The 115,343-nt window shown below is 42.1% G+C and carries 101 protein-coding genes, 1 rRNA gene and 5 pseudogenes (2 of these 107 running past the window's edge); 45 read left to right on the top strand and 62 right to left on the bottom strand.

Translation table 11 applies throughout. The features are described from left to right. Nucleotides 1–543: the 3' portion of a glycoside hydrolase family 10-like protein gene (locus D1367_RS27205; RefSeq protein WP_118169864.1), read on the top strand. Its footprint begins 711 nt before the window's first position; only the last 543 of its 1,254 coding nucleotides appear in the window; its start codon lies beyond the left edge, outside the window; it ends in the stop codon at nucleotides 541–543. 147 nt (nucleotides 544–690) lie between these two features. On the opposite strand, the gene D1367_RS27200 is transcribed toward D1367_RS27205, so the two are convergent. The 7 genes and pseudogenes from D1367_RS27200 to D1367_RS27170 form a co-directional block, all read right to left on the bottom strand. Then, nucleotides 691–945, bottom strand: a complete 255-nt coding sequence (locus D1367_RS27200) for a DUF6887 family protein (RefSeq protein WP_228674727.1) — start codon at nucleotides 943–945, stop codon at nucleotides 691–693. A 5-nt stretch (nucleotides 946–950) separates the two neighbouring features. After that, the gene (locus D1367_RS27195) at nucleotides 951–2,432 is read right to left on the bottom strand and encodes a site-2 protease family protein (RefSeq protein ID WP_118169862.1); all 1,482 of its coding nucleotides are present in this window, start codon (nucleotides 2,430–2,432) and stop codon (nucleotides 951–953) included. Between the two features lie 534 nt (nucleotides 2,433–2,966). Next, nucleotides 2,967–3,323 (bottom strand): hypothetical protein, encoded by a 357-nt coding sequence (locus tag D1367_RS27190; protein WP_094351476.1) that lies wholly within the window; start codon nucleotides 3,321–3,323, stop codon nucleotides 2,967–2,969. A 588-nt stretch (nucleotides 3,324–3,911) separates the two neighbouring features. Then, nucleotides 3,912–5,117: a bifunctional phosphopantothenoylcysteine decarboxylase/phosphopantothenate--cysteine ligase CoaBC gene (gene coaBC, locus D1367_RS27185; protein ID WP_118169860.1), complete on the bottom strand. Its 1,206-nt coding sequence runs from the start codon at nucleotides 5,115–5,117 to the stop codon at nucleotides 3,912–3,914. 109 nt (nucleotides 5,118–5,226) lie between these two features. Then, the gene (gene isiD / locus D1367_RS27180) at nucleotides 5,227–5,439 is read right to left on the bottom strand and encodes a protein IsiD (RefSeq protein WP_118169858.1); all 213 of its coding nucleotides are present in this window, start codon (nucleotides 5,437–5,439) and stop codon (nucleotides 5,227–5,229) included. 155 nt (nucleotides 5,440–5,594) lie between these two features. Continuing rightward, nucleotides 5,595–6,200, bottom strand: a complete 606-nt coding sequence (locus tag D1367_RS27175) for an alpha/beta hydrolase (RefSeq protein WP_225892445.1) — start codon at nucleotides 6,198–6,200, stop codon at nucleotides 5,595–5,597. A 194-nt stretch (nucleotides 6,201–6,394) separates the two neighbouring features. After that, a pseudogene (locus D1367_RS27170) lies at nucleotides 6,395–9,061 on the bottom strand (beta strand repeat-containing protein); the annotation flags it as partial. 877 nt (nucleotides 9,062–9,938) lie between these two features. On the opposite strand from D1367_RS27170, the gene purH reads away from it, so the two are divergent. Then, a complete protein-coding gene (gene purH, locus D1367_RS27165) occupies nucleotides 9,939–11,459 on the top strand; it encodes a bifunctional phosphoribosylaminoimidazolecarboxamide formyltransferase/IMP cyclohydrolase (RefSeq protein WP_118169851.1) in 1,521 nt (506 codons plus the stop codon). A gap of 256 nt (nucleotides 11,460–11,715) precedes the next feature. Here the strand turns inward: purH and tnpA are convergent, their stop codons facing one another. Next, on the bottom strand, nucleotides 11,716–12,117 hold the full coding sequence (tnpA, locus tag D1367_RS27160; protein WP_118166940.1) for an IS200/IS605 family transposase: 402 nt from the start codon (nucleotides 12,115–12,117) through the stop codon (nucleotides 11,716–11,718). Nucleotides 12,118–12,239: 122 nt separating this feature from the next. Here tnpA and D1367_RS27155 point away from each other — a divergent pair, with 122 nt between their 5' ends. Beyond that, nucleotides 12,240–13,493 carry an RNA-guided endonuclease InsQ/TnpB family protein gene (locus tag D1367_RS27155; protein ID WP_228674728.1) on the top strand — a complete coding sequence of 418 codons (1,254 nt, stop codon included), beginning with the start codon at nucleotides 12,240–12,242 and terminating at the stop codon, nucleotides 13,491–13,493. Between the two features lie 381 nt (nucleotides 13,494–13,874). On the opposite strand, the gene arfB is transcribed toward D1367_RS27155, so the two are convergent. Both arfB and D1367_RS27145 read right to left on the bottom strand, forming a co-directional pair. Beyond that, nucleotides 13,875–14,291: an alternative ribosome rescue aminoacyl-tRNA hydrolase ArfB gene (arfB, locus tag D1367_RS27150; RefSeq protein ID WP_118169849.1), complete on the bottom strand. Its 417-nt coding sequence runs from the start codon at nucleotides 14,289–14,291 to the stop codon at nucleotides 13,875–13,877. A 47-nt stretch (nucleotides 14,292–14,338) separates the two neighbouring features. Continuing rightward, complete coding sequence (locus tag D1367_RS27145; RefSeq protein ID WP_118169846.1) at nucleotides 14,339–14,593, bottom strand: RNA-binding S4 domain-containing protein; 255 nt, start codon at nucleotides 14,591–14,593, stop codon at nucleotides 14,339–14,341. Between the two features lie 367 nt (nucleotides 14,594–14,960). Between D1367_RS27145 and dpdE the strand changes: the two genes are divergently transcribed. After that, nucleotides 14,961–18,269 carry a protein DpdE gene (dpdE, locus tag D1367_RS27140; protein ID WP_118169844.1) on the top strand — a complete coding sequence of 1,103 codons (3,309 nt, stop codon included), beginning with the start codon at nucleotides 14,961–14,963 and terminating at the stop codon, nucleotides 18,267–18,269. Between the two features lie 697 nt (nucleotides 18,270–18,966). Here dpdE and prmA read toward each other — a convergent pair. Then, nucleotides 18,967–19,887 carry a 50S ribosomal protein L11 methyltransferase gene (gene prmA / locus D1367_RS27135; protein WP_118169841.1) on the bottom strand — a complete coding sequence of 307 codons (921 nt, stop codon included), beginning with the start codon at nucleotides 19,885–19,887 and terminating at the stop codon, nucleotides 18,967–18,969. Between the two features lie 143 nt (nucleotides 19,888–20,030). Further along, a complete protein-coding gene (serA, locus tag D1367_RS27130) occupies nucleotides 20,031–21,611 on the bottom strand; it encodes a phosphoglycerate dehydrogenase (protein ID WP_118169839.1) in 1,581 nt (526 codons plus the stop codon). 793 nt (nucleotides 21,612–22,404) lie between these two features. Here serA and D1367_RS27125 point away from each other — a divergent pair. The 3 genes and pseudogenes from D1367_RS27125 to D1367_RS27115 form a co-directional block, all read left to right on the top strand. Further along, nucleotides 22,405–22,797 (top strand): annotated as a pseudogene (locus D1367_RS27125) (Uma2 family endonuclease); the annotation flags it as partial. A 167-nt stretch (nucleotides 22,798–22,964) separates the two neighbouring features. Further along, nucleotides 22,965–24,203, top strand: a complete 1,239-nt coding sequence (locus D1367_RS27120) for an RNA-guided endonuclease InsQ/TnpB family protein (protein WP_118164787.1) — start codon at nucleotides 22,965–22,967, stop codon at nucleotides 24,201–24,203. Between the two features lie 17 nt (nucleotides 24,204–24,220). Further along, nucleotides 24,221–24,589 (top strand): annotated as a pseudogene (locus D1367_RS27115) (hypothetical protein); the annotation flags it as partial. Between the two features lie 259 nt (nucleotides 24,590–24,848). Here the strand turns inward: D1367_RS27115 and D1367_RS27110 are convergent. Both D1367_RS27110 and D1367_RS27105 read right to left on the bottom strand, forming a co-directional pair. Continuing rightward, nucleotides 24,849–25,703: an HIT family protein gene (locus D1367_RS27110; RefSeq protein WP_118169836.1), complete on the bottom strand. Its 855-nt coding sequence runs from the start codon at nucleotides 25,701–25,703 to the stop codon at nucleotides 24,849–24,851. 274 nt (nucleotides 25,704–25,977) lie between these two features. Next, nucleotides 25,978–26,760 carry a Uma2 family endonuclease gene (locus tag D1367_RS27105; protein ID WP_118169834.1) on the bottom strand — a complete coding sequence of 261 codons (783 nt, stop codon included), beginning with the start codon at nucleotides 26,758–26,760 and terminating at the stop codon, nucleotides 25,978–25,980. Between the two features lie 245 nt (nucleotides 26,761–27,005). Between D1367_RS27105 and D1367_RS27100 the strand changes: the two genes are divergently transcribed. Then, nucleotides 27,006–31,145 (top strand): HEAT repeat domain-containing protein, encoded by a 4,140-nt coding sequence (locus D1367_RS27100; RefSeq protein ID WP_118169832.1) that lies wholly within the window; start codon nucleotides 27,006–27,008, stop codon nucleotides 31,143–31,145. A 100-nt stretch (nucleotides 31,146–31,245) separates the two neighbouring features. Here D1367_RS27100 and D1367_RS33140 read toward each other — a convergent pair whose 3' ends face one another. Continuing rightward, nucleotides 31,246–31,443, bottom strand: a complete 198-nt coding sequence (locus tag D1367_RS33140; RefSeq protein ID WP_118169829.1) for an element excision factor XisH family protein — start codon at nucleotides 31,441–31,443, stop codon at nucleotides 31,246–31,248. A 125-nt stretch (nucleotides 31,444–31,568) separates the two neighbouring features. Between D1367_RS33140 and D1367_RS27090 the strand changes: the two genes are divergently transcribed. Next, complete coding sequence (locus D1367_RS27090; RefSeq protein WP_118169826.1) at nucleotides 31,569–32,045, top strand: hypothetical protein; 477 nt, start codon at nucleotides 31,569–31,571, stop codon at nucleotides 32,043–32,045. Between the two features lie 13 nt (nucleotides 32,046–32,058). Beyond that, nucleotides 32,059–32,289, top strand: a complete 231-nt coding sequence (locus D1367_RS30215; protein WP_147337399.1) for a hypothetical protein — start codon at nucleotides 32,059–32,061, stop codon at nucleotides 32,287–32,289. Nucleotides 32,290–33,092: 803 nt separating this feature from the next. Here D1367_RS30215 and glgB read toward each other — a convergent pair. The 4 genes from glgB to D1367_RS27065 all read right to left on the bottom strand — a co-directional run bounded on the left by glgB (nucleotide 33,093) and on the right by D1367_RS27065 (nucleotide 37,864). Beyond that, nucleotides 33,093–35,384: a 1,4-alpha-glucan branching enzyme gene (gene glgB / locus D1367_RS27080; RefSeq protein ID WP_118169821.1), complete on the bottom strand. Its 2,292-nt coding sequence runs from the start codon at nucleotides 35,382–35,384 to the stop codon at nucleotides 33,093–33,095. A 178-nt stretch (nucleotides 35,385–35,562) separates the two neighbouring features. After that, nucleotides 35,563–35,895, bottom strand: a complete 333-nt coding sequence (locus tag D1367_RS32465) for a hypothetical protein (protein WP_118171671.1) — start codon at nucleotides 35,893–35,895, stop codon at nucleotides 35,563–35,565. 1,445 nt (nucleotides 35,896–37,340) lie between these two features. Then, on the bottom strand, nucleotides 37,341–37,532 hold the full coding sequence (locus D1367_RS27070) for a hypothetical protein (protein ID WP_118169818.1): 192 nt from the start codon (nucleotides 37,530–37,532) through the stop codon (nucleotides 37,341–37,343). A gap of 140 nt (nucleotides 37,533–37,672) precedes the next feature. Continuing rightward, on the bottom strand, nucleotides 37,673–37,864 hold the full coding sequence (locus D1367_RS27065) for a hypothetical protein (protein ID WP_147337398.1): 192 nt from the start codon (nucleotides 37,862–37,864) through the stop codon (nucleotides 37,673–37,675). Nucleotides 37,865–38,156: 292 nt separating this feature from the next. On the opposite strand from D1367_RS27065, the gene D1367_RS27060 reads away from it, so the two are divergent. The 4 genes from D1367_RS27060 (at nucleotide 38,157) to D1367_RS27045 (ending at nucleotide 43,383) form a co-directional block, all read left to right on the top strand. Then, nucleotides 38,157–38,855 carry a hypothetical protein gene (locus D1367_RS27060; protein WP_118169813.1) on the top strand — a complete coding sequence of 233 codons (699 nt, stop codon included), beginning with the start codon at nucleotides 38,157–38,159 and terminating at the stop codon, nucleotides 38,853–38,855. A 123-nt stretch (nucleotides 38,856–38,978) separates the two neighbouring features. After that, nucleotides 38,979–40,811 (top strand): peptidoglycan D,D-transpeptidase FtsI family protein, encoded by a 1,833-nt coding sequence (locus D1367_RS27055; protein WP_118169811.1) that lies wholly within the window; start codon nucleotides 38,979–38,981, stop codon nucleotides 40,809–40,811. Between the two features lie 556 nt (nucleotides 40,812–41,367). Then, nucleotides 41,368–42,474 (top strand): iron-containing redox enzyme family protein, encoded by a 1,107-nt coding sequence (locus D1367_RS27050; RefSeq protein WP_118171670.1) that lies wholly within the window; start codon nucleotides 41,368–41,370, stop codon nucleotides 42,472–42,474. Nucleotides 42,475–42,687: 213 nt separating this feature from the next. Next, nucleotides 42,688–43,383: a class I SAM-dependent methyltransferase gene (locus D1367_RS27045; RefSeq protein WP_118169809.1), complete on the top strand. Its 696-nt coding sequence runs from the start codon at nucleotides 42,688–42,690 to the stop codon at nucleotides 43,381–43,383. A gap of 691 nt (nucleotides 43,384–44,074) precedes the next feature. On the opposite strand, the gene D1367_RS27040 is transcribed toward D1367_RS27045, so the two are convergent. Next, nucleotides 44,075–45,169, bottom strand: a complete 1,095-nt coding sequence (locus D1367_RS27040; RefSeq protein ID WP_181984977.1) for a DUF3466 family protein — start codon at nucleotides 45,167–45,169, stop codon at nucleotides 44,075–44,077. A 439-nt stretch (nucleotides 45,170–45,608) separates the two neighbouring features. Next, nucleotides 45,609–46,676, bottom strand: a complete 1,068-nt coding sequence (gene hisC / locus D1367_RS27030; protein WP_118169804.1) for a histidinol-phosphate transaminase — start codon at nucleotides 46,674–46,676, stop codon at nucleotides 45,609–45,611. A 124-nt stretch (nucleotides 46,677–46,800) separates the two neighbouring features. Here hisC and D1367_RS31915 point away from each other — a divergent pair, with 124 nt between their 5' ends. Then, nucleotides 46,801–46,974 (top strand): hypothetical protein, encoded by a 174-nt coding sequence (locus D1367_RS31915; protein WP_220450984.1) that lies wholly within the window; start codon nucleotides 46,801–46,803, stop codon nucleotides 46,972–46,974. Between the two features lie 289 nt (nucleotides 46,975–47,263). Here D1367_RS31915 and D1367_RS27020 read toward each other — a convergent pair whose 3' ends face one another. Beyond that, nucleotides 47,264–48,160 carry an alpha/beta fold hydrolase gene (locus D1367_RS27020; RefSeq protein ID WP_118169799.1) on the bottom strand — a complete coding sequence of 299 codons (897 nt, stop codon included), beginning with the start codon at nucleotides 48,158–48,160 and terminating at the stop codon, nucleotides 47,264–47,266. A 499-nt stretch (nucleotides 48,161–48,659) separates the two neighbouring features. Between D1367_RS27020 and D1367_RS27015 the strand changes: the two genes are divergently transcribed. Then, nucleotides 48,660–49,256 (top strand): hypothetical protein, encoded by a 597-nt coding sequence (locus tag D1367_RS27015; RefSeq protein WP_118169797.1) that lies wholly within the window; start codon nucleotides 48,660–48,662, stop codon nucleotides 49,254–49,256. A gap of 141 nt (nucleotides 49,257–49,397) precedes the next feature. Here the strand turns inward: D1367_RS27015 and D1367_RS32970 are convergent, their stop codons facing one another. Next, on the bottom strand, nucleotides 49,398–49,529 hold the full coding sequence (locus D1367_RS32970; protein WP_267255601.1) for a hypothetical protein: 132 nt from the start codon (nucleotides 49,527–49,529) through the stop codon (nucleotides 49,398–49,400). Nucleotides 49,530–49,742: 213 nt separating this feature from the next. Here D1367_RS32970 and D1367_RS27010 point away from each other — a divergent pair, with 213 nt between their 5' ends. Then, nucleotides 49,743–50,540 (top strand): armadillo-type fold-containing protein, encoded by a 798-nt coding sequence (locus D1367_RS27010; protein ID WP_118169795.1) that lies wholly within the window; start codon nucleotides 49,743–49,745, stop codon nucleotides 50,538–50,540. Between the two features lie 56 nt (nucleotides 50,541–50,596). Here D1367_RS27010 and ftsE read toward each other — a convergent pair whose 3' ends face one another. Beyond that, the gene (ftsE, locus tag D1367_RS27005; protein ID WP_118169792.1) at nucleotides 50,597–51,343 is read right to left on the bottom strand and encodes a cell division ATP-binding protein FtsE; all 747 of its coding nucleotides are present in this window, start codon (nucleotides 51,341–51,343) and stop codon (nucleotides 50,597–50,599) included. 220 nt (nucleotides 51,344–51,563) lie between these two features. After that, nucleotides 51,564–52,319, bottom strand: a complete 756-nt coding sequence (locus D1367_RS27000; RefSeq protein ID WP_118169789.1) for a WecB/TagA/CpsF family glycosyltransferase — start codon at nucleotides 52,317–52,319, stop codon at nucleotides 51,564–51,566. A 322-nt stretch (nucleotides 52,320–52,641) separates the two neighbouring features. Between D1367_RS27000 and D1367_RS26995 the strand changes: the two genes are divergently transcribed. From D1367_RS26995 to D1367_RS26985, 3 genes are all read left to right on the top strand, one after another. Beyond that, entirely contained in the window at nucleotides 52,642–53,361 is a 720-nt protein-coding gene (locus tag D1367_RS26995) for a response regulator transcription factor (RefSeq protein ID WP_118169787.1), read from the top strand. Nucleotides 53,362–53,511: 150 nt separating this feature from the next. Then, nucleotides 53,512–55,185, top strand: coding sequence for a SpoIIE family protein phosphatase (locus D1367_RS26990; RefSeq protein WP_118169784.1), 1,674 nt, complete (start codon nucleotides 53,512–53,514; stop codon nucleotides 55,183–55,185). A 3-nt stretch (nucleotides 55,186–55,188) separates the two neighbouring features. Beyond that, entirely contained in the window at nucleotides 55,189–55,614 is a 426-nt protein-coding gene (locus D1367_RS26985) for an ATP-binding protein (RefSeq protein ID WP_118169782.1), read from the top strand. Between the two features lie 83 nt (nucleotides 55,615–55,697). On the opposite strand, the gene D1367_RS26980 is transcribed toward D1367_RS26985, so the two are convergent. Further along, nucleotides 55,698–56,114: a ketosteroid isomerase family protein gene (locus tag D1367_RS26980; protein WP_118169779.1), complete on the bottom strand. Its 417-nt coding sequence runs from the start codon at nucleotides 56,112–56,114 to the stop codon at nucleotides 55,698–55,700. A gap of 836 nt (nucleotides 56,115–56,950) precedes the next feature. Here D1367_RS26980 and queG point away from each other — a divergent pair. Then, entirely contained in the window at nucleotides 56,951–57,925 is a 975-nt protein-coding gene (gene queG, locus D1367_RS26975; RefSeq protein ID WP_118169776.1) for a tRNA epoxyqueuosine(34) reductase QueG, read from the top strand. Beyond that, complete coding sequence (locus tag D1367_RS26970) at nucleotides 57,900–58,538, top strand: HAD-IA family hydrolase (protein WP_118169773.1); 639 nt, start codon at nucleotides 57,900–57,902, stop codon at nucleotides 58,536–58,538. The genes queG and D1367_RS26970 overlap by 26 nt, the downstream gene beginning before the upstream one ends. Before the next feature lie 142 nt (nucleotides 58,539–58,680). Here the strand turns inward: D1367_RS26970 and D1367_RS26965 are convergent, their stop codons facing one another. Beyond that, entirely contained in the window at nucleotides 58,681–59,055 is a 375-nt protein-coding gene (locus tag D1367_RS26965) for a hypothetical protein (protein WP_118171669.1), read from the bottom strand. A gap of 221 nt (nucleotides 59,056–59,276) precedes the next feature. Here D1367_RS26965 and D1367_RS26960 point away from each other — a divergent pair, with 221 nt between their 5' ends. Further along, nucleotides 59,277–59,807 carry an orange carotenoid protein N-terminal domain-containing protein gene (locus D1367_RS26960; RefSeq protein ID WP_118169770.1) on the top strand — a complete coding sequence of 177 codons (531 nt, stop codon included), beginning with the start codon at nucleotides 59,277–59,279 and terminating at the stop codon, nucleotides 59,805–59,807. A 438-nt stretch (nucleotides 59,808–60,245) separates the two neighbouring features. Here D1367_RS26960 and D1367_RS26950 read toward each other — a convergent pair whose 3' ends face one another. Both D1367_RS26950 and D1367_RS32965 read right to left on the bottom strand, forming a co-directional pair. Then, nucleotides 60,246–61,010: an ABC transporter ATP-binding protein gene (locus tag D1367_RS26950; RefSeq protein WP_118169766.1), complete on the bottom strand. Its 765-nt coding sequence runs from the start codon at nucleotides 61,008–61,010 to the stop codon at nucleotides 60,246–60,248. A 183-nt stretch (nucleotides 61,011–61,193) separates the two neighbouring features. Continuing rightward, the gene (locus D1367_RS32965) at nucleotides 61,194–61,322 is read right to left on the bottom strand and encodes a hypothetical protein (protein ID WP_267255602.1); all 129 of its coding nucleotides are present in this window, start codon (nucleotides 61,320–61,322) and stop codon (nucleotides 61,194–61,196) included. Between the two features lie 129 nt (nucleotides 61,323–61,451). On the opposite strand from D1367_RS32965, the pseudogene D1367_RS26945 reads away from it, so the two are divergent. The 4 genes and pseudogenes from D1367_RS26945 to D1367_RS26930 all read left to right on the top strand — a co-directional run bounded on the left by D1367_RS26945 (nucleotide 61,452) and on the right by D1367_RS26930 (nucleotide 66,227). Continuing rightward, a pseudogene (locus tag D1367_RS26945) lies at nucleotides 61,452–62,055 on the top strand (Uma2 family endonuclease). Nucleotides 62,056–63,076: 1,021 nt separating this feature from the next. Then, nucleotides 63,077–63,238, top strand: a complete 162-nt coding sequence (locus tag D1367_RS31345) for a hypothetical protein (RefSeq protein ID WP_181984976.1) — start codon at nucleotides 63,077–63,079, stop codon at nucleotides 63,236–63,238. A 246-nt stretch (nucleotides 63,239–63,484) separates the two neighbouring features. Beyond that, on the top strand, nucleotides 63,485–64,954 hold the full coding sequence (locus D1367_RS26935; protein ID WP_118169761.1) for an efflux RND transporter periplasmic adaptor subunit: 1,470 nt from the start codon (nucleotides 63,485–63,487) through the stop codon (nucleotides 64,952–64,954). A gap of 55 nt (nucleotides 64,955–65,009) precedes the next feature. Next, nucleotides 65,010–66,227, top strand: a complete 1,218-nt coding sequence (locus D1367_RS26930) for an ABC transporter permease (protein ID WP_118169759.1) — start codon at nucleotides 65,010–65,012, stop codon at nucleotides 66,225–66,227. On the opposite strand, the gene D1367_RS26925 is transcribed toward D1367_RS26930, so the two are convergent. Further along, entirely contained in the window at nucleotides 66,213–66,686 is a 474-nt protein-coding gene (locus tag D1367_RS26925) for a response regulator (protein ID WP_228674730.1), read from the bottom strand. The two genes, D1367_RS26930 and D1367_RS26925, sit on opposite strands and share 15 nt — an antisense overlap. 494 nt (nucleotides 66,687–67,180) lie before the next feature. On the opposite strand from D1367_RS26925, the gene D1367_RS32960 reads away from it, so the two are divergent. After that, nucleotides 67,181–67,303, top strand: a complete 123-nt coding sequence (locus tag D1367_RS32960; protein ID WP_267255603.1) for a hypothetical protein — start codon at nucleotides 67,181–67,183, stop codon at nucleotides 67,301–67,303. A 370-nt stretch (nucleotides 67,304–67,673) separates the two neighbouring features. Here D1367_RS32960 and D1367_RS26920 read toward each other — a convergent pair whose 3' ends face one another. The 7 genes from D1367_RS26920 to D1367_RS26890 all read right to left on the bottom strand — a co-directional run bounded on the left by D1367_RS26920 (nucleotide 67,674) and on the right by D1367_RS26890 (nucleotide 72,422). After that, nucleotides 67,674–68,285, bottom strand: a complete 612-nt coding sequence (locus D1367_RS26920; RefSeq protein WP_118169755.1) for a hypothetical protein — start codon at nucleotides 68,283–68,285, stop codon at nucleotides 67,674–67,676. 45 nt (nucleotides 68,286–68,330) lie between these two features. Further along, nucleotides 68,331–69,356, bottom strand: a complete 1,026-nt coding sequence (locus tag D1367_RS26915; RefSeq protein ID WP_118169752.1) for a glucokinase — start codon at nucleotides 69,354–69,356, stop codon at nucleotides 68,331–68,333. 84 nt (nucleotides 69,357–69,440) lie between these two features. Continuing rightward, nucleotides 69,441–70,088 (bottom strand): histidine phosphatase family protein, encoded by a 648-nt coding sequence (locus D1367_RS26910; RefSeq protein WP_118169748.1) that lies wholly within the window; start codon nucleotides 70,086–70,088, stop codon nucleotides 69,441–69,443. Between the two features lie 298 nt (nucleotides 70,089–70,386). Continuing rightward, a complete protein-coding gene (locus D1367_RS26905) occupies nucleotides 70,387–70,950 on the bottom strand; it encodes a Uma2 family endonuclease (protein ID WP_118169741.1) in 564 nt (187 codons plus the stop codon). A gap of 34 nt (nucleotides 70,951–70,984) precedes the next feature. Continuing rightward, nucleotides 70,985–71,419, bottom strand: a complete 435-nt coding sequence (locus D1367_RS26900; RefSeq protein WP_118169739.1) for a type II toxin-antitoxin system VapC family toxin — start codon at nucleotides 71,417–71,419, stop codon at nucleotides 70,985–70,987. Continuing rightward, on the bottom strand, nucleotides 71,416–71,655 hold the full coding sequence (locus D1367_RS26895; RefSeq protein ID WP_118169736.1) for a type II toxin-antitoxin system Phd/YefM family antitoxin: 240 nt from the start codon (nucleotides 71,653–71,655) through the stop codon (nucleotides 71,416–71,418). The genes D1367_RS26900 and D1367_RS26895 overlap by 4 nt, the downstream gene beginning before the upstream one ends. A 35-nt stretch (nucleotides 71,656–71,690) precedes the next feature. Next, nucleotides 71,691–72,422: an ABC transporter ATP-binding protein gene (locus tag D1367_RS26890; protein ID WP_118169733.1), complete on the bottom strand. Its 732-nt coding sequence runs from the start codon at nucleotides 72,420–72,422 to the stop codon at nucleotides 71,691–71,693. Nucleotides 72,423–72,583: 161 nt separating this feature from the next. Between D1367_RS26890 and D1367_RS26885 the strand changes: the two genes are divergently transcribed. From D1367_RS26885 to D1367_RS26875, 3 genes are all read left to right on the top strand, one after another. Next, complete coding sequence (locus tag D1367_RS26885) at nucleotides 72,584–73,435, top strand: DUF4351 domain-containing protein (protein WP_118169731.1); 852 nt, start codon at nucleotides 72,584–72,586, stop codon at nucleotides 73,433–73,435. A 61-nt stretch (nucleotides 73,436–73,496) separates the two neighbouring features. After that, nucleotides 73,497–73,811 (top strand): type II toxin-antitoxin system Phd/YefM family antitoxin, encoded by a 315-nt coding sequence (locus D1367_RS26880; protein ID WP_228674731.1) that lies wholly within the window; start codon nucleotides 73,497–73,499, stop codon nucleotides 73,809–73,811. Further along, the gene (locus D1367_RS26875; RefSeq protein WP_118169726.1) at nucleotides 73,804–74,076 is read left to right on the top strand and encodes a type II toxin-antitoxin system RelE family toxin; all 273 of its coding nucleotides are present in this window, start codon (nucleotides 73,804–73,806) and stop codon (nucleotides 74,074–74,076) included. Before D1367_RS26880 ends, D1367_RS26875 begins: the two co-directional genes overlap by 8 nt. A gap of 49 nt (nucleotides 74,077–74,125) precedes the next feature. Here the strand turns inward: D1367_RS26875 and D1367_RS26870 are convergent. From D1367_RS26870 to D1367_RS26850, 5 genes and pseudogenes are all read right to left on the bottom strand, one after another. Beyond that, nucleotides 74,126–74,918, bottom strand: a pseudogene (locus D1367_RS26870) (ABC transporter ATP-binding protein). A 54-nt stretch (nucleotides 74,919–74,972) separates the two neighbouring features. Then, nucleotides 74,973–75,929 carry a branched-chain amino acid ABC transporter permease gene (locus D1367_RS26865; RefSeq protein WP_118169723.1) on the bottom strand — a complete coding sequence of 319 codons (957 nt, stop codon included), beginning with the start codon at nucleotides 75,927–75,929 and terminating at the stop codon, nucleotides 74,973–74,975. 49 nt (nucleotides 75,930–75,978) lie between these two features. Then, complete coding sequence (locus D1367_RS26860) at nucleotides 75,979–76,581, bottom strand: Uma2 family endonuclease (protein WP_118169721.1); 603 nt, start codon at nucleotides 76,579–76,581, stop codon at nucleotides 75,979–75,981. Nucleotides 76,582–76,724: 143 nt separating this feature from the next. Beyond that, nucleotides 76,725–77,675 (bottom strand): branched-chain amino acid ABC transporter permease, encoded by a 951-nt coding sequence (locus tag D1367_RS26855; RefSeq protein ID WP_118169719.1) that lies wholly within the window; start codon nucleotides 77,673–77,675, stop codon nucleotides 76,725–76,727. An 8-nt stretch (nucleotides 77,676–77,683) separates the two neighbouring features. Continuing rightward, entirely contained in the window at nucleotides 77,684–78,931 is a 1,248-nt protein-coding gene (locus tag D1367_RS26850) for an ABC transporter substrate-binding protein (RefSeq protein ID WP_118169716.1), read from the bottom strand. Nucleotides 78,932–79,999: 1,068 nt separating this feature from the next. Here D1367_RS26850 and D1367_RS26845 point away from each other — a divergent pair. Beyond that, nucleotides 80,000–81,016 carry a DUF8189 domain-containing protein gene (locus D1367_RS26845; RefSeq protein ID WP_118169713.1) on the top strand — a complete coding sequence of 339 codons (1,017 nt, stop codon included), beginning with the start codon at nucleotides 80,000–80,002 and terminating at the stop codon, nucleotides 81,014–81,016. A 253-nt stretch (nucleotides 81,017–81,269) separates the two neighbouring features. On the opposite strand, the gene D1367_RS26840 is transcribed toward D1367_RS26845, so the two are convergent. Together D1367_RS26840 and D1367_RS26835 are read right to left on the bottom strand one after the other, a co-directional pair. Beyond that, complete coding sequence (locus D1367_RS26840) at nucleotides 81,270–81,596, bottom strand: DUF6464 family protein (protein WP_118169711.1); 327 nt, start codon at nucleotides 81,594–81,596, stop codon at nucleotides 81,270–81,272. Nucleotides 81,597–81,821: 225 nt separating this feature from the next. Beyond that, on the bottom strand, nucleotides 81,822–82,316 hold the full coding sequence (locus tag D1367_RS26835) for a hypothetical protein (protein ID WP_118169708.1): 495 nt from the start codon (nucleotides 82,314–82,316) through the stop codon (nucleotides 81,822–81,824). A gap of 745 nt (nucleotides 82,317–83,061) precedes the next feature. Here D1367_RS26835 and D1367_RS26825 point away from each other — a divergent pair. Beyond that, complete coding sequence (locus D1367_RS26825) at nucleotides 83,062–83,523, top strand: GNAT family N-acetyltransferase (RefSeq protein WP_118169703.1); 462 nt, start codon at nucleotides 83,062–83,064, stop codon at nucleotides 83,521–83,523. Between the two features lie 30 nt (nucleotides 83,524–83,553). After that, nucleotides 83,554–84,414: an alpha/beta fold macrolide esterase gene (gene mle, locus D1367_RS26820; RefSeq protein WP_118169700.1), complete on the top strand. Its 861-nt coding sequence runs from the start codon at nucleotides 83,554–83,556 to the stop codon at nucleotides 84,412–84,414. Nucleotides 84,415–84,559: 145 nt separating this feature from the next. Here mle and D1367_RS26815 read toward each other — a convergent pair whose 3' ends face one another. Then, on the bottom strand, nucleotides 84,560–85,609 hold the full coding sequence (locus tag D1367_RS26815; protein WP_181984975.1) for a 1-acyl-sn-glycerol-3-phosphate acyltransferase: 1,050 nt from the start codon (nucleotides 85,607–85,609) through the stop codon (nucleotides 84,560–84,562). A gap of 476 nt (nucleotides 85,610–86,085) precedes the next feature. Here D1367_RS26815 and D1367_RS26810 point away from each other — a divergent pair, with 476 nt between their 5' ends. Together D1367_RS26810 and D1367_RS26805 are read left to right on the top strand one after the other, a co-directional pair. Beyond that, nucleotides 86,086–86,340 carry a helix-turn-helix domain-containing protein gene (locus D1367_RS26810; RefSeq protein WP_118169695.1) on the top strand — a complete coding sequence of 85 codons (255 nt, stop codon included), beginning with the start codon at nucleotides 86,086–86,088 and terminating at the stop codon, nucleotides 86,338–86,340. Between the two features lies 1 nt (nucleotide 86,341). Beyond that, nucleotides 86,342–90,133 (top strand): PAS domain S-box protein, encoded by a 3,792-nt coding sequence (locus tag D1367_RS26805; protein ID WP_118169693.1) that lies wholly within the window; start codon nucleotides 86,342–86,344, stop codon nucleotides 90,131–90,133. A 171-nt stretch (nucleotides 90,134–90,304) separates the two neighbouring features. On the opposite strand, the gene D1367_RS26800 is transcribed toward D1367_RS26805, so the two are convergent. The 6 genes from D1367_RS26800 to D1367_RS26775 form a co-directional block, all read right to left on the bottom strand. Then, nucleotides 90,305–90,856 carry a hypothetical protein gene (locus D1367_RS26800; protein ID WP_118169691.1) on the bottom strand — a complete coding sequence of 184 codons (552 nt, stop codon included), beginning with the start codon at nucleotides 90,854–90,856 and terminating at the stop codon, nucleotides 90,305–90,307. Between the two features lie 451 nt (nucleotides 90,857–91,307). Continuing rightward, entirely contained in the window at nucleotides 91,308–91,703 is a 396-nt protein-coding gene (locus tag D1367_RS26795; protein ID WP_118169690.1) for a type II toxin-antitoxin system VapC family toxin, read from the bottom strand. Then, entirely contained in the window at nucleotides 91,700–91,984 is a 285-nt protein-coding gene (locus D1367_RS26790) for a hypothetical protein (RefSeq protein WP_118169688.1), read from the bottom strand. Before D1367_RS26790 ends, D1367_RS26795 begins: the two co-directional genes overlap by 4 nt. 85 nt (nucleotides 91,985–92,069) lie before the next feature. Then, entirely contained in the window at nucleotides 92,070–93,302 is a 1,233-nt protein-coding gene (locus D1367_RS26785) for an aspartate aminotransferase (protein ID WP_118169685.1), read from the bottom strand. After that, complete coding sequence (locus D1367_RS26780) at nucleotides 93,299–94,492, bottom strand: iron-containing alcohol dehydrogenase family protein (RefSeq protein ID WP_118169682.1); 1,194 nt, start codon at nucleotides 94,490–94,492, stop codon at nucleotides 93,299–93,301. The genes D1367_RS26785 and D1367_RS26780 overlap by 4 nt, the downstream gene beginning before the upstream one ends. Nucleotides 94,493–95,006: 514 nt before the next feature. Continuing rightward, complete coding sequence (locus tag D1367_RS26775) at nucleotides 95,007–95,528, bottom strand: Ycf51 family protein (protein ID WP_118169679.1); 522 nt, start codon at nucleotides 95,526–95,528, stop codon at nucleotides 95,007–95,009. 417 nt (nucleotides 95,529–95,945) lie between these two features. On the opposite strand from D1367_RS26775, the gene D1367_RS31340 reads away from it, so the two are divergent. Then, nucleotides 95,946–96,101 carry a DUF6888 family protein gene (locus D1367_RS31340; RefSeq protein WP_181985227.1) on the top strand — a complete coding sequence of 52 codons (156 nt, stop codon included), beginning with the start codon at nucleotides 95,946–95,948 and terminating at the stop codon, nucleotides 96,099–96,101. Continuing rightward, nucleotides 96,094–96,282, top strand: a complete 189-nt coding sequence (locus tag D1367_RS26770; protein WP_118169676.1) for a DUF6887 family protein — start codon at nucleotides 96,094–96,096, stop codon at nucleotides 96,280–96,282. Before D1367_RS31340 ends, D1367_RS26770 begins: the two co-directional genes overlap by 8 nt. A gap of 109 nt (nucleotides 96,283–96,391) precedes the next feature. Here the strand turns inward: D1367_RS26770 and D1367_RS26765 are convergent, their stop codons facing one another. The 3 genes from D1367_RS26765 to D1367_RS26755 form a co-directional block, all read right to left on the bottom strand. Then, nucleotides 96,392–96,904: a hypothetical protein gene (locus D1367_RS26765; RefSeq protein ID WP_228674733.1), complete on the bottom strand. Its 513-nt coding sequence runs from the start codon at nucleotides 96,902–96,904 to the stop codon at nucleotides 96,392–96,394. Between the two features lie 288 nt (nucleotides 96,905–97,192). Beyond that, nucleotides 97,193–98,563, bottom strand: coding sequence for an O-antigen ligase family protein (locus D1367_RS26760; protein ID WP_118169674.1), 1,371 nt, complete (start codon nucleotides 98,561–98,563; stop codon nucleotides 97,193–97,195). After that, nucleotides 98,545–99,387, bottom strand: coding sequence for a YaaW family protein (locus D1367_RS26755; protein WP_118169672.1), 843 nt, complete (start codon nucleotides 99,385–99,387; stop codon nucleotides 98,545–98,547). Before D1367_RS26755 ends, D1367_RS26760 begins: the two co-directional genes overlap by 19 nt. A gap of 144 nt (nucleotides 99,388–99,531) precedes the next feature. Between D1367_RS26755 and D1367_RS26750 the strand changes: the two genes are divergently transcribed. From D1367_RS26750 to D1367_RS26730, 5 genes are all read left to right on the top strand, one after another. Then, a complete protein-coding gene (locus tag D1367_RS26750) occupies nucleotides 99,532–100,596 on the top strand; it encodes an NAD(P)/FAD-dependent oxidoreductase (protein ID WP_118169669.1) in 1,065 nt (354 codons plus the stop codon). A gap of 644 nt (nucleotides 100,597–101,240) precedes the next feature. Then, a complete protein-coding gene (locus D1367_RS26745) occupies nucleotides 101,241–101,618 on the top strand; it encodes a hypothetical protein (RefSeq protein WP_181984974.1) in 378 nt (125 codons plus the stop codon). A 183-nt stretch (nucleotides 101,619–101,801) separates the two neighbouring features. Then, nucleotides 101,802–102,740, top strand: coding sequence for an SIMPL domain-containing protein (locus D1367_RS26740; protein WP_181984973.1), 939 nt, complete (start codon nucleotides 101,802–101,804; stop codon nucleotides 102,738–102,740). A 140-nt stretch (nucleotides 102,741–102,880) separates the two neighbouring features. Next, entirely contained in the window at nucleotides 102,881–103,282 is a 402-nt protein-coding gene (locus D1367_RS26735; RefSeq protein WP_118169661.1) for an STAS/SEC14 domain-containing protein, read from the top strand. A gap of 24 nt (nucleotides 103,283–103,306) precedes the next feature. Next, a complete protein-coding gene (locus D1367_RS26730; RefSeq protein WP_118169659.1) occupies nucleotides 103,307–103,693 on the top strand; it encodes a hypothetical protein in 387 nt (128 codons plus the stop codon). Nucleotides 103,694–103,776: 83 nt separating this feature from the next. On the opposite strand, the gene D1367_RS26725 is transcribed toward D1367_RS26730, so the two are convergent. The 3 genes from D1367_RS26725 to D1367_RS26715 form a co-directional block, all read right to left on the bottom strand. Next, nucleotides 103,777–104,139 carry a type II toxin-antitoxin system PemK/MazF family toxin gene (locus D1367_RS26725; RefSeq protein WP_118169657.1) on the bottom strand — a complete coding sequence of 121 codons (363 nt, stop codon included), beginning with the start codon at nucleotides 104,137–104,139 and terminating at the stop codon, nucleotides 103,777–103,779. Beyond that, the gene (locus D1367_RS26720; protein ID WP_118169655.1) at nucleotides 104,129–104,347 is read right to left on the bottom strand and encodes a hypothetical protein; all 219 of its coding nucleotides are present in this window, start codon (nucleotides 104,345–104,347) and stop codon (nucleotides 104,129–104,131) included. The genes D1367_RS26725 and D1367_RS26720 overlap by 11 nt, the downstream gene beginning before the upstream one ends. 297 nt (nucleotides 104,348–104,644) lie before the next feature. Beyond that, nucleotides 104,645–105,565, bottom strand: a complete 921-nt coding sequence (locus D1367_RS26715) for an ATP adenylyltransferase family protein (protein ID WP_118169653.1) — start codon at nucleotides 105,563–105,565, stop codon at nucleotides 104,645–104,647. 184 nt (nucleotides 105,566–105,749) lie between these two features. Here D1367_RS26715 and D1367_RS26710 point away from each other — a divergent pair, with 184 nt between their 5' ends. Further along, complete coding sequence (locus tag D1367_RS26710) at nucleotides 105,750–107,012, top strand: HhoA/HhoB/HtrA family serine endopeptidase (protein ID WP_118169651.1); 1,263 nt, start codon at nucleotides 105,750–105,752, stop codon at nucleotides 107,010–107,012. Between the two features lie 369 nt (nucleotides 107,013–107,381). Here the strand turns inward: D1367_RS26710 and aroF are convergent, their stop codons facing one another. The 5 genes from aroF to glyQ form a co-directional block, all read right to left on the bottom strand. Further along, nucleotides 107,382–108,440, bottom strand: coding sequence for a 3-deoxy-7-phosphoheptulonate synthase (gene aroF / locus D1367_RS26705; protein ID WP_118169649.1), 1,059 nt, complete (start codon nucleotides 108,438–108,440; stop codon nucleotides 107,382–107,384). 260 nt (nucleotides 108,441–108,700) lie between these two features. Further along, the gene (locus D1367_RS26700; protein WP_118169647.1) at nucleotides 108,701–109,171 is read right to left on the bottom strand and encodes a PAM68 family protein; all 471 of its coding nucleotides are present in this window, start codon (nucleotides 109,169–109,171) and stop codon (nucleotides 108,701–108,703) included. Nucleotides 109,172–109,183: 12 nt separating this feature from the next. Then, the gene (gene rpsO, locus D1367_RS26695; RefSeq protein WP_041565894.1) at nucleotides 109,184–109,453 is read right to left on the bottom strand and encodes a 30S ribosomal protein S15; all 270 of its coding nucleotides are present in this window, start codon (nucleotides 109,451–109,453) and stop codon (nucleotides 109,184–109,186) included. A 906-nt stretch (nucleotides 109,454–110,359) separates the two neighbouring features. Continuing rightward, nucleotides 110,360–112,714 carry a ComEC/Rec2 family competence protein gene (locus D1367_RS26690; RefSeq protein ID WP_118169645.1) on the bottom strand — a complete coding sequence of 785 codons (2,355 nt, stop codon included), beginning with the start codon at nucleotides 112,712–112,714 and terminating at the stop codon, nucleotides 110,360–110,362. A gap of 503 nt (nucleotides 112,715–113,217) precedes the next feature. Continuing rightward, a complete protein-coding gene (gene glyQ / locus D1367_RS26685; RefSeq protein ID WP_118169643.1) occupies nucleotides 113,218–114,114 on the bottom strand; it encodes a glycine--tRNA ligase subunit alpha in 897 nt (298 codons plus the stop codon). A 310-nt stretch (nucleotides 114,115–114,424) separates the two neighbouring features. On the opposite strand from glyQ, the gene D1367_RS26680 reads away from it, so the two are divergent. Continuing rightward, nucleotides 114,425–115,343, top strand: a 16S ribosomal RNA gene (locus D1367_RS26680) (it continues 572 nt past the right edge of the window).

Here is a 115,343-nt window from a genome sequence, read left to right as displayed (position 1 = left end):
AAAGAACACCGTGGTAAAGCTCCCTCCAAAAACTTTAAAGATCCAGAATGGGTGCGCTGGAGAGCTAATAAAATCACGGAGTTTATGAAACGGGTATTTACAGCCATTAAAGCTACTAAAAAAAATTGCCTGGTTTCTGTTGCTCCTAATCCTCAACGTTTTTCCTACGACTTCTTTTTAGCAGACTGGCAGAAATGGGAACGGCTGGGAATTATTGAAGACTTAGTTTTGCAGATATATCGTGATGACTTGAATATTTTTATCAGCGAATTAGAGTATCCAGAAGTGAAAGCGGCCAAGAGCCATATTCCTGTGAGTGTCGGTATTCTGGCTGGGTTAAAAAACCGATCTGTGCCGATGCAACAAATTCAGACACAAGTGCAAAAAGTACGCGATCGCAATTTCGCTGGAGTCTCTTTCTTTTTCTATGAAACCCTCTGGAATATGAGCAAAGAAAAGCCACAAGAGCGTCAAACTGGTTTCCAGAAAATTTTCCCCACACCAACGGCTTACCCGAATTTGTTAGCAGGTTGGAAACCATAAAAAAGGATGAAGGATGAAAGTTAATACTTTATCCTTCACACTTCTATTCGTCAGTCAAACTGCTCCGGTTTTGCGCTCAATCCCCGTTACAAAACTGAATTACGTTAGCGCAGCGTTAGCGACGCAGGAGCGTCATTACGAATTATTTTAACTAGCTTGCTGTCCAAACCGTCTCTGTAAATCAGCTTCCGCTTCCTCAATTGTCATCGGCATCTGTTTTGGAGATTGGGCACGTCTCCTGTCGATGTAGATATGGAATGCTTCATCGTCGTTGCGATGCTCCAAAATATAAACATTTCTGGTGCGCTCGTCTAATCTTACAAGGTCTATTCGTTTATAACTCTGGTAAGTTGATAGCACACCCGAATTTGTGGATATTGCTTGTTTGGGTGTAGGCTCCATAAACACTATCCTATTCCCAAACGCCCAGCCAAACCGGGAGTTAAGGGTAGAAGCGTGGTAATCATCAAGAATAGAGCCAAAAGCCCCAAAGCGGCTCTAGCATCATCGGGTTCAGTGACTTCATTCAAGCTGGGGCGTTCTTGATCTCGTTGCAAAAAGAAAATTACGATCGCCCAGTACATGGCAAGAGTATTACCGAGAGACACTAGTGCTAGTAAAATTAAAGTTGCTACTGTTGCTCGTCCTGCGGTTTTGCGTCCATAAATCGCCTGAACAATGCGCCCACCATCGAGTTGTCCGGCTGGCATTAAGTTCAAAGCGTTAATTACTAACCCCAGCCAACCAATTATCACTAAGGGATGAACACTTACCAGGGGTGACTGCAACGCCGAACCAAGGACAACTCGCGCCAAACTTCCCACCAAAATCGACCCTTGGAAAAACTGATTTGGTAATTGAAATAAACTACCTGGGTGAGAAAGCACCAAGCCCGTCACCAGCATTAACAAAGAGACAATACCACCTGCGGCTGGCCCTGCCAAGGCAATATCAAATAATACCTTGCGGTTGGGTAATAGAGATTCAAAGCGGGTAATTGCACCAAAGGAACCAATTTGGACAGCCGGCAGAAAGAAAGGCCAGCTAAGGCGGATTTGGTGACGCTGTGCAAGTAACCAATGACCGATTTCGTGAGCTATTAAAATCGCAAATATCCCAGCGCCTATGGGCAAAGCTTCTTGAAACCGCCCTGGATTGCCAAAGAAATCAAAATTCAGCAGTAATCCCGCAGCTTCTAAACTTGTGGCAATGGTCGCTATCAACAGAATACCTGCAAAAGCTTTTTGCGATCGCAACATCGGCTTGGGATCATTGCGACTGGGTAGGACAATCACCACAGGTCTACCATCTGTATTTTCCACTAAAAATAGGCGATATTGATCGCCAAGGCGTTGCCGTAAACTTGCAGTTAGACGGTTGTGAGTCTCTTCTGGTTCTCCCCGCAAATTGCCTTTGAAAATGGCTCCATCTTGGTAAGCGATCGTTTCTGTAGCAAAAAACGTATCGATACCGAAAATACCTTTAACTGCATTCAAGTCTTCTTCTGGTATCGGTGGGATCTCCGGTTTCAGTTCTGCTACTTTTGGTTGTGGGGAATTTGCTTTAAGTGAGGAAGCAGCAGCGAGTCTTTCGGTGGCGCGTTGCTTGAGGATGGCATCTTGCCCAGCTGCGCGTAACTGTCTGCCCAAGTAGACGTACAATCCGGCGGATGTCACCACTAAGAACAATATACCCGCTATATTGATGTAAATCCCTGCGGCAAACAATCCAAAAAACAGGAGCCAGGGAGTCATCAACACCACCGACTGTAACCAGGCTAAGATTCCCAGTTTACCAAAAGGTCTGGCGCGATAAAAGCCCCAGCCCAAAATGCCTAAAGCTACCAGTAGGATTGCCGCTAGGATAGAAGTTTCTGATAAAGTAAACATCTCCAAACCTTTGCTATTGAGACTAAGCCAGAACAAGTCCGGTATTGCAGATACACTTATTAATGTATAACGCCGCCTGTAATCTGCCCAAATTATCCCGCTTTGCGTGGGCGTAGCCAAACCCAGGCGAGAGGTAAAAAAGTTCGTAGTCAGGACTTTAGTCCTGGATTTTTAAGCACTGAAGTGCTTACTACAAACCTATCAAAATTTTTGGGACAGATCACTAGGTTTTAAAAAGTAATTGTTTTGTTAATATGTGTTACGGCTTTAGCCTAATGCACCTGACCAACTTGAAAAAAGAGCGATCGCATCTATCAATCGCTCTCTAACCCAATAATTAATTTGCTCAAACTCTATATGAGCGAAGTATTCTTCTAAGTCCAATAAAGAATTTCAGCATTTGGAAAGCGCCTACTAATCTGACTCTCAAAAAAGCTACGCAACGCCTTCATTGTGTATCTGATGCTGAAACTTGGTCTGTAATGGTATTCAGCAATATCGTTCTCCGTTATGAAAGTTTGCTGATTTCTGCAATTAATTTTCCAGGACTTGCTTAATTCGTCGCTCTAACAAATCAAGATCCAAACTGCCTTCATCACGGTTAATTCGACGCACAGTTGAATTAACATTAGCTAAATTAACCAATAAATCTTGAAGAATTTCCTGCTGCTGACGGGCTTGGGTAACTTCGTGTGGTTCCTGTACCAAATCACGCACGATGGTATCTTCAGCGCGAGAGGCGATAATTGGATCGCTTTGCCCTTGAACGTGAACAAAGGTTCGTCGTCCTGGGCCTCGCTCCTCTTCTATTGGTATAACTGCTGTTACTTGGTCAGAACGCACATATTTGCCAAATCCCAAATGGACTAGCTCTGATGAGAGTATTTTCATATAATTGAAGCTTTATTTTTATGTCTTACTTATATTGTAAAATCTAGAAAAGTGACTTGAAGCCATAGACCATACGGGTTATACCCAATTCCAAGTAGTAGTTTCCTTGTCGGGTTACGGCAATGTCCATTGGTGTCAACTTAACGTGAAAGCCAGCCTCAAACAAGCTTTTACATTCAAATCTCGTTTCCAGTCTCCGACTGGAAATGCAGATCAATTGCGGCTCTGCCGCAAGTCTTGAGGCCGAGCCTCAACGACTGGGCATTCCCAGTCGGAGACTGGGAACGAGACATAGAGCATACGGGTTATACCCAATTCAAGGTAGTAATTTCCTTGTAGGGTTATGGCAATGTCCATACGTGTCAACTTAAGCTAAAACCCTTTTCAAATCTCGTTTCCAGCCTCCGGCTGGAAATGCATCTCCTGGTGGCTCTGCCGCCAGTAAGGGAGGCGGAGCCTCTTAATAGGCATTCCCAGTCTCCGACTGGGAACGAGGGAACGAGATAATCTGCTAAAAGCTGCTTCTAAGCTGGTTTTCACCTTAAGTTGACACCAATGGGCAATGTCATGTCCCTACCCAGTACCTAATCAATTGATGACAAAATCAAATAAATTATGGGCCATTTCTAATTTAGAACAAGGTGCGATCGCTACTTGCCGTCCTTGATTATCTAAAAATATCGCTTGATTATTATCACTCCCAAAACCACTATCAGGTTGATCGATGGGATTGGCAACAATAGCATCGAGTTTTTTACTCTGTAATTTTTCTAATGCTGGCTTGACAATATTCCCACTTTGTGCTGCAAAACCAATTAATATCTGATGCGGCTGTTTGAGTTGTGCTAATTGGGCGACTATATCGGGTACTGGTTCCAAGGGTAAAGCTTGGGGGAGCGATCGCTTGGCTAATTTCTCTATACTATAATCTCGTGGCTTCACATCTGCCACGGCTGCTGACATGACAATTACATCAGCGTTGGGTAAATATTCCAGCATGGCCTGCTGCATTTGCTCGGCACTAACAATAGAAATTGCTTGCACTCCTAATGGTACAGCCCAATTAGCTGGTCCATGTACTAGGGTGACGTTTGCCCCTCGGTGAAGTGCCGCTTGTGCTAAAGCTAATCCCATTTTACCTGTGGAAGGATTGCCAATAAATCTAACTGGGTCAAGATACTCTCGCGTTCCCCCAGCGCTAATTAACACTCGTTTACCTACTAAATCTCGTTTACCTTGAGTATGTAACAGCGATTGGATATGAGCGAATATTTCTGGAGGTTCTGCTAATCTACCAGCACCGATGCGATCGCAGGCTAATAAACCCGATGCTGTATTCATCCCATGATATCGGCTATCTGTCAATAGCTGTTGCCAATTTCGCTGCACTGATAGCTGTTCCCACATATCCGTATTCATTGCGGGTGCTAACAGCACCGGACAAGTAGAAGCCAGCACAGTATTTGTGAGTAAATTATCAGCCATCCCGTAGGCTAGCTTTGCTAATGTATTAGCTGTCAAAGGGGCAATTACCATGACATCAGCCCATTCACCCAAATCAATATGCAAAGGACGAGAGTGAGTTGGTTGCCAAAAATCATCATCTGTGTAGGCCCGATGACGAGATAGGGTGGCTATTGTTAGAGGCGTGATAAATTCTTGCGCCGAACGGGTGAGGATAACTCGGATTTCCACCCCAGTTTTAAACAGCGTCGAAACCAATTCACAAATTTTGTAGGCGGCGATACCGCCACCTACAGCAATTAAAACCCTGTTCGATTTTGGATTAGGCATGGTAAAAAGTTAGGAGTAAGTAGCTACAAAAATTAGTACTAAATAGTTAGAACTCCTAACTCCTGTACAGACGCGATTAATCGCGTCTCTTCTAACTCCTAACTCTCAACTACGCTTCATCGTAGGGTTCCAAGTCTAAGAGGTAGATATAGGGTTCAACTAACTCTGGACGCTGAAATGCGATCGCTCGCAATAAATGCCAATCATTTAAACCGTCAAAAGCATTATTATAATTATCTAGCTCCAGACGTGTAGCCAGTTCTTCTACTTCTGCCACAGTCATGGCAGCAATTTCTTTCCTGGAAATGCTTAGAGTTGTCATAATGCTTGCCCCTCCCTTATGCAGCACTCGCCTTCAGCATGGGTTAAGTTGCGCTCTTTCGCAGCCACCCAATATATATTACTCATTAGAAGTGATTATTTTCGTGAAAATTGTCAGAATTTGTACCATAATTTATAAAAAATTCGTAATCCTGACTAAGCAATTGTATTTACAACGAAATTTCGTAGCACCTCTAACGTTTGTGGATTTATTTCATGCCCCATATCAAATTCGTGGTATTCTACCGCCACTTTTAGAGACTTGAGAGTTTCTCGTGCCTTCAAAGCAGCTTGCAGGGGAACAACTTCATCATATCTACCGTGGCTGATTAAAGTCGGCCCAATCCCTTTTTGATCTGCCGTGACTGCATCAGGATGTAAATACCCACTCATGACAACTAAACCTGCTAGGGGCAATTTTGAGCCGACATCTAAAGTCATTGCCCCGCCTTGAGAAAATCCACTTAAAATGGTACGTGACAAAGGTACGCCAGTGGTACTTTCTAAAGATTGCAAAAAATCTATTAGTAGTTGCCGACTTTCTGCCAATCCTTGATACATATTTTCCACCCGCAGGTCATACCATGCCCTCCCTACTGGGGAATAGGGATAAGGATAAGGTGCGTTGGGTAAGACAAATTGGTAATTGGGTAAGTTGAGCAAGGGTAACAAAGATGCTACATCCTCAGCGTTAGCTCCCCAACCATGCAAGGTGACAATTAAGCCTGTGGGGGGTTGAGAAGTTCCTGTGGGAACGGTGATAGCTTGTAAAGACAGAGGTTTACTCCTAAAATTCTACTCTTCTAATAAATCCTATCTCTTCAAGTGGACTTAGAACCCTACGCGCGATCGCTATAATTGCATTGATAAGTCGGATGCGAGTTGCGATTTTAGATACCTCGCAATCCAACCATTTCCTCTTTTCTCTGCTTAGAGTGATGGAGCGCTAATCATGATTAAACAACCACAAAATTGTTTTTGGTTAGTGATAACCCACTCGAAAGTTGTCCAAATTGTACCTGAGTAAATGCGATCGCACTGCCATCTTGGTCAAAGAACAATGCACCTGTAACATCGTTATAAATAAATCGCTGAGTGCTAGTGGTTGCAGATGCTCCGATGGTAAACTGACTTGTCTGAAGTGAACCTGGTGATAACCCGCCACCAAAACCAGCAGCAGATACCTGAATGAGTTCATTAGTCGCATTGACATCATAAATTCTATCAATGCCTTCATTAAAACTATTGAAAGCAAAGGTATCAGTACCAGATCCTCCAATTAGGCTATCATTACCTTTGCCACCTATGAGGGTATCATTGCCTCCAGCACCGTTGAGGGTATCATTTCCATTACCCCCCACAATGAAGTCATCGGACTGCGTACCTATGATATCTAATCGTTCGATATTCTTGTAGCTAACCTGATTCGTGCCATCCGTAATTGACCCAGTGTTAGTAGTAGCATTAAATGTTGAAGTGATTCTTTTGCTCTCGGAATCACCGCTATCATGGACGATCAACAAATCGTCACCTGCGCCCCCATCTATTATGTCATTGCCACTAATAAAGTCAACGGTATCATCCTCGTTCCCGACAAAGAAAGAATTGTTTCCTATTATCTTATCGTTGCCATTGCTCCCCACAATCAAGTCATTGGACTCTGTTCCTGCGATCTCTAATCGTTCGATATTCTTGTAGCTAACCCGACTCCCGGCCCCCGTAATTGTTCCAGTATTAGTGGTAGCATCGAAAGTTGAAGTGATTCCCTCACTACTATTGGCGGTATAAGACAACAAATCGTCACCTCTGCCCCCATCTATCGTATCATTGCCCCCGCTCGAATCGAGCGTATCATTGCCATTGCTCCCCACAATCAAGTCATCGTTGGATGTACCTGTGATATCTAATCGCTCGATATTTTTGTAGCTAACCCGACTCTCGCCCCCCGTAATTGTTCCAGTATTAGTAGTAGCATTGAATGTCGAAGTAATTCCCTCGCTAGCATAGTTCAAAAACTTCAACAAATCGTCACCCTTACCCCCATCTACCGTATCATTGCCACTCCTGCCCGGGTCGAGCGTATCGTTCCCATTGCTCCCCACAATCAAGTCATTGTCGAATCCACCTGTGATATTTAATCGTTCGATATTCTTGTAGCTAACCCGACTCCCGGCTCCCGTAATTGTTCCAGTATTAGTGGTAGCATCGAAAGTTGAAGTGATTTCCTCGCTAGTATTATTGTCGGGATTGTTGTAGGACAACAAATCGTCACCAATACCTCCATCTATCGTATCATTGCCACTCGTGCCCGGGTCGAGCGTATCGTTGCGGTTGCTCCCCACAATCAAGTCATCGTACTCTGTACCTTCGATCTCTAATCGTTCGATATTTTTGTAACTAAACCGGTTCGTGCCTAGCGTAATTGAGCCAATGTTAGTAGTAGTATTAAAAGTCGAAGTGATTCCCCCGGTAATATTGTAGGAACCGTCACTGGTGTTATAGGACAGCAAATCGTCACCAATACCTCCATCTATCGTATCATTGCCACTGTAGTTCTTGAAGAACGTATCGTTGCCGTCACCACCATTCAGCAGGTTATTGGCTTTTGAAAAGTTAACAATCAAGTAATCGTCACCAGCGCCCCCGTTGAGGGTGTTGTTACCAGAGGTGTAATAGTTCTCTCCGTCGCGAGTTTCGTAGCCTGAGGCAGAGAGAGTATCGTTGCCATCATCCCCAGAGAGCAGCTGATCGCCTCCTAAAGGGTCAATATCTGAAGAACCAACAGTCAAGCGATCGTCACCAGTACCACCAAGAAGGGTGTCATTTTCCCTACCACCGTTGAGAGTATCATTGGCCGCACCACCCCACAACAGGTCGTTACCAGTACCACCGTTGAGGGAGTCATCCCCTTCACCACCGTTGAGGAAGTCATTCCCTTCACCACCGTTGAGAGTATCATTGCCTGTACCACCATTGAGAGTATCATTGCCTCTACCACCGCGCAGCAGGTCGTTACCACTCAAGCCATCGATTTTGTCATTACCCCCTTGACCATTCACCACATCATTTGAGTTGTCTAAACCTGTAATGTTGTTGTCAAGGTCATTGAGAAATGTCACTGTGTTCTTCTTGAATAGGTTAGTTTGAGTGGAGTTGGCATTAAACACATCAAAACTGTCGGTGATGCTGGTTTGCCCATCAAACAAGATATTGCCAATAGCAGGTCGTGAAGAAGTTGCTGGCAGATTATTCAGGTTTTCTAATTTGAAGTTTTGAAGGATGACTTTTGCACGAACCTCATTTTTTACACGAGCCTCCTCTTCAAAGGTAATTTCCAGATTGCTGCCGTTCTGAGTAAGCAGCAGATTTTCGGCAGTATAATAATAGCCTTCTAATTCGATGGTATCCACTTCGGCAATGACTGCTGCTGAGGGAGTTATGTCCTTACCTACGCCACCGAAATCAGTAATAGTATCGGTGTAACTAGGAGAGCCATAGTCTATGTAGACAAATTTATCCTTACCACCGCCACCAGTCAGAATATCGTTGTCCTGATCAATCGTATCTTCGCTGTTAGTGCCCAGTAGGGTATCATTCCCGTTGGTTCCAATGATATTTGTCATAAGTTCTTCCTACCTCAATCGATTTTTTGAGTAAATTAAGTTCTCTAATTGCAGTTAGTGCTGTTTGAACGCACAAAAATTCGCCGAATGTTGACGTTTCGACATTCTTTCATGTCACCCTTGAGGGTTACGAATTTTTATTTGAAGATTCCCCGTTTGATTAGCTTTGACGTAGCACTTCTCTGACTATCTCAAACTATCTAAGTCTTAGGCACTGTACAAATTTATGAGCGTGTGGATTCACAAAAACAACTAGCTTCAGGAGTATTTAAATCATCCTTCATCAGTAGCGTAGGCTAGTAAAAACCGTAGTCACCGTTGAAAAAGAGTTAAAAATCAAGCTTGAATGCCTGAAAACCACAGCCCATAATTTAGTTGGTTTGTCAATGCGTAAGTCTTACTAGCTCGCAAATAGGGAACACTTGACAGAGCATAGGAGAAGAAATCTTTATGTCCTCGTTGTGGGTTATTGCTTGTGGATGTTGAGCTTGAAAACAGGAAACATCAAATAACCCCATAATAACTTGATACCGAATATTTACTTAAATGTCTATATTTGAATAAAAATCTTTGCATAATCTTCATATTATTTGCTGTTAAATGTATAGATTAAGAGCCTATCCGAAAACCAAAACGGGTTTAAAAGTAATCCAAGCACAAGCGAAATGTAACATCGCTTAAGTAGTAGTTACCTGCCTTGTTATCCTTGCTAGCCCAAACTATTTAATGTCAAAGGAGTTACGCACAACTTGTACATCTCCTTTCGTTACCACGCCACTACTGGATTTTAGAATGATTGCGAAAGGTCTTGAAGTGAACCAAGGCTTATGTAAAACTTGAGATCCTTTGCTTCTAGCCTACTTTAAGGAATTGATCAATGGCGCGTCTAGCCCTGCTGAGTGTATCTAACAAAACTGGTTTAATTGACTTAGCCCGTAGCTTGGTTGAAGAATTCGACTTTGATTTAATCAGCAGTGGGGGAACAGCCCAAGCACTCAAAGATGCGGGACTCCCTGTTACGAAGGTTGCAGATTATACAGGTTCGCCAGAAATTTTAGGTGGTCGAGTCAAAACCCTACATCCCCGAATTCATGGCGGTATTTTGGCGCGGCGAGATGTTCCCCAAGATATTACAGATTTAGAAAATAACCAAATTCGCCCGATTGATTTAGTGGTGGTGAATCTTTATCCTTTTGAGGAAACGGTCGCTAAACCAGGGGTAACATTATCCCAAGCGGTTGAACAAATTGATATCGGTGGCCCAGCATTGCTACGGGCATCATCGAAAAACTTCGCCCATCTCGGTGTATTATGCGATCCGGCACAGTATGACGAATATTTACAGGAATTGCGGCAAAATAACGGCGAAGCATCCCTAGAGTTTCGGCAAAAGGCGGCTTTAAAAGGATTTTCCCATACTGCTAGTTATGATCAAGCGATCGCATCTTACCTCGCAGAAGCACAGCATTATACCCTGAACGGCACACAATTGCAATCTCTGCGTTACGGCGAGAATCCCCATCAACCCGCCACTTGGTATCAAACTGGTACTACTCCAACAGGGTGGACATCTGCGACAAAACTGCAAGGCAAAGAACTTAGTTACAATAACTTGGTTGATTTAGAAGCCGCACGCCGAATTATTGCTGAGTTCACTGATACTCCAGCAGCAACGATAATTAAACATACAAACCCCTGTGGTACAGCATTGGGAAGCACTATTTCCGAAGCTTACCAAAAAGCTTTCAATGCTGATTCTACTTCTGCTTTTGGTGGAATTGTCGCACTGAACCGTCCGATTGATGGGGCTACAGCTAGCGAGTTAACTAAAACATTTTTAGAATGTGTGGTTGCACCAAGTTGTGATGCAGAAGCTCAAGAAATCCTTGCCAAGAAATCTAACGTGCGGGTTTTGACTCTAGCTGATTTGAGCAGTGGCCCTAAGGATACAGTGAAAGCGATCGCAGGTGGTTTTCTTGTCCAAACTAGCGATGACATCATTGCTGATACCAGTCAATGGCAAGTTGTGACTGAACGTCAACCCACACCCGACGAATTAGCCGAATTGCTGTTTGCGTGGAAAGTTTGCAAACACGTTAAATCTAATGCCATTGTTGTGACAAGCGATCGCACTACACTAGGAGTAGGTGCTGGTCAAATGAACCGCGTCGGCTCAGTTAAAATTGCCCTAGAACAAGCACAAGAAAAATCCATTGGTGCAACTCTCGCCAGCGATGGATTCTTCCCCTTCGATGATTCTGTGAAAACAGCCGCAGCAGCAGGAATTACAGCCATCGTCCAGCCAGGGGGAAGTATGCGCGATAAAGATTCAATCAAGGCTGCTAACGAACTGGGTTTGCTGATGGTCTTAACTGGTATACGTCACTTTTTACACTAAATTATTGCTCATTAAGTGTGCAGTTTAGAAAGTGTCACACAATTTACTTGCTTTTTGATCGAATCAATGATAAGTTTTAGTCGTGTGTGAGGAGCAAGTTAAAAGTAAAAAGCGCCTGGGGTGGAAACACGGCAACACTCCCAAGCGCTTTTTAATTTGTCAAAAATTTCACAAAAAACTCTCCGAACGGCACGGAAGCCACTTGGGAACAGATGCGTGGAGGAAGTGCCAACGGCGAATTAATTCGCCGTGAATATTATCCGTGATGTGGATCTTCAATATACCTCTTAATTACATCTGCTGAAACTTGCCCCGCAGTAGAGTAAAAATAGCTGTTAGTCCATAGGCTAGGCAATTTCAATAATTGTGGAAACTCTTTACGCAATATATAAGATGAGCGTCCTTTAAAGGCTTTTACTATCTGGTTAATAGCAATATCTGGTTGATGTTCTACAAATAAATGTACATGATCAGGAGCGACTTCTAACGCTAAAACATCCCAGTCTTTTTCCAGGGCTAGCTCATTAATTATTTGTCGAAGGCGTTTAGCTATCTCTCCGGTCAAAACCTTTTTTCTGCGCTTAGGAATCCATACTAAATGAACTACTGCATTCCCCTTTGAGTGATTACCATTTCTGTACTCCAAAGTAGTTTTCATGTCGTTTATTCTGACCTGTTGACAAATATAGCTTAACTCAGCTATAGTTGATAGGTCAAGACAAACGACAAAGGATTAATTTAAAGGTGTACAGATGTCAGCAAGTTTTAATTAACCAAGACTTGGATTTAAAAGCCTTGCTTGAATTTGTTTGCATAGAAGCGAATAGCTTAATAAACTGTGGAATTTATTACAGTCGTCAACTTTATTTCAAAACTGGCAAGTTACCAAGTAAAGCTGATTTGCACAAAGAGATAGGAACTCTTCAAAAGAACAAACATTATCAAGCTTTGTATTCAGATACAGCACAACAGATATTAACAGGCGTTGCTGAATCTTTTAAGTCTTTTGTTGGGTTATTGAAAGGCATAAAAAACGGTACAGTAGCTCAAAAGCCAAAATTGCCAAATTATAGAACATCTGGTGGTTTAGCAGTTGCTACTTTTACTGGACGATCCATAAAACTAAAAAATGGGATGCTGAGATTTCCTTTAGGAAGTTTGGTAAAAACTTGGTTTGGTGTTGATTCTTTTTATCTACCAATGCCGTCAAATTTAGATTTCAAGGATATCAGGGAGGTTAGAATACTACCAAGAAACAGATGCTTTTATGCTGAGTTTGTCTATAAAACAAACACAACAATTATTGAACTTGATAAGTCTAAAGTACTTGGAATTGACCACGGTATCGATAACTGGTTGACTTGTGTATCGAATACTGGAACATCCTTTATCGTTGATGGATTACATCTCAAAAGCATTAATCAGTGGTACAACAAATCAGTTGCTAACATAAAAGAAGGAAAACCACAGGGTTTTTGGTCAAACCGACTTGCGGCAATTACAGAAAAACGTAATCGGACAATGCGAGATGCTGTTAATAAAGCTGCAAGAATCGTAATCAACCATTGCATAGACAATAAAATCGGTACTGTTGTCTTTGGATGGAATGAGGGGCAAAAAGACGGTGCTGATATGGGTAAAAAGAACAATCAAAAGTTTGTTCAAATACCAACAGCTAAACTCAAAAGACGCATAGCTCAATTATGCGAACAATACGGTATTGTTTTTGTTGAAACAGAAGAGAGTTATACCTCCAAGAGTTCGTTCATCGATAATGATTTTCTGCCTAAATTTGGTGAAAAACCCGAAGGGTGGAAAAGCAGCGGTCTTCGGATTACTAGAGGTCAATTTCAAACCTCAACTGGAATCAAAATAAATGCGGACTGCCACGGTGCGGTTAACATAATCAAGAAAGTAGCTGCGATATTTAAGTTTGACTTAAGTAGAGTAAGTAGAGGTTGTTTAAGTCAGCCTAAGAAAGTTCGATTATGGACTCTTCAGAAATCCCCGTCGCTTCAGCGCGGGGAAGCTTAATCAATATACTTGCCATTTGATAGAAGTAGTGATAATGTTTATTTGTGTGTGAGGAGCAAGTTGAGAATAAAAAATGCCTGGGGTGGAAACACGGCAACACTCCCAGGCATTTTTTAATTTGCATACAAAAATTGGATTACTTGCAATGAGGAATTGTCAGACTACGACTGTATCAGAATCCGTTAAAGCGTCAAGAATCACCGCTCATCCTGGACGTTGAGTAAGTAGTCAGACAGAATTAATTACACAATGTCATTGCGAATGGAGCGAAGCGGAATGAAGCAATCGCAAGGGCTGGGATTGCTTCGCTTCTCTTCGAGACGCTAACGCGAACGCTCGCAATGACTGTAAATATTTTTGTCCGACTACTTATTTCAAAAATCAATAATCTGTCACTTCCCCTCTGTTAGACTTAACCTGTCCGCGCTTAGTTTTGTAGTCAAGGCGCTTTCTTTGAGAACTGCGAGTTGGTTTAGTGGGTTTGCGTTTTATCGTCACTACAACTGCGCTTTGAATAAGTTCTTGAAGTCGTTTCAAAGCTGACTCACGATTGTTTTCTTGGCTTCGATGTTCTTGGGCTTTGATGACAACAACTCCCTCCTGGGTGATGCGGCGATCGTTCAGCTTTAAAAGCTGTTCTTTATAATAATCGGGTAATGATGAAGCTGCAATATCAAAGCGCAAGTGAATCGCCGTGGAAACCTTATTCACATTTTGGCCTCCCGCTCCTTGCGAACGAATTGCACTAATTTCAATCTCACTCTGTGGGATAATAACTTTATTGGAAATTTGCAGCATTACTCACAAGGGAAAAGAGGAACTCGTAAATTTAAAATAAAAATCCTTTACTCGGTTTGTTCGGTAGAATCTATTACTACGTCTTGGTCTTCATTGTTGTCCAAATTCACTTCTAAAGTCTGTCCTTGGATTGTCACTTTATCACCTGGCACTAGTCGCCGCCCTCGTCGGGTTTCTAGCATACCGTTGACTTGGACATCGCCACCTTGAATCATCAGCTTGGCTTGTCCTCCACTTGGCACTATACCCATTAACTTTAAATATTGATTTAATTTAATTGTGTTGTCTCTGACTTTCTTCATACTAAATAAAACTACATCATCTTAATTGTATCGTGGCGCGATCAAGGCAAAGCGTGAATCTATTGCGCCACCTAATCAGCTAAGTACACTATTTCATTAATTCGTAGCGAATTAATTTGGTAATACCTTGCAATACCAATGCGTCCCGATGCATTTAAAAACTAGTACATCACAACGCATATCAACCTTTGGGCTGATTTTACTAGTTGGCGATGGTGCAGCATAGACGTAGCCCGTCGTAGACATCGCTATAACAAAAAGCTGTGATGCCAGTTTATTATCTATAATGTTGATCGACAAAACTGCCAGATATAGGTGAACAAACTAGTCTGGAAGGTTATTTTAGTATGTTCAGGGGACTGGATCTATGATTAAGCTCGGTTTATTGGTACAGTCCCAGAATAACTATTTGGGTATAGGAAAAGTTACTGAAATATCTGATACCAATGCGAACGTTGAGTATTTCTGCTCCATAGGGCAACGTCTGCAAAAAACTTTACCTTTAAATTCGCTCTCTCAGGTCAGGCTTGAACCCCAGGCTCGATGCTATATTAAGTCCCAAACGCAGGATACATGGATAGTTGGCAGAGTTTTTATTTGGGATGAAGATACAGAAATGTATCAAATTGATTTACCAGATAAGAAAACTGCGATCGCTACTGAAGAAGACATTTACGTTCGTTGTAATCTCCCAAACACTGACCCTATCGAAACTCTGGCGATGAAGGGTCACGAAACACCATACTTCCACGACAAAAGATTGGCTTTTGTCAAATCCTTGATTAAGCAACGCGCTGTCAGTCGCGGGATGACAGGGCTGATTTCGGCAAATATCAATCTTTATCCTCACCAAGTTGAAGTTGTGCGGCGGGTGCTGGAAGACCCAATTCAACGCTACTTGCTAGCAGACGAGGTGGGACTCGGAAAAACCATCGAAGCGGGTGCAATTCTGCGTCAATTCCTTCTGGATGAACCGAAAAAAAATGCGGTGGTATTAGTTCCCCAATATTTGCTCAAACAATGGCGGCTTGAGTTAGAAAACAAGTTTTACATTTCCCATTTTGGCAAACGGGTGGCGGTGCTGGCGGTTGAAGATATCCATAAAATCAACTTGAAAGCGAAGATAGGCTGCTTAATTTTAGATGAAGCCCATCATATTGCAGCACTGGCAACCTCTAAGGATGCAACTGTGCTACAGCGTTTTCAGACTTGCAAAGAACTTGCTCATAAAAGCGATCGCTTACTTTTATTATCTGCCACTCCTGTTCTCAATCATGAGCAGGATTTTCTGGCCATGTTGCACTTGCTCGACCCGACAACCTATAAACTTGGTGATTTAGCAGGTTTTCGTGCCAAAGTTGAAAGCCGTCAGCAAATTGGTAAACTTCTGCTTTCTTTTAAAGAAGATGCGGAACCTCTTGTCCTCAAAAGCAACTTGCAGCAACTACGAAACCTCTTTGCTGAAGATGAGTATTTACTGAAGCTGGCGGATGATTTAGAAAATTCACCAGCAAATTCTACCGAGCAAGAGCAAATCCTGCAAGGGATTCGCGTCCATGTCAGCGATATCTATCGACTACACCGCCGAATGCTTCGCAACCGTCGCGCTGCGGTGGAAGATGTGATATTTGACCGCAACTTTACGCCCAAAGAAGAGTATGATTTAGACGAGCGATCGCTTGATATTCACGAACTACTCAATCAATGGCGGAGTGTTGCTCCTGGTGACAAGCAATATCAGCGAATTTTTCTGTTATTATTCCTAGCTGCTGGTACTTGGTTAGGCATTTTAGAGCAGGTAATTACCGCCCGGTTAACTGGTAAACCTCATGCTAAACTCATCCAGGAGTTTAGAGAAAATGATATTCGCCTATTAACTACAACCCCAAAATTCTCAGGCGAAGAAGAGATTCTCCAATCCTTGCTAAAAATTATTCGTCAACCTCAAGAGGATGGACAACGGACGGAAAATTTGAAAACAGTGCTGCTAAATCAGTTAGGTACATACTTCAAAATTCCCGCAAACGTTCGGAAGAATCAAAAGGAATTCATCACCAGGATACAGCAGAGAATTAAAAGACCAATTACTGGCGATATTCTGCCCAAATTTGTTGTATTTACCAGTTTTGTGCAAACTTGTGGCGAAATCGTCCGATATTTATCTGATACCTTTGGTGCAGAGACGATAGCCAGCCATCAATTTGGAGAATCACCCGACAAAGTTGAGGAAGGCTTAAATAGGTTCAAGAATAACCCAAACTGCTTTATTCTAGTATGCGATCGCTCTGGAGAAGAAGGGCGTAATCTCCAGTTTGCCGATTGGTTAATTCATTTTGACCTTCCTTGGTCGCCTAATCAATTAGAACAGAGAATTGGCAGACTTGACCGCATTGGCAGCAAAATTGGCATCCAATCTAGTGCCTTAATTGGGCCATATTTGGAAGATAGTCCTCATAATGCTTGGTATAAAGTATTGAAAGATGGGTTTGGTATTTTCCAACAATCAATTGCCAGTTTACAGTTTTATGTGGATGAGAAACTTGCAGAATTAGAAACAGTTTTGTTTCAATCAGGTGCTGCTGGATTGTTAGAGATGATTCCGCCAATTCAAGAGCAAATTGAAGGCGAAATAGCCAAAATTAGCGAACAAAATGCTCTAGATGAAATTGATGCTAACGATGAAATTGCTACCGAGTATTTTCTAGAGCTAGATAATTATGATGCTTGTCATCTAGAAATGAAACGAGCAATTGAAGGCTGGATTTGCGACGCGCTGGGATTCAGAGGACTCAATAACCCCGACTCATCAGAGATGCGACGTTATCAACCCTCAACGCGGACATTGGTTCCCATAAATGACTTAAAAAACCGTTTTGCTGAGAGTTCCCTAGACCAATTTGGTACTTATAATCGCAGGGTAGCAAACCAGAATCCTGGTATTAAACTCTATCGGGTTGGGGAAGGATTTATTGAAGCACTCTGGAACTATATAAACTGGGATGACCGAGGTGAAGCCTTTGCGATGTGGCGCACTGATGCATCTTGGGACTCTAAAGAAGGGAAAGAGTGGTTCGGTTTCCAATGCAATTATGTAGTCGAGGCAAATTTAAAACTTGCAAAACAAGTTTTACTAGATAACAAACTAGATAATTCTCAATTCAAAAACTTGCAGCGACGTGTCGATGCTCTATTTCCACCAATTATAGAAACTATCTATGTTGATGGTCGCCAGGAGCCAATACGCACTGTTGAAGATAAAGCCCTCTTAAGTATTCTACAACGTCCATATAAAGATAAAAACAACAATCAAGGACGAGATTACAATCTGGCAAAAGAGCGCTTAGGAATTATTGACGATTTTGTTGATCCTAGTAAATGGCAAAATTTTTGCTATCAAGTGCGTAATACTTCTTCAGAATTACTATCTAATCGTCCCGATTTTATTGACTTATGCCAAAGTTGTGCTAAGATCGCTGAAAATAAATTAGCCAATAGAGTCGAACAATTACGGCTGCGTCTGAATCAGCAAAGTTGGGATAATGCATTAGCTGAAGAATTGAATATAGAAACTGCTTTAAATGCAGCCATTCTAGAGGGAATTCGCCAGCCCCAGATTAGACTTGATTCTGTCGGTTTTATTATTGTATCGGGGCGATCGCTTGTGCAATTTGAGTGATATTATGTGCGATTAAATAGCCTTAGTCATTGTAACAACCCCGCCCTGTCTTAGGGGTGGGGTTTTTTAGTCCGCTATAACTCAATACCGTTCAGTTAAGCATTTCTTTTTTCTCTCTGTGTCCTCTGCGCCTTGGCGGTTCGTTAAAAAATTGACTTTGATCGCAAAGTTTTAGTCTTAACTGAACGGTATTGCGCTATAACTCAATACCGTTCAGTTAAGCCCAAAAATCTTGGTAAAGACGCGAAATTTCGCGTCTCTACAGGTTTAAAATCAGTACCACAAATCCTTAGGGAACTCCAAAAAATAAATTATTCCACATTCAAGTCGTTGACAGTTGACAGTTGACTGAAAACTCGTGAACCGTCAACGGTCAACAGTGAACAATAGCAATGGAATATTTTTTTACTTGGAAGTCCCTTAACTGAACTGTATTGCGCTATAACTTCAGGGTAACTGAAACTTTAGGTTTTAAACCCTGTATAACTTTTTTATACTTCTATACCTTGCTTCGTTATTATCCCGCCTCCGAATAAATTCCAAGGCTTATAGCTAAAGTCCCCTAAAGCGGACTGAGCATATAATTTTAGTCCACGCTTAGTGGACTTCGGCTATCAGCCTTGCACTTCAGTGCAGGGCGGGATGTCGGTTAGCACGATACTTTGACTCTTACAAAAGTGTGAGTAATCCTACTGAGTTAAGAACGCCGTACATTCAAGCAACACCATTCTTTTCGTTTCCACAAGGTAGCAACCACCCAACCATTTTGTTCTAAGGCATCAGCAACACCTTTAGATTGTTCTAGTAAAATACCACTGAAAATTGCCCAAGTCTCAGGTTTAGCGATCGCACTCATTTCGGGAATTAATTCAATAATTACATGAGCCAAAATATTGCAAACGATACCATCTACTGGTTTCTCAACTAGTTTTGTCAAAACGTCTACACTTCCCAGTGCAGGTAGTAAACGTTCTGGACTAATGTCGTTGAGCGCACCATTGCTGATAGTTGATTGCACCGCCAAAGGGTCATTATCTACTGCATAGACTTTCTCTGCTCCCAGTAGCAGCGCCCCAATTGAAAGGATACCAGAACCACAGCCAATATCCGCAATTACCAGATGTTCATGTTTGCCACTAGCACCCACAAACGACTGAGAAACTCCACTCAGCCGCATTTCCAGGGATTCCAAACATAGCTGAGTGGTGGCATGGTTGCCCGTACCAAATGCTACACCAGGGTCAAGACGAATCACTAACCGTTCCGTTGTTTCTGGTAATGGTAGCCACGCGGGGTTGATTAAGAAGCGATCGCCTATTTCCTGCGGATGCCAATATTGTTTCCAGCTAGTCGCCCAATCTTCTTCATCAATTAATTGCCATTGCAGAGAGGGAGATGAAACTCCTACACAGAGAGCATCTTGACGCAGCCACAGCGATAGCGCTGCCAAATCTAGCAGCTGCGTTTGAATTGTCGATAAATAAGCCCTGACTAAAGATGAATTTCCTTTGTTTTCACTAGCTGTCCCCCGACAGCCAAAATCTTCCAGTCGCCAAAAGATCGAATCTTCTAGGTCTGGCTCACATAAAATCTGTAGTTCCCACCAGGTGTTTGCCATTTTTGAGTGCTGAGTTTAACAGAGTTATGAGTTAGGAGTTAGGAGTTAGGAGTTAGGAGTTCTCCTGTTTAACTTCTAACTCCTAACTCTTGTACAGACAAAGATTTTTCGCGTCTGTACTCCTAACTTTTTTCACTCAGCACTCATAGTGTTACTGTATACGCGTCCCGAATACCAGGGACTTTTATAATCTCCTCCAAAATGCCCTCTGGTAATGGGTCATCTATACTCAGAGCCATTACGGCATCACCACGGACGATTTTACGACCTACTTGCATACTGGCAATATTCACATTAAAACTGCCGAGTAGGGAACCGAGTTTGCCGATAATCCCCGGCATATCGCGGTGCAGGGTAAACAGCATATATTTGCTGGGTGGGACGTTAATCGGGAAACCGTCAACATCAGTTAAATGGATTTCCCGTTCACCCAACAAAGCGCCGGTGACAGAATGAGTCCCTAAAGTACCCGTGGCTTCTAGATGAAGCGTTCCGGCATAGTCTCGAATGGAAGCATCGCGGGTTTCAATCACCCTAATTCCGCGTTCTTTAGCTTCTATGCTGGCATTTACGTAATTTACCCGTTCTCGCAAAGCTTGGTAAAGTAAACCTTTGAGGGCAGCGACTACCAAAGGCTGACTTTTGTTGGTTGCGAGTTCCCCTTGGAGTCGAATATTGAGTACTTCCACCCGTCCGCCAGCTAGCTGTCCTACTAGATTACCTAGAGTTTCTGCTAGTTGCATGTAGGGTTTGAGTTCTTCCAACACATCGGGGCCGAGTCCGGGAATGTTGACGGCTGAACGCGCTGGTAGTCCTAAAAGGACATCCCGAATTTGTTCAGCAACATCAATAGCCACATTCACTTGAGCTTCTGCGGTAGAGGCTCCCAAGTGGGGGGTGAGGATAACTTCTTTGCCTAGCGATCGCAATTCCGATTCACCCAATGGTTCTGACTCGAACACATCCAAAGCTGCGCCCCCAATCTTACCAGCTTTCAGAGCTGCTGCTAAAGCTACTTCATCAATGATCCCACCACGAGCGCAGTTGATAATCCGGGCTGTCGGTTTCATCTTTGCCAGGGTTGTGGCATTGATTAAGTGGGTGGTTTCTGGGGTTTTCGGGATGTGTAGAGTGATATAATCTGCTTGCTGGAAGAGTAAATCTAGCTCAACTAACTGACAGCCAAGTTGTTCGGCTCGGTCTGTAGAAATAAAAGGGTCATAAGCTAAAAGTTTCATCCCCATTGTCTTAGCTACAGCCGCAACATGGGAGCCAATTTTACCCAACCCGACAACGCCGAGAGTTTTTTTGTAGACTTCCGCGCCGACAAAGCTATTGCGATCCCACGCCCCGCGTTTCACCGAAGCGTTAGCATCGGGAATGTGGCGAGACAAAGCCAAAATCATCGCTAACGCATGTTCGGCGGCGGCAATTGTGTTTCCCTCTGGAGAATTGACTACTACAATTCCCCGGCGGGTGGCTGCGGGAACATCCACATTATCCACACCCACACCAGCACGACCGATGATTTTTAGCTGAGTGCCGGCTTCAATGATTTCTTGGGTGACGCGCGTACTAGAGCGAATCATCAGCGCGTCATACTCACCAATAATTTCGATCAGTTCTGCTGGTTTTAGACCTAGTTTGACATCAACGGTAGCAACTTGCGAAAGAATGTCAATTCCAGCTTGGTCAATAGAATCTGAGACAAGAACCTTAGACATGATTATTTCATTTAAAGCTACAGGTTTTGCTGCACAAGACTTTTTAGTTTAGTCTTTATCTGTCGCAATTTGGCAAAAATTATTCGTTTGAATATCGACTTAACCTTAACTTACACTATATGCTGATGGTATCGAAGCGTGAGTTGCTCCCAGTGGGTACTACCTCCTAAGTATTTGAACATGAGTGGTTGTTTGCACCACCCTGTCGCTAAATATAAAGCATTAATAGCACTAAGCACCTAATATATTTATTAATAGTTAAGAGTTACCAAAATTTTATCAGATTAAGTAACTTGCTTGGTGGGGTAGAAACGCCTGCATTCTTGGCTAGGCTGCAATTTTAGCTCTGCACAACCAATAAACAAGCCAGTAACTATTATATCTGTCGAATCTTGGCTGTTTCTCAATACCACAAGTGGTATCCCTTAGTCAAAGCAAAAAATTGCATCATCAAGATAATCGGATTGTGACAGTTAGAATTTAGGCATCAAATAAATTTTCTTGCTCATGATTGCGACAGATTTAAGATTGTCTAGTAGTTAAAAGCTGCTAATTAGTGTCAGTAGAGTGCTTAATATGCAGTAGTAAACTCCTAATTTGTCAAGCTATTTTGAGAGTTTGTAGTAAGCACAAAGCGTGCTTAAAAAACCAGGACTAAAGTCCTGACTACGAACTTGTTCACGCCTTGTAAGCAATGAGACAGACTACTAGTGACATCGCTAGAGAAGAAATCGCTATAATTCTGGTGAGCCAAATAGAGTGAAATATCCTTTGAGTTTTGGGGAAACCAGCCATGTTAGAGTACAACTTGCCCAGGTACTTGCCCTCAGCCGAGGAACTACCAGACTCTGATGAAACGCCTGTGGATAATGAACTACAAGAATTGATACCAGGCTTGCTGAAGGCGATCCTGCTGATACTTTGGTCAGAACGCATGGATTGGCTCTTTGCCATAGATATGGGTATTTATTATCACCCCGATAAACCGCCCATTGTCCCAGATGGGTTTTTGAGCTTAGGGGTAGAGCGGTTTTATGATGAAGAGTTGCGTCCCAGTTATGTGCTGTGGGATGAAAATGTTGTACCGATTTTCGTGCTAGAAGTAGTTTCCCAAAATTATCGCAAGGAATACACTACTAAATTGGATGAATATGAGGCTTTAGGTGTACTTTATTACGTGATTTATCAAATCGCTGTAATACCCCTGCCTCAACGCTTCGTAGTTCGTGGATGTAAAGCGGTCAAAAACGAAACACCTTCTGACCAAAATTGAGCGTAAGCGAAATTAGGGAAGAAGGTAGTTGAGTTTTTGACAATCATGATCTACTATTTATGTAGCAAGAATAGACATAAATGATCGTATTTGAGGCAAAACTTGAAGGACAAAACGAGCAGTATCGAGCGCTTGATGAAGCGATTCGTACTGCTCGTTTTGTGCGTAATAGCTGCCTGAGATACTGGATGGACAATAAGGGCATTGGACGCTATGACCTAAATAAATTTTGCGCTGTACTTGCAGCCAGTATTGAGTTTCCTTGGGTTGACAAGCTGAACTCAATGGCAAGACAAGCCAGTGCTGAAAGGGCGTGGTCTGCAATCGCTCGGTTCTTTGATAACTGCAAAAAAGGTAAACCAGGGAAAAAGGGATTTCCAAAGTTTAAGAAAGAACAAACGCATGGTTCTGTTGAGTACAAAACCTGTGGATGGAAACTTTCTGATGACCGCAGGTATATCACTTTCTCGGATGGATTTAAGGCAGGAACCTTTAAACTCTGGGGAACTCGTGACCTGCATTTCTACCAGCTTAAACAGTTTAAAAGGGTGCGGGTTGTACGTCGTGCAGATGGCTATTATTGCCAATTTTGCATTGACCAAGAGCGAGTTGAAAGACGAGAACCAACAGGAAAAACTATTGGTATTGATGTTGGACTGAACCATTTCTACACCGATAGTAACGGAGAGACAGTCCCCAATCCTAGACATCTTCGCAAGAGTGAGAAGTCTTTGAGGCGGTTGCAACGCCGGATGTCTAAGACTAAAAAAGGTTCTCAAAACAGAATTAAGTTTAGAAATAAACTTGCACGGAAACACCTCAAAGTAAGTCGCCAGCGTAAAGACTTTGCCGTTAAGACAGCAAGGTGCGTGGTGAGGTCTAACGACCTTGTGGCGTATGAAGATTTGATGGTGCGGAATATGGTGAAAAATCACCCCTTGGCTAAGTCTATTAGTGATGCTTCGTGGTCGTTGTTTCGTGATTGGGTTGAGTATTTCGGTAAGGTGTTTGGTGTGGTCACGGTTGCCGTTCCACCTCACTACACCAGTCAGAATTGCTCTAACTGTGGCGAGGTTGTCAAAAAGACGTTCTTAACCAGAACTCATGTTTGTCCTCATTGTGGGCATACCCAAGACAGGGATTGGAACGCAGCGCGGAACATATTAGAAAAAGGATTGAGTACGGCGGGTCACGTCGGAACTAACGCCTCTGGAGAGACTGACCAATACTTGAGTGAGGAAACTCCTTCAAGCAAGTCAACTCGTGGAAAGAGGAAACCCAGAGAGCGATCTTTGGAATCCCCACCCTCAACGAAGTAGGGTGGGGAGGATGTCAATCGTCTCGTCGTCGCCGCAAACCGCATCTAGAAGTACATAAGTTAGTTAATGGTAAGTATGAATTGCAAGAGGGAAACCCCGTTTGGCTACCAGAAATTGGCTTAGGAATTGGTTGCGAAAGGGGAAATTATTGCGGCGTAACGCGAGAATGGATGTATTGGTATGATGAGCAAGGACAACGGTATCTCACGCCCGCAGAACAAATAAAACAAGAAACACAACGCGCTCAACAAGAAACACAACGCGCTCAACAAGAAACACAACGCGCTCAACAAGAAACACAACGCGCTGAAGTTGCAGAACAAAGAGTGCAACAATTGACAGAACAATTAAGAGCGCTCGGAATAGATCCAGATAATCTGGCTTAAGAGATCATCTCAGGGAACTCCAAAAAATAAATTATTCCACATTAAAGTCGTTGACTGTTGACTGTTGACTGTTGACTGAAAACTCGTGAACCGTCAACGGTTAACAGTGAACAATAGCAATGGAATATTTTTTTACTTGGAAGTCCCTCAACCTTATGAGATAACTTTCAGTAAGTCATGATGTTGCAGCAATTTTCATAATTACTTCAAAGCCGTCAAGTTACAGCAGAATTATGACTCCTGAATTCCTACAGAAAAACTATTGCTTTTTAGGAACAACGTTCCTGATTCCACTTTTAGTAGAGACAGTATCACCTTTGTAACGAGGGATGATATGAATACTGGCGTGCATAATATTTTGACCTGCGGCTCGATTGATGTTCATTCCTATGTTAAAGCCATCAGGTTCAAATTCTGCTTTAATAATTTCTTGTACTTTGTTCACCATAAACCAGCAAGCAGATTGCTCTTTAAATGGTAATTCAAAATAATTGCTAACATGACGTTTGGGAACAACTAAAACATGTCCTTTACTTATTGGATAGCCGTCAAAAATAGCGTAAGCAGTTGCTGATTCAGTTAATAGCTTTAGATTATTTCGAGGATTACAAAATATACAATAATTAGATGAATTTCGCTGATGGTTATAGTGAATATATTCATATATTTGCCGATGTTCATCTAAGAAAATTGAAGAAAAGGGAAGTTTGACAATACATTGATATGTTGGTTTTTTATGGACATAATGCTCTCTAAAACCTTCTTTTTTGATATCCCTTCTTACAGCATAATAAGCTTTACCCCCTGGTTTTAATAAATGTGATATTTCCATCAGAACATTAGCTTGCACTTCAGGAAATAAAACATTTAAAACATAAAAGCAAATTATGGTATCAAATTTATTATCAGGATATTCTGGAAAATAATAAGGGTCATAGCCTGTAATATCAAAACCTTTTTGGCGCAATATTTTAACATCATTACCAAAGCCACAACCAAAGTCTAGTATTTTGCCTTGGAGAAGGTTTTGATTTAATAAAAACTGTGCCGGAAATGATAGATAACTTCTTTCGATCGCAGTAAGATGGCTGAATTGATTTTTTTGCTGTTTCATAGAATTTTGGTGCAGATGTCCCAAAATTATTATTCCCAGCATCCCTTGAGATTATGCGATGTCTACGATGGTCACTGAGCCAAGTCGAGTTGCGGGCTACGCCTAGTGTGCATCCCAGTTTTTATTATTCGATGAAATAATAAAATTTAATATGTCATTGCGAGGAGGAACGACGAAGCAATCGCAAGGCTGGGATTGCTTCGTCGTTCCTCCTCTCTACAAGACGCACTCGCGTTCGCAATGACGGATACAAAAATGGGATGCTCCCCTACGCCTATGCATCAGGGTCAACACCTAGCTCACGTAACTTAGCTGCTAATATATCAGCACGTTGGCTTTCCTGTTGGGCACGTTGGCGTTCTTGTTGGGCACGTTGGCGTTCTTGTTGGGCGCGTTGGCGTTCTTGTTGGGCTTGTTCGCTGCTCCACAACAGCAAATTTCCTTCTGTATCCCACCAGCGCAGCCAATTCATGGTTTGGCATAATCTTTCACCTTGCCAAATTCCGAGAAATAACTCTAATTCAGGAATCCAAAAGCGTCCATTGGCGTCTGCTTGCTGCAAGGTATATTGTCCATTTTGCAAGCATCGTAGTTCTAGACTTGGTTCGTAAGGGTCGTAGGTTACGTAGGTTGGAACTTGGAGAATCTTCTCGTAATAATAGAGTTTACCGTAGGGTGGAGTTGAGCGGACTGATAGTTCTCCACCTTCTGTGTCTGAGAGAAATTCCATTACTACAGCCACAGCAGCACCTTCTAAATTTGGGGTATAGCTGCGACGAACTACATTTGTTCCCACAGGCTGCACTTGAGGGACATAAAACCAGTCTGGGGCTTTAACGACAATTTTTTTGTTGACTGTGGCTACAAGACCAAAATTAGAGCCAATCAGCATTTGAGGTTGGATGCGTCCTGTGCTTCCCAAAGCATCGGTAAGCGCAGCAGCGATCGCAGGTTGTTGAATATTTTCCACTGGATCGTCTGGTAAAATGAAGTCGGCTGGAAGTGCTTCCCAAGTAACAATTGGTTCTTTTTGGATGGGGTTAACTTGTAGAACCATAAAATTATTCCTAATATCCATGCATAGTATATTAGTTATTTTTAACAAATCTTCAGCTAGCATCGCTTTTACAGCTATTTTCAGGTAAATAGACCGCGCGGTAGGGGCACAGCATTGCTGTGCCCTTGCGACAAATGTGGTTCAAATACATGAAAATTGCTGTAAGCTAAAAATCTAGAAATCTGGAAAAATTTCTCTGAGAAGTGTATATACTACTCGTAGTCAAGCACTTAGCAGGCGTGAGTATGATAGTTGAGTGGTTCACTCTCTGGATAGGTCAAAAAGCGGTTGGATTTCTTGTCAAGACTATTATCAGCGAAGAATTTGTCAAGGATTTACTCAAGGACTACGCTAAAGATTTTTTCAAATATATCTTTAATAATGCTGTAACTGCGCCCTTCAAGCAAGAACCCCTGGAGAAAGCTGTTGTCATGGCTGTAACAGAATTTTTGCAACTCATGCAGCAGGATTTAGATGATAGTGTACTTGCTGAAGATGAAATTAAAAAGTATGAGCAGCCACTAAATAAATTTCTCAAGCATCCAGAAGTCAAAGCAATTTTGGGAAGTGCTTTTAAAGATGACTCTCAAGCTATAGATACTAAGAAATTAGAAACAATTTGGTATGAACTGAATGCTTCATACCCGTTACCGGATGATTTTAACTGGAAACGGATTGCCAGGAAATATCTGCAAAAGGTTAAAGAGATTATTATAGGAGTTCCTGAACTGCGAGAGATTCTGGATTCTAGAAATTTAGACAAAATCCAGAATAACACAACAGAGATAGCTGGCATTATTCCTGATTTTGATTTGGAAAGATACCAAGAGGCTATTAAAGAAACTTATAGCAATCTTAATTTAGACAGTTTAGATACAAGTACCTATGATTATCGAGATAAACTCAAAGTCTGGGATATATTCATAGCACAAAATGTCCGCGAAATTCACCAAGTTATTCCCCGAATTCACGAACTGCCGAAAGAACATCTCCGAAGATTGCAAGAAACTAACGAACTGGAAGCAGAAGTTGAGTTAGAAGAATTAGAACGCTACAAACGAGTTTATTTAGAACAACCGAAACGTTCTGTAGTGGATATTGTAAATGAGCAGCAGACTAATAAATATATCGTGATTCTGGGCGACCCTGGTTCCGGGAAATCTACTTTATTAAAATACTTGGCATTAAATTGGGCTAGGAGTCCTCTGAATAATTCTTTTTCTCTACCGATTCCTGTGCTGATTGAGTTACGCACTTATATGCGGCGGCGGGAGGATAAAGAGTGTCATAATTTTCTCGAATTTTTTCATAAATGTAGTGGTGCGATTTCTCACCTCAACCAACATCAACTGCACGAACAGCTAAAGAGTGGTAAGGCTTTAGTCATGTTCGATGGTTTGGATGAGGTATTTGATCCTGCTCAACGAGAAGATGTAATTACTGATATTCATCGCTTCACTAATGAATATCGTGATGTGCAGGTGATTGTCACTTCTCGCGTCATTGGCTACAAACCACAACGTTTGCGGGATGCTGAGTTTCACCACTTTATATTGCAAGATTTAGAAGCAGAACAAATTCAAGATTTTATTTACCGCTGGCATGAGTTAACTTTTATCGATACTGCGGATAAAGTTAGAAAATGGGAACGGCTAAAAATAGGGATTGAGACTTCACAATCTATTGCAGAACTAGCAGGAAATCCTCTGTTGTTGACGATGATGGCGATTCTGAATCGGAATCAGGAATTGCCAAGAGATAGAGCCGAACTTTATAATCAAGCATCGCGGGTATTGCTGCATCAATGGGATGTAGAACGTGCTTTGCAAGAAGATAAGAGGTTAGATCCTAAAACTATTGATTATAAAGATAAGCAAGCAATGTTGCGTCAGGTTGCCTATCGTATGCAAACGGGCGATAAAGGTTTGGCTGGCAATTTGATTAGTGCAGATGATTTAGAGAAGATTTTGACTGACTATCTCAAAAGTCTAGATGTGATTCAAGCTAGAGAACTTGCGCGGGTGATGATTAATCAACTGCGGACTCGCAATTTTATTTTATGTTTCTTGGGTGCAGATTACTATGCCTTTGTGCATCGGACTTTTTTAGAATATTTCTGTGCTTGGGAGTTTGTCTGGCAGTTTGAGAAGGAACGCAGTATTTCAATTGAGTATCTTAAAACAGAAGTTTTTGGCAAACACTGGCAAGATGAAACTTGGCATGAGGTATTGCTGTTAATTGCCGGAATGATTGATGCGAAATTTGTTGGTGAAATTATTGATTACTTAATGGTGCAAGATGGCGAAGAGGAAAAATCTATCAACCTCTTTTTAGCGGCTAAGTGTCTTGCAGAAGTGAGAAATCGCTCGGTGATTACGTCAGTGGCTAATAAATTATTTGACAAGCTTAAAGATTTAACTAAATATGACCTCTGGTACTATTACACACCCGATCAAGATGAAGAAACTAAGTTAGTTTGGGAAATTCGCACTCAAGCAGTTGCAACAATCGCCGCAATTTGGAAAGATAACAACGATACCTTACACTGGCTCAAAGACCGCGCCACTGCTGATAATAAATGGGATGTGCGACGTGCAACCATCGAAGCATTAGCCAGCAATTTCAAAGATGACCCGGACACCCGCTCGTTTCTCAAAGACCGCGCCACTGCTGATGATAATTGGGATGTGCGACGTGCAACCATCGAAGCATTAGCCAGCAATTTCAAAGATGACCCGGACACCCGCTCGTTTCTCAAAGACCGCGCCACTGCTGATGATAATTGGGATGTGCGACGTGCAGCCATCCAAGCATTAGCCAGCAATTTCAAAGATGACCCGGACACCCGCTCGTTTCTCAAAGACCGCGCCACTGCTGATAATAAATGGGATGTGCGACGTGCAACCATCGAAGCATTAGCCAGCAATTTCAAAGATGACCCGGACACCCGCTCGTTTCTCAAAGACCGCGCCACTGCTGATGATAATTGGGATGTGCGACGTGCAACCATCGAAGCATTAGCCAGCAATTTCAAAGATGACCCGGACACCCGCTCGTTTCTCAAAGACCGCGCCACTGCTGATGATAATTGGGATGTGCGACGTGCAGCCATCCAAGCATTAGCCAGCAATTTCAAAGATGACCCGGACACCCGCTCGTTTCTCAAAGACCGCGCCACTGCTGATAATAAATGGGATGTGCGACGTGCAACCATCGAAGCATTAGCCAGCAATTTCAAAGATGACCCGGACACCCGCTCGTTTCTCAAAGACCGCGCCACTGCTGATGATAATTGGGATGTGCGACGTGCAACCATCGAAGCATTAGCCAGCAATTTCAAAGATGACCCGGACACCCGCTCGATTCTCAAAGACCGCGCCACTGCTGATAATGAATCGTATGTGCGACGTGCAGCCATCGAAGCATTAGCCAGCAATTTCAAAGATGACCCGGACACCCGCTCGATTCTCAAAGACCGCGCCACTGCTGATGATGATGGGGATGTGCGATATGCAGCCATCCAAGCATTAGCCAGCAATTTCAAAGATGACCCGGACACCCGCTCGATTCTCAAAGACCGCGCCACTGCTGATGATGATGGGGATGTGCGATATGCAGCCATCGAAGCATTAGCCAGCAATTTCAAAGATGACCCGGACACCCGCTCGATTCTCAAAGACCGCGCCACTGCTGATGATGATGGGGATGTGCGATATGCAGCCATCCAAGCATTAGCCAGCAATTTCAAAGATGACCCGGACACCCGCTCGTTTCTCAAAGACCGCGCCAATGCTGATGATAATTGGGATGTGCGACGTGCAGCCATCCAAGCATTAGCCAGCAATTTCAAAGATGACCAGGACACCCGCTCGATTCTCAAAGACCGCGCCACTGCTGATGATGATGGGGATGTGCGATATGCAGCCATCCAAGCATTAGCCAGCAATTTCAAAGATGACCCGGACACCCGCTCGTTTCTCAAAGACCGCGCCAATGCTGATGATAATTGGGATGTGCGACGTGCAGCCATCCAAGCATTAGCCAGCAATTTCAAAGATGACCAGGACACCCGCTCGATTCTCAAAGACCGCGCCACTGCTGATGATAATTGGGATGTGCGACGTGCAGCCATCCAAGCATTAGGCAAACACTTTAGAAATCAGCCTGAGTTGTTTGAAATTTACTACAACTGCGCTTTCAATGACCCCTTTAAGCGTAAGAAAGACTATGAAACCAACCCTCGGCGCGTTGCACTGGAGATAATTATCAAGCAATTTTCTCAACATCCCCAGACTTTACCACTGTTGCACGACAGAGCCAAGAATGACCCAGATGAGCAAGTGCGAAAGTTTGCTCAACAAAAGTTGGCAGAATTAGAGAAGTAGCTTGACAAACTCAGGTTACATCATTAAACGAAAGTGTAGGTATTTGATTATAAACTTCTGCATTTAGGCTACGGTGTACACACAAGTCGAATTACCCCCCTTAATCCCCCCTTATAAAGGGGGGAAACAAGAAATCTAGTTCCCTCCCCTTTACAAGGGGAGGGTTAGGGTGGGGTAAAACCTTAGTACTAACGGGTAAGGGATCATGGGTAATTTTCCACCCTTCTTTTTCTAGCGTAGGCGTAGCCCGCCGTAGGCATCGCTTGACTGCATTGTGAAAGATATCTCTAGCTGGCATGATCCAACATCATAATAAATATACTAAAAATTCTAATAAAAAGATGTACCATCGCATTTACTCTGGGAATCATATACTTAGCAACTCTTGCTACTAACTCTCTACTATCCCCAGGTAATTATACGATGAGCGATCGCAATATCACAGGCACTCTTTCCCCAGAAGATATCCAAGAAATTAAAGCAGCGCTACAAATAATCGAACAAAAGATGCCGTTTCTCATTGCTTTAACTGCACAAGAACGCCGCAAGTTATTCAAAATGGGCGATAAAAGCCTAGCTTTTGTTACCAATAGCGTCAACGCTGCTCAGTCTAACCGTGAAATTCTCCCACCCAGTTTTGATATTGAGGAATTTATCGAGAATTATCAACTAGCTACCACACTCAACGAACTTTTAATCTCAATCCGGCAACTCAACGAACAAGTAGATGATACCCTATTGGCTGTCGGTAGCGAAGCGATGCTGGGCAGTTTGACAGTTTATGATTACGTTAAGACAGCAGCGAAAAAGACTCCAGGCTTAAAAACTGTAGCAGAACTGTTGAGCGATCGCTTTAAGGCTATTAGTAAAGGTAGAGCTGCAAAAACTTCCGGCTCTTGATAAATTAATACTCGTGAATGAGGCTTTTAACTCCATTCATCCACCTTTTATACTCATTAACGAGTCTTTTATCTCCATTCATCCACCTTTTATACTCATTAATGAGGCTTTTATCTCCATTCATCCACCTTTTATACTCATTAATGAGGCTTTTATCTCCATTCATCCACCTTTGATACTCATTAACGAGTCTTTTATCTCCATTCATCCACCTTTGATACTCATTAATGAGTCTTTGAGCTAGATTCATCTACTTCAGTAAGGTGGAATGTCACTTACTTAACCTGTATTTAGACTATTTCACTTTAATAATGATACACAAATACGCTCTTTTGGGGCAAGGCGCAATGCCCATTGGTGTCAACTTAACGTAAAAGCTATGTCCCGCAAGGAACTTCAGTTCCTTGGCTTTTAGCTAAAGTCTACTTCAGTAGACTAAATATTCCTAAAAATCTTTAGTCTACTTTAGTAGACTTTAGCTATGAGCGAATGGCACTAAGTTAAGATACAGCCCTTGCACTGACTGGTTCCCAGCCTCCAGGCTGGGAACCCATTCTCTAGGGCTGCTGCCTCCTCTTTCTTAACGAGAGGCAGCAGCCCTAGAGAATACATTCCCAGTCTTAAGACTGAGAACGAGACTACACAAGCCTTTGGGCTTTTCTTAGTGCCATTCAGCTATGAGCCTTGAACTTTAGTTCGAGGCGGGCGAGTCAAGCCTTCAGTTAAGCTATTTCTAGGCTTTTGCTGACACCTATGGGCAAAGACAAGCCCCTACGAGAAATCTATATGTATTAGAATTTTCGTGAATAGTCTATTCACTGACCATTACAATCCGCGTCACCCCACCCTAACCCTCCCCGTATATATTGGGGAGGGAACTAAATTTCTTGTTTCCTCCCAAAACATCGGGGGAATTAAGGGGGGGGTAAAAGCCTGTGCGATAAGCGTTTGAGCTTAATTTGACACCAATTAGTAATGCTGTGCCCTTACGATAGATGTGGGTAAAGTTTTGATTATTCCTGGGTGGGTGATGCCCACCCTTAATTGTTATTGCAATGCCTCAGCAGTCTTCTTCTTATCCAACTTGAGAATCAACACACCCAAAGGTGGTAAACACAAATCCAGCGAATAAGGACGACTGTGCAAAGACCAATCATCCGTCCACTTACCACCTAAGTTGCCCATATTGCTGCCACCATACTGACGCGCATCGCTATTGAACAACTCAGTATAAAATCCCTTTTGCGGTACACCGATACGGTAGTGAGAATGAGGTTGTGGTGTAAAATTGCAAACGACGATCGCAAAATCATCAGAATCGCGATCGCGACGTATGAAGGAAACTACACTATGGCGGTTGTCGCTACAGTCAATCCACTCAAAGCCAGGTTCAGCAAAATCCTGGGTGTACAAAACTGGTTCAGAACGGTAGAGATGGTTCAATTCCCGGAAAAACGTTTTTAACTGTTGGTGGGCTTCATGCTGTAATAAATGCCACTCCAAATCAGCCCAGGCATTCCACTCACTCCACTGCCCAAACTCCATGCTCATAAACATGGTTTTCTTACCTGGGTGAGCAAACATATAGCTAAATAAACAACGGATATTAGCTAACTTCTGCCATGTATCCCCCGGCATTTTGCCGATGATATTGCTCTTACCATGCACCACTTCATCGTGGGACAAAGCCAGCATGAAGTTCTCGCTGTGGTTGTACCACATACTAAAGGTGATGTTGTTTTGATGGAACTGGCGGAACCAAGGATCCATGCTGAAGTAATCCAGCATATCGTGCATCCAGCCCATATTCCACTTTAAGTTAAAGCCGAGTCCGCCTGTATAGGTGGGCCAAGATACCATTGGCCAAGAAGTAGATTCTTCCGCAATAGAGAGAATACCGGGGAAATAGCTAAAGATGGTGTGATTTACCTGACGCAGAAAATCTGCTGCTTCTAAGTTTTCTCTGCCGCCGTACTGATTGGGCAGCCATTCTCCTGGTTCGCGGCAATAGTCGTTATAGAGCATTGAGGCAACAGCATCAACACGAATCCCGTCAATGTGGTACTTGTCAAACCAGAAGAGGGCATTTGCTGCTAAAAAATTACTAACTTCATGGCGACCGTAGTTGAACACCAAAGTACCCCACTCTTTGTGTTCGCCTTTGCGGGGGTCAGCGTGTTCGTATAGGTGGCTACCATCAAAGAAAGCTAAACCATGTCCATCTTTGGGAAAGTGGCCGGGAACCCAATCCACAATTACCCCTATATCATTTTGGTGACATTTGTCAACAAAATACATGAAATCTTCGGGGCTGCCAAAACGGGAGGTGGGGGCATAGTACCCAGTTACTTGATAACCCCAAGAACCATCAAAGGGATGCTCCGCAATGGGCAGCAATTCTAGGTGGGTGTATCCTAATTCTTTAACATAAGGAATGAGTCGGTCAGCTAGTTCCCGGTAGGTAAGGAAGCGTGCGCCCGGTTTTAGTTCGGAAACAATAACTACAGGCTCAGTTTCACCATTGGGGAGTTTAGCAGGTTCGGCACTCGAAGCGTGTAACCACGAGCCTAAATGCACTTCGTAGACTGAAACTGGCTCTTTGAGGGGGTCAGTGTTACGGCGCTTTTCCATCCAGCTTTCGTCATTCCAACTGTAAGCATCTAAATCAGTGACAATGGATGCGGTTTTCGGGCGGGGTTCTTGCTGGAAACCGTAGGGATCGGATTTTTCGTAAATGTGTCCTTCAAAATTTTTTATTTCATATTTGTAATGCTCTCCCACACCGATTTCAGGAATAAACAATTCCCAAACCCCGGTGGGGCCTTTACGCATCTGGTGTTTACGCCCATCCCAAAGGTTGAAGTCTCCCAACAATGAAACGTTGCGAGCGTTGGGTGCCCAAACTGCAAAATAAACGCCTTTAACGCCGCCTATTTCCGTGGGGTGCGCTCCCAGTTTTTCGTATATCCGGTGATGGTTGCCTTCACTAAACAGATGCAAGTCAAATTCTGTCAAGTTGGGAGAACGGAAAGCGTAAGGGTCATAAGTGACTCGCTCATGTTCCCCTTCTTTAATCCGTAACTGGTAGTTTGCCAGTTCTGGAGTGTCAATCGTGCATTCAAAAAAGTGGGGATGATGCACTGTTTGCATTGGGTATTCCTTGCGTTGTTCAGGAAGAACCACCCATGCTGCACTTGCATTTGGTAAGTAGGCCCGCACAGCCCAGACGGTTTTGCCGTCTTGTTCTATGGGATGAGAACCTAGTATTTCAAAGGGATCGTTATGCTGATTCCAAACGATGCTGTTAACCTGTTCAGGGGCGATCGTGGTCATGGACATGAAGCTACCTAAGTGATAATAACGTGATTGACTAAATCTACTTTTTTAATATCTATATATATTCTTTACATTTATTTGCAATTTTGTCGCCACCGTTATCCTACATCAGAATGGGGAATGGGGAATGGGGAATGGGGAATAGGGAATGACAAATGACAAATGACAAATGACGAATTTATCAAAAATTTAAAAATGGGAAAAACTGAAGTAAGGTTTTACGTAAGCGAAGCAAAAAAATCTGTTCCCGAATTTTCGGGTCTAGTTTTGGGGGCGGGGCAAGTTGGAGCTGCGCTTGTAATTGAATATATTCGGCAGCTGTTAGGGATTCTCCATCAATAGGCGATCGCGCTTCTATGATAATTTTAGTGCGTAATATTTCTTCTGGTGTATCCTCTGGTGGTGGTAATGCGATTACCGGCGATCGCCAAGAGCTACTTAACACAAAAAAGGTTCCACTAATCACAATTAAGCTGAATAATCTTATTGCCTTTATCGCTGTAACTCTCCCCATATACTGAACTGCGTTCACAACGCAGGATAAAAATCTGTTTTTTCCATTCCCCATTCCCATTAAAAATTTTCCCAATAAAAATCTGGCAATATCAAGGTACATCACCAGGTCTGTTCTGATACGGAATAGACTATAAGGAATGCCCAAGAGCAATTGCCAGCGATCGCTATGAATTGTTTTGCCCTCTGAAAACTCAGGAGTCTAAGCCATTCCAAACACCAAACCAGGGAAGTACTTTGCCTACAAGAAGGCTTAGATTTACAGAACTCAACTCCCTTAGACTTGGAATAAGGTTCGGTAACAAAAGAGGAAAGGGGACAGGGGCACAAAGCTTGGGGGAGAACCCTATAAATAAATTTAGGGCTGCTCAAACAAGGATGGATTATTTATTGTGGCACTTTCCGCGACGCTCGATAGCGTTGCGTTAGCGACGTAGGAGCGTCTGACTCGCCATTGGTGTCAACTTAAGGGAACTCCAAAAAATAAATTATGCCACATTCAAGTCGTTGACTGTTGACTGTTGACTGTTGACTGTTGACTAAAAACTCGTGAACCGTCAACGGTCAACAGTGAACAATAGCAATGGAATATTTTTTTACTTGGAAGTCCCTAACGTGAAAACGATGTCCCGCAAGGAACTTCAGTTCCTTGGCTTTTAGCTAAAGTAATATGAAGATTACTAAATATCCCCCAAAATCTTGAGTCTACTTCAGTAGACTTTAGCTATTAGCCAGACAATTCATTCTCTGGCGGGTGAGGAGGCCCACAGCGAAGCTAGCTATTTCAAGGCTTTTGTTGACACTAATGCTGACTCGCTCTCCGTGGCGCTATCGAAATAAATATTTAGCCGAAGAGTATAAATAAATTTAGGTGCTTGAAACCCTCTATTGCTGGTAAATTCAAGCGTCTTTCTTCCCAGCAAGACAACTAAGCTGTTACGTATACAATTTGCATTATCAGGGCAGGATGCCCACCCCACATTCATCTTGAAAAAATATTAGTGCAAATTAAAGGCACAACAGCTTATAATTCCTCTCTTGCCTCTCTGATCAGGAGAGGATTTTAGCGGGACACATGGTTGAAGAGATAATCCTCATCACCAGTGTCCATTACTTGCTGCCCTACTTAGCTGATATTCGAGCAAACTCTAGTACAGGTCGGCGGAAATAAACCTAGTATTTCATTACAGCCACAAAGCCCAAAATTAAAGCAGGCGGACTTTTGACTTTTGAACGCCAGTTGCTTCAAGTCGGCAGAGCCGCCCAACGCACTGGCTCCTTTTGACTTCCCCGTAGGGGTTGACTTCCGCCTTGCGGTACTAGGCTCTGACACACCAACAGAAAAATGCAGGTTTTTACCTGAACCTAATTAATTCAAGCTATGTGGTGACGAGCGTTGTTACTAAGCTGTTTTGGGCATGATTTAAACTAAAGCTGATTGATGCCCTATTTAGGACTAGCTGCGGGAGTAGCAGCAGGTGTAGACAACCCACCACCAGCAGGTGCATCAGTTGGTTCACCTGCTGGTGGGGTAGTAGTAGTACCGCCACCACCAGCATCACCACCGCCGCCTTCGCAAGCTCCGAGAATTGTAGCCAGACTTAAGATTACAGCCAAACCAAAGATTCTTGTTTTCATAACTCCTCTTTCACCAATTGTGGCTAGAACAATTTTTCGCCTGTTCAATACGATACCGTATTTATTGCTTTTTTTTAAATGCTACGAGATTACATACTAAAAAAACAATCCTTTGGGGTATTCTTTTTTTGAATTAGGTATCATACAGCCATCTGATTAGTTTCTCTTAACTCAGGAGCAAAACGGAAATTACCAAATTTTCTAGCAAACCGAGCTATCATAGCAAAAAATTTATTTTTTCCCAGAGCATTGCACCTTGCTGCCCCGCGTTGCCATACTTTAGGTGCGATATCTAAAGGGCAAGCTGTCCAGTTGCTAATCGCTGATTGCAAAATTGCAATATCTAGAGGATGCAATTGTTATAGCTATCAGAACAGTTAAAAGGGTGTAGTCTGTTAGGGAACTCCAAAAAATAAATTATTCCACATTAAAGTCGTTGACTGTTGACTGAAAACTCGTGAACCGTCAACGGTCAACGGTCAACAGTGAACAATAGCAATGGAATATTTTTTTACTTGGAAGTCCCTTATGTGTGCTTGTTGCACAGAAGGCGATTTTAACTAAGCAAAAAGAGACAATTAAGACAATCAATCTAAAGTACAGTATTTCCCATCTAAAAAATTTATGGTAGTTGCTCGTAAATCTGCTGTTTCTACAAGGGGTACTTGGTTTGGGCGAGATTCTATCCTTTCTTTAGGGAGGCGACGTTCTGGACGTATAGAATCAGCAGCACAAAGCGCTTCTACACCCACTGCCCAAGCTGCACCAGTATCCTCTCGAAGACGAGTGCGTTCCTCGAAAAATCTAGCGGTTTCTCCGACAAATAAAGCAGTTACGCCCAAATCGGTGAAAGAGGTGGCTAGACAACAAGTGCTAAATCTCAATGAGCAGTCGAGTGCAAACCAGAAAACTTCAGGGGTAAATTTTCTTCGCCTTCCCACAATGCCTAATTCTGGAGTTGCACCTTTGTGGTTGCTACGCTTGTATACCTTTCACCGTTATTCGACAGTTTTGGCGTTTTTGGTAGTAGCATCGACACTTGCTGTTTATGGCTGGACGGTATATTCGCAAGACCTTTGGAGTAAGTCATATCGCAGACTGCAAAACCTGCAACGTCATGAGCGGCTACTAACGACAACTAACGCGACGCTGACAAATAAAATTGCCCAGGAAGCAGAACAACCTACAGCAGGGCTGGTATCGCCGACTCCTCAAGGAATGATTTTCTTGTCTCCAGCATCTCGTAGTCCTAAGCCAGCATCGTCTAACACAACGCCAAATCCCCAAAGGCAACAGCAAACACTCTCGCCACTGGGGTATTAAGGTTAGGGGTTAAAAGTTAGGAGTTAGGAGTTAAAAGTTAGGAGTTAATGGTCAAAGTTCAGAGTAACTAACTTTGACCATTGACTCTTGATTCCGAAAAGCAATTTGCTACTGAGTAGGGCAATGCAAAAATCACCAAGCAGAACAAACAGAAAGTTTCAAAATCCAGCATTTAAAAGGGGACAGAAGGTTTCTAAGCAAGGGTTATTGGGGACACTTGCCTCTAATATCCAAGACCAAACATCCAACACTAAGTCCCGACTGTTCATAGTATGGGGCGTATTAATGGCATCAGGGTTGGGGTTGGCTGTCAGCTTGTATAACCTGCAAATTGTCAAGGGGCCAAAGTTAACCCAGCAGGCACGAAACCAGCAAATGGTGTATTTGCGACCTTTTATGCCCCGTCGCCCAGTGGTAGATCGCAATAGTAATCTGTTGGCGATTGACCGTCCTGTATATACTTTGTACGCTCATCCCAAGCTGTTTAATAAGTCTAATGAAGACATGGCAGAGCGACTTGCCCCAATATTGGCAAAAGATACTGCTGAATTGGTAAAAACTTTTCAAAGCAAAAGAAGCGGAATTATACTTGACCCAGCCCTCCCGGAAGAAATTATCGATCGCGTCATCTCTTTGCGCTTAAATGGCCTAGAGTGGGCTCAAAAATACTCCCGATATTATCCGTCAGACGATTTGGTTTCTGATGTGGTGGGCTACGTGAATCTTGACCGTCGTGGTCAAGCAGGTGTGGAATACTCTCAAGAGAAGTTGCTAGAACGTCCTGTGCAAACGGTGCGGCTCAGTCGGTCGGGTAATGGGGCCATAATGCCGGATCATGCCCCTGAAGGTTTTTTGCATTTTGATGATTTGCGACTGCAACTTACTATTGATAGCCGTCTGCAACGAATTGCCCGCGTTGCACTTAAACAACAGATGGAAAAGTTTGACGCTAAACGTGGGGCGGTAATTGTCATGGATGCCTTGGATGGTTCCTTACTCGCTCTCGTTTCTCAGCCTACTTATAATCCTAATGAATACTCTAAAGCTAATATCTCGTTATTTAAAAACTGGACGGTGGCGGATCTTTATGAACCGGGATCGACTTTTAAACCTTTGAATGTAGCGATCGCTCTGGAAAATGGCGTCATCAAACCAGATGATATATTTAATGACTCCGGTTCTATTCGAGTAGCTAATTACACCATCAAAAATGCGATGAATAATGGGAATGGGCGAATCAGCATCGCTCAGATTTTGCAATATTCCAGCAACATTGGCATGGTGCAAATTATTCAACGCTTAAAGCCTTCAATTTATTACAACTGGCTAGAACGCTTGGGGCTAGGACAAAAAGTTGATACAGATTTACCTTTTGAAGTTGGTGGACGGCTCAAAAGTCAAGAAGAATTTATCGCTTCGCCAATTGAACCAGCTACTACTTCCTTTGGGCAAGGTTTTTCCATGACACCGTTACAGCTAGTGCAAATGCACGGCGCTTTAGCCAATGGCGGTAAGTTGGTAACACCCCATGTAGTTCGGGGGTTGATTGATAGCAAAGGGCAGATGCATGATTCACCCACTCACACCATCCCCCGCCAAATTTTCTCAGCCGCAACAACCCAAAAGGTTGTGGAAATGATGGAAACTGTTGTTAATGAAGGTAGCGGGAAAGCGGCACAAATTCCCGGATATCGCATTGCTGGTAAAACTGGTACAGCCCAAAAAGCTAGTCCGAATGGCGGATATATCAAGGGTGCTAGAATGACCAGCTTTGTGGCTATTTTGCCAGTGGAATCTCCTCGATATGTAGTGTTCGCACTGGTGGATGAACCAAAAGGAGAAAGTGCTTATGGTTCTACTGTCGCCGCCCCAATTGTGAAGTCGGTAATCGAAGCACTCATTCCTCTTGAAGAAATTCCGCCAAGTAAGGCGATCGAGCCGAAGGATGTGCCGTAGGGAGTAGGGGAGGCAGGGGAGGCAGAGGGAGAAGGGGACAAGGTAACTGACTTGTGAGAACTTGCAACAAGTCTAGGACTTACGCAAAAGTACACGCCGTAGGGGCAATTCATGAACATAGGTGTCAACTTAAGCTAAAAGTAGCTTAACTGTTAGCTTCCTCGCCCGCCTCGAACTAAAGTTCAAGGCTCATAGCTAAAGTCTACTGAAGTAGACTAAATATTCCTAAAAATCTTTAGTCTACTTCAGTAGACTTTAGCTATTAGCAAGGAACTTCAGTTCCTTGCGGGACATGGCTTTTACGTTAAGTTGACACAAATGATTCATGAATTGCCCCTACGTGAAAATAAGGTTTCGGCTATTGTTTGCGTAAGTCCTAAAGTCTTTCCCCTTGTCCTCTTCCCAATGCCCAATGCCCAATGCCCAATACCCTTTTCGTTTGAAACTTAATTCTTCTTTATAACCAGGGAAAGAGGTACATAAAGCTACTGGTGTGGGAACTTAAATATTAGAGGTGAAAGTAATTTTTCACTTTTCCAATGCTACCGAAGATTCCATGCAAAGCAATTTAGTTATATTTCCTAACGCTGGGGCTGCAAAAAAAAGTACGCAAACAGAAGAAGGAACAATTACCAAGTACGACCGGGCTGAGGAGCAATTTATAGAACTGCTAGTAACGGAGGATTTAGATCATCAACTAGATGTAAAACCTGCAATAGCTAGTGAGTTTGAACAGGCACTCTCAAGGGCAATTTGCGCCGCCTATAAAAACGATCGCTCCGATGAACAGGCTCACCGTTTTATCCAACGGATACTTTATCGAATTAATCGGCTAAAGCTGTTTTGGTATGACGATTTGCGGCACTATACCAATGAGCGATCGCTTTACTTGTCCTCCTGTCGTGACCAAATTGAAGCTGCTTGGCAACAGTGGGAACTGGCACAAATCGATGTGGCTGCACTGCAACAATTAGATGTAAAACAAGCGCTAATTGAGCGCACATCTGCCGATTTAGACCCGGTTTTGTCGCAGAGTAGCCGCTACATTCGTGAGGAAATGACTGAATCTGGCTATCGTCACCTGCTAGCGATCGGCTCTTTTGATGGCTTGGTTGAAGCTAGTCATCTTTCCCGCATTTTGGGTGGTGTTGCTAATGAAGTGCAATGTACGCTGATGCGAGTCCTAATAGAAGAATACGGCAATGGTCGTTTATCTCGCAAGCACTCGACATTTTTTGCCCAAATGCTTGCTGAGTTTGGAATGAACACTCAACCAGAGGCATATTTCGATTTAGTACCTTGGGAAGTTTTGGCTTCTACCAATCATAATTTTCTGGTGACTGAGCGCAAACGCTATTTCCTACGTTATAGCGGCGGTTTGACCTATTTTGAAGTGGCTGGCCCTGCGGTTTACAAAAATTATATGGTGGCGGCGCAACGACTCGGACTCTCAGAAGTAGCGGTGGGTTATTGGGAACTACACATCAGGGAAGATGAACGCCACGGCCGTTGGATGTTAGATGATGTAGCTTTACCATTGACAGAACGATATCCCAATGATGCCTGGGAATTAGTGCTTGGGTACGATCAGCAGAAACTCATGAGCGATCGCGCCGGTAGTGCTGTTGTGCGATCGATACGTGAGGCAAAACAATCCGCTTAACTTATCTAATAAATCTCAAAAATTAGAAATTAAAAATGCAGATTGTTTCTCGCATTTCTAATTTCACATCTCTCAATCATTCTATTGCTAATCCACATACAACCCAATTTCTTTAGTAATAACTTCTTTACTAAAGAAACAGTTATTTATTGTCTTGATATAAAGGTGTAAGTAAACACTTATTACATTCATTATACTTGGAAGTGCAGTCAAATGAAAGACATCTTTTTTTGTCCTGAAGAATCGAATTTTTACTCAAACTGTTTAGACACTTTTGTTCTCAGAAATTGCAAAAACTACGAATCTATTGTGGAGTTTGGCTCAGGGGATGGTAGCCCTGTAATTAATTCTTTATTAAAAAATAAGTTTGATGGGGTGATACATGGATTTGAATTAAATACCTCTGCATGGAAAGTCGCAAATTCAACCATCGATGAATATAATCTCACTAATAAATACATAATTCAGAATTCATGCTTGTTTAATTCTTCTCAACCCGATGCCGAGTATCTTGTAGCCAATCCACCGTATCTCCCCGCACCAGATAATGATATTTATATGCCACTCTTATTTGGGGGCGTGGATGGAGCGGCAGTTACCAACGAGCTTTTATCGTTAGGTTATGAAAATGTGTTGGTTTTAATCTCTAGTTTTTCTAATCCAACAGGTACGCTGAACCTAGCAAAAGAAAATGGATATTGTGTTCAAAATTTCATGGTGTTACCTTTGCAGTTTGGCTACTATAGCTCTGATCCTAAGGTAAAGAACCACATAGAAGAACTCCGAAAAAACAATATGGCATTTTATTCTGGCGATTATTATTTTTTAGCGGGCGTATTATTTAGCAAATGCCAGGATTCTGTAGTTGATTTATCTAATCAATTGGCTCAAGTTATGACTAGTTTGTGAAAATCGAGAACAATTTACCAGTTCTATCTCTAAAAACCAGCAAATTTTTATAAATTTCAACCGCCTATGTATATAAGTCAATACAGTTCAGATAAGACCAAAACACTTGTAGAGACGGCGATTTATCGCGTCTTATAGAGACGGCGATTTATCGCGTCTTATAGAGACGGCGATTTATCGCGTCTTATAGAGACGGCGATTTATCGCGTCTTATAGAGACGGCGATTTAGTAGAAATAGCGCTTAACTGAACCGTATTGGTATATAAGTAGTCGGACAAAAATATTTACAGTCATTGCGAGCGTTCGCGCAGCGTCTCGTAGAGAAGCGAAGCAATCCCAGCCCTTGCGATTGCTTCATTCCGCTTCGCTCCATTCGCAATGACATTGTGTAATTAATTCTGTCTGACTACTTAGGGGTTCCCATTCAGATGCGGTACAACATTACATCACGAGGTTTAGGGCAATTCATGTAGACGCAAAGCGGCTTCCCGCAGGGTATTGCCCCTACAGCTTTCAATTTTGCGTAAGTGCTAATAACTCTAAATTAGTAAATCCGTATTCTCAAGTAATAGATATCTCCGAAAAAGAATTGTTTTGACGTAGCAGTGCTACGTCAAAACAAAGGTTCTGAGTAACGCATATTTAATTTCTGGAGATGTCTAATCGCTTTATTTACCTGAAGTTATGGCATTAACTTCTTTGCTGTATGGTTGCACTGCTAGATTGAGGTTGGCGCTTGAGTGCTGCAAATAGAATTACAACAGCACCGAACCACAAAATAGGTACGCCTGAAGTTGGTTCAGCTACAGAGACAGATGAGGTTGGCGTCAAGAGGAAGGCGTGTAATTCACCATTAACTGCACCACGACCGACAATTTGACCCTTATTATTAATGGCAGATGCTGCTGTCAAGGTAAAGCCAGCGTCTGAACCAGGGGCAATCAGGTTATTTAAGTCGTACAGAGTGTTATCACTATAAAGAAAAGCCCGCAAACCATTGCCATCTGCTGCAAAAAAGTTACTATTAGTGCCAGAAAACCCTACTGCTTGACCTAAATTATTGATCCCCACACCAACACTGAACAAATCTGTAGGACGTAACCTACCAAGGTCTTGGATTCCCGTGCTGGAACTGTACAGAAAAGCACTACCATCATCTACTCTACTGAATCCCGAACTACCAACCACTTGTCCTAAGTCATTAATATCATTTGCTACGCTGTACTGGTAAAGTGGCAAAGTTCCCAAATTAGTAGTTAGGCCGTTTTGGTACAGAAAAGCTGTGTTTGAACTGAGAAAGCCTACTACTTGTCCCAAGTTATTTAAACTGTAGGCAACATTAGCAGGAGTTCCTATGCTGGTTGCTATACCATCACTGTATAAAAAAGGCCCAAGTCCGCTTGCTCCTCCTACTATTTGGGTGCGATCGTTAATGGCATAAGGAATAGCGTTTCGGATAGGGAGGGGTTGGGTGATGCCATTGCTGTATAAGAAAGGGTTATTTCCAGTAAAGTTATTACTACTAACCGAATTACCAACTACTTGCCCCAAGTTATTGATACCAGTTACTGAAAGTTGATTATCGCCAGGCAGGGGACTAATTTTTTGAAGTGAACCATTGCTGTAAAAAAAAGAACTCGCCAAAGAATTAATGGCTACTTCACCTGAGTCATTAATGTCTGTAGCGAAACTGAAGGCTTCTCCTGTAAGACTGCCTAAATCAGTAACTGAGTATAGAGATACTGCCAATGCCGACTTGGATACAGTAAGACTGATTGCGGTCAAGGTTATTGCTGTTATACAGGATTTCCACTGAAGTAAAAGCATCTGGGTTTTCCGTGATTTTTTATTCCCCTACTAAATTACCACTGAAGAGTATGGTATTAAGCTGTCGTTCAGCTGCATGAGCATTGATGACTAAAGATGTAGGCGATCGCAATTTACCACTGTTGTCTGTAGAACCAGTAAATTTTTATGAATACCAACGGCTTGTGCATATTTAGCAATTTCTTTTAACTAATTCGGCAGAATTCCCCATCCGTCTATAGCTCAGGGGATGGAGAGCTTGTTTGTAGCGTTGTAATTCATCTAATGCAATTATTCTGAATCTTGGGGGGGGAAGTGCGATTCGCTTGATCCAAAGCCCCCATTTACAAGCAGTCCCCGAAATATTGGGTTTCGTCCCTCAACCCAACCTACACAACTGCTCCCTTATCACTTTTAATCAGTTTACAGCCCTAGTCTCTAATAAATAAATTAGTGCCTCCACTAAAGCCTGATTTTGTTCATCAGTACCAACAGTAATGCGTAATTTATCATCTAGTCCAGGCTGCTTGAAGTAGCGGATTAAAATTCCCCGTTCCTTTAGTTTTTGATAGAGATATTCTGCATTTCCTTCTCTTGGCTGTACCAGCAAAAAATTAGCTTGGGAATCCCAAAGATGAAAACCTAATTGCTTTAAGTCTGTTGCTAACTGATTCCGCGATGCTTTAATCTTTGCCACACAAGCATTTTTATAAGCTTGATCGGTAATAGCAGCCGTGCCAATTGCACAAGCGATCGCATCAATGTTATAGCTATCTTTCACCTTAAACAATCCCTGCAACAGCTTGGGATTTGCCACCCCAAATCCCAGCCGTAATCCAGCTAACGAGTACCCTTTAGAAAGTGTGCGAATTACGATGACGTTTTCGTAGTCCTTTACCAAAGCCAATGCATTCTCTTCGGTAAAATCTATGTATGCTTCGTCAATCACTAAAACTCCAGATAACTGGCTGGCTAATTTTCGCAGATCATTTGTTGCTACCACATGCCCCGATGGACTATTAGGCGATGCAATGAATGTCACAGATCCATTGACAGCAATTAGTTCTTCCAAAGGTAAACTGTAGTCATCGCTGTAAGGAATCTCAATAATTTCCGCAGCTTGCATTTCTGTTAATGTGCGATATAGCACATAAGTGGGCATGGGATAAACTACCTTCTTCCCAGGTTCTGCACAAGCTCGAATCACCACGCTCAACAATTCGTCACTGCCATTTCCCACAATTATCCAATCGCTAGGAACACCTAAAACTTTACTTGCAGCTTCCCGGAACTCCCCCCCGAAAGGTTCTGGATACCTTCGCAACCACTCGCCATCAATATTTTGCAGCACAGCTAGCGCCGCAGGCGAAGGAGGATAGGGGTTTTCGTTACTGTTGAGTTTAATTATCTGTGTACCGCGTTGAGGCTGCTCACCAGGAATATAGCTAGCCATTGCATCAACATTAGAGCGAAAGTAGTCGGTCATAGAGCATGAGATATGGAAAAAACAGATTTTTATTCTGCGTTGTAAAAGAATGTTCAATTTTGGATTTGAGATTTTAAATTTTAGATTTCTTCTTCAATCCAAAATTGGCATCTCACCCTATCAAATGGGAACCCTGTTATATAATTGCGTTCCTTACCGCCATGAAATTATTGAATTTTCTCAAATCAAAACCAGCTATTACAGCCTTAGCGATCGCAGTAAACTTTCCGAAAATAGCAGTATACCGTTTGCCAGACGGGAAAGTCACCCGGTAGCGACACCGAACAGCCCGCCGTAGGCATCGCCATCTAACTCACTTGTAGGGGCACAGAGATGTGCATTGGTGTCAACTTAACGTAAAAGCTATGTCCTGCTGCAAGTAACTGAACTTCCTTGGCTTTTAGCAAAAGTCATCTCTTGATGACTAAATATACCCAGAAATCTTTAGTCTACTTCAGTAGACTTTAGCTAAAAGCCAAAGAACTTTAGTTCCATGCGGGTGAGTCAGCTAATAGTTAAGCTATTTCTAGGCTTTTGTTGGCACCAATGACACCTGTGCTACCTACCCAGTACTACTGAACAAAGCACTAATTAAGCAAAGGCAAAAATTGGCGAATTAACCCAATTGTCACTGCTGGTAACTCTAACTGCGGTGTTAACCCCACATCTTCCAACTGTTGAAAAAATCGGATCGCTTGGGGATTAATTTCGGCAAGGCGGCGACCAATTGAGGGGCCTGTAAATTCTGACCTTTGTCCCCAAATAATGGCGGTGGGAGTCGTCAGTTGTTGAATGTAAAGGGATAAATCAAAGCATAAATCGCCACGGACAAAGGAGAGTGCTGCATACTCAGCATTAGGCTGTTGGGCAGATTGTAAATAAGCATCTACAATTTCTTGGTAGACTCGATTAGATTGAGCAAATTGCCGTTGCTCTAAGAAACTGCGAATACCCCCACTGGTTGCTATTCCAGTGCTGTAAAGTAAACGGTCAACAACGGGAACGCTGACTAACTGGGCAAAAAAACTACGGGAGTAGTCTTCGCCAAAGTCGGAAAGTCCGGCGGGGGTAGTGAGAATTAAAGACTTGAATAAATCAGGATGATCTGATGCTACTCGAATTGTAAAGGCTGCGGTCAAAGAAGAAGCGATCGCTGTTACTGGCCCGGTACAAGTCTGCTCAAAAAACTCCCGAATCGTCGTTAAATAATCTTCAATCTGATAACTCCGTGCCGGATGCTCAGACCTACCCCAACCGATTAAATCTGGCGCAATAACCCGATATTCGGCGGCAAAAGCCGGATATACTTTCGACCACTCATAAGCAGAAGACCCACCACCAAAGCCGTGCAGAAACACTAAAGTTTCCCGATCATCTTTTGCTGTAAAATTGTCCTGCCAAGGTGACCCAGTGGCTGTATAGTATACTATCCTACCTAGTGAGGTATTTATAGAGCGTTGTTCAAATCCTGGTGGTTGAAACATAAGTATGTTTTGTTGATTGTAGTAATAAAGTAACATGGGCAACAAACTAATCCTGAGTATACGTAGATACGGTGAGAGTATTTGATAATTTATCCCCGTCATCGCATCTTCTTTGGTCACCCCAGAATACTTACCTATTTAGTTCAAACTCCTCACTCATTGTTATTATCAGCGAACCAATCACTTTAAGACTTCTTCCTAGCATCAGATTAAGTAGATATAAAATTACTGGATTACTTGTAAAGATTTGGTGATTTTTTTTCATAATAAAAAGTGACTGAGCCTTGAAATTACTGTGTTACAAGGGTTTATCTTGGTAACAAAGATAACTAAAGCGTGAATAGAACATAAGTTTTTATGTTAGTCTATCAACAAAATCATAAATAATTTTGAGCATCAAGAAGATTCAAAATGCTCATTTTAACAAGCTATTAATTCTAGTTAGACATGTAGAAACATAGCTTTTGATGTATTACTAAATCTATTTATTATCTAGGTAATGGTAAGGCGGGATGTCATGGTACAGGCTACTCTTCAATTAAATAAACTACCAACGATTGAAAACGCTAAATTTGCGCTTGACTTTAATATACAAAATGAAATTAAAGTTTCAGCTTGGGGGGAGCAGGTCGAGTCAGCTATTGACGCTGGCAGAGTGGCTGTACCTACTTGTATTTGTTTAGAGTTGGAAGACTTAAAGTGTTTTGAATCAGTAGAGCGCCAGTATGAACGCTGGGGAGTAATTTTTCACAATTCTATAGCAATACAGCCATCAAATCCAGCATTTCCAGCCTATTCAGGGCTAACAGTTTTAATGGGAGCGCCCAAAAGCGGATTTTTAGAAGCTACTTTCTTGCATCCGGTTAATTCGGTTAGCGCCTTTGTCACTAGTTCGCAACGGCTAGTGCTTTCCGCCTACGATCGCGATCGCCAACTCATTGCTCAAACTGCACTACCAAGCGCCAATCTTGCCAATTCAGACTCGGCAATTTCCCCCAATACCTTATTATCTATAACTGGGAATAACATCTACAGCGTTACCTTCTGTGCTTTTGATGGTCAATTCACCCTTGATAACTTTCGTTTTTGTCTTTAAAAACCCTTTATGCCCTTGCTCTGAGCCATTTAAAATGGTATCTTTATTTCCGCCGTGCTGGACTATAGCGGTTCCCATTCAGATGGGGTACAACATTAGATCACGAGGTGTAGGATCACGGCAGTGCCCATTGGTGTTAACTTAAGCCCAAACTCCTTTAAAATCTCGTTTCCAGCCTCCGGCTGGAAATGCATCTCCTGGTGGCTCTGCCGCCAGTAAGGGAGGCGGAGCCTCAACGATGGGATTCCCAGTCGGAGCAGGGGAACGAGACAATCTAAAAGCTAGTTCCAGGCAGGGTTTTAGCTGAAGTTGACACCTATGGGCAGTGCCGTGCCCCTACGGGTGTACCTCACGTAAACGAGAACCGCTATAGTCTACTATGCTGCCCTTAAAAACCGGGCATCTTCTGGTTTGGGTCTTCACCCTTTCTTCAACCGTAGTAAAACTTATACAATAGTTAATTTCGTAATCAAGTAGGTAAACACTGTGGCACAGGCTTCGTCTTCTTGGCAGCAATTGATCAACCAGATTCCCAACTGGAACTGGTCGCTGACAAAGTTCAAGACAAAGGGAGCAACAAAGCAGCAAACATTTAAGCGCTTCTCTGGGCCTGGAGGCTTTCTTGGGTTCTTGACAATCGTCGTCGCCATGTTGTTGTGGAACTGGATGCTGCTATTGGCTCTCTCAATCGGCGTTGGGATAATGGTATTGGTTTACTCAATGCAAGAGTGGGACTGGCAATTGCACTGGTCTAAGATACGTAAGTTCTTAAACAGTTCAAATCGTCGGTTAGCTTTAGCAGTCATCAGTGGGGGTCTTGCTACTGTCAGCACTTACATGGCCGCTGCAATTTGGGTTGACTCTCACAGTTCCTGGATTGCTGCTGGTGCGATTGTGCAAGGCGTAGGAACACTGTTAACTTTAATTTTATTGGTCTGGCAAATTGTCAACTTCTATGAAAATCGAGAAGAAGACCACCTCGATCAGTTGTTGGTAAATTTAACAGAAAAAGATCCATTAAAGCGGATGATTGCCCTACGTCAACTAACTAAAGTCATCAGCCGTAAGCGAGTTGATTCTTCAGTGCAGCAAGATGTTGTGGAATGCTTGCAACTGTTACTCAGTCGAGAGGAAGAAGTTGCGATCAGAGAGGCAGCTTTTAAAAGTTTACAAGCCTGCGATCGCCTCCGGTCGGTCGGAAACCATCGTTTACAAGTTCTACCTCCCAAAACAGCATCAACTTTCACACCCGTATCAGCAAAAGTCAAGCACCACATTTATTAGTCATTAGTCATTTGTCCTTTGCAAATGACCAATGACTAATGACTAATGACAAATAACTATTTTCGAGCCAACTGTCCATTGCGAACTTGCACTACCGGATGATTGCATCTCCGTAACAATTGTTCATCGTGGGTAGTAACAATTACTGTAGCCCCAAAGGAATTTAACTTCTGGAGAATCTGGATCACTTGCCAGGAATTATCTGGATCGAGATTTCCAGTCGGCTCATCGGCCAACAGCAGGGGTGGTGTACCAACGATCGCACGAGCAACACTCACCCGTTGTTGCTCTCCCCCAGACAGTTGATCTGGAAAGCAGTCAGCTTTACTCAGTAAACCCACTAGCTTCAAGGTTGGTTCTAAGCGTCGTTGAATTTCTTTACGGGTATACCCTTGAGCTTGCAGCACAAAAGTCACATTTTCTGCTACTGTTCGTTGGCTAATCAGTTTGTAGTCTTGAAACACAATGCCAATGCGTCGCCGCAATAATGACAAGCGATCGCCCTGTAAACCAGCTACATTACACCCATCAACAATTACTTTTCCCTGCGTCGCTAACTCCTGGCCATACAGCAGTTTCAACAGCGTTGATTTACCAGAACCACTTGGCCCTGTAATAAACAAAAATTCTCCCTTTTTTACCTCAAGGTTCGCATTCAACAAAACGTGAGTGCCATTAGTATAAGTCTTGCTTACAGATTGCAATTGCACCTTGACAGTAGTACCACTAACGTAATGTTGAGTTTTATTGTCCTCTCTATGAAGGGATTTGTCTTTCTTAACTTGAGTTGTTAATACTGGCATTGTTAAATTTTCCTTATCCCCACAACCAAATAGCTTACGGGTTTAGATTTGATATTCCTCTCAAAAATAAGGATTCCCAGGTTTCGCCTGGGAATTGAAAATTTAACAAAGAAAATTTAAATTTTTTGAAGACTTCAATACTAACTAAGTAATAGCACCCAGTACAGACGCGATTAATCGCGTCTCTCCTCTTGTACAGACGCGATTAATCGCGTCTCTCTTAACTAATTGCACCCCTTGCTGTCAAACGATAAACAAAAGCTTTCACCGCAAACGCTGGCAAAGCCAACATCCGCCGCCAACGCCAAGGTTCTTGATAAAGCCGATACAACCATTCCAAATTATTATTTCCTAACCAGGCGGGAGCGCGAGTTTTAGTTCCCGACCAAATATCAAAACTACCACCAACACCAATCCAAATTGCTTGAGGACACAAATGGCGGTTTTCGGCAATCCATAACTCTTGACGTGGAACTCCCAAACCGACAAAAATCACTTGTGGCTGCAATTGAACCAGAGTTTCTCGCAATTGTGCTTCTTCTTCTGGGGAATGGTAGCCTGAGTGAGTGCCTACTATACTCAAATCTGGAATTTGCTGCTGCCAAAAATCTGCCGCAGTTGAGGCCACTCCAGGCGCACCTCCATAGAAAAAAACCTTTGCCCCTGTCTTCTGTTGCCCGATTTCTTGCAAAAGTTTTTCTGCTAGTTCAATCCCCGGAAAACGCTGCACTTTTTGCCATAGCAGCCATCGCAAATACAGAACAACCCCGGCTCCATCTGGAATCACTAGTTCAGCATTTTTAATCACCTGAGCTAAGAATTGATTCTGCTCTGCCTGCATAGTCATTTCTGCATTGAGCGTTACTACATGAATTCCTTTGCCTGCACGCAGGCATTCTAACAACCAGCCTGGATAGTTAGCCATCACATGAACTGGTATTCCTAACACTGAAAATGCTTCATTGCCTTTAGACATAGCCTATTCTGGATTAACCTCACACCAGATTTACTTGAATGTTAAGTTTATCAAATTTTTTATATTAGAACTTAAGCACGAGAGATTCCCATTGCCCTGCAACAATAGAAAGCATAACTAATTAATCTTGGGCACTTGTACTTGGGCTGAACCAGTCCAAATTTGATTGTTGAAGTGTAATACTCTACTAAGTATAAAACGCTCAACTCGTAACTCTGGTTCCGGGGACAGAAGCCCCCACTATACTACTTGCAGTTAGTGTGGGAGTATGTCACGAAACTCGACTTTCTGGTTAAGGTAGTGTAACGGTCTGAAGTTGGCTATGAGTAAAATTCGTATCGCTCTGATTGAAGATCATGACCTAACTCGTGTAGGTATTAGGACAGCACTACTGCAAAAAGATGACATTGAAGTTGTAGGTGAAGCTGCCAATGCTGCTGAAGGGCTAAAAATGTTAAAAATGGTACAACCAGATATTGCCATTGTCGATATTGGTTTACCAGATAAGGATGGCATTGAACTGACACGGGAGGTAAAATCTACTGCTAATGGGCAGCAGCTAATCACAAAGGTGTTAATTTTGACGCTGCGGGATAACAAAGAAGCTGTATTGGCAGCTTTTGCGGCTGGTGCAGACTCTTACTGTATGAAAGATATCAAATTCGATAATTTGCTGGAAGCAATAAGAGTAACTTACAATGGCAACGCTTGGATCGATCCCGCGATCGCTCGGATTGTATTACAACAAGCGCAACAAAATCCCCAAAAGTTGGAGTCAACTTTTGTAAATACCAAGACCATTGCCTCTAACCCTGATTATGTCGAGAATCTGGAAGGAATTCAACCTTACACCCTGACAGAAAGGGAATTGGAAGTGCTACAGTTGATTGTCGAAGGTTGTAGTAATGCAGTAATTGCCGAAAGGCTTTATATCACTGTTGGGACTGTTAAAACTCACGTTCGCAATATTTTGAATAAGCTATGTGCCGATGACCGTACCCAAGCAGCAGTCCGCGCCTTGCGTTCTGGGTTAGTAGGATAAGGTTAAATTGAGCGAACAGTTATCAAGTTTTAAAACACTGATAACTGAATAGCTGTTGAAAATGATTAGTTATTAATTTTTTGTTGTTTCTCAGGTGGGATAAAAATTATATTATCTCGCCATTCAAATATGTGAAAACTAAAGTCAAATATGGCTGATATCGGAGTGGGAAAACTTAAGCTCATGGTGGTAGATGATGAGCCAGATAACTTAGATTTACTCTACCGCACTTTTAGGCGAGATTTTCAAGTATATAAAGCCAATCATGCCTTTGGCGCTCTAGAAATCTTGGATCAGTTTGGTGAAATGGCGGTGATTATTTCTGACCAAAGAATGCCAGAAATGAATGGCACTGAATTTTTTAGTCGCACCGTAGAGCGCTTTCCAGACACGATTCGGATTTTGTTAACTGGTTTTACTGATGTCGAAGATTTGGTGGATGCGATTAACTCTGGTCAGGTATTTAAGTATATTACCAAACCCTGGAATCCTGAACGGCTCAGAGCCTTAGTTGAGCAAGCTACTGATACATATCGTCTAGTTAAGAAGCGCACGCAAGAATTGGGTCGGGCCCTACAGCGAGAATCTTTATTTAATGCTGTAACAACGGCAATTCGAGAGTCTTTAGACTACGACAGTATGCTGCAAAAAATTGTCGCAACTATTGGACAAACATTTGAAGCTAGCAATTGCTTACTCAGACCAGTAGAGGGCGATCGCCTCACACAAGACGAGTTCTCATACCGCGATCCGAAATCTGATGTATCAGATTGCTTATTCGACCCCAGTGTTTTAATTGAAAAAGTGCTGGAAACCCGTCATTATCAACTCGCTCAAGATGTCTATGAGGGTAATCCTTCTCACCACCTAGTAGTACCACTTAGCTATCAGCAGCAATTATTGGCTGTGCTGGTTCTTCATCAATGGGGACGCGATCGCCCTTGGCAAGACGAAGACATTCAACTGATTGCAGGTGTTGCCGAACAAGCAGCCTTAGCCCTCTCTCAAGCAAAACTCTACCAGCGCCTTCAAGAAAAGCAACAGCAAATTCACAATGAGTTGGAAGTAGCCCGCCAAATTCAATACAACTTGCTACGCCAAACTTTACCTGACATCAAAGGTGTGAAGGTGCAAGCCTGCTGTTACCCAGCGCGGGAAGTAGGAGGCGATTTTTTTGAAGTGTTTGTCCATCCCAAAGGCGACTTGTGGCTGGCAGTGGGTGATGTCTCTGGCAAGGGCGTTCCAGCTGCTTTATTTATGGCTAGTATTATTTCAGTTTTGCGCCGAGAACTATCTCAAGAAGCACCAGCCGAGCCAAATGTGGTCATGCAGAACCTCAACCACGCTCTCAGTGAAGACTTAATTAGCAACAATTATTTCATCACCCTTGTCTTAGCCTGTTATACCCCTACCACTAAGGAACTCGTCTACACTAATGCCGGTCATATTTATCCACTGTTATGGTCACGCCAAGGTGCTTTAGCCGACAATCCCAATTACCTGAAAGTTCGCAGCGTTCCTTTAGGGATCTTGCCTAAGTGGCAGGCACAGTCTGGTCGCTTGGTTCTCGCGCCTGGAGACACATTGTTACTAGCTAGCGATGGAATTACAGAAGCTACGGTATCAAATAATTTTGATTCTACAGTAAAAAGCGAGTCTGGCGTTGACCCGGTTAACCGTTCGATGCTGAATCAAGATGGTCTTTGGCAACTCTTGCAACAAGAGGAACAACCGCTTTCTCTAAACCATTTACTAGCTCGCATCCAGGCAGATAATCAGGTTCAAGAAGATGATCAAACTATACTTTCACTGGAGATTTTGTAAGTAATGAAAAGTGAGCTTCACGTACCAAGTGACTTAAGTTTTCTTAATATTGTCGAAACCTGGCTGCTGGGATGTTTGAAAATCCAGCTAGGAGAATCTGTGGATTGGTCACGGCAATCAAGTCGTTTGAGGCTGGCTTTAGTAGAAGCCTACTCAAATGCAGTCCGTCATGCCCACAAGGATAAACCAAATTTACCAATTTTACTGCGTTTGGAAGTTAAAAATCGGGATCTTGCCCTCGAAATTTGGGATTACGGCGAAGGCTTTGATATGTCTAACTACTATGCTCCGAACCCTCTGGAAAAACAAGAAGGGGGTTATGGTTGGCTAATTATGAATCGTCTCATGGATAAAGTAGACTACCAGTTGCAGATTGATGGTGCCAACTGTCTAAAGTTAGAAGCTACTTTACCCGAATTAGTAAAATAGACGTAATGTGTTATGTGAATTTACTGTGATTGGATTTTGTTTGGGGTACGCTCAAACATTGCCTAACTTTTTATACTTATTTGCTACTTTTCACGACGTAAAGAAAGTAGCTCTTGGGGAGAAGCTAAAAGTTTGATTTTAGTATATGAAATTTGCCGTTGTTCGTTGAGGATAAATAACCACAAGACATTCACACTACACCACGAAGTTTGTGCTTTGCCTGTTACTTGGACTTGAATCGTAGCGTTTTCTAAAGCCTCCGCTATTCCGGTGTTAGGATAAGCTTTAATGTTTTGGCATTCTTGTTTTAAGTAGACTGCGATCGCATCTCTCCCCACAATATCAGATTCAAATGGTGGACGCATCACACCATCTACCGCAAATAAGGCAGCTGTTGCCTCAAATTCTCCTGCATTTAAGGTTTCAAAATAACGCAGTACACTTGTTTCTGTAATTCCCTCAATCTGGAATTCTTTTTTCAACTGTTCAGCAGAGGTCACGTCGCTTCGCTCCAAATTCAAAATTTAAAATTAACAATCTCCATAAATTTATTTATGGAGATTGTATCCTTTTTTAACTTTGGTCAGATAATTATTTGTATTATAGCGGTGTGCAGTTCAGTAAGATACAAAAAAAATGCTGGAATGATTTGACAGCAAGGATTTTGGTGTTCTCATCCAATCGATAACCGCTATATGCTACCTAAATATTAATTTCAATACAAAAATAGCTAAAAAGAAACCTGCTGTTGAGATAGATTGCCACATTTGTATAAATCTTCCTGACGATGGTTGAGATTTTGCAATATAGCGGTTCTCAATTGTATGGATACAGACCACTCGTAGGGGTTAAGTTTTGCTTATTGGTGTCAACTTAAGCTCAAACTCCTTTCAAATCTCGTTTCCAGCCAGAGGCTGGAAATGCTGATCGTTGGGCTGCTGCCGCGAGTTCGGGAGGCGGAGCCTCAACGATGGGCATTCCCAGTCGGAGACTCTTGACGAGGCAATCTTTTAAAGCTCTGTCTAGGCTGGCTTTTACGTTAAGTTTACACCTATGAGCAATGCTGTGCCCAAAGCATGTTTTGAATCCAAACGAAAACTGCTATAAGTAAAATTTATAAGTAAGTCAGCACAATAAAAGCAACCTATGTTAAGAAAAGTAAACAAGGCTTAAACCCTTTTTCCCTCACCCAGAACTGCCCCCTACCCCCTGCCTTATCCCAACCATAATTATTTATGCCGACCTAATTAGAATAAGCAACAAATGTTAATCAAAGATATTGACTACGTAATGTAAAATAAAATCGCCTTTATTTAGGCAAAATCCAGATAAAAAAATGAATCAGTATTCCGTAACAAGCAGCAATGTAGTGAAAGAGAAAGCTGGCGAGTTGGGCTTTCACAAAGTGGGAATTGCTGCTGTAGATAGAGTAGATGCTATAGAAGCGCAGAGGTTACAAGCATGGATTGAACTGGGTTATCACGCTGATATGGAATGGATGGCTAACCCAAAACGCCAGGATATTCGCAAAGTTATGCCAGAGGCGCGATCGCTTGTGTGTGTGGCGCTAAATTATTACACACCAGATCAACGTCCCGAAGGCGAGGAATACGCCAAAATTTCTCGTTATGGCTGGGGAAGGGATTATCACAAGGTGATGCATAAAAAACTCAAGCAGCTAGCTACATGGTTAAAATCACTTGGTGAAGATGTATTAGCTCGTTATTATGCAGACACTGGCCCGGTGCAAGATAAAGTGTTAGCACAACTTGCCGGAATTGGTTGGATTGCCAAAAATGGTAATGTGATTACACCAGAATATGGCTCTTGGGTATTTTTGGGAGAAGTGTTAACTAATTTGGAATTAGAGAGCGATCGCCCGCATACAGAACACTGCGGTAGCTGTACTCGTTGTCTTCAGGCTTGTCCTACGGGTGCAATTACTCAGCCTTTTGTCGTGGATGCTAATCGCTGCATTGCTTATCATACTATTGAAAATCGGGCAAAGGAATTGCCAGAGACAATCACACCCAATTTACAAGGCTGGGTTGCTGGTTGCGATATTTGCCAAGATGTTTGTCCTTGGAATCAACGTTTTTCCCAAACAACTGATATTGCAGAGTTTGGGCCAAATCCAGCGAATATTGCTCCCCACCTGCTAGAATTAGCCCAAATCTCAGATCACGAGTGGAATAAACGATTTCCAGCATCTGCCTTGCGGCGGATTAAGCCAGAAATGTTACGACGCAACGCCCTAGCTAATCTTGACGCATCCCGGCGAAATAATGACCCCGAAAGTAATTATTTTTGATTTTGATGGCACTATTGCTGATACAGTAGATGCCCTTGTAAGTATTGCCAATCGTCTAGCTGTAGACTTTGGTTATAGACACATAAGCCCAGAGCAATTATCCCTACTTAAAAACTTAACATCTAGGGAAATTATTAAGTACTCAGGAGTTTCTCTATTTAAGATACCTTTTTTAGTTAAAAAAGTTAAAGGAGAATTAAAAAACAAAATCCCAGAATTAAAGCCAATTCCGGGAATTAAAGAAGCATTAATCGAACTCCAAAATGAAGGATATAAGCTGGGAATTATCACTTCTAATTCTAAAGAAAATGTGACGCAATTCCTGAGAATAAATGATTTAAATCACTTATTTGATTTTATCTACTCAGGAATTACGATTTTTGGTAAAACAACCATAATCAATAATGTATTAAGGCAAAATCAACTCCAACCTCAAGAAGTGATTTATGTTGGAGATGAAACCAGAGATATCGAAGCATCAAAGAAAGCAAATATCCAAGTGATTGCAGTAACTTGGGGCTTTAATTCACCGGAAGTACTAGCCAAGCAAAATCCAGATTTTTTAATTCAGCGGCCTAGCGAACTACTAGAAGTGATGAATGGTGGTAATTAGTCATTAGTCATTGGTCACTTGTACTGAGCGGAGCCGAAGTATTAGTCATTAGTCATCTTAACTATTGGCGATTCACTAAAACAGTAGGGTGGGCCATGTATATCAATGCCCACCCTACAAAATAGCAAAATATCAGGAAAACTTAATTTTTCCGTTCACCCTTTTCCAAAGCTTGTTTTACTAGATCATCACTGACATTAGTTACACCCTCAGTCTTAGAATTCCCAACTTCCTTTGCTAACTCGAGAAAATCATCAGGATTACCAGTTGACTGCGCTTGAGTTTTTGTCTCTACTGGTTGAGAAGTTTGATATTTAGGTGCAGTAGCTGCTTCGGCTGCTGCTGCGCCTTCACCTGTGCGATCAACATCACTAACGCTGAATTGTTGTGCAGTTTTATAATCAGCATCAAAATCGACGTTTGGAGCTTTTTCTTCACCACTAGCTATGCTTTCGGCAGCTAATTGAGCATCATGGGTGGAAGCTTCATTAACATTGGGCTTTACTTCATCAGGCATAATTAAAATCCTTAGATTAAATTTTTTATTGCTTACTTGAAAAAGCATAACAAAGTAATTAGTTCTTTTTATGTTCCTTTAGGAGAGACTTTACCTCTATTAAAAGATAGATTAAAGCTGCAATTTGCAATTAATATAACTCTTTCTCTCGATAGTAGAGGGTGATGCTCAAACTTTGTAACCCTTAGTTTAGCCTGTAAAATTTCTTTCGCAATAAAATTATGACTGCAAGTTACGATAAAACTATTTCTCAAGCCCAGAGCAATGAATCTCAAAATTTGGTAGATGCTTTTAACAATTTAGATACCGATGCAAAATTAGCCTGGTTCTATTTAGTTTATAAAAAAATGGGTGATTCTATCACACCCGCCGTTCCTGCTGCGGCCGAACCTGAGTTAGCACCACTTCTGTTAGGAGACTATTTTGAGTTATCAGATGAGCAACAACTAGATATTATGCGGGATATAGTTAACCGCAAAGATACAGAATATTCCCGCGCTTATGGGGCGATAAAAGAAAACAATCAACTGTTAGTTTGGTATGCTTGGGCAGTAGCTATGGGGGATACGGTGGTTGACTTACCAGCTAGCTATGAACCAACTAAAGCAATTAATGATCTGGTTTCCCAGATTGAAGGATTAGATTTTGACGAGCAAATTTCGGTGTTTCGGACAATAGCTGGTGAAGTGGGTTACACCGATGTTAAGCCAATTGAGACGCAAGCAGAAACTGGAAAAACGTCCAGTTTGTAATTGGGACTGGCGACTAGTAGCGCAAGGCAAAAGTCAAAAGTCAAAAGTTACACATGCTTTAATTTTGGGCTTTCTGGCTGTTTTGAACAGTTATCAGTTAACGTGACGACAAGTACTTTTCTGACCTCTCCCCCAACCCCTCTCCGACACGGAGAGGGGAGCAAAAGACCTAATTTTTCGTTACTCCTCCCTCGCATTGTAGGAGCTACGGTGTATACACAAGTCGAATTACCCCCCTTAATCCCCCCTTATAAAGGGGGGAAATAAGAAATAAGGGGGGGTAATAAGAAATCTAGTTCCCTCCCCTTTATAAGGGGAGGGTTAGGGTGGGGTAAAACCTTGGGTTTTTCAGCTATTTCAGACTTGTGTGTACACCGTAGCGCCTTGTAGGAGAGGGAGGTTGGGAGGGAGAGGTTCATCGAATTGACGTTAATTAAGTTATGACATAGCAACGCTACTCAAGTCAGATGGTGTGAGATTAGAGTGTACTACTTGACCATCACGGAACCAAACGATGCGCTGGGTTTGACGAGCAACTTCTGGTTCATGAGTTACCATGACAACGGTAATTCCACTAGCATTGAGTTCGCTAAAAATATCTAAGACTTCTTGGGTTGTGCGCGAATCAAGTGCGCCTGTAGGTTCATCGGCTAAGAGTACCACAGGACGATTAACGATCGCCCGCGCGATCGCTACTCGTTGTTGTTGTCCACCAGATAGTTGAGTTGGTTTGTTGTTGAGGCGATTTGCTAAACCTACCCGCGTCAAAGCTTCGATGGCGCGATCGCTTCTTTCTTTTGGATTCACACTAGCATACACCATTGGCAACATCACGTTTTCTAGGGCTGTTAGTTGGGGCAATAGATGGAATTGTTGGAACACAAACCCCAGCTTTTTATTACGGATGTGTGCTAATGAGCGATCGTCCATTTGAGCTACATCGAGGTTATCTAAATAATAATGTCCGTCTGTGGGACGGTCGAGACAACCGATAATATTCATGGCTGTGGATTTACCAGAACCAGAAGGCCCCATGATTGCACAATATTCGCCCTGTTCCACGATTAGGTTGACATCATTTAGCGCTCGTACTTCTGTTTCGCCACTACCATAAATTTTGAAAATGTTTTCTAGTCGAATGATTGTTGGTTTCGGTACAGCATTAGGAACCAGAGAATCGGTAATTGTAATAGTGTTTGCCATAAAAAAATAGGTAATCTGGGACTGGGAAGAGAGTAGTTTATACTATTTTGGATTTTAGATTTTGGATTGTGAACGCCAGTGCGGCTGGTAGAGAAAGAGTTGCTGGTAATTGCTTTGAGCGCTCCGTCTGTTGTAATCATTGCTCAAATTGGTATTATCCAATTATTTCTATAGTAACCACCGTTACAAGAAAAATTTTCGGGTTGTCGTTGCGATCGCCCTGCTATTGGTAACAAACTTTGTGATGTCAGCACTGAGCATATCGCCTAAATCTGCGATCGCAACCACAGAGGTTTTTGCTTGGGAAATCACTAGCTGCAAATTCCTAACGTAGAATGCGAAGAAGCACCTGACAACTTTTGGATGCTACTTTGGAAATAATCAGAGGAGAAACTATTTTAGTCTTCTGTAACATTTGGCTTCTAGTTTAAAGACGGAACAATGACACAAGCCGACTTATCTCAAACTCTAGCCGTCAATATTCCACCCACACTTACACTCACAGTTACCCATGAGCAGTTTGTTCAGTTAGCACTAGCTAACCGAGATTTACAATTAGAACGAACTGCTACGGGAGAGTTAATTGTTATGCCACCAACCGGCAGCGATACAGGGAAGCGAAACTCTGACATTGCCGGACAACTTTGGTTATGGAACCGTCAAACAAAATTAGGTGTAGCTTTTGACTCATCTACTGGTTTTTATCTACCTAATGGGAGCGATTCGCTCTCCTGATGCTGCTTGGATACGTCAAGAAAGATGGGATGCTCTGACTTTAGAACAGCAAGAAATTTTTGCTCCAATTTGCCCTGATTTCGTACTAGAACTACGTTCTAAAAATGACTCCATAGAAAAGTTACGCGCCAAAATGAGAGAATATATAGAAAATGGCGCTTGCTTAGGTTGGTTAATTGAGCGGAAAAATCAAAAGGTGGAAATTTATCGCCAAAGTCAAGATGTAGAAGTTCTGAATAAACCTGCAAATCTGTCAGGGGAAGATATTTTACCTGGGTTTGTATTAGATTTAACCGAAGTCTGGAGTTGACAATACTAGTTTAAATGATTGTTGACTTCCTTCCTCACCCGCCTGGAACTAAAGTTCAAGGCTAATAGCAAAAGTCTACTTAAGTAGACTAAAGATTTTTGAGTATATTTAGTCATATTCAGATGTTATGGGGACTTCCAAGTAAAAAAATATTCCATTGCTATTGTTCACTGTTGACCGTTGACGGTTCACGAGTTTTCAGTCAACAGTCAACAGTCAACAGTCAACAGTCAACAGTCAACGACTTTAATGTGGAATCAATACTGCTCGGTTAAGAAGATTTGTAGGTTGGGTTGAACGGAGTGAAACCCAACAAAGCCCTGAAAATGTTGGGTTTCGTTCCTCAACCCAACCTACCTCAGAGTGCTTTTTTAGGCTTAACCGAGCAGTATTGAATGTGGAATAGTTTATTTTTTGGAGTTCCCATGAGTCAGCAATCAGGTGAATTAAGAAAGTAATATGCTTTTTTGCTTGCCCAAAACACTAAAATGAGTGCGCGATCTACTGAAATGAGAAAGCAAACTGGGGTTTGAGAAAGTAATATGCCTTTTTACTTGCTAAATCTACTGAAATGAGAAAGCAAACTGGGGTTTGAGAAAGCATTTAGTCTAAATGCTTTTTCATTTCGGTATTTTACTTATTGCAATTCGACTTTATTTGTTTTTTTGATGAAGTAACTAGCGCTCTTCTATGACTCTGGAGAGAGAATAATCCAAGCGATTAGAAATCGCGGCCATACAAACGAAGTCCACCTACGCGGATTAAGAGGGAATCAAGAGTTTGAACCCGCGCACGCGGGTTTTGTCTGTGTAGCCGCGATTTCTAATCGCCTGGTGCAAGATGTGATTGAGGAAAAATAAAGCACTTAAACCACGTCTATCTTGAAACCTGTAGTTCTTCTCTGATGAAAAAGATTTGCCCTCATCCCCCAACCCCTTCTCCCAAAATTGGGAGAAGGGGAGCCAACTTCAAAGTCCCTCTCCCAAGCTTGGGAGAGGGATTTAGGGTGAGGGCGAAAACTATGGTTCTCAACTTAGATGAGGTTTATAGTCTTTCTGCTGACGAAGTTCTACATCACAATGTGGCTAAAGTCACCCATTCAGGTGAAGGCATACAGACATCCAACACCTATTATGAAGTAAGATTAAGCAACTATGAAGCTCACTATGCGTCTAGTTGTTAGTTCATTAATAAAGATTTAACCCAAAAATTTTAACAAGTCCGTATTCCAGCACCTGCCTTTTAATATTTATGTCCCCTCAATTAACCATAGTTAAAAGGAACCCCCAACCACTCCCCACAAGCGCGGAGGGGAGCAAAAGCGCAGCTGTTTGCTCTGAAGGGGTGGTTTTACTATGGGCAATTTGATGGGCATCATCAATATAACTAAAGGCTACTCCCATAGAGCAAGATTTATAGGTTTCTAGATATGGCTACGCACATAGAAATTCCTGTTGTTGGCAAAGTTAAATATCCATTACGCTGGCTGATGGGGCTGATAGCAGGGGGTGTCTTGGTTGTTGGTACAACCACAACCTATACTCTGGTAAATCAAGGGGCAAGTAAAGAAGACATTGCTCAATTAACTGTGCCAGTAGCAGCGAAAAATGTCACGTTGCGGATTACAGCTAGTGGTAAAGTTGTGCCAGTTCAGACCGTAAATATTAGTCCCAAGAATCCTGGAGTGCTGTCGCAATTATATGTCCAACAAGGCGATCGCATTCAACAAGGGCAAATTCTCGCGCGGATGGATAGCGCAGGTATTGAAGCTCAAAGGAGCCAATACCGTGCTAATTTAGCCCAAAGTCAAGCACAATTAGCCGAAGCTATTGCTGGTAGTCGTCCTCAAGAAATTGCTCAAGCAAGAGCCCGGTTAGCACAAGCTCAAGCCCAGCTAACTCAAGCTAAGGCTGGTAATCGTCCCCAAGAGATTGCTCAATCTCAATCCCAAGTGGATGCGGCTCAAGCGAAGGTGAATTATACCAGTGAACAAGTAAAGCGTTATCAATATCTATATCAACAGGGAGCAGAGAAAAAACAATTATTCGATCAAGCCCTCAGCGAAGACAAAAGTGCTAGAGCTAATTTAGAAGAAGCTAAAAAACGATTGTCGTTAGTCCAAAGTGGTAGTCGGACTGAAGAAATCGCCCAACGTCAAGCAGCAGTTAATGAAGCACGGGCAGCATTGATACTGTTAGAAGATGGGACTCGTTCTGAAGAAATTGTCCAGCGTCAAGCAGCTGTTGAAGCGGCTAAGGCTCAATTGAAGGGTGTACAAGTGCAGTTGGAAGATACAATTATTCGCGCTCCTCTTTCGGGAATTGTTACCCAAAAGTATGCCGATCCTGGGGCGTTTGTCACACCCACAACCTCCGCTTCTGCTAGTGCATCAGCAACTTCTAGTTCAATTGTCGCTGTAGCCCGTGGGTTAGAAATATTAGCTCAAGTTCCCGAAGCTGATCTTGGCAGAATTAAACCGGGACAGCAGGTGGAAATTGTCGCTGATGCTTATCCCGATCAAGTTTTTAAAGGTAATGTGCGTTTAATTGCTCCAGAAGCAGTGGTGGAACAAGGTGTGACATCCTTCCAGGTACGGGTTGCTCTGAATACTGGTACAGATAAACTGCGTTCTGGCTTAAATGTGGATCTGACTTTTTTAGGCGATCGCGTCAATAATGCCTTGGTGTTACCAACGGTGTCAATCGTCACCGAAAAGGGTCAAACTGGCGTACTTGTACCTGATGCAAAGAATAAACCCCAGTTCCGCGAAGTGACAATTGGGGCACAAATCCAAAACCAAACTCAGATTTTAGAGGGAGTTAAAGAAGGCGATCGCGTTTTTATTAATCCACCCAAAGACTACAAAATCGAGAAGGCGAAAGAACAGAATAATTCGTAATTCGTAATACCTCGACTTCGCTCGGCACAAGTTCGTAATTCGTAATTTTTAAGACATGAATTTTTTAGAAAGTATTCAAATGGCGGGGAAAACCCTGCTGTCGAATAAACTGCGTAGCGCCCTGACGATGTTGGGTATAGTTATTGGTAACGCCTCAGTGATTGCCATGATTGGTATTGGCGAAGGTGGGCAAAAGTACGTTAATAAACAACTGGAGTCATTAGGGCCAAATGTGCTATTTGTGCTGCCAGGGAATCGAGAAACTCAGCGTATCTCCTTTGAAGTACCAAAAAATCTGGTGTTACAAGATGCGGAAGCGATCGCTTCTCAGGTTCCAACAGTAGTAGGAGTTGCGCCGGAGTTAAACAGGAGACAAGTAGTTGTATACCGCAACAGAAACACCGATGTTAACATCATTGGCACAACTCCAAGCTTTCTATCAGTGCGTGATTTTGAAACTGATAAAGGTAGGTTTTTCTCTGAGGTAGACATCAAACGAAGTAACCAAGTCGTTGTGTTAGGTGGAGACTTGGCAGAAAAACTATTTGGTAATAGTAACGCTATCGGTCAACAATTACGAATCGGAAATACTAGCTTTCAAGTGATTGGGACGTTAATAGCCAAAGGTTCCAGCGTGGGAGCAGATTATGATGATGCTGCTTTAATACCAATCACGACTTCAGCAAACCGATTAGTGGGAAAGAATTCTCCCTATGGTATCGCCTTAGATTATTTTGTGGCTGCGGCTCGTGATTCCGAGAGTGTGGATGCAGCAGAGTTTCAAATTACTAATTTACTGCGTTTACGGCACAAAATTAATGGTGAAGATGACTTTACTATCCGTTCTCAAAAAGATGCTTTGCAAACTGTCGGTCAAATTACAGGTGCATTGACAATTATGCTAGCAGCGATCGCTGGCATATCTTTGTTTGTCGGTGGCATTGGCATCATGAATATTATGCTTGTATCCGTCACCGAACGCACCCAAGAAATCGGATTGAGAAAAGCGATCGGCGCAACTGAGCAAGATATTTTGCTACAGTTCATCATTGAGGCTGTAATAGTTTCCGCAGCTGGCGGTTTAGTTGGGACTGCGGTTGGCGTCAGTGGCATTCTATTAGTGGGAGCCTTGACTCCCTTAGAAGCGGCACTTTCTCCAACAGCGATTACTATGGCAGTTGGTGTCTCTGGTGGTATTGGTTTATTTTTTGGTGTTGTTCCCGCGCGTCGGGCTGCTAAACTCGACCCGATTGTGGCTTTAAGAAGTGCTTAGTATATTAGTGTAAACTAATACATCTGGGCAAAAATTTTCCACCACATCTTCTTCTACTTGATTTATAATCATGGAAACAAATTTGTCAACGTCGAATGGTTTGAGTAAATATTCTTCAAACTCGACATCTGGAATTTGGTCATGAGTACCTGTGGTAGATGTTGAAGTCACAATAATTGGGATATGCTTTCGATTGTCTGCTTCCATAGCACTCAATGTATTTAGCAATGTATAAATACTTTCACCTAAAAACCTAATTTCACAGACAAGAATGTTGGGTGTAAACCAACTCAGAATTTCTAAAGCTTCTTTTACTGAACTAGCAGTAATCACATTTGCACTCAGACCTTGAAGTAAAATTGCGTACAAATCTCTACTATCGCGATCGTTGTCTACAACGAGTACTTCTACACCTTTGAGTATCCCATCTGCCAAGCAAAAGCCATTGATTAAATTCATAACAAGACCTGCCATTAAAGCTGTAAGTGCAAAGTGGGTTTAAAAATCCGTAAGGTAAGTAGTGTGAAATTGCGCTGGGCAACTCTTAGAGGCGCTAATGCGTCTCTAGTTGCTTCTCTCAAAAGGCGCATTCATTGGAAACGTTTCCGTACCACTCTAAGTGAGGTACGCGCAGCTTCTGTTTGAGGAGAAGAGTGGTTACAAAGAGAAGTACCAAAAGAAGGATTTTTGCTAGAAATTAGATGAAAAACTTTCTTTAATATGGCAAAGTGTTGTTTGATTTACTAAATTAGTTGATTGACTACGATACAAAACGTAATAAAAACTAATCTGGCAACCACCTATTTGCGTAATTAACCAAAAGAATTATTGCCATTCCCTGTCCTCAAGTTCCTTTATCGGCAACAATAGGATGGCTTAAATTTCCTGCCTAATAGCAGCCGTCACTTAACCAAACACCTTGCGCCGCAATACGGTTCGGTTAGGGTTTTTTGATGAAAATTATAAATCACAAAGACGCGATTTATCGCGTCTTTTGGCTTAACCGAACCGTATTGCCTAACCCCCAACTCGTTTGTATCCGGTTTGCGTGGCGCGGAACCTGTGAAGCATTATAGATTATTTGTGCTTCCTACAATGTCTAAGCTAATTTTGAGGGTTTGTAGTAAGCACTTTAGTGCTTAGAAAATAAGGACTTCAGTCCTTACTACAAACTTGGTTACCCATCAATTTAAACTTTATAGACTACTGCTCTGTCTCATTAATTCTGATTGATTAGTTTGTTACCAAAACCCTGTAAAGACGCGAAATTTCGCGTCTCTACAACCCCGCAAAATTAATGGGACAGACCACTACCTTCTCTGTCCCATTAATTTTGCGGGGCTGCTAGATACCCGACAACTTCCGCGAAGTCGGGTATCTGAACACCACTAACCTCTCAAAACTTTTGGGACAGACCACTATTGCAAGGGTAATATAGTAAAGGTTTTAGTTATTTGGCTTTTTCAAAACTACATGGAAAGAATTTAAATATCCCGTAATGGTTTTAGCTAATGTCTTTTGCTGTTTTTTTGTAGTTATTGCCATTACTTGATATAATCTTCCTTCGGCAACATACATTCTACTTTTAGTGATTTTTCCTCCAGAATTGATATACTCAATTTCTTTGCCAGGATGATTATTATAACTCCGAATATTCCTTTGACTAATTAAATTACTTTTTGTAGTCTTTAAAGCCATATCCCGTGCATTATTAAGTAAAGCTTGGGGGTCGGTTATTTGACCATAACTATAAGGAAAATCATTATAAGCAACCACATAAGCTACTTGCTGTTTTGGTGGTTGAGCGACAAATATTTGTAAGGTAATTTCCCCCATGTAAGTTTTTTGGGATTGAGTATTTCTGTTGGGGCTACCCGGCATCAAAATACTAAAACGCCCATCTGGTGCAGTGTATAGCTTCCATTGTGGCTGCACGGGTTGAGAAACTTTTGGTTTGACAACAGCCGTGGTAGGTTTAGATTGACGCGCTTCCACAAAAACAGAACCACCACAAACGAGTGTGGCGGCGATTAGTGGCAACAGAGTTTTAGTTGTCATATTTTTTGCCCTTTGAGATGCTGATCTCACCGATGATGCTAGCTGTTATAACCTAGCAGCACATAAAGCAGCACCTATTAGCCCCACTTGCGGGTTGAGGATAACATACACGGGGATCTCTTCAAGGAGGCGGCGCATCCTGCCTTTTTGGGTGAAATTTAATAAGAAACCGTTGTTTTGAATTAAGGGGAGGATTTTGGGCGCAATTCCACCAGCAATATATAAGCCACCATAAGGTAGGAGTTTAAGGGCTAGATTGCCAGCTTCTGCACCGTAAGCCTCTATAAATAATTGCAAAGTTTGTTCACAGAGGCGATCGCGTTTTTCTAGTGCAGCTGTACCAATGACAGCACCAGGATCGACACTTTTCTCTTCTTGTCCGGCTTCTTGTTCCCAAGTTCTGACGACTTGGGCAATATCTGGGGATTCGGCGGCAAATTTGCGATCGCGCAGAAATTGGTAAATTGCCACAACTCCCATTCCAGAAACCACGCGTTCTACAGAAACGCGCTGGATATCATGTTTACCCAACAGGTATCTCAACAGTTGAAACTCGATCTCGTTGCGAGGCGCAAAGTCAGCGTGTCCACCTTCTGAGGGAAAGACTTGATAGTGATTTCCCTGTTTAATTAAAAATCCTTGCCCTAAGCCAGTACCAGCACCAATAATTCCAATGGGGGTTTCGGGTTGAGGCTTGCCAACTTGCAACGTCAGCAAGTCTTGTTTTTGTAAACCTAAAATGCCATAGCCAACGGCGGCGAAGTCGTTAATCAAAGAAATATGCGGGATACCCAATTCTTGTTGTAGACGTTCGGTATCCAGGAACCAGACTAAATTGGTTAGTTTGGCAGTATTTTTGACAATGGGGCCTGCGATCGCAAAACAAGCCTTTTCTGGTATTGGTGTATTAGCTTTGACCAAAAACTGCTGTACTATTGGTACTAAATCGGGAAAATCAGCACTGTGATAACTTTCCTGATAAATAGTATGTATTGCTGATGAATCTGATGTTTCAGCCAATCGCAGAATAGTTTTCGTACCGCCGATGTCTCCTGCTAGCAACAAAGTCATAAAACTTATTCGTGAATTAATTACTTTTTTTGTAGGATATACCCAACCTAGCAGAAGCAATGAACGCAAATCTCTATCAGAGGTTTAAGCAAATCGAATAACTTCTTCTATGTGGGTTAAATGGGAAGTATCTCCCGTTAGTTCCAATAACCATTCTGGTTCCTGGCGTACCACTTTTACCAAAGAACATAAAGAAGCTTTAACTTCTGTTTTGGCAATTTCCCCCACTAACCCCATTGCTCCCCCCAACACAGATGCGCCGTGTGCTATTAGCAGGATATCTTCTGGAAAAAACTCAGTAGCTAAACATCTCGCAGTTTGCCCAGAACGTTCTCGCACTTTTTCGTGAGTTTCAGGAAATTTGGCGGCGATGCGCGAAGTATAGCTGGTGTCAATTCTGGGGAATAACTCTGCTAAGGCTGGAGTTGAAAGTCTTTCGGGTTCTTCTGTCATCCAAACTGGGTTTAGCCATTCACTCAAACCTGTTTCGAGTTTGATCGGCAATTTGAGCGTTTCTGCAACTGCGTTTGCCGTTTGTACGGTTCGCAGGAAGGGGGAGGCGAAAATATGGCCAATATTTTCTTTTTTCAATCGTTTCGCTAACTGCTGTGCCTGAAGCATACCATCATCAGACAAGGGTGGATCGTAGCGTCGTTCGGCGGTGAGAAACCAATCGGGGTTTACGAAATCGAGGCGGTTAGCGTGTCTTGCTATCCAAACTATTTGACTCATGGGTTTAATTATTCCGGTGAATAGAATTCGCCGCTAAACAAATATATAGATATCTGCAAGGAGGGCTGCAAATATTAATATAGGACAAAAATCGTAATAATTTGTAATAATATAAATGATTTGGAAAAGTTATCAATGGCGTTAGTGTAGTTTTATTCATCACAATTGGCTATAGCCATCCTGAATCAAACGCGCAGAAACAAGATCCCCGACTTATTAAAGAAGTCGGGCATCTCTGGGTTGCAATTCTTACAAATCAAATAAGATTAAGATAAATATGATGAATTTCTACAATCGCTTATAACTTCAACCATCCAAATAATTGCCCTACAGTTAATTTAAAATCGCAAACTAAATCGGGAACTGGTAATATTTCTTGTTCTTCTTGTAAAAGTTCTGGTTGCTGCTTTGGTGGATAGATTAAGACAGAGCGATCGCCTGGATCAATTAACCAACCTAAACGACTACCATGTTTTAAACAATGTAGAATATTTCCGGTTACTTTAGTCTGGCTTTGTTCTGGTGAAAGAATCTCAATTGTCCAATCTGGATATGTCTTGAAGACATTAGCCACATCTCCACGTTCATCTATGGGAATCCGTTCCCAAGCAAACACAGCTACATCAGGAACAATTGAACGTCCACCAAAAGTACACCGCAATTCTGGAAATGCAAGGGCAATTTTTTGAGGTTTGGCTATAGAATTGATATTACTGACTAGTTCACCCTGAAGAATACTATGTTTTCCTTGAGGCATTGGTTTTTGAATAATTTTACCATTGATATATTCTGAGCTAGGCTTTGTTTCTGGTAGTTTTAAAAACTCTTCTAAAGTTAGGGTTTTAGTTGGTGATTTTACCATCTGCTTGTACTTCCTAATTTTTTACATACAAAAATCATGTATCGTTTAAAATTTTAACTGGGTAAGCACGAATTGCATCATCGACAGTCACAATAGTAAGGTCATGCTGCAAAGCTTGACAAATTAACATTCGGTCAAACGGATCGCGATGGATATTAGGAAGCTTGCTAAGTTGTACAACACTATCCTCTGTTAAAGGAAGACTAGTAATCAAATGCCGCTCACGCTGTATCGGCAGATAAATCTCAGGTGATTGAGGCAAAGGTAATTTGCCTAATTGATACTTAAAGGTTGCTTCCCAAATAGAAATTATACTCAGATATACATCATTCTCAGTATTACGAATAATCTCTATAAACGTATTTGACAAACGGCGTTGGCTATGCCCGCCGTTCGCGTAGCGTCTCGTAGAGAAGGCATCGCTACTAATAAACCAGAGAAAAATATGGGTATCTAGTAGGAGTTTCATTTACCCTCAAACTCACTTATAATATTCTCTGGCAGTGGTTCATCAAAATCATCGGGTACAATAAACTCTCCTGCACAGAGTCCGAATGGTCTAGAGAGATCAGGTGCTTTTACCGTCGGTTTAATTTCAGCAATTGGCTTTCCACCACGTATAATTACAAGAGTTTCCCCAGCTTCAACACGCTGAAGATAGCCTAATAAGTCACGTTTTATTTCATCGACACTAATCCAGTTCATAAGAAATTTATTGGATTATTACTCTACTATAATCATCACCCTAAATAAGCCTTTTTAACTCGCTCATCACTAATTAATTCTGATGCTGCCCCTGTTAAGGTAATAGAACCAGCTTCTAAAACATAACCGCGATCGGCAATTTGTAGCGCAAGATTCGCGTTTTGTTCAACTAACAGAATAGTCACGCCTGTAGCCCGGAGATTTTCAATAATAGAGAAGATTTCTCGGACGATCGCAGGTGCTAAACCTAAGCTAGGCTCGTCTAAAAGTAAGAGTTGTGGTTTACTCATGACAGCCCGAGCGATCGCTAACATTTGTTGTTCGCCACCACTGAGGGTTCCTGCTAGTTGATTGCGTCTTTGTGACAAACGCGGAAATAGCTCAAATTGGCGTTGAATATCTGCTTTTACCTCAGCTTGATTGGAGCGAATATAAGCACCCAAAAGTAAATTATCAAATACTGTTTGCCGTGCTAATACTCTACGTCCTTCAGGACAATGGGCGATACCAAGTTGGACAACTTCGTGAGTTTGGCGGCGATTAATATTATGTCCATTATAAATAATTACGCCACTCTTAGGATTAACTACTTTAGATATGGCGCGGAGTGTAGTAGTTTTACCAGCACCATTAGCACCAATTAAAGTAACTACCTCGCCTTTTTGAATAATTAAATTAATCTTTTTCAGAGCTTGGATACCGCCATAATTAACATCAAGCTCTTGAACTTCTAAAATTGTATAGTTTGGCTTACTATCGGCTTTCATCGGCGGTTTGCATCCAGAAATGTTGATTCAAAACCTAACATACATCAATCATACATTTCTTAAAACAGTGCGTAGACATTGCCTCAACTTAAAAATTAACGCCAGAATACTGCAATCTTTATGATGTACTATTAGTTACTGATCAAGATATCAAGCGGACTGTGGCAAAAGTAGCAGATATTGGTAGCAAACGACTAATTAATTTAGCTCCCGATGCATGGGTAAAATGGGTGACACAGCGTCCTGAAGTCGTGGCGAAAGAAATTCTCGGCTCTGAGTTTCACTGGATTAGCCGCGAAACAGATGTGTTGGTGAAGGCATACAGTGCTAATCACGGTGATTTTTTGGTACTAAATGAACTACAGTTGCGTTACACGACACAGATGCCTCTACGGATGAGAGCTTATGCTGCCTTGGCACAAGAACGCTACCGATTGCCAACTTACCCAGTACTGATCAACATTTTACCGCCCCCGTCCACCTTAAATATTGTCAATAGTTACGAGCAGGAATTTTTGGGATTACGTGCCATCCAAGATTATCGCGTGATTAATTTGTGGGAAATCGATGCTGAAATAGTATTTGAGCAATCACTACCATCGTTGTTACCCTTTGTGCCAATCCTGCGAGGAGGGGGAGAGGTATCAGTTGTGCAACGCGCATTACAGACGCTACGAGCAGATGCACAATTGAACGAGTTAGAATCATTGCTGGCATTTTTTGCTAGCTTTGTGTTAGACACGCCTTTAGTGCAACAAATCATGAGGTGGGATATGGCAGTATTGCGAGAATCGCCTTGGTATGAAGAAATTGAGCAAAGAGGTATTCAGCTAGGTCTCCAGCAGGGTGTACAACGGCAGTTAGTACGAGTATTGCGACGACGCTTTGGCGAAATTCCTCATGAAGTGGAAGCAAGGCTTGAGAGCGAAAGTGTGGAAAAATTAGAAAATTTAATGGATAGTGCGATCGCAGTGAATTCTTTAGAAGAATTTATCCGAAGTTTGTCTGCTTAAATTTTACAGGTGCGATCGCCCAAAGCCATTGTGCTATCCTAAAACCAGGATTATCCTGCTGATGGCACTGCCTCAAATAAATATGACAAAAGTGGAAGCAGATCAAGCACAAGAAAAGTTTTCTGAACTTCTTGCGCTTGTGGAAGAAGGACAGGAACGTATTGTGATTGAATCACAAGGACAAATTATTGCAGCAGTCATCAGCTATGCCGACTTAAAACGATTAGAAGCATTGGAAGATGCAAGAGATGTCGCAGATTTCCAACGTGCAATAACTGAAAGTGACGGTGAATCTTATTCGGTACAAGAAGTGATTACTGACTACAACGAACTTCATGGTACTAATTTCACAGTTGAAAATATTTTGAATGGCTGAATCTGGACTGCTTCTACGTATTACAAAATCAGCCCGGAAAGATTTAGTCGATTTGCAGTCGAAGTTTTTTAAGCAGGTAATGACTAAAATTTTGCTGCTAGCGGAAAATTCTAGACCTCAAGATTGTAAGCAACTTAAGGGATATTCAGGTGTTTATCGAGTTGATCAAGGTGAGTATCGTATTCTCTATACAATTTCCGAGGATGTAATCGAAGTTTTTCGAGTTGGCAAGCGCAATGATGATGAGGTGTACGAAAATCTATAATGCCATTAGAATCCCGAAATTAATTTTTTTGTAACTCATTCTCAATCGCTTATTCATTTCCTAAATAAGCTTCAATTACAGCCGGATCATTTCTAACTATAGATGGTTCACCCAATGCAATCAATTGCCCAAAATCTAATACAGCAATGCGATCGCACAAACCCATAACCAAGGGTACATGGTGTTCTATAAGGATAATCGTCAAATCGAAGCGATCGCGCAGACTACGGATAAATTCACTGAGTAGCTGCTTTTCGTTGGGGTTCATCCCCGCCGCAGGTTCATCGAGAAGTAAGACTTGCGGTTGTAATGCTAAAGCACGGGCAATTTCTAGCCGACGTTGATCGCCATAGGCAAAGTTTTTGGCTTTTTCGTGGGCGCGATTCGCTTAATCCCACCAAATCCAATAAATCTAAAGCTTTCTGCTTAGTTTTAAGTTCTTCACTAGGCGCTGGTGGTAATCCCAAAACTCCTGCAATCATATTACTTTTAGTGTGTAAATGCCGAGCAATAATCACATTTTCTAACGCCGACAATTCCCCAAATAAGCGGATATTTTGAAAGGTACGGGCGATACCTAAAGCAGCAATTTGATGAGGACGCAGTTGAGAAAGTTCTGCACCTTGATAAATTAATTTACCGCCAGAAGGGGGAATGAAAGCAGTGATCAAATTAAATAGTGTTGTTTTCCCAGCACCATTAGGGCCAATTAGTCCAAAAATCTCATATTTATTTACACTAAAAGATACATTATTTACTGCCACTAAACCACCAAAGCGGCGAGTCAATGCTCTTGCTTCTAAGACAATACTGCTGTTATTTTCTAAAATACTATGTGACATTTGTACATATTATTATGAATATAAAACTTAGGCAATAACTCTCTAAAACTTTTCTTACTTCGCGCCCTTTGCGTCCTTGGCGGTTCGTTTTTCCATGATTTTCCGTCTTTGAAAAATATCTGGAGTAATTAGCCCTTGGGGAAAAAAGATTGTACCTATTACTATTAGTAAGCCAAAAATAATTAATCTTCCATCGCGCAAAAATTGTGCTAACCAATTAGGTAAACCACCAGTATCAGCAAGACTTCGCAGAATCTCTGGTAAAGCTGTAAACACCATACCTCCGACTACCGGCCCTAAAAAAGTTCTTGAACCACCAATTAAAACAAAAGTTAAATATATAATACTGCTATCAAAAGTACCTTGACGAGCATTCCAGGTATTAAGGAAGTGGGCGCTAATTGCACCTACAACCCCTGCAAGAATAGCCCCTAATGTAAATGCTAAAACTTTGTAATAAGTGGGGTCAATTCCCATTGCACCCGCAGCTAATTCATCTTCACGGATAGCGATAAAAGCCCTTCCGACGCGAATACGTTCTAAACGATAAAGTAGCACCATACTAATTAATAGTAAAGGCAAAGCAATCCATAAATATTCAATTGGTGTTTGGAAAGGTTGAGGAATGCCAAAAATTCCCACAGCACCGCCAGTAATATCTAGATTGAGCGAGATGACGCGCAGAACTTCTACAAAAGCTATAGTAGCGATCGCTAAATAAATTCCTCGCAATCTCAACGCTGGAATTCCCACTATTACACCCAATAAACCGCAAATTACACCAGCAATTAACATCTCCAATAACAACAATGGAATGGGAAATAAACTACTGCTAGATGTAAAGACTTTGGTAGATAAAATTGCTGCAATATACCCACCTAAAGCATAAAATCCTGGACTAGCTAAAGACAATTGCCCTGTCATTAGCGGTAAGTAAAGTGATAACCCTACTAGCGCCCCTAATACCATAGAGACAATTAGAGAACCATAAGTAGCTAAAAAATCAGTCATTGTTAAACATTGTGATTAAGCTTAATTAAACTATCACTATTCTCACCTATTAAGCTGTTAATATTTGGTCTGCTGTCAACGCCAGTTCAGGAAAAGTTCGTGATATAATTCGTTCTGAACCTCTAAAAAGTGTCCGTTGATATTTTTCCTCAGCATCTAATAGAAAAACAAATACAGCCGGAACTTTTGGATTTCCTAAATATTCTCTTAGCCCAATTGCTAAATAATCTACAATCCAATATTCTGTAATACCCAAACGTTGATATTCATCCAATTTATCAATGTAGTCATCTTCCCAATTAGTTGATGTCACTTCTACAGCTAACTGGATAGGTTCTTCAAGTGCAGCATAAGTAGAACGGTTTGAGCGCCATGTATCTTTATCTATGACACTTACATCAGGCTTGCGCCCTTGCTCTATTCCATTGGCAGTTATAGTTTTAAAGACTGCTGTATTTTTTACTACGTAATTCAGATTTAAACGTTTAATTTCATCTTTGAAAGAGTCAGCCATAAAGTCAGCGACATCATCATGATTTCTGGTTGCACGCACCTCTACAATTTCTCCATTTACAAGTTCATATAAACCTTCTTCTGGACACTGTTCTAAAAATTGCTCAAAAGTTAATTTAGGTTTGGTGTATGTTTTCATGGCACTACGTCTCCCATAACTAAAGTCCGTTCAAACAGACTATAACCTTTTCTTAGTCGTCTTTAGACGAATGAGTGCTATTAGACTGGTGAATTCATTCTGAGGCGGGCTAGATGAGAATGAAATAGCCCTACTACGTCTCTTTAAACTTTTTGAATAAACCGCCGCCCTAGCAAACCTTGGGGTCTAACTAATAGCATGATAAACAAAATTCCAAAAGCTACTGCGTCTTTATATCCAGAGAATTCCGAAGGAACAAACGCCTCGACTAATCCAATTACTAAGCCTCCCACCACTGCACCGGGAATACTACCTAAACCACCTAAGACAATTACCGCTAAACCCCGCAAACCAAAAGCAATGCCGAAATATGGCCCAGCTATACTAACACTAGAAGCAACTAAAGTTCCTGCTAATCCTGCTAAAAAACTGCTGATGAAAAATGTTAAGATGATAAAGCGATCGCTATTTATTCCTAACAAACTAGCTGTAGTTGGATCTTCTGCGATCGCTTGCATTGCCTTACCATATTTAGTCCGATTGATAAAATAGGTAAGAATTGCCACAATCACCACTGATACAGCAAAAATTACCACCTGAACGCTGCGAATTGGAATTGGGTTTTCTGGAGTACCAAAATTAATCGCAGGTGGCAGATTACCGTAAGTATTTGCGGGGTATGTGTAGCTTTCTGCCCCTACTAAATACTGGATTAAATTTACAATTACTACTCCTACCCCTAAGCTGGAAACAACAGTTAGCAAGGGATCAGATCCTTGACGGCGCAAAGGTTGAAAAGCAACCCGTTCCATCACTACCCCTACCAATCCCGCCAATGTACTTGCTAAAATTAAGGCTATAGCAAATGGTAATTTTATCGGCAAGGTTGCATTAGCTAGCAAGCCGTTAAATCCGAAATTGCCACCCATGAGTGCATAAGTGAAATATGCACCCAAGGTAAAAATCGCGCCATGAGCTAAATTAATGATGCCCAAAATAGAATAAACTAAGGTATATCCTAATGCAAAAATTGCATAGATACTACCGATAGATAATCCGTTCAAAAATTGTTGCAGAAATAGAGTTATATCCATAATTGCAACTATTTTATAAATACGAATTTTCCAGTATTTCCATCTTTATCCATCTTAATTTGGGCAACGTAAAATTCTTTTTGAATCACATCACCAACTGGTGTAAAAGCAATCTCACCTAAAGGAGTATCATACTTTCCAGCTAGTATTTGCTTGTTCAATTCTGTCCGCAGTTTATCAAGAGGTAATGTGCTGATTTTGGTTTTTTTATCCAATTCTTTAAGAGCTTCGACATACACCTGCACCGCAGCAAAAGCTTGACCAGTAAATTGGGCTGGTTCTTTCTTGTATTGCTCAATATAAGTTTGGCGAAATACCTTATTAATCTCACCAGGATATTCAGGACTGTAAGCTTGAGCAATCAGCACACCATCGCAAAGTGCTTTACACACTGACAAAACATTTGGTGTATTCAGACCATTACCACCAATAATTATGCCTTTATAACCCAGTTCTCGCAGTTGTCGCACTAAGTTACCACCATCAGCAGCTAGTCCCGAAATAATTACTAAATCTGGTTTTAAGTTAAGTGCATTGGTAGCTTGGGCTTGAAAGTCTGTATCAGTAGTTTGGAACTTTTGAACTGTTACTAATTCTAGCCCTTGTTCTTTGACTGCTTTTTGAAAAATCTCCGTTTCTGATTTGTTAAATGCATCATTTTGGGCGTAAAAAACTGCGACTTTTTTAATTTGAGGATTCTGTTTGAGTGCAGCTTTCAGCGAATTAGGAGCAACTATAGAGACGGGAGCAGATACGCGAGCTACATAATCACCAATTTCTGGAATTCCGTTTGCGGTATTTGATGCGCCAATAACTGGGACTTTAGCCCGTTCGGCGATGGGGTCGGCACTAAAAGCTTGCTGTGATAATGTAGGGCCAACAATACCGACTACTTTATCTTTGTTAATTAAAGTTTGAAAAGCGTTAATTGCTCCAGCTTCATCACCGCTAGTATCTTGGGTTACCAATTTAATCGGAGTGCCATTAATACCGCCTTTACTATTGAAATACTTCTCGGCAATTCTGGCTCCCACGAATCCCTCTTGACCAAGTAATGCTACATTGCTGGTTTGTGCTAAGGCAATACCGATGGGTATCGCACCAGATGTAGTGCTAGTCTGGGTGGTGTTAGTTGTAGTGTTATTTGTAGTACTATCTGAAGAATTTGCCACAGAGCCACCGCCACCACCACAGCCTGTTAGTAGCAAAGCGCAAGTTGATAATAATGCTGTTGTCTGAGCGATCGCGTTGTTCATCGTTAGATAATCATGTAGTTATTAGATATTCTGCAAAAGCTAATAGTAATTTTCATCATCTGCAAAAAAAATGATACAGATTTCCACTTTTGCACAAATCATATTAAATCATTCTTATTTGACCATGCAAACACAAATATTCAAAGTGTTTGTAAATACAAATTATAATTAGCCATAATTTTACCATTCCCAGGTAAAACTTGGGAATCGTTAAGCGTGAGCGCCCTCAGGTGTCAGATGTTCGAGTAAAACTTAAGTGTCTCAACTCATGCAGCCGAATAACGGCAGAGTATCAGACTAAGTTGATGCATGATTTATTCCGACTTAAAGTCTGGTATAAACAAAGTTTTACCTAAAGTTTACTTTAGTAGAGTTGAATTCGATCACTGTTAATGCAACGGCTGAATAATAGCAGTTCTATCGCACGAAGATTATGAGTTTTACAGCTATTTTCAGGTAAATAGACCACGCGGTAGGGGCACAGCATTGCTCATACGTGTCAACTTAACGTAAAAGCCATGTCCCGCAAGGAACTGAAGTTCCAAGAATAATAGCTTAAGTCATCTTTAGATGACTAAATAATCTGAAAAATCTTTAGTCTACTTGAGTAGACTTGGGCTATTAGCCCTGAAATTTATTTCTGGGCGGGCGTGGAAGTCAACAAGCGATTTCTAGCTTAAGTTGACACCAATGAGCATTGCTGTGCCCCTACGACAGATGTGGTTCAAATACATGAAAACTGCTGTAACTGGATAATGTAAAGTTTTCTAACTGATTTTTTCGGTACATGGTTTCATCGTACAATACCAGCCAGAGGATGTTTTAAAAGTGATCTTGTCGGTAGCCAAATGTTCTAAAACCCTTGATTTTTATAGCTATTTAGGGAATGAATCAGCCCTGCTTCTTAAGGGGGGCTAGAGGTAATCAATAAGTCCTTAAAATCGCAGTTAACCACTTTTCAAACAACCTCTCAAACTGAAAGAAAAATTCAGGAATTAAAACTTTACATCTGTCTAAATTTTTGCAACAAAACACAGAACAGTATTAAGGAGGTAGAGATTAGATTCTATGAAAAGGAAATTTACAATTTTAGCAGGCACAACATCGGTAATTTTATCCCTGGTAAGCCAACCAGTTCTTGCCGTTTGGAGTGGGCCTCAGAGTCTGGGAGGTATAGCCACTTCAAATCCTAGTTGTACTTCCTTAGGTAGTAGTCAGGCTATTTGTGCCGTCCGAGGAACCGATAATGCACTTTTTGTGAATCGGTTTAATGGCAGTTCCTGGAGTGGATATCAGAGTCTGGGAGGTATAGTCACCTCAAATCCTAGTTGTACTTCCTTAGGTAGTAGTCAGGCTATTTGTGCCGTCCGAGGAACCGATAATGCACTTTTTGTGAATCGGTTTAATGGCAGTTCCTGGAGTGGATATCAGAGTCTGGGAGGTATAGTCACCTCAGATCCTAGTTGTACTTCCTTAGGTAGTAGTCAGGCTATTTGTGCCGTCCGAGGAACCGATAATGCACTTTTTGTGAATCGGTTTAATGGCAGTTCCTGGAGTGGATATCAGAGTCTGGGAGGTATAGTCACCTCAGATCCTAGTTGTACTTCCTTAGGTAGTAGTCAGGCTATTTGTGCCGTCCGAGGAACCGATAATGCACTTTTTGTAAATCGGTTTAATGGCAGTTCCTGGAGTGGATATCAGAGTCTGGGAGGTATAGTCGTCTCAAATCCTAGTTGTACTTCCTTAGGTAGTAGTCAGGCTATTTGTGCCGTCCGAGGAACCGATAATGCACTTTTTGTAAATCGGTTTAATGGCAGTTCCTGGAGTGGATATCAGAGTCTGGGAGGTATAGTCGTCTCAAATCCTAGTTGTACTTCTTTAGGGACTAGTCAGGCTATCTGTGCTGGTCTCGGAACCAATAATGCACTTTTTGTGAATCAATTTAATGGCTTTTCATGGAGTGGGTATCAGAGTCTGGGAGGTATATACACCTCAGATCCTAGTTGTACTCGCTTAGGTGCTAGTCAGGTTGTCTGTGCCGGTCTTGGAACCAATAATGCACTTTTTGTTAATGCTGGCCCATAGTTACAGAGGTTTTTCTCTAGGGTGAAGGGTAGGCTTAGTTTAGGACATCAGTTAACGAACACTTTGATAAATTGCTCTCTCCTGAGTTATCCCCTTCCCCTTCTTTAGTAATTTGAGATTGTTTGAATACAGCAGATTTTAGGTAAATGAAGTACATATATAAAACCCAAAACCTTGTAGAGACGTAGCTTTTCTTCGTCTCTACGTGTATTCGATTAGAGCGCAATCTGCTGTATTAGGCAGGTAAAACTTATTAAGCCCTTTTTTCACTCCCAGCTAATTCCTTAGGTTCGTAGTGACGACAACCATTACAGGGGCCTTCGGGATTGACAGCACAACGCATATAGCCAGATCGGGCATTAAATTTGCAGCTGATATCGCCAATTAGATAACCCACGCCTTCTAAATAATAGCGATCGCCTTCTACAGGTCTAAGGTTTTGCCTTCTCTGCATCGCTGGAAAATTCATGGCTGCTTGTCTGAGCCGTAGGCGCGATCGCGCATGGGTTTTGCGGATCGCCCACAGAGAAATCAGGGACGGTAAAAAACCAACGGCAATCACTAAAAGTGTCTTTAACACCTTCTTTTTACCTCTTCTATGCGCTGATTGATTGTCCCTGATGTTGCACTCTGATTTTACGGAAGTGCAAATATTAGGGTAGCTTTGCCTACTTACTACCACAGTTGGTAGCAATTAGCAATGGCAGTGTGGTGAGTAATTTGGAGTCAGAATTTCCTTCTGCCACTTCAATCAGCATAACTGTTACAACTGACGGGGTGATCTGCCGTTGAATATTAATAATTATTAAGATTTGTTGACTAATACCTTTTTGAAGAAGCGTTTTGTGTCAGCCTTAGCCCCATTCTTGTTTTTTCTGTATCGCTGCAATGCTAATCTTTTTTTGGTTTGCTGACGAAGTTGCTGTGCTAGCAGTGCGGCTTCCCTTTCGGCTCGGAATAAATCAACTTTTCGCGTTGTCAAAATAAATGATTCGTTAGACTTTCTTTTTACCCAAGGCACCCTAACTGCGAAATACTGACAAATATTTTTGCATAGCTCCTTTATCAAGAATGGGTAAGGTTTTTGAGTATTCAGTGTGTTAGCGATCGCTTTCAACTCTAATATCGCTGCTTCTAACTCTACCGCCATCTGATTTATGCGTTCGACTTGTGTTATAAAACGCTCCCGTTCACTGATGATTTTTTTTTCTTGGGGTTGTAGTGGCACTATAGCAGTAATTACAGATGTAGGCTGGAACAGCAAAATGGGCTTTTTGTCCGTATCTTGGATTTTTTTCATACTACCTCAAGCAAGGCTAGCTGACTTCTAAAGTATTTTAGCAGCTAAATAGTATACTTGTACTATATAAATTGTGTATATGAAGTTTAATCTAAGAAATTCTGCTGTATTAGGACTAGCCCTTTCAAGGTGGCCAACGAAGATACGTTGTTTCAGTGCTACCATCTTGAATCCTCCGCTCAGATTTTGGGCTTTTTGAAGGTTGAAATAACCAATTCTCGTTCTAAATCTCACCACCTTGAAAGGGCTAGTCCTATGTATAGCGTTTCCCGGCAAGCGTGACGTACACTCGTAGGGGCATGGCAGTGCCCATAGGTGTCAACTTAAGGTAAAACTCATTTCAAATCTCGTTTCCAGCCTCCGGCTGGAAATGCTCATCATAGCGGCTCTGCCGCAAATCAGAGAGGCCGAGCCTCTAAGATGGCATTCCCAGCCGGAGGCTGGGAACGAGGCAATCCTAAAAGCTTTTTCTAGACTAGTTTTTACGTTAAGTTGACACCAATGGGCAGTGCCGTGCCCCTACACCTTGCGATATAATTTTGTACCTCATTTGAATGGGAACCGCTATATATAGCTTTCCTAATCACATAAAGTACATCTTTCTTAGCCCCCTCATCGCTTGCTCTTAGGGTGGGATTCCGTGAGAACCGCCATAAGCGAAAAGGACTGCACTCAGAAGCTGAAATAGTCACACCACCGCTGATAAAATTTCTAGTAGAGTTATTTGTGATTAATTACCTTATTTATGAAATTAAGAATATACGAAATAGCTGATACCGAAGAAATTATGAAATTGTTCTACGACACTGTTCATGAAGTGAATATTCACGATTACACACAAGAACAAGTAGATGCTTGGGCACCAGCAAATATGGATATTGACGTTTGGATTAAAGGTTTAGGAAGTAAGTTTACTTATGTAGCAGAGGAGAAGGGTAAAATTATTGGTTTTGGTGAATTAGAGGCTAATGGACATATTGACCGTTTTTACTGTCATAAAAATTTTCAAAGAAAAGGGATTGGTAAGAAAATCTTAGAACAGATTGAATCAAAAGCAAAGTCTTTGGGAATGGAAAAGTTATTTACAGAAGCGAGTATTACAGCTAAACCTTTTTTTGAAAGCCAGAGCTTTATTGTTGTGAAACAGCAAGAGGTAGAACGTAGAGGGCAAAAACTGATAAATTTTATTATGGAAAAATCAATTTGATAAACATTAAAAAAATATTATTTGAAAGATATGGAAAGTAAATGGATTAGCCATAACGGAGTTCGCCTTTTCTCCGAATCTTTTGGCGCTTCAACCGATCCACCAATTTTATTAATCATGGGAGCGATGGCTTCAGCCGTGTGGTGGGCGGAAGATTTCTGCTGCCAATTGGCTGCTCTGGGACGCTATGTGATTCGCTACGATCACCGAGACACAGGGCGTTCAACAAGTTATGAGCCAGGTCACATTCACTATTCCGTTGAAGATCTAGCGGATGATGCTTTTTGTGTTCTCGATAGCTATGGAATTCAGATCGCTCATTTAGTGGGGATGTCGCTAGGAGGATTCTTGGCTCAACTGATGGCGCTCAAGCATCCTCAACGGGTCAAAAGTCTGACGTTAATCGCCTCGGAACGCTTGGCTCAAACCGATTCGACAATGCCAGGGATTGATCCATCTGTTCTTGAATATCATGCAAAAGCCAGTGAACTCGATTGGGCAAACCGTGAGGCAGTGATTGAGTATCAGGTTGGTGCATGGCGATTGCTTTCCGGTTCAGCTCATCCGTTTGATGAATCAGCCATCCGCGAATTAGCTGGGGCTGACTTTGATCGCACTCGCAATCTCATGACGACCTTTAATCATGCCTTGTTGCAAGGCGGAGAAAAATGGTTTAACCGCCTCCATGAAATTGCTGTACCAACTCTGGTTATTCATGGCACAGAAGATCGTGTTTTACCCTATGCCCATAGCTTGGCATTGCAAGCAGAAATCCAGGATGCTGTATTACTACCATTGCCCGGAACAGGACACGAACTGCATCACGACGACTGGTCTGTTATTCTTGAAGCGATAGAAAAGCAGACTGTATCACAGCAAGAAACAGCCTAACAATTCGCTTGGAGCGGACTGCCGAAAAATCTTGGTGGGTAGCGGAGGTTGTTTGCAGCCGCTCAAGCGCAGATTGGTACATTATTAAATTGCAAGTTCCTAATTTTTTTCAAAGATTGACTTAAATCCACTCGTAGGATTAAATTTATTTCAATAACTGATTAATTTTAATTTGCAGTTTTTCTCGTAATTGTTGTGCCTGCCGATAAGTTACTTTACGCCCTTTGTTTGAATGGTTGTGCAATTCTGCTGGTTCCAAAGGCTGAATAAAGTAATGTAGGCGAGTTCTCATTGCCCAAACTCCCATTGAAGGAAACAGAATTAAGGCAAGCATTAAAGGCGAGATAGGAAAAAAGGGTAATTTGACTAGTCGTTGCAATTTTTTAAAATTAACAGCCCAAGGATGTAAAGATTCACTACCGATGCAAACTACTGGCAGAATAGGAATTTGATAGCGATCGCTCAATTTAATAAAACTCACATCAAACTTTTCTAGTTGATAGCGTCTCCTCCAACCCTTCACAAGGCCGCGGATACCTTCAGGTGCATATAAGATAATTTTACCTTGGGCGATCGCTGTAGGTGTTGGTGGAGCGATCGCTGCTTCAAAATCATCTAATTCGGCTCGCACACCACCCAAAACCTGCGACCATTTAGGTGGTAACCACCAAATTATCCAAGGATGCTCAAATAATACTGGACTTGCTACAGGTTGTAGCACCCATCCTCTAGCTTCACTTAATAAATAACCCAAGGTTAAAAAATCCCAAGGAAAACTCATCCCTGCGTGATTCATTGCCACAATCAATGGCCCTGTTTGTGGCAAGTTTTCGACTTGTTGTAATTTTCCACGAAAATAGTATTTAACGATGGGCGCGAGAACTTCTTTGCGAAAAGCTTCTTGATATTTGGGATTAAATTCACCAACTTCTTTTCGAGGTGAACGAAAACCAAGACGCAACCAACGACTTAGCATCGCCAGATAAAATCCGCCAGGAATTAAAAATAATCCATATTCAAGCCAATTCCAACCGTCTGAATCGGTGTGATAGTGCTGCCAATGACGGTTGAATATAATTAACCAGCCTGGAGGATACCAAAGACAAAACCAATCAAACCAGCTAAATATATAGCCTTCACCTGGTACATTTTCCAGTTGAGTGTTTAAAAAGTTTTCGGAGTGTTGATTAATCAAAACAATGATATGAATTAGGCAAAAACTTTATTTAAATCTTATTATAGCTTTCTAGCCTTACCATTGGTATATTAGCTTAGAAGTAAAATTAAATACATCATTTTAAACACTTATAAATATAAAGTATTAGATAAAACTTATATATCCAGCATATCAGTAGTAATTGTATCTAAATTGTCAAAATTAGATAAATATACTACTATTTTGGTATCACACACCTGAGAAAATTTAATTTTTATTTTATAGTTACCTGATACAGTTATTTTATCTCAACAATTTTTTGTGGCACTATCTTAAAACAGTTAACAGTTATCAGAAGTATGGTGGAGACTTCAATCAGTGAACAGTAATTAATGAGGACTAATAACTAATATTGGTATTTAGCCAAAAGATGAAATTGATAATAACTAACGATAGTTTAAATTCTTCCTCAAGCTGGAGACAAATGGCAAGACACTTGTCCTACTCTTCCTACTATGGAACTAGGAAAGTCACTAAAAATTTCCAATTTAATCCGTGAACTGCGGCAGCAGCTTGATCTCTCTCAGGAAAAGTTTGCAGCCAAGTTGGGAGTCTCCCTGCGAACAGTTAATCGCTGGGAGAACGGATCTACAGTGCCTTCACAGATGGCACTAAAACTAATTGAAGAAATGTTACGAAAGATGGGCGAACCAGGTAAAAGACTACTGAAGGAGTATCTCCTAAAAGCGGAGCAACGGGAGGACTCTTAAGATGATGGTGAAAGTACTCGAAAAAATTGTGATAATGCGCTCTTGGTTACTAACATACAGCGTGATGATTCTGGCAGTTATAGCGGCGTTGCTGCTGACGCGACTGTTGTTGCCAGCCTTCGATCCGAGCGTATTTACATTCTTTTATGCTGCCGTGGCAATCAGTGCCTGGTATGGTGGCATGAGACTTGGAGTACTAGCGATCGCTCTTTCTGTTACAACTGCGCTGTATTTTTTGATCGAGCCAGTCTACTCCTTCAATTTCCTCAGCCCGAACGTCTTGGTAAGATTAACCTCGTTCTCACTAGTATCCTTCTTAATTACCGCCCTCTCTTCAGAGTTGCGAACTGCCAGAGGCAAGGCAGAGACGAGCCTAAAATTGTTGCAAAATAGCGAAATGCGGTTTAGCCGACTGGCAGAATCCAACATCATTGGAGTTATCGTAACTGATATGAACAACGGCTCCATCATAGAAGCCAATGATGCTTTTCTGAAAATGGTCGGCTATACGCGAGAAGATTTTGCCGCTAACCAAATGAACTGGCGCGATATCACCCCACACGAGTATATTCTTTTGAGTGAACGTGCAGTAAAAGAACTTAGAACAACCGGAGTATGTAAACCCTTTGAGAAGGAATATATCTGCAAAAATGGCGATCGCATTCCCGTTCTACTCGGTTCTGTCGTCCTGAGAGATATTCAAGAAAAGGTCATTGGCTTCGTTGTTGATTTGAGCGAACAGCAAGCTGCACTACGCGAACGCAAGCAAGTAGAACAAACTTTGCGGGAGAAAGAGGAACGCCTGAGATTAGCTAACGAGCGTTTTGAGTTAGCATCTGCTGCGGTCAACTGTCTCATTTATGACTGGAATATAGAGCAGGATACCGTTGAAAGAACCGAGGGGTTAACCAGAATTTCGGGTTATTCTCTCGACATCGCCCAACCAACAGGTAGTTGGTGGCGTGAGCTTGTCCATCCAGAGGATTTGCAACGTGTAGAAGAGGAGGCGGCGATCGCTTTGGCAAATGGCGATCGCTATGCTGCCGAGTATCGCATTCGCAACCAGGATAACCAGTACATCTACGTACTGGATCAGGGAATAGTGGTGCAACGGGATGGTGATGGAAAACCAGTCCGCTTAGTTGGCAGCACCACAGATATCAGCGAACGCAAGCAAGCAGAGAAGGCAGTCCAAGCAAGTGAAGAACGCCTCAGAAGTTTTGTGAAAGCGAATATAGTTGGCATTCTCTTTGGTGATGTGAACGGTAGCATCACTGAAGCCAACGACGAGTTCTTGCGAATTGTGGGCTATACCCAAGCAGATATCCAGGCAGGCAGACTACGCTGGACTGATATCACGCCTCCTGAGTACCAGTATTTAGATGAACTGGCTATTGCCGAGGCAACAGCGAAGGGAACCTGTACTCCTTATGAGAAGGAATGCATTCGCAAGGATGGTTCCAGTGTGCCGGTTGTAGTTGGCTACTCTGTGTTAGGCGAATCTCAACAAAATTCAGTTGCATTCATTCTTGATATTAGTGATCTCCACCAAGCTAAAAAAGCGCTGAGTCAGAGTCAACAGCAATTTCAAGCTTTTATGGACAATATTCCAGCCGCAGCATGGATTACGAATGTAGACGGACGTGTACTTTACCTCAGCCCCACTTATTTAAGTACATTCGATGTACCAACAAATAAGGCGATTAATAAAAACATTTTTGACCTATACCCAGCCCAAATCGCTCAACCCTTCCTTGATAACATTAGAATGGTTGCCCAGACCAATCAGGTTATTGAAGCGATCGAGTCTGCCCCACGCACAGATGGCACACTCGGCGAATTTTTGATATACAAGTTTCCCATTGCCGATGCATCTGGGCAATGTCTGGTAGGAGGGGTTGCAGTTGACATCACCGAACGCGAACGCATCCTTCGTGAACGCCAGCTTGCAGAACTTGTCTTGCGAGAGCGCAGTGAACTACTCAAACTGCTTTCTGAAACAACCAGCGATTTGCTTTCAACCGAGCGCCCTTTGGATCTAATGAATAGCTTATTTAGTAAGCTCTCGGCGCAGATGGATTTGCATTTTTACTTTCACTATTTAATTGAGACGCACGAAAATAAGCAGAAACTTCGGTTAGTAGCTTGGAACGGCATTACTGATGAAGTATTTCAAACAATTGAATACCTGGAATTTAATCAAGGGATGTGCGGACTAGTGGCGCAAGAACGTCATCAAATTGTCCTCAATGATGTGCTGCACTCTACCTATCCCAATGCCGACATCCTCAGAGATTTGGGAATTACAGCTTATGCCGGTCAACCGTTAATTGCTCAGGGAAAGCTGCTTGGTGTCCTCTCCTTTGCCAGTTGCACACGTACCCGCTTCACTTCTGGGGAAATTGCTCTATTACAAGCAACCTCCGATCAGGTGGCGGTTGCTCTGGAACGCGCTCAGTTGATGGATTCGTTACAGCAGCAAAAAGAGCAATTAGTCCAAGCTAATCGGATCAAAGATGAATTTTTGGCGGTTCTTTCCCACGAACTTCGCACACCGCTAAACCCGATCTTGGGATGGTCGAAGTTATTACAAACTAAAAAGTATGATGAAGCAACCACCACTCGCGCTCTCGAAACCATTGAGCGTAATGCCAAGCTTCAGACTCAACTAATTGAAGATTTGTTGGATGTCTCTCGCATTTTGCAAGGTAAACTCAGTCTGAATATTGCTCCTGTGAATCTGGAAACTGCGATCGCATCTGCAATAGAAACAGTCCGTCTAGCTGCTCAAGCCAAATCTATCAATTTGCGATTTACTATTTTAGATTTTGGATTAGAAAATTCTCACATAAATTTAGATATCGATTTTAACAACCAAACTGACAATCTAAAATCCCAAATCCAAGTTGCGCTTCCAGCACTCCAAAGGTGCGATCCAAAATTCCTAGTAACTGGTGATTCAGGTCGCTTGCAGCAAGTTATCTGGAATCTACTTTCCAATGCTATTAAGTTTACGCCCCAAGGTGGACAGGTAGAAATCAGTTTACAGTCTGTTGGTTCTCAGGCTCAACTTCGAGTCAGTGATACAGGTAAGGGAATTAGCCCAGATTTTTTACCATTCGTATTTGAATACTTCCGACAAGCTGATGGCGCAACTACCAGGAAATTTGGGGGATTGGGATTAGGATTAGCTATTGTTCGTCACATCGTAGAGCTACATGGCGGCACAGTTAAGGCAGAAAGTTTGGGCGAAGAACAGGGAGCAACTTTTACAGTCATGCTACCGCTAATGAAGATTCATCTCAATAGTGATCAAATTGATAGACAATTTGATGATTCGCCCGATCTAAATGGGGTGAAAGTTCTACTTGTGGATGATGAGCGTGATACGCGAGAGTTAATTGCTTTCATTTTGGAGCAGTCTGGCGCGGTAGTAACTCAGACCGCATCTGCTATGGAAGCACTACGAATTATGCCTGAGTTTCAGCCAAATCTGCTGTTAAGCGACATTGGAATGCCGGAAGTAGACGGCTATATGCTAATGCGTCAAATCAGAGCCATGTCACCAGAACAAGGAGGGACAATTCTAGCGATCGCTCTGACAGCTTATGCATCTGAGGCTGATTCCCAACAGGTAATCGCTGCCGGATTTGGGCTGCATATCACCAAGCCTGTGGAGCCAGCTAAATTAGTTCGAGCGATCGCTAACCTGATTTATAGTTGTAGCGATGTGAAAACTAACTTACAATCCTTGGAAGCTAGAAAAAGATATAATTCCCTCACAGACCAATAGCACGCTTGAAAAAACTCGTGCTGAAAAAGTTCGTAGTAAGGACTTTAGTCCTGTATTTTTCAGCAAGTTTTATACTTAATAATAACTCATCAAAATTAATGAGACAGGCCACTAAGGCGATCGGGAACTGATTGATGAAAAATAGGGAGGGGTGAAGTTTTTGACTAATGATTAATTTTGAGAATTTACTTCACTTTTACTTAACCAAATCACTAAATCATCTGCATAAATTTCTATCTCACTTACTAAAGTTTTGACATACAGAATTCCATTACTAATGGTTAAATCTTTGATTGGATACCATAAATCTCTTGTCTGGATTAAAATATCCAATGGAATTCCTCGTTGTAAAGTATTTTTGCGATATTTCCACCAAGCTTGCCATAAAAACACAGATTTAGTACATTGCAACTTATAGTCTTTAGGTATTTCGCAGTGTTGATAGTGATAGAAACCACTACGATCTATGTTTCCTTTCAGGAGATAATTAGATTCTGGTAAAGCTTGATTTAGTAACTCCCAATGGGATGAGTTAGACAAAATCAAGAATTCAGTTTGTGTAGTATTTAATTGGGCAGTGGCAATTACGCCTTCAGTCTTTGTTGCCAGACGGTTAGTATTATAAACTGTTTGTGCTGTTAAAGAACGATTTGCCAATAAAATATCTTTTTTTTGGATAGAGCTAGATACGAACTCTCGAACTAAATCTAAATCAGACAACATAAAATTGCTTATACTAAATCAACTAGTGTTGTGAGTTATAGAACACTCTGTATTTAGTAATTACACTGCTGTTGTCCGTTAATCCGGATAATTTTCAACTTAATTTATACTGATTATTCAGACGCTCTCTACGAGACGCTGCGCGAACATGGACAAGTCTAATACCAATTCACGAAAATCCTGATACATATAGATTTCTCGTAGGGGCAAGGCGCAATGCCCATACGTATCAACCTAACGTAAAAGCTAGCGTATTTGTATCACCAGAAATGGGAGGGACAATTCCAGCGCTCGCAGTTAAGTAGTCAGACAGAATTAATTACACAATGTCATTGCGAATGGAGCGAAGCGGAATGAAGCAATCGCAAGGGCTGGGATTGCTTCGCTTCTCTACGAGACGCTGCGCGAACGCTCGCAATGACTGTAAATATTTTTGTCCGACTACTTAACATCAAGGCAGAATTCTTTTTACATTAGAATAGGCAAGTATTTTTTCATCTACACTCACCAAAGGAACATCATACATTCTTGCTGTTGAAACGATAATTCTATCGGCTGGATCTTGATGAAAATTTCCTGGAAGGGAGTATGAATCAATGGCAATTTGGGGAGTGATTGATAAAAGAATTACTCCCTCTTGTGCCAAAGCAATATCAAACCATTCTTGAATCGAACAGGGAAAAATTAACTTATTTTGGGTAACAAGTCTGCTAATCTCTAACAAACTTATGGAGCAGACACCTAAACCATGAGGTCTTTCCCTATTTATTGCTTCACGGTGGGGAGGAGTCAACTTTGAATCATTGTGATTCCACCAAACCCAAATATGAGTATCAAGAACGATCACAAATCGTTCACTTCATAATTTTGATTCATTTCCCAATCATCATCAGAAATAACGGGTTCATTAGGATCTGCCAAATAAGCATAGGGTTGCATTTCTCCAAGAGGATTAACGGCAAATTTGCTTTTATTTTCCGAATAACACCTGATTTGCCCCAACTTTTCTTGGATACTTTCACTCAAAATAGAAGAAGCTAGTTCTTCAACAGACACTTTTTTTAAAGCCGCAGCTTTAATTAGAGATTCTTGAGTTTCTTGACTGATGTAAATATTAGTACCAATCATTGTTAACTCTTTCTATTTTTTTACATTATACCAAACACGATCAGCAATCATTTTAGTGATATAATGTTGGGTTTCCTGACTCTAATTAACTAACGAGATCAGCGATCGCTCCTGAAGGAGAAACTACGCTTTCAGGTTGATAGCGGATACCCGCTTGCTTGAAGCGATGTAAAACTTCACCCAAGCGATCGCAGTCGGCAATTAAACTGATTCTGACATAACCCTCACCTGCAACCCCAAAGGCATTACCTGGGGTAAGAACAACGCCAGTTTGCTGCAACACATTCAAGGCAAAATCCGTGGAACCCATACCCACAGGGCACTTCACCCAAAGATACATAGTCGCCTTGGTTTTGGGGATATCCCAACCCAACTCTCCTAACCCTTGAATCAGGAAATCGCGGCGGGTACGGTAGCGTTGTTGTACTTCGTGCAAATACACATCTGGCAATTGCAAAGCGGTTTCGGCTGCTGTTTGTAATGCGGCAAAAATGCCGTAATCCAAGTTAGTTTTTAGTGTCCGTAAACCTTGAATTACATGGCGATTACCCACCACAAACCCAACGCGCCAACCAGCCATATTATAGGTTTTAGATAAGGTGTGAAATTCTACACCAATTTCTTTCGCGCCGGGAATTTCTAGTAAGCTAGTGGGTTGATAACCATCAAAAGCTAACTCGGCATAACACAAATCATGCACCAGCAAAATTTCATATTTGCGGGCGAAGGCGACGATTTCTTCAAAAAATTCGCGTGGTGCTGTGGCGGCGGTGGGATTGCTGGGATAGTTGAAATAGAGAATTTTAGCTTGTCTTGCAACCTCATCTGGAATTGCAGCTAAATCAATTAACCAGTCATTTTCTGGTTTGAGAATCAAGCTGTGAATTTTCCCGCCTGCGATCGCTGGCCCCCGAAAATGGGCGGGATAAGCTGGGGAAGGAACTAGAACTAAATCGCCAGGGTTAACGTAGGCGATCGCTAAATGGGTTAATCCTTCTTTAGAACCCAGTAGTGGCAAAGCTTCACTATCAGGATCGAGAACTACACCATAACGGCGATGATACCAGTTAGTAATCGCCTTGCGGAAACTAGCAGTTCCCTCAAAAGGAGGATAACCGTGATTGGCGGGATCTTTCAAGGCGGCGATCGCAGCTTCTACAACTGGTGCTGGTGTTGCACCATCGGGGTTTCCCATACCCAAATCAATTAAATCTAACCCTTGTTCCCGTGCTTTAGCTTTTAGTTCATCTAAACGGGCAAATACATAGGGCGGTAGTTTTTGTATCCGTTCTGCTGGGACAATCCAATTTAAACTCATGCTTCAACCTCGTCACTGATTCCCTTGGGCGAAACTCGATTTATAGTATCTCTACTATCTATAGGTGCAGTGGTAGAAACCATTGCTGCCATCAACTGTTCCAACGCGACTTTAAACGGTAGTCGATGGATGTCAGAATTAGGAACTAAGGCAATTTCAGCAGCTGTTTGCAACTCGCCTAATGTAATATTGCCCAATCCCAGATCGCTTAATTTTTGGGGCAGTCCAATTTCTGTGTAGAACTTTAACAACTGTTGCCGTGCTGATGCTGCTAGTTGATTGCCTTGTAGCATTTCTTCTAAACGCAGTTGTACCAAAATTCCAAAAGCAACTTTTTCGCCATGAATACTGCCATGTCCTGAAATGTGCGTTAAACCATTATGCACGGCATGGGCCGCAACTGTACGACACTGCGCCCCTCCAAGTCCTCCAACTACCCCAGCTAATAAAACAGTCGCGTCTACGACTTCTCGCCAAACTTCACTACCTGGTTCTTTCAGGGCGGTGGCAGACTTTTGCAACAAGATATCTCGCAAAACTCGCGCTTGTTGCACCGCAGCAATAATTAAAGTGTCTTGCAAATGCCCACTGCTAACTGAGGCTTCATACCACTTAGCGATCGCATCACCAATTCCAGCTACTAAAGTCCGTTGTGGTGCAGTTTTAATCAAGTCATAATCAAGTATCAATAAATCGGGACAACGAGACAGCCCCACATCGTATAGAAACGCCCCCTCTTCCGAATAAACATTCGACAGGGCACTCCAAGCTGCACAAGTAGACGCTGATGTCGGAATTGTCACCACTGGTAACTGTAACTGATGCGCGACTAATTTCGCCGTATCTAAGGCTTTGCCACCGCCAACACCGATAATTACATCAGCTTTATGTTCTTTTGCTTTCTTCTGTAAAGATTTCAGGCTAGCTTCACAGCAGTCTGCACTGTATGAAGCTTGGGCAGCATGTAACTGTTGCGTTTCTAAAACTGGGAGCAAATTTGTTCGGCTGATGGCGAGAGTAGAATCACCTGCCACAATTAAGGGACGACTTCCCAAACAGGCTATCTCTGCTGCTTTTGCTTGCAACACACCAGAACCACGGATTACTTTTGCTGGGGCAACTGTGAGGGTAAATAATGAACTAGAGGTTTGAGTAGACAAAGAAGGTTGAGTAGAAATTTGATTAGACATATAATCTAGTTTGCCAAAACCTTGATATTTCTTAATCTAATAGACTGGTGACAAGGAATACTTGAAGACATAACTGTTTTTTGGATGGCTCCAAGCTTACACCCGACTCATTTGGATATGAGCCAAGCAATAAACTATACAGAGTAGCTTCACGAAGTTGCTTGAATCTATAATGCCCATTAGTCTGAAATTCCGAACTATCAAAGTTTTGAATAACCATATAATTAATTAACATTACCATTCTCAGATTCTCAATAAAAGAGATTGAGAACTGAATAATCTATCGATAATTAACTTTTTACCAGAGTGTAACCACTAAAAGTGTGAATATCTTAATCTAAAAATAACAATTAATGTATCGGTAAATACAAAATAAATTATGTCATCCTGATAACAGGTAAATTATTATCGAGGAAGGCAGGGAGATAAGGGTGATGAGGAAGATGAGGAAGATGAGGAAGATGAGGAAGATGAGGAAGTATTTTCTTCCCCTGCTTCCCCTGCCCCCTGCCTCTTAAGCAGTAGGTTTTGACAATTGGGCGAATTTTTCTGTGTAAATTTCGATTGCGATCGCAGAATTTTCACGAGAAACGAGCGATCGCTTGGCCTCACCCAAATAAACTGGTACAGAAGTCCCTGGCTCTGGGTGGATAATGGTACGAGCGCGAACCGTTAAGTTATCGTCTTGCCGTGTACCTGACCGACCAGAAGAAAACAGATTACTAACTGCTTGACGTAAAGTTGCATCTAATTGTGTGGGTGTAATTTGGGGTGATGTGGCAATCACTGCTTGTGTTGACCCATTGTCATAAACTAAAGTGTACCGGGCTGCTCCTGGAATCACAGTCCGACTCAAGGGGACTATCGACAGTGCAAATAAACCACCCGTCAGCACCAGCATAAAGCCAGTCGTACCCACCAGCCGAAAGCGGATGCCCCATTTGAGAATAAAAGCCAAAAATGTTAAGGCAGCAAATAGCAAGGTAGCTATACCTGACCATTGGGTGTACTGAAGAAAGTTAGCTGTTGTGAACATAAGGTTGGCTATGGATGCGTCTTTTTTTCGTTACCGACACACCCATTTTACCGAGAGCTTACACCATACTGGTTATCGTAGTCTTTAATGCCAATCAAAATATTGGGTGCGATCGCGGTTCCCATTCAGATGCGGTACAACATTATATAGCGGGGTGTAGGGGCACGGCAGTGCCGTGCCCCTACGAGTGTACCTCACGTAAACGAGAAGTGCTATAGCAGTCCTAAATCATTTGTGAAAATTATACATCCCTTTCTTCTTTCTTCCCTTTGCGTCCTTGGCGTTCTTGGCGGTTCGTTTCCTTATCTATATTTTTCACGACTCATTTAGGATTGCTATAGCTATATCGCAGTCATAATAAAGTTTAAACTTGGTTTAGCCTAAGTTGAGCGGTGAAATGGAGCCAACTCAGAACAATTGAAACAGTTATACCGAGTCTTGACTTGGCTAACGCAAATGTATCTCCCGGTTTACCTAGTTACCTTAGATGAGCGAACAAATAACATCGTAGTAATAGCAGGTGAAGAGACAGTTGTAGTAATTAATCCAGAAGCAGAGGTTGATTATGAATAAGCCTAACTTTAGAGAAATGACACGCAAGCAATTGCGAGATTATGTCTTACAAAATCGTGGCGATACCGAAGCAATTCACGCCCTAGCATTACACGTTCAGTCTAATGGCAAACGTCTCAATTCAGTAGATGAACTACAACAAGTCATCCAAGAAAAACGTAACCAAGGTTTAGAGCCATAGCTAAAAAAAATCATCACTCCGTTAGGGAGCAATGCGATTTTGTTAGGTTGTAGCGAATAAAGCTGGGAAAGAAATTGCTTAACCAACTTCCCCAGCCTCCACAATTTTTCTAGAATAGTATTGGCTCACCAGAGACAATATGAGAATTTTTAAATGTCTGCAATCTAGTTTGAACACTATCAATGATTGCCAGCCAATCGGCATCTTTATTCCATTCAGAACGAATTCTGGTTTTAGTCGCCGCGTCGTAGAGGTTACAAAAAACCACATTCTCTTTTCCAGCAATTGCAGCGATAATCAGGGGCTTGGAAAAATCCTGGACACATGATACAGCTAAAAGGAACGTTTTAGCAAAGTTTGTTTCTATCCCAGTCCTAACAACATAAACTTCATCCGCCCTAACAACGATATCTAACTTAATGTTGTCCCTTTCTCTAAATTCTTTCGTCGTTAATTTAAGTTCGGATATATACCCAGTTAGCCCTGTTTGTTGTACAGGAATAGTTTTATCATTATCGTAGTTATACCACAAGTATGATTCCCCGTTTAATTCTCCACTTTTTACATACAAATAAATAGGTTCTGGCGGGTTACAAAGACCTAATTTCATTTCAGCAACCATGTTTTACATTCCTTTAGGAAAGATAAAATTTTTCGGAGATTCCGTCAAATCAATAGATTTTAAAATTGTGCTTTAACTGAAGAGAAATAATAAATATACAAAAGGGCATCTACAAGAGATGCCCGTCATGCAGGAAAACCCTTAAGGGTTGTCCCTACACCTTCCCAACAATCAGCAACAGTAACTAATTATGTATTAGTCACACTCACAGACGTGAATATAGTAATCTTATTAACTTGAAACTCTAAATGTCCCCAGTGCATACACTGAAAATGAAATGATGGATATTTAAAGTTGCTGTTTGTCATTTCCTAACTCATTTGGATGAGATGCAAGCCTATCATGTAGGTTATAACGATATACGACTCCACAAATAGCAGCCAAAATTAACCATGAAAACGCATTTAAACGAAAATCGAATATGGTTACATCAACTGTATTGAATAGAATCCACCCAACAAAAGCCAGAAGATAACTGAACAATATCAATCTGTCTTCTTTATTTATATATTTTGACTTTCGGAGTAATTGCACACCTGTAATCAAAATCCAAGTTAGTAAGCCAAAAAATAACAGAGTACTGGGAAAACCAGTTTCAGCAGATAACATCAAAAACAAGTTATGGGGATGACCTAAGGGAATCTGCATCTTAGCTTGGTAGAGTCCGCTAAAACTGCGTAAGCCCCAGCCAAACCAAGGATGTTCCTGAGCTAAAGACCAGGCAAACTGCCACTGAGTTTTTCGCATTAAAGCGACTGGTCTATCTGGATACATGTCATCATTTAACCTTGCCCAAAAGAAGGCAGGAACGTACTGACGAAAAAATTGAGCGACTGGCGAGGGAGCAAAAGCTGCCAAAAGCACACTAGAAACGATCGCACCAACGCCACCCACAAGAATGCGCCAACCTTGGTAGAGTGCATAAGCTAAACAGGCAAAAATAGCGATCGCCCACCCATTGCGCGAGTTGGTAAAAATCAAGGCGATGAAATTTGTAATCATCGCCACGGTTAGGAAGAGGAGGGGGAGATGAGAGAGACGGGGGGGAAATGACTGTTTATTTTTGAATCTTAGTTGCTGATAGTTTTCTAGCCACAACCCTAAACCAAGAATGAAAATTACCGCTAGATAAGCTGCGAAGGTGTTAGCGTGCAAGAAGAGTGAGGCTATGCGACCTGGCGGATTTCCTCCTGGTACGATTATCCAATTCAATACAACCCATAAAATTTCTAAATTCAAACTCCAGCCCCAAAATAACTGCCCCAAGCCGATAATTACCAGGGGCATAGAACCGATCACCAAAACCCAAGCCATTTGCCGCAATTGGGTAAATGTTTGAATCAGGGCGCTATGGGCAACAAAAAGTAAAAAGAAGGGTAATAAATTAAATAAGCCGAGGAAAGCTGCTGTCTTGTCATCGGCCAACCCAGCACTCACGATCAGCAAGAGACTCAAAAGGGCAAATCCCCAGTTGAGGGGGCGGCGACTAATTTTGCGGGATTGTTTCAGCCAAGTGATTAATGAGACAAACCCGATAGTCACAGCCCCCACCAAAGGACTCAATGGGAAGATTAACAGCGCCCATAGAGAGTAGTTCCAAGAAGATTGCCAACGAGACTTAAAATAGTCAAAAACCTTGTTCAAGCTGGCTCCCAACATTCCTCACGAGTGAGGCGAATTTGAGCTAAGGTGAAAATAGTCGGGATGATCCGACCGTAGTTAGTGGCGATCGCTCTCCAGCCTAAATCTGCAAAAAACCAAGTCCACATTATCGGCCCAATCACAGCAAACATAGTGCGGGCTGCCCCATAACGAGCCGCACTCACAGTCATACCCCGTTGCGCCATTTGCATAGCTACATAGCTTTGAAATTGCGTTGCAGCTGCTTCTGAGCCTGTAATTGCCGCTTGTTTGGCGACTTCATAAGTAGCAAAGTGGATGGCAAATTGACGGGCAATTTGCTTAAGTACAAATGGCTGGAGCATGGAAGTAACAGCGATCGCACTACCGCCTTTGAAAAGTAACCCTAAGGGGTCACGTTGCAATAAAAGTGGTAGCGGTTCTTTTAGTTCTGATTTGACAAGCTGACGCTGTACTCGGAGAGTCAATTTTTGTTTTTCCTGTTCAGGTAATTTTTTCCACACCTGTCCTAGCAGATGCAAAAATACTTCTGCTTCTAAATCAATGGTTGCCAGCCGATTAGAATAGGGAATTTTGAGATACTTACATACGTGAACTAATGCTTGTCGGTAAGTTACCTGGCCTGTGCGTCCCCGTAATACTGTCATCCCATCTGCCGCCAAAAAGCGAAAGCGACCCTCTAATGAATCTAGCCAAGCTTTGCGGTCTTGGCTTTGTACTTCGATGGGTTCGGGTGTGTGTACATAGTCTAGGGGATTGAACTTACGACTAAATAAAATTGCTGTTAAATCTTGCAATTCTTCTTCGGTCGCTAACTCTAGCGCCGCCCTCATTTCATCCAATTTCCCTTCCTCCCTTCCATGCAGCTTTGTGTACCTTATTCTACTATTAGCTTTCAGCAGTCATTAGTAGTAATTTTGTCCTTTGATAATAACGAATAACTAATGACCAATAACTAATAACCAATGACTAGGGACTATTGACTCATGACTGATATTGCAGTGATTGGTGCCGGAATCGCCGGTTTAGTCTGCGCCCAGCAGTTAAGTCAAGCTGGATATTCGGTGCTAGTGGTGGAGAAGTCCCGTGGTTTGGGAGGAAGGCTAGCTACACGCCGCTTGCATGGAACTTGCGCGGATCATGGGGCTTGTTACCTGAAGCCAAAGGGTGAATTATTTAAACGTTTTGTGGAGATATTGCGATCGCGCCATATCCTCGAAGTTTGGACAGAGGAGGTTTACGAACTCACCGCAGGCACTCCTTTATCTCAACCCAAAAACCGCAGTCCGCGATATGTTGCACCTGGGGGAATGAGTGCGATCGCTAAATCCCTCGCCCCAGGTTTAGAAATATTACTGAATCAGCGTGTCATCGCTATTACCCCAACTCCTGAAAATAGTTGGCGTTTGACTCTCGAATCTAGTAATGAAGAATTAACTGTAAAAGCTTTAGTCGTCGCCATTCCTGCACCCCAAGCTGTAATGCTGTTGGAACCTTTGGGTGAAAGTGGATTGGATGCAGTCTTTCTTGAAAATCTGCGTTCTGTGGAATTTTACCCTTCCATTAGTGCGATCGCTGGATATTCTCCCACATCCCAACCACTCCCTCAGTGGAAAGCTCTAACTTTTGTAGATGATCCTGATTTAGCATGGATTGGTTTGGACAGTAGCAAGCGTCCTAACCCTCAACAACCACATTTTGTAGTGCAAAGTAGTGCTGATTTTGCTCAACGCCATCTAGAATCCCAGGATTTACAACCTGTTGGACAGCTTATGTTGCAACGAGCATCTGAATCTCTGTCCCTTCCGTGGCTGAATACACCCGAATGGATACAAGTACATCGTTGGCGTTATGCCTTTCCTAGCCGTCCTTGGCATGAAGCTTTTTTGTCTGCCGGAACTCCCTTACCTTTAGTTTGCTGTGGTGATTGGTGTGGCGGCAATCTTGCCGAAGATGCGATGCTTTCTGGATTAGCTGCTGCTGATGAAATTAATCATCAGTTGCGTCATCTACCTTTAGATAATGTGAACTTTCTAAACGTTTTTGTCTGATCCCTTCATCTGTCGCTAGACTGAATTTTGCCCTCTAGCGAGTCGCTATTTTTCTGAGTTACTAAATCAACTGCAAGAAATAAGTTTTTTAGATGAAACAGCAAATTTTGCCGCAACTCTAAAAAGTGATGTAAATTAAAAACAGAGCTTAACTTCATTAAAAACTTGTAACTAATTCAAGTCGTTTTATTGCCGTTAATCTTGATCCCCTAGCCTTGATGCTGCATTTTATGTAGATTTATGCCAAAAAGGCAGAAATTTGAAATAATTAGGATTATAAACATAAAATGTTGCGAATTTACCAGCATATTGGACGCTATTTTAATAATTTATGCTGTGAAACAGTATAAAATTTAACTAAAATAAGCGAAGCCAAATGTCTGAGATTCTACCAAGATAAAAGGCTAGTTTCAGTGTCTATTGCATCTATCAGTTGAATAACTTCTAACTGATTGTCATGACGACGTTGCCATCTAAAAAATTTGTTTTTAGCAATACGATTGGGTTAAGACTTGATCCTTCCTAACCCTCCTTAAAAAGGAGGGAATTTAGCCCCCCTTTTTATCGGGGGGTTGGGGGGATATTTCAGGGCAAAATATCACGAACACCAAGCCTATTGGGATTAAAAAAGGAGTTTAAAAATCATGAAAACGTTAGTCAATTTAACACAGCAATCGATAGTAGGAGAGATTGAAAGCGTTTTGGATACATATCCATACCATCCATATCAAGAAGCCTTTGCGATTCCTGACTTACGCCAAAAGTTAATTACTTTCGTCCTCAACCGCATTCCCTCCTTTTACAGCGCCATGTCTGACGGACATATTCCGCTAGCGGAGGCTGAAGAAGGAAGCTTGGCTTATTACAAATTGCCTCGTAAACCCTTAGAGCAGCAACTGCATTTACAAAATTTGATTCACCAAGGCATTTGTTTAATTGTTCAAGAAAAGTCAGATTGGATTAGCGATCGTGTTTGTGAAACAGTTCAACCAGCTTGTGAACCCTCTCACTGGTTTGGTTAACGAAAATCTTTAGTCATTAGTCATTTGTCCTTAGTCATTGGTATGAATGACTAATGACTTCGATTTACCCACGGTTATGAAAACCAGCGATCGCGGCAGCGTGTCGGAAAGACTTGTGATGTTTTCGTAGGCGTGGGATTAGTTAATATTTTTTTTACGTATATTCCTCTTGAGGTGTAAACTTTGACAATTACTAGGTTCAAAGGATATTCCCAGGACATGAGAAAAATAACTGCTCTAATGGTGGTAAGTATTACCGTGGCTGTCGGGGTGGGAGCATTAACGCCCAAAGTCACTAATGCCCAATTATTTTACCCACCAGCAAGCGATCGCCATTCATTAATGGTAATCGGTCAAGGTGTGGTGAGAGTGCCAGCAGATACAGCCGATATTGAATTAGTATTCAGTAGCGCAGCTAGCAATGATGAGTTAGAAACACAACCATCATCTCTACCCCAAACCCGCCGCATATCCTCACCCTCCGGGTATGCCTCCGGCACGCCAAGGGCGAACGGCAGTCCCTCTTTGTTGGAACAACAAGACCGGGCTGCCTCACCGACTCAACTTTTAAATTACGAAACAGCAGCAGAATCTTTAACAAGCAAAAAATCACTAACTAAAGCAACTCTCCAGCCTGTAGTTAATAGCCTAGTTGCCAAAGGGATTAGTGCTGATAAAATTCAAGTGCAAATTAACCCTAATTCCAGTGAAAATAACGCCAAGATATTGGTGAGACTAGAAAAACCAACACGCGATCGCGTCCAGGAAATTGTCGGTACAGCGAATAAAGCAACAAGCGAAATTGAAAACCTTTCCGTCAAGAGTGTGGGCGTTGAGTACGCAGTCAATGACTGTCAGGCTTTGCAGAGTTCAGTTTACCAATCTGCAATGAAAGACGCTCAAAGTCGCGCTCAGGCTTTAGCAACTGCTATGGGTGCTAAACTTGGTACTCCTTCTGTAGCCGAACCATTTTATACATTACTATATCCCTCATGTAGTTCTAAAACTGGAGTTCCTTTACCATCATTTGCTAGTTTTTTATTATCACCGGCTTATAATCCAGATGCTCCAGCAGAAGTAGAGATGAAAAAGGATATTTTTGTGACATATACAACTAAATAAGTACTTGTATTAGATGCGATCGCGCTTTGATGGAGTCAAGATTAAGAGTGCGATCGGTTAACTATTTTGCTTTGCCCGTAACACTCACTGTTATGAGTCAGTTGATAGAATATCAATAAGTTACTGGTTAAATCTAATAAATGTCAACAGTTAGAGTTGAAGTACAACTATCTTCTGAAGAACTACTAAAGGCAGTTGAGCAGTTAAATCAACCAGATTTAGAGCGATTTGTATCTCAAGTTCTCGCCTTACAAGCGCAACGAAAAGCTTCTAGCTTGCCGCAAACCGAGGCTGAATTGTTACTTAAAATTAATCAAGGTATTCCTTCAGATACTCAGAACCATTACAACGAATTACTTAGTAAAAGAGAGGCTGAAAATATCACAAGCAATGAATATAGAGAGTTATTGAACTTAACTGAACAGATAGAAAAACTGCAAGCACAACGCATTGAATATTTAGCAGAGTTGGCGCGTCTGCGTGGTATTTCACTCATTGCTTTGATGGAAAATTTAGGAATTCAGACGCAAATGTATGTCTGAAAATAGAGTCACGATGCAACAGCAGTGGAAACTGCAAAGAACTCTATAGACCCGATATCAAAAGTTTTAATAAATGTAGGAATTAAACAAGCTCCTACGGTTGCTGGGCGTGTGGCTGGTGGTATTGCGGGTGTAGGAGGTTTAGTAAGTGGTCTAGCGACTGATTTGGTAGTCGGTAAAGTTCTAGAAGATGATGAAAACTTATCTGAAGATGAACGTGAAGCTAGGAAAAATGGTAGAGATGTAGGAAAACTGGGAGCAATCGCTGGAGGAGTAGCCGGAGGAGCTGCTGCTCTTATTGTAGGAGGAGGTGCTGCTATTGCTATTGCTGTTGGCGTTGCTGCTCCTGCCGTATTAGGAATAGGGGCTGCTTTAGGAGCCTATCACTTCGGGAAAGAAAACAAAAAATAGTAAGGTAATTCAAGGTGCATTACATGGTGTTGACGCACCCTATAGTTTCAATATGCACGTTAATAAATGAATTATACAAATCACTAATAATACTCAACTACGGCAGCAATAGCAGCAGCAACTTCCTCCATAATTTCACTCGAACATCTTCCAATTTTACGGATAAATCTTTGTATATCCATACCGCGCAGTTGCAAAATATCTACAGCAGAAGTTTTTGTTAGACTATTTGCACTGTCTGGTTCGATTTTAACGTGCCAAATATTGCCACCATAATATTCTTTCCAGTCTGTAATTGGTGCAATCAACTTAATGGGTAGCTTGCCAACACCATCAGAACTTACTACTATAGCAGGACGGACTTTTTTAATTTCTGCTCCCACTGTCGGATCGAAATTAGCAAGCCAAATATCACCCCGTTTAGGAGATGGATATTTAATAATCAATCAAGTCTCCTGTCTGTAACTCCTGCCATTCTCTATCTTGCTCGTAATGTAATAACATTAACTCAGCCTGTGCTGCTAATATGCATCGCCGTTCTTCTAATGACAATTTCATAAACTCCCGACGGCTGATACTCTTAGCTTGTACAAGTGTTTCCGAAGCTTGTGGCTGTGGCATGTCTCTCTGAGGAGTAGAATTTGAGATTTCCATACTTTCTCAGTAATTTTTATAACAATTCCTAATTTATATTTATTTTACTGCACAGCCATAACATAGATGTTCATAATAAAAGTAAAATATCCACTGTAGTTTAGATTAGATGGGTAATTTTAAACTCAAATAATGAAAAAACTCCAGAAATATTTTTGACAAATCTGGAGCCAGGAAAGATACGCATTTACCTATACCAAATTTTCACCGTCAGAGAATCCTACGTCATCAGGGTATACACTCAAATTTAGATAAAAGTCTATCAGGACAAACCACTGTGCTTCTCGTTTACTTCACTTAGCATACAGCAACACTTTTGAGGATAGTCATCGGGCCTTGGGCTTTGAGAATCTCCATTTCTGCTGCATTCCGCACTAGTAAAGCACCAGCGAATCCTAATGAATTCACAGAGATAGACTGGAAATGCTCTTGCGATCGCGGTACGATCAACATCCATTCTCTTGTCGCTAGCAGATTGTAAGCACCAGTTCCCACAGAATGTAGCAAAGTCCGATAAACTTCCAAAGTTGCTTGTCCCCCTGCCAATGGCGATCGCACCCAATGGGGATTTAATGGTGCGAAAGCGTGTACAAAAGGAAGTTTTGGTATTGCGTTGCTAAAGCCCACCGTTGGCGTAGCGGATGCATCAAAAGGTATTGATTCCTGAAATTGTGCTGCTGTTAGCAGAGGTTCAATAGGTATCTGCGGCCCCGAAGGTGTAAGTGGTAGCGGCACTAATTGCAAGTGCTTGTGTCGCTGACTCGCACCTGCGGTTTTACCACTGTTGTAAAATGCTAAACCATCGAAATCAGCCAAACATGCCCACATAGCCGTAAAATCTTCCAGGGTGAGTAAGCTTTCCTGTTCCTCAAAGGCACGGGTGATGATTAGCAGGTGATAATCAACAACATTGAATTTATTCAAGATACATACATGAGTCTCGGAAATATCCGCTACAAATAAATCCTCTTCGTAGGGCAAAAAAGGATTAAACTCTTGACCAGAAGTAGCAGATTGTTTTTGGTGTTTCTCCTTAGCTGCTTTTTTGCGATTCAGGTTAGACAAAATCCGCACCAAAAAGCGCACGCTATCCTGTTCAACAAATTCAAATTCTGTCGGAATCGATAGTAGCGCCCCGCATTGCAAAGCATGTTCAGTCCGTTCTTTAACACTTGTCCATAAAGTGCCAGGTTTAAGTAAGATTTTCCCCTGTGCCATTTTTATTCCTTCAGGCATGGTAGAGAACACGCAGTGTAAAGCTGTGCGCCTTTACGAATCACTATAATTCAAATACGGTTTAGTAAAATACCAAACCTTTCACAAGAACGCAATACCTCTGCAACAAAACCGTCACAAATCATATCTACATTAGTAATACATCTAAATATCTTTCCAGAGAGCAATGAAAAACGAATCTTGCGACAGAGAACACCCATCAAATAGCATTTCACATAACACTGCTGAAGCCAAATACCGTAATCAAGCGCCCTGGAAAAAGGCTGCCGCCTCTCTATCGCTGGTGCTTCTGGGATCAGGTATGACATTAGCAGGCGGCTATATGGCTGGACATTCTCGGCAGGTGTCTGAGAGTGCATCTAATTTGGCAGTAAGTCGAGTAAATGCTGCTCCTCCATTACCAGCTGCCACAGATCCTAACTTTGTAACACGGGTGGTGCAAAAGGTTGGGCCAGCAGTAGTGAGGATTAACTCTTCCCGAACGGTAAGAAGCCGGATACCAGATGAATTTAACGATCCGTTTTTTCGCCGCTTTTTTGGCTCCCAACTGCCAGAATCAAGAGAAAGAGTAGAACGGGGTACTGGTTCAGGTTTTATCATCAGTGCCGATGGTCGAATTCTTACTAATGCCCATGTGGTAGATGGTGCTGATACAGTGACAGTCACACTCAAGGATGGGCGCACCTTGCAAGGTAAGGTGTTAGGAAAAGATGAATTAACCGATGTCGCTGTTATCAAGGTTCAGGCAGAGAATCTACCTTCTGTAGCCTTGGGTAACTCAGATCAACTGCAAGCGGGAGAATGGGCGATCGCGATCGGCAACCCCCTTGGACTAGATAATACAGTAACTACCGGAATCATCAGTGCTACCGGACGCAGTAGCAATCAAATCGGCGCTCCCGATAGGCGAGTAGAGTATATTCAAACTGACGCAGCCATTAATCCCGGTAACTCCGGTGGCCCCCTGCTAAATTCTCGTGGCGAGGTGATTGCCATGAATACAGCAATTATCCAAGGGGCACAAGGATTAGGCTTTGCTATTCCTATCAAAACAGTCCAACGTATTTCCAATCAACTAATAGCTACAGGCAAAGTACAACATCCTTATCTGGGAATTCAGATGGTAGGGTTAACACCTCAGCTAAAACAAAATATCAACTCAGATCCCAATAGCGGTTTGAGTGTGAATGAAGATAAAGGTGTATTAGTTGTGAAAGTTGTGCCAAATTCACCAGCTGCTAAAGCAGGGATACGTGCTGGGGATGTGATCCAAAAGCTTGGCGGCCAAGCAGTCACAGATGCCAGCAGTGTTCAAAGAGCAGTAGAAAATAGCCAAGTCGGGGGCGATTTACGTATGGAATTACGTCGCAATGGGCAAAGTCTTAACATAGCCGTGCAACCTGGTGCTTTCCCCTCGCAAGTACAATAATCGGTGTAGTGAGCCGTTTTGAACGATTTTTGAGTAGTAAATGAGTAGCTTCTGACTAAATTAAAGAAAACAAAGAAAGCTCAAAATAAAGCCGTCCTGTCATTAGTAGGAGGGCTTTATTTATAGGTATATATTCAATATTGATTGCAGATTTGTTTATTTTTTCATAGCTTTCGTAGTGTTTAAAAATCCCCTTTAGAAGATTTCTAAAGGGGCATATTTGATATTTACAATAAATAGGTAGGCATCATTAAACATACGATAAAATCCGAGTTTGTAGTGAGCGATTCATCGCTCATGGTAAGGTCTATCAGAACTAAAGTCCTTACTACAAACTTGGAGTTATGGTCGCAAAGTTGCAACTGAATTTTAAGCTAGAGCTACTGCTGGTTGTTGCCAGCGTCCCACCGCCTTACCAATCACTGCTAATTCTTGCATCAAGTTATCGAAACGGTCTGGTGTGAGAGATTGGGGCCCGTCAGATAAGGCTTTGGCAGGATTGGGGTGAACCTCTATCATCAGGGAATCTGTACCAGCTGCGATCGCAGCCATTGCCATTGAAGGCACAAACTCAGACCAACCTACGCCGTGGCTAGGGTCAATCATAATTGGCAGGTGAGTCAGCTTTCGCAACACTGGCACTACTGATAAATCCAGCGTATTTCGCGTATACTGGCGGTCAAAGGTGCGTATTCCCCTTTCGCACAAAATTACATTGGGATTGCCAGATGCCAGAATATACTCGGCAGCCATCAACCAATCTTCAATAGTAGCCGCCATTCCCCGCTTCAACAGAATTGGTTTCGGCTGCGCTCCCACTTTTTTGAGCAAGGAGAAATTCTGCATATTTCTTGCCCCCACCTGGATTACATCAGCAACTTCCGCAATTTTATCCAGGTCAGCAGCATCCATCACTTCTGTAATAATACCTAGTCCGCTTACTTCCCGCGCCTTTGCCAACAAATCCAAAGCACTCTCGCCGTGTCCTTGGAAGGCGTAAGGTGAAGTCCGGGGTTTGTATGCCCCGCCGCGTAAAAATGTAGCTCCAGCAGCTTTGACGCGCCGTGCTGTCTCCACAATCATTTCTTCATTTTCTACGGAGCAAGGCCCGGCAACGACTACTAAAGGCTGGTGTTCACCAAACACCACCGCTCCATTAGGAGTATTAACCACCACTTCTGAAGCTTCACCGTGGCGGTACTGACGGCTGGCTCGTTTATAAGGCTGCTCTACCCGCAATACCTGCTCAATCCAGGGGCTAAGTTCCTGAATTTGTAGTGGATCTAAGCTGGCGGTTTCACCTACTAAACCAATAACTACTTTGTGTTGACCAATAATTTTTTCTGGAGTTAGCCCCCAGCTAGTTAATTCCTCATCAATGCGGTTTATTTCCGCCTCTGGGGAACCACTTTTCATTACTATAATCATCTGAAAGTTCCTGATTAGTAAAATTTTCTGTAAATTGACTAACTTTATTGTTGCTTATTAGTCTAATTATGAATACTTAAAAATCAAATTTATTTACAAAATATAGCGCTCAGTCAGTATATTTACTGCTAAATAACTGAATATGGGGTATAAAAAGATTATATATTAACTAGCAATGTTGAAGTTATAAAATTTCAACTTCAACATTCACTTCTTCATCTACCCAATACCGCAGTTATCTAATCCCTGAGCGCCGTTAATTATGAGTTTTTTTGCCGAGTTTCGCGCCAAACTGCCACCATTCGTCCCCAATTGGTGTTGAACTCACCCAAACCCAGCAAACTTCCGACTCTTTCTTCATCCCAAGAGGCAGAAAGAACGCCATAAGTTATCCCTAAAACCCCCAAACCAAATAATCCCATGTTCACCAATAACACGGCGATGGGAGGTAGTTGGATCTTAGAGTAGATAGCAAGCAGATAGCTAACAACCAGGACGCTAATGCCCAAAGCTGTTGGTACACCACAGAACCCAGCTACCCGGCGGATCATGCGCTGGCTGACTACTTGGGGAATAGCCATCTCTTGTTTGGTGTAAGGCCGTTTTCTATCAGCCTGTTTGCCAGATTCTTGTAGCTGTGCTGCTGGTTTACTTTGAGTTTTTGCGGGTTTTTGGCGCTTTTTGTTTGGTTCAAAGGGCAAGCGACTGCGTTCAGATTCTTCAGCAGACATAAGCGGTAGTCCCTATCCACGAATACCGAGACGAGCGATCAAAGCTTGATACTTTTCCCGGCTTTCCTGAGATATATAGGCTAGAAGACGCTTGCGCTGACCAATTAGCTTCAACAGTCCCCGCCGGGAAGAATGGTCTTTTTTATTTGCCTGGAGATGTTCGCTGAGGCGGTTAATGCGCTCAGTTAGCATGGCAACTTGGACATCGGCCGAACCAGTGTCGGTTTCGTGAACTTGGTAGTTGGAAATTATTTCTTGTTTCCGCAGTTGCGTCAGAGCCATGATCGATTCAATTTCTAGTTTTTCTAAATGTATGTAGCAGTCTCCCATAATATCACAGCCATCAAGCTGGATGTAGAATCATCTTTGCTCCTACGCATTGCACTCTAGGAGACTAAGTAAATCAGGAGCCTTGTAAATAGGCAATAATAAATCAAACTATCTTACGCAATTTAAAAGTAACTAATCTAACGAGCATTTAAGTTGCATAAAACTAGGGCTGAAGCCCTTACTACAAGCGAGTCAGTTTGGAAAAATGAATGAAGATTAGCTTAGTACGCGACGGCGGAAATAGAGCAATCATTTAAAATCCCTTAGGACTTACGCACACTCTACGAATTCTTCTCTACGAGACGCTACGCGTTGGCGTCCTTCTCTAACGAGACGCTGCGCGATGGCGTCTTTGCGGTTCGATAAATTAAGCTTTTCGGCAATTTTTGCGTAAGTCCTATCCCTAAAGAGCTTATTGCATAATACTTTTGAATGCGTGAATGCGTGACTTCCGCCTTGCAGTACTAAATTCTCTCCTAGTAAGAGCTTCAGTACTTACTACAAACTTTGAATTCTTCATAACCACTTACTTATACCATTTATTTGTGAGGCTGCACCAAACCCTTTTAACTTCTTTCTTTCTTTGTGTCCTTTGAGTCCTTCTCTGCGAGATGCTGCGCGTAGCTTGCTTCTCAGCAGTAGTACGCAGTTCGCTTTCTTTCTTATACCTAAATAGGCTTTAGCACATCTTCATACAAAATTGGTATTACCCCAAGCATACGGTTAGCGCCTGCTCAGGAAATCGACCTTTCTCAGACCTTTTGAGAGGTTACTTTCTTCCAAATAGCTATACATTTATCTTTAGTTAGTTTTGCTTAAAAAATATCGTGTTTTTAAATTTACTTGGGTTTGAGTTTTTTATAAGACAGAAGACTTATTTTCCGTAGCTTCAATAAATGCCTCAAACTCACCGTTAGGCGTCCATTGAATAGCCCCATCTCGTCCTGTAAAAAACAGTTTGGTTTTGCTTTGATTTAGTTCCGATAAAGCTTTTATATCAAAGTTGGCAGAAGAAGCGATCGCTACTTGTGGTTGCAGAGCAATAACTAAATCTTTTAATGACTGAGGGGCACACCACAGTACTTGGGGACGAGGCAAACTCCCACTCTTAACTAGTTGCTGTACCTCTTTAGACTTGATATTACCTACTAATAACCAATTCTGATCTAAAATTTGCAATTGTAAGATGGGTAATTGATCATTGATTAATTGTGCCACAATTGAACCCGTTTTCACAGCTTGACCAACTGCTAACGGCTGGTAAGATCCTTGATACTTTTGTAGTTCTTGTTGAATTGCCTGAGTTGCAATAGAACTTTCTGGCTTAGGTGAATATTCATAAAAGTTTTTAATTGGTAAACGTTGCAGTAATTCCAACCAAGCATTACTTTCATTGCCTTGAAAATCAGTTGCGATCGCCCAATTTATTTGATTTACACCCTGTTGTTGCAAAAACGGTAAAATTGTAAAACGTCCTGTACCTTCATCACCACTATTAATTACAGTTACAGTACCTCTATCTTGAACAACTACAATTGGTTCCGTACCAGATTCTAATACCGTTATCCTAAACAATGTATTTGTAGAATGCCAAAGGGGAATGAATACTAAACCAATCGCAATCACATTAGCAAACCACCACCGCCTCTGCCACCAAGGCACTAACCAAACTAATATAATCAGTGCATAAATCGCCAAAAGTTGCCAAGTAGATATACTACCTACAGCAACAGAATTCCCTGGCAGCTTGCTAAAAAATTCTACTAATTTAATTAGCCAATCAGTCGGGTAATGCAACACCGCAGCTAAAAAGCTTCCTGCCTGAGTCCAAACTAAACCCACTAAGGCACTGATGATTCCACCTATACTAATTATCGAAATGAATGGAGTACTAACCACATTCAGCAACAAACTATAAGATGGTACAACTCCAAAGACAAAAAGTTGCACAGGTAAAGTCCAAATAGTGGCAGCTAGGGGAACAGCAATCAAAGCTGCGATCCCAGGTGGTAACCATGCTAGGCGATTGACTAATGCAGGTACTGTTACAACTAATCCCAATGTTGCTAAAAAACTCAATTGAAAACCTAAATCCCAAATCCATAGAGGATTAAACACTAATAACAGAGTTGCTGCTAATAATAATGAGCCGAACTGTTTTACCTTCCTTTTTAATAGCAAACCAACTAATGCCGCAAAACCCATAATTACCGCTCTGAGAACCGCAGGTTGAAAACCTGTTAAACTTAAAAAAATAATTAAAGCCAAAAAGCCAAGGGTAAATTGCGTTCCTTTTCTTGCCCGCCTCGTTAACTGTAAGATTACACTTAAAATCAAAGAAGTTTGGAACCCAGAAGCTGCTAAAGCATGAGCTAATCCAGCTTGTACAAATAAGTCGCGGATATCGTAAGGTAAATCAACAGCTTTGCTTCCCAACACCATAGCACTGACAAGAGGCCCTTCAGGGATACCCAACCAACGAACTTGCGATCGCACAATTCGCTCCCGAATTTGCCACCATCCCCATTTACGTTCCTGATCCAAAACATTTATTTGTCTTCCAATCAAACCAGCAAACGTTCCTTCCTGCTTGAGAAACTTCTGAAAATCGAAACCACCAGGATTGGAAGCCGCCTTTGGTTTGTACAAAATCCCAGTCACAGCAATTTGTTGACTAGGGTATAACCCAGTAGCCTGAAGTATAGGCACTGTCACATACAATTTACCTGTAACTCCTTTTGGCACACCTGCTGAACCTTTGTCATTTTTGACTTCATCTAGCTGAGTCGCTTCCAGCCAAAATTGTCCTCGCTGACTACGAGTTAAGCGGGGATTACTCACCACTTCGCCACGAACAATTACAAGTTGTTCTTGATTACTGCTATTTCCAGGCGGAACGAACTGACTAATATCTTTTGCACCTGGTTGCGGCACTCGCCATAGAAAATATAGAGTTGCCAATAATCCCACCAAGCCAGCAGCTATCCATATTCTAGAATGGGGAGTAATTTGCCAAGTGTTAGGCACTGTCTTATTTTTGCTTCCAGTATTTTCTGGTTTCTGAGCAAATTGCCGTGAAGTGGTGCGTCTTCTAAAAAGAATTGCTCCCACTATCCCCAGAACCAAAATCCACACACCACCCCAAGGAACTGCTGTAAACAGCAACCCAAAAATGTAGCCAAGACAAATAATTACACCACTGGTTTGAATCATAAGATTTTTTCTAAAAGCACCTGACAACCCGAATTTGCAGCTGACTTAAAAATAGTTAGGGCAGCAATAGAGAAAAATCAGCATTGCTGAATTTGGCTATGCAATTCAAAAATAAAATATTCCAAACTCTTATTATCTGCGCTTAGAGCGCCTCTGCGTGAGTTTTTCATCTCTATAATCAGCAACCGCGAAGAATTTTTATCCTTGTGTTGAAATATAGTCCATCAAGTTTATACAAACAAAGCCCGCACAGGCAGGCCTTATCCTTGTAGCTTTAATGCTCTAGACTCAATATTTAACCGTATAAAGATATACCTAGCTTCAGCCTCAGCACAGCATGGATAAAAAGAACACAAAATCGTAGCGAATAAACTTGGCAAGACTCTGCGCACCTACCCTGCCGGAAGGCGAAGCGCCTATGCGTTGACTTTGCGTTCCTCTGGGTTTAAAAACCTTGCCTTTTTACACAAAGCTGTACTTAGTTAGAGTAGCCGCACCTTTGATCATATTGGGCTTCCTGTTGAACTTACAGTATCTTTGAGTAACGGAAAACCCAACTTCTCCCTTTGCTCAACATATAAATGAGCTACCTTCCTAGCTAAATGCCGAATCCTGGCAATATAGCGAGTTCTCTCCGTCACGGAAATTACACCTCTAGCATCCAGCAAATTAAACGTGTGCGAACACTTCATTACATAATCTAAGCTAGGCAAGACCAATCCTCGCTCCGTCAATTGGGTAGCTTCCTGCTCATACAAATTAAACAGTGTCAGTAGCAACTCAGGATTCGACGCTTCAAAGTTGTATGTACACTGCTCAATTTCTCCCTGAAGGTAAACATCACCATAAGTAATGTTGTCCGTCCAATGAATCTTAGTAATTGCCTCTACTTGCTGGAGATACATTGTCAGCCGCTCTAACCCGTATGTAATCTCAATGGACACCGGACGGCAATCAATACCCCCACACTGCTGGAAGTAGGTAAATTGAGTAATTTCCATTCCATCTAACCATACTTCCCACCCAGTGCCCCAAGCTCCCACCGTCGCATCTTCCCAGTTATCCTCTACAAACCGAATATCGTGGTCTTCAGGACGAATACCTAAAGCCCTCAAGGAATCAAGATAAATCTCCTGGATATTATCTGGCGACGGCTTGATTAGAACTTGGTACTGATAATAGTGTTGGAAACGGTTAGGGTTTTCGCCATAACGTCCATCTGTAGGGCGACGACAAGGTTCAACGTAAGCAACAGCCCACGGTTCCGGCCCCAGCGCTCTTAAAAATGTCTGCGGATTCTTAGTACCAGCCCCCTTCTCTATATCGTAGGGCTGGGCTATGAGACAACCGCGATCGCCCCAAAACTGATGCAATAAAGCTATTACAGATTGAAAATTCACGCTTTCCCCTTGCTTAGTTGGCACAGTGCATAAACCATTGTTGCCTACAACCCGGCACTGTGGGGAGTTTCATGGGGAATCAGAAACAGTCCCAAAATAATTTGGAAAAATGGTTGACACAGTGAAGTAGGTTCGCTATATTGAATAAGTGCCTGAAGCGGAGCGAGAAAAGCGACGCCAAAAGGTGAACCGAACCTTGAAAATATTATAGTTTGAAAGCGATTATACAGCAAGTAGTTTGGGTCTAAGAAAATAAAGATAACTAAGCTGAAGTTAAAAAAGAGCAGCTAATTGAGCTTACAAACGCTTCAAAACGGAGAGTTTGATCCTGGCTCAGGATGAACGCTGGCGGTATGCTTAACACATGCAAGTCGAACGAAATCTTCGGATTTAGTGGCGGACGGGTGAGTAACGCGTGAGAATCTGGCTCTAGGTCTGGGACAACCACTGGAAACGGTGGCTAATACTGGATGTGCCTTTCGAGGTGAAAGATTAATTGCCTGGAGATGAGCTCGCGTCTGATTAGCTAGTAGGTGTGGTAAAGGCGCACCTAGGCGACGATCAGTAGCTGGTCTGAGAGGACGATCAGCCACACTGGGACTGAGACACGGCCCAGACTCCTACGGGAGGCAGCAGTGGGGAATTTTCCGCAATGGGCGAAAGCCTGACGGAGCAATACCGCGTGAGGGAGGAAGGCTCTTGGGTCGTAAACCTCTTTTCTCAGGGAAGAAGACAATGACGGTACCTGAGGAATAAGCATCGGCTAACTCCGTGCCAGCAGCCGCGGTAATACGGAGGATGCAAGCGTTATCCGGAATGATTGGGCGTAAAGCGTCCGCAGGTGGCGATGTAAGTCTGCTGTTAAAGAGTCTAGCTCAACTAGATAAGAGCAGTGGAAACTACATAGCTAGAGTACGTTCGGGGCAGAGGGAATTCCTGGTGTAGCGGTGAAATGCGTAGAGATCAGGAAGAACACCAGTGGCGAAGGCGCTCTGCTAGGCCGTAACTGACACTGAGGGACGAAAGCTAGGGGAGCGAATGGGATTAGATACCCCAGTAGTCCTAGCCGTAAACGATGGATACTAGGCGTGGCTTGTATCGACCCGAGCCGTGCCGTAGCTAACGCGTTAAGTATCCCGCCTGGGGAGTACGCCGGCAACGGTGAAACTCAAAGGAATTGACGGGGGCCCGCACAAGCGGTGGAGTATGTGGTTTAATTCGATGCAACG

This window comes from Nostoc sphaeroides (assembly GCF_003443655.1).
Classification (GTDB): domain Bacteria; phylum Cyanobacteriota; class Cyanobacteriia; order Cyanobacteriales; family Nostocaceae; genus Nostoc; species Nostoc sphaeroides.
The sequence above is the reverse complement of the archived record's forward strand: the minus strand, read 5'-3'. Positions and strand labels throughout refer to the sequence as shown.

Excerpts from the sequence above, each read along its gene's own strand:
- D1367_RS27200 (WP_228674727.1), bottom strand. The coding sequence starts at position 945 with ATGGAGCCTACACCCAAACAAGCAATATCCACAAATTCGGGTGTGCTA.
- D1367_RS27195 (WP_118169862.1), bottom strand. The coding sequence starts at position 2,432 with ATGTTTACTTTATCAGAAACTTCTATCCTAGCGGCAATCCTACTGGTA.
- D1367_RS27190 (WP_094351476.1), bottom strand. The coding sequence starts at position 3,323 with ATGAAAATACTCTCATCAGAGCTAGTCCATTTGGGATTTGGCAAATAT.
- coaBC (WP_118169860.1), bottom strand. The coding sequence starts at position 5,117 with ATGCCTAATCCAAAATCGAACAGGGTTTTAATTGCTGTAGGTGGCGGT.
- isiD (WP_118169858.1), bottom strand. The coding sequence starts at position 5,439 with ATGACAACTCTAAGCATTTCCAGGAAAGAAATTGCTGCCATGACTGTG.
- purH (WP_118169851.1), top strand. The coding sequence starts at position 9,939 with ATGGCGCGTCTAGCCCTGCTGAGTGTATCTAACAAAACTGGTTTAATT.
- tnpA (WP_118166940.1), bottom strand. The coding sequence starts at position 12,117 with ATGAAAACTACTTTGGAGTACAGAAATGGTAATCACTCAAAGGGGAAT.
- arfB (WP_118169849.1), bottom strand. The coding sequence starts at position 14,291 with ATGCTGCAAATTTCCAATAAAGTTATTATCCCACAGAGTGAGATTGAA.
- D1367_RS27145 (WP_118169846.1), bottom strand. The coding sequence starts at position 14,593 with ATGAAGAAAGTCAGAGACAACACAATTAAATTAAATCAATATTTAAAG.
- dpdE (WP_118169844.1), top strand. The coding sequence starts at position 14,961 with ATGATTAAGCTCGGTTTATTGGTACAGTCCCAGAATAACTATTTGGGT.
- prmA (WP_118169841.1), bottom strand. The coding sequence starts at position 19,887 with ATGGCAAACACCTGGTGGGAACTACAGATTTTATGTGAGCCAGACCTA.
- serA (WP_118169839.1), bottom strand. The coding sequence starts at position 21,611 with ATGTCTAAGGTTCTTGTCTCAGATTCTATTGACCAAGCTGGAATTGAC.
- D1367_RS27120 (WP_118164787.1), top strand. The coding sequence starts at position 22,965 with ATGATCGTATTTGAGGCAAAACTTGAAGGACAAAACGAGCAGTATCGA.
- D1367_RS27110 (WP_118169836.1), bottom strand. The coding sequence starts at position 25,703 with ATGAAACAGCAAAAAAATCAATTCAGCCATCTTACTGCGATCGAAAGA.
- D1367_RS27105 (WP_118169834.1), bottom strand. The coding sequence starts at position 26,760 with ATGGTTCTACAAGTTAACCCCATCCAAAAAGAACCAATTGTTACTTGG.
- D1367_RS27100 (WP_118169832.1), top strand. The coding sequence starts at position 27,006 with ATGATAGTTGAGTGGTTCACTCTCTGGATAGGTCAAAAAGCGGTTGGA.
- D1367_RS33140 (WP_118169829.1), bottom strand. The coding sequence starts at position 31,443 with ATGCCAGCTAGAGATATCTTTCACAATGCAGTCAAGCGATGCCTACGG.
- D1367_RS27090 (WP_118169826.1), top strand. The coding sequence starts at position 31,569 with ATGAGCGATCGCAATATCACAGGCACTCTTTCCCCAGAAGATATCCAA.
- glgB (WP_118169821.1), bottom strand. The coding sequence starts at position 35,384 with ATGTCCATGACCACGATCGCCCCTGAACAGGTTAACAGCATCGTTTGG.
- D1367_RS32465 (WP_118171671.1), bottom strand. The coding sequence starts at position 35,895 with ATGGGGAGAGTTACAGCGATAAAGGCAATAAGATTATTCAGCTTAATT.
- D1367_RS27070 (WP_118169818.1), bottom strand. The coding sequence starts at position 37,532 with ATGAAAACAAGAATCTTTGGTTTGGCTGTAATCTTAAGTCTGGCTACA.
- D1367_RS27060 (WP_118169813.1), top strand. The coding sequence starts at position 38,157 with ATGGTAGTTGCTCGTAAATCTGCTGTTTCTACAAGGGGTACTTGGTTT.
- D1367_RS27055 (WP_118169811.1), top strand. The coding sequence starts at position 38,979 with ATGCAAAAATCACCAAGCAGAACAAACAGAAAGTTTCAAAATCCAGCA.
- D1367_RS27050 (WP_118171670.1), top strand. The coding sequence starts at position 41,368 with ATGCAAAGCAATTTAGTTATATTTCCTAACGCTGGGGCTGCAAAAAAA.
- D1367_RS27045 (WP_118169809.1), top strand. The coding sequence starts at position 42,688 with ATGAAAGACATCTTTTTTTGTCCTGAAGAATCGAATTTTTACTCAAAC.
- hisC (WP_118169804.1), bottom strand. The coding sequence starts at position 46,676 with ATGACCGACTACTTTCGCTCTAATGTTGATGCAATGGCTAGCTATATT.
- D1367_RS31915 (WP_220450984.1), top strand. The coding sequence starts at position 46,801 with ATGGGAACCCTGTTATATAATTGCGTTCCTTACCGCCATGAAATTATT.
- D1367_RS27020 (WP_118169799.1), bottom strand. The coding sequence starts at position 48,160 with ATGTTTCAACCACCAGGATTTGAACAACGCTCTATAAATACCTCACTA.
- D1367_RS27015 (WP_118169797.1), top strand. The coding sequence starts at position 48,660 with ATGGTAAGGCGGGATGTCATGGTACAGGCTACTCTTCAATTAAATAAA.
- ftsE (WP_118169792.1), bottom strand. The coding sequence starts at position 51,343 with ATGCCAGTATTAACAACTCAAGTTAAGAAAGACAAATCCCTTCATAGA.
- D1367_RS27000 (WP_118169789.1), bottom strand. The coding sequence starts at position 52,319 with ATGTCTAAAGGCAATGAAGCATTTTCAGTGTTAGGAATACCAGTTCAT.
- D1367_RS26995 (WP_118169787.1), top strand. The coding sequence starts at position 52,642 with ATGAGTAAAATTCGTATCGCTCTGATTGAAGATCATGACCTAACTCGT.
- D1367_RS26990 (WP_118169784.1), top strand. The coding sequence starts at position 53,512 with ATGGCTGATATCGGAGTGGGAAAACTTAAGCTCATGGTGGTAGATGAT.
- D1367_RS26985 (WP_118169782.1), top strand. The coding sequence starts at position 55,189 with ATGAAAAGTGAGCTTCACGTACCAAGTGACTTAAGTTTTCTTAATATT.
- queG (WP_118169776.1), top strand. The coding sequence starts at position 56,951 with ATGAATCAGTATTCCGTAACAAGCAGCAATGTAGTGAAAGAGAAAGCT.
- D1367_RS26970 (WP_118169773.1), top strand. The coding sequence starts at position 57,900 with ATGACCCCGAAAGTAATTATTTTTGATTTTGATGGCACTATTGCTGAT.
- D1367_RS26965 (WP_118171669.1), bottom strand. The coding sequence starts at position 59,055 with ATGCCTGATGAAGTAAAGCCCAATGTTAATGAAGCTTCCACCCATGAT.
- D1367_RS26960 (WP_118169770.1), top strand. The coding sequence starts at position 59,277 with ATGACTGCAAGTTACGATAAAACTATTTCTCAAGCCCAGAGCAATGAA.
- D1367_RS26950 (WP_118169766.1), bottom strand. The coding sequence starts at position 61,010 with ATGGCAAACACTATTACAATTACCGATTCTCTGGTTCCTAATGCTGTA.
- D1367_RS31345 (WP_181984976.1), top strand. The coding sequence starts at position 63,077 with ATGGTTCTCAACTTAGATGAGGTTTATAGTCTTTCTGCTGACGAAGTT.
- D1367_RS26935 (WP_118169761.1), top strand. The coding sequence starts at position 63,485 with ATGGCTACGCACATAGAAATTCCTGTTGTTGGCAAAGTTAAATATCCA.
- D1367_RS26930 (WP_118169759.1), top strand. The coding sequence starts at position 65,010 with ATGAATTTTTTAGAAAGTATTCAAATGGCGGGGAAAACCCTGCTGTCG.
- D1367_RS26925 (WP_228674730.1), bottom strand. The coding sequence starts at position 66,686 with ATGAATTTAATCAATGGCTTTTGCTTGGCAGATGGGATACTCAAAGGT.
- D1367_RS32960 (WP_267255603.1), top strand. The coding sequence starts at position 67,181 with ATGAAAATTATAAATCACAAAGACGCGATTTATCGCGTCTTTTGGCTT.
- D1367_RS26920 (WP_118169755.1), bottom strand. The coding sequence starts at position 68,285 with ATGACAACTAAAACTCTGTTGCCACTAATCGCCGCCACACTCGTTTGT.
- D1367_RS26915 (WP_118169752.1), bottom strand. The coding sequence starts at position 69,356 with ATGACTTTGTTGCTAGCAGGAGACATCGGCGGTACGAAAACTATTCTG.
- D1367_RS26910 (WP_118169748.1), bottom strand. The coding sequence starts at position 70,088 with ATGAGTCAAATAGTTTGGATAGCAAGACACGCTAACCGCCTCGATTTC.
- D1367_RS26905 (WP_118169741.1), bottom strand. The coding sequence starts at position 70,950 with ATGGTAAAATCACCAACTAAAACCCTAACTTTAGAAGAGTTTTTAAAA.
- D1367_RS26900 (WP_118169739.1), bottom strand. The coding sequence starts at position 71,419 with ATGAAACTCCTACTAGATACCCATATTTTTCTCTGGTTTATTAGTAGC.
- D1367_RS26895 (WP_118169736.1), bottom strand. The coding sequence starts at position 71,655 with ATGAACTGGATTAGTGTCGATGAAATAAAACGTGACTTATTAGGCTAT.
- D1367_RS26890 (WP_118169733.1), bottom strand. The coding sequence starts at position 72,422 with ATGAAAGCCGATAGTAAGCCAAACTATACAATTTTAGAAGTTCAAGAG.
- D1367_RS26880 (WP_228674731.1), top strand. The coding sequence starts at position 73,497 with ATGGCACTGCCTCAAATAAATATGACAAAAGTGGAAGCAGATCAAGCA.
- D1367_RS26875 (WP_118169726.1), top strand. The coding sequence starts at position 73,804 with ATGGCTGAATCTGGACTGCTTCTACGTATTACAAAATCAGCCCGGAAA.
- D1367_RS26865 (WP_118169723.1), bottom strand. The coding sequence starts at position 75,929 with ATGACTGATTTTTTAGCTACTTATGGTTCTCTAATTGTCTCTATGGTA.
- D1367_RS26860 (WP_118169721.1), bottom strand. The coding sequence starts at position 76,581 with ATGAAAACATACACCAAACCTAAATTAACTTTTGAGCAATTTTTAGAA.
- D1367_RS26855 (WP_118169719.1), bottom strand. The coding sequence starts at position 77,675 with ATGGATATAACTCTATTTCTGCAACAATTTTTGAACGGATTATCTATC.
- D1367_RS26850 (WP_118169716.1), bottom strand. The coding sequence starts at position 78,931 with ATGAACAACGCGATCGCTCAGACAACAGCATTATTATCAACTTGCGCT.
- D1367_RS26845 (WP_118169713.1), top strand. The coding sequence starts at position 80,000 with ATGAAAAGGAAATTTACAATTTTAGCAGGCACAACATCGGTAATTTTA.
- D1367_RS26835 (WP_118169708.1), bottom strand. The coding sequence starts at position 82,316 with ATGAAAAAAATCCAAGATACGGACAAAAAGCCCATTTTGCTGTTCCAG.
- D1367_RS26825 (WP_118169703.1), top strand. The coding sequence starts at position 83,062 with ATGAAATTAAGAATATACGAAATAGCTGATACCGAAGAAATTATGAAA.
- mle (WP_118169700.1), top strand. The coding sequence starts at position 83,554 with ATGGAAAGTAAATGGATTAGCCATAACGGAGTTCGCCTTTTCTCCGAA.
- D1367_RS26810 (WP_118169695.1), top strand. The coding sequence starts at position 86,086 with ATGGAACTAGGAAAGTCACTAAAAATTTCCAATTTAATCCGTGAACTG.
- D1367_RS26805 (WP_118169693.1), top strand. The coding sequence starts at position 86,342 with ATGATGGTGAAAGTACTCGAAAAAATTGTGATAATGCGCTCTTGGTTA.
- D1367_RS26800 (WP_118169691.1), bottom strand. The coding sequence starts at position 90,856 with ATGTTGTCTGATTTAGATTTAGTTCGAGAGTTCGTATCTAGCTCTATC.
- D1367_RS26790 (WP_118169688.1), bottom strand. The coding sequence starts at position 91,984 with ATGATTGGTACTAATATTTACATCAGTCAAGAAACTCAAGAATCTCTA.
- D1367_RS26785 (WP_118169685.1), bottom strand. The coding sequence starts at position 93,302 with ATGAGTTTAAATTGGATTGTCCCAGCAGAACGGATACAAAAACTACCG.
- D1367_RS26780 (WP_118169682.1), bottom strand. The coding sequence starts at position 94,492 with ATGTCTAATCAAATTTCTACTCAACCTTCTTTGTCTACTCAAACCTCT.
- D1367_RS26775 (WP_118169679.1), bottom strand. The coding sequence starts at position 95,528 with ATGTTCACAACAGCTAACTTTCTTCAGTACACCCAATGGTCAGGTATA.
- D1367_RS26770 (WP_118169676.1), top strand. The coding sequence starts at position 96,094 with ATGAATAAGCCTAACTTTAGAGAAATGACACGCAAGCAATTGCGAGAT.
- D1367_RS26765 (WP_228674733.1), bottom strand. The coding sequence starts at position 96,904 with ATGGTTGCTGAAATGAAATTAGGTCTTTGTAACCCGCCAGAACCTATT.
- D1367_RS26760 (WP_118169674.1), bottom strand. The coding sequence starts at position 98,563 with ATGTTGGGAGCCAGCTTGAACAAGGTTTTTGACTATTTTAAGTCTCGT.
- D1367_RS26750 (WP_118169669.1), top strand. The coding sequence starts at position 99,532 with ATGACTGATATTGCAGTGATTGGTGCCGGAATCGCCGGTTTAGTCTGC.
- D1367_RS26745 (WP_181984974.1), top strand. The coding sequence starts at position 101,241 with ATGAAAACGTTAGTCAATTTAACACAGCAATCGATAGTAGGAGAGATT.
- D1367_RS26735 (WP_118169661.1), top strand. The coding sequence starts at position 102,881 with ATGTCAACAGTTAGAGTTGAAGTACAACTATCTTCTGAAGAACTACTA.
- D1367_RS26720 (WP_118169655.1), bottom strand. The coding sequence starts at position 104,347 with ATGGAAATCTCAAATTCTACTCCTCAGAGAGACATGCCACAGCCACAA.
- D1367_RS26715 (WP_118169653.1), bottom strand. The coding sequence starts at position 105,565 with ATGGCACAGGGGAAAATCTTACTTAAACCTGGCACTTTATGGACAAGT.
- D1367_RS26710 (WP_118169651.1), top strand. The coding sequence starts at position 105,750 with ATGAAAAACGAATCTTGCGACAGAGAACACCCATCAAATAGCATTTCA.
- aroF (WP_118169649.1), bottom strand. The coding sequence starts at position 108,440 with ATGATTATAGTAATGAAAAGTGGTTCCCCAGAGGCGGAAATAAACCGC.
- D1367_RS26700 (WP_118169647.1), bottom strand. The coding sequence starts at position 109,171 with ATGTCTGCTGAAGAATCTGAACGCAGTCGCTTGCCCTTTGAACCAAAC.
- rpsO (WP_041565894.1), bottom strand. The coding sequence starts at position 109,453 with ATGGCTCTGACGCAACTGCGGAAACAAGAAATAATTTCCAACTACCAA.
- D1367_RS26690 (WP_118169645.1), bottom strand. The coding sequence starts at position 112,714 with ATGATTCAAACCAGTGGTGTAATTATTTGTCTTGGCTACATTTTTGGG.